The 114255-nt window shown below is 72.5% G+C and carries 96 protein-coding genes and 2 pseudogenes (2 of these 98 running past the window's edge); 38 read left to right on the top strand and 60 right to left on the bottom strand.

The genetic code is table 11. The features are described from left to right. The 3 genes from AB0F01_RS08535 to AB0F01_RS08525 all read right to left on the bottom strand — a co-directional run. Nucleotides 1-1353, bottom strand: the 5' portion of a protein-coding gene (locus AB0F01_RS08535; protein WP_362091286.1) for an ABC transporter substrate-binding protein. The gene continues 267 nt to the left of window position 1, outside the view; the window shows 1353 of its 1620 coding nt (coding positions 1-1353); its start codon is at nt 1351-1353; its stop codon lies beyond the left edge, outside the window. Between the two features lie 947 nt (nt 1354-2300). Next, the gene (gene typA, locus AB0F01_RS08530; protein WP_362091283.1) at nt 2301-4217 is read right to left on the bottom strand and encodes a translational GTPase TypA; all 1917 of its coding nucleotides are present in this window, start codon (nt 4215-4217) and stop codon (nt 2301-2303) included. A 500-nt stretch (nt 4218-4717) separates the two neighbouring features. After that, entirely contained in the window at nt 4718-7024 is a 2307-nt protein-coding gene (locus AB0F01_RS08525) for an ABC transporter family substrate-binding protein (RefSeq protein WP_362091281.1), read from the bottom strand. A gap of 289 nt (nt 7025-7313) precedes the next feature. Between AB0F01_RS08525 and AB0F01_RS08520 the strand changes: the two genes are divergently transcribed. The 4 genes from AB0F01_RS08520 to AB0F01_RS08505 all read left to right on the top strand — a co-directional run bounded on the left by AB0F01_RS08520 (nt 7314) and on the right by AB0F01_RS08505 (nt 11402). Next, a complete protein-coding gene (locus AB0F01_RS08520; protein WP_362091279.1) occupies nt 7314-7607 on the top strand; it encodes a hypothetical protein in 294 nt (97 codons plus the stop codon). 173 nt (nt 7608-7780) lie between these two features. Next, nucleotides 7781-8617 carry a hypothetical protein gene (locus AB0F01_RS08515; RefSeq protein WP_362091276.1) on the top strand — a complete coding sequence of 279 codons (837 nt, stop codon included), beginning with the start codon at nt 7781-7783 and terminating at the stop codon, nt 8615-8617. Nucleotides 8618-8691: 74 nt separating this feature from the next. Next, entirely contained in the window at nt 8692-10641 is a 1950-nt protein-coding gene (locus AB0F01_RS08510) for a fumarate reductase/succinate dehydrogenase flavoprotein subunit (RefSeq protein WP_362091273.1), read from the top strand. After that, complete coding sequence (locus AB0F01_RS08505; protein ID WP_362091270.1) at nt 10638-11402, top strand: succinate dehydrogenase/fumarate reductase iron-sulfur subunit; 765 nt, start codon at nt 10638-10640, stop codon at nt 11400-11402. The genes AB0F01_RS08510 and AB0F01_RS08505 overlap by 4 nt, the downstream gene beginning before the upstream one ends. A gap of 54 nt (nt 11403-11456) precedes the next feature. Here the strand turns inward: AB0F01_RS08505 and AB0F01_RS08500 are convergent, their stop codons facing one another. From AB0F01_RS08500 to AB0F01_RS08465, 8 genes are all read right to left on the bottom strand, one after another. Continuing rightward, nucleotides 11457-12548, bottom strand: coding sequence for a hypothetical protein (locus AB0F01_RS08500; RefSeq protein WP_362091267.1), 1092 nt, complete (start codon nt 12546-12548; stop codon nt 11457-11459). 378 nt (nt 12549-12926) lie between these two features. After that, complete coding sequence (locus tag AB0F01_RS08495; RefSeq protein ID WP_362091265.1) at nt 12927-15605, bottom strand: SpoIIE family protein phosphatase; 2679 nt, start codon at nt 15603-15605, stop codon at nt 12927-12929. Between the two features lie 628 nt (nt 15606-16233). Next, complete coding sequence (locus tag AB0F01_RS08490; RefSeq protein ID WP_362091262.1) at nt 16234-16698, bottom strand: ATP-binding protein; 465 nt, start codon at nt 16696-16698, stop codon at nt 16234-16236. 220 nt (nt 16699-16918) lie between these two features. Continuing rightward, nucleotides 16919-17335: a (deoxy)nucleoside triphosphate pyrophosphohydrolase gene (locus AB0F01_RS08485; RefSeq protein WP_362091259.1), complete on the bottom strand. Its 417-nt coding sequence runs from the start codon at nt 17333-17335 to the stop codon at nt 16919-16921. A gap of 136 nt (nt 17336-17471) precedes the next feature. Next, entirely contained in the window at nt 17472-17660 is a 189-nt protein-coding gene (locus AB0F01_RS08480) for an SPOR domain-containing protein (RefSeq protein WP_362091256.1), read from the bottom strand. A 687-nt stretch (nt 17661-18347) separates the two neighbouring features. Then, entirely contained in the window at nt 18348-19100 is a 753-nt protein-coding gene (locus tag AB0F01_RS08475; RefSeq protein WP_362091253.1) for a GntR family transcriptional regulator, read from the bottom strand. 194 nt (nt 19101-19294) lie between these two features. Next, the gene (locus AB0F01_RS08470) at nt 19295-20818 is read right to left on the bottom strand and encodes a DUF4190 domain-containing protein (RefSeq protein ID WP_362091251.1); all 1524 of its coding nucleotides are present in this window, start codon (nt 20816-20818) and stop codon (nt 19295-19297) included. 344 nt (nt 20819-21162) lie between these two features. After that, entirely contained in the window at nt 21163-22746 is a 1584-nt protein-coding gene (locus AB0F01_RS08465; protein ID WP_362091248.1) for a S8 family peptidase, read from the bottom strand. A 737-nt stretch (nt 22747-23483) separates the two neighbouring features. On the opposite strand from AB0F01_RS08465, the gene AB0F01_RS08460 reads away from it, so the two are divergent. From AB0F01_RS08460 to AB0F01_RS08450, 3 genes are all read left to right on the top strand, one after another. Beyond that, nucleotides 23484-24575, top strand: a complete 1092-nt coding sequence (locus AB0F01_RS08460; RefSeq protein ID WP_362091245.1) for a DUF2690 domain-containing protein — start codon at nt 23484-23486, stop codon at nt 24573-24575. 202 nt (nt 24576-24777) lie between these two features. Beyond that, entirely contained in the window at nt 24778-25407 is a 630-nt protein-coding gene (locus AB0F01_RS08455; protein WP_362091242.1) for a class I SAM-dependent methyltransferase, read from the top strand. 341 nt (nt 25408-25748) lie between these two features. Further along, nucleotides 25749-26240, top strand: a complete 492-nt coding sequence (locus AB0F01_RS08450; RefSeq protein WP_362091239.1) for a DinB family protein — start codon at nt 25749-25751, stop codon at nt 26238-26240. Nucleotides 26241-26341: 101 nt separating this feature from the next. Here the strand turns inward: AB0F01_RS08450 and AB0F01_RS08445 are convergent, their stop codons facing one another. Together AB0F01_RS08445 and AB0F01_RS08440 are read right to left on the bottom strand one after the other, a co-directional pair. After that, nucleotides 26342-26986 carry a response regulator transcription factor gene (locus AB0F01_RS08445; RefSeq protein WP_362091237.1) on the bottom strand — a complete coding sequence of 215 codons (645 nt, stop codon included), beginning with the start codon at nt 26984-26986 and terminating at the stop codon, nt 26342-26344. Then, the gene (locus AB0F01_RS08440; RefSeq protein WP_362091234.1) at nt 26971-28230 is read right to left on the bottom strand and encodes a sensor histidine kinase; all 1260 of its coding nucleotides are present in this window, start codon (nt 28228-28230) and stop codon (nt 26971-26973) included. Before AB0F01_RS08440 ends, AB0F01_RS08445 begins: the two co-directional genes overlap by 16 nt. A 164-nt stretch (nt 28231-28394) precedes the next feature. Between AB0F01_RS08440 and AB0F01_RS08435 the strand changes: the two genes are divergently transcribed. From AB0F01_RS08435 to AB0F01_RS08425, 3 genes and pseudogenes are all read left to right on the top strand, one after another. Then, nucleotides 28395-30410 carry a serine hydrolase domain-containing protein gene (locus tag AB0F01_RS08435; RefSeq protein ID WP_362091231.1) on the top strand — a complete coding sequence of 672 codons (2016 nt, stop codon included), beginning with the start codon at nt 28395-28397 and terminating at the stop codon, nt 30408-30410. Nucleotides 30411-30955: 545 nt separating this feature from the next. Then, nucleotides 30956-31327 (top strand): annotated as a pseudogene (locus AB0F01_RS08430) (CPCC family cysteine-rich protein); the annotation flags it as partial. Nucleotides 31328-31424: 97 nt separating this feature from the next. After that, the gene (locus AB0F01_RS08425) at nt 31425-32012 is read left to right on the top strand and encodes a restriction endonuclease subunit S (RefSeq protein ID WP_362091228.1); all 588 of its coding nucleotides are present in this window, start codon (nt 31425-31427) and stop codon (nt 32010-32012) included. Between the two features lie 440 nt (nt 32013-32452). Here the strand turns inward: AB0F01_RS08425 and AB0F01_RS08420 are convergent, their stop codons facing one another. From AB0F01_RS08420 to ychF, 3 genes are all read right to left on the bottom strand, one after another. Continuing rightward, complete coding sequence (locus AB0F01_RS08420; protein ID WP_009321768.1) at nt 32453-32707, bottom strand: Txe/YoeB family addiction module toxin; 255 nt, start codon at nt 32705-32707, stop codon at nt 32453-32455. Then, complete coding sequence (locus tag AB0F01_RS08415; RefSeq protein ID WP_362092532.1) at nt 32704-32988, bottom strand: type II toxin-antitoxin system prevent-host-death family antitoxin; 285 nt, start codon at nt 32986-32988, stop codon at nt 32704-32706. The genes AB0F01_RS08420 and AB0F01_RS08415 overlap by 4 nt, the downstream gene beginning before the upstream one ends. Nucleotides 32989-33183: 195 nt before the next feature. Further along, nucleotides 33184-34272 (bottom strand): redox-regulated ATPase YchF, encoded by a 1089-nt coding sequence (gene ychF, locus AB0F01_RS08410; RefSeq protein ID WP_362091225.1) that lies wholly within the window; start codon nt 34270-34272, stop codon nt 33184-33186. Nucleotides 34273-34820: 548 nt separating this feature from the next. On the opposite strand from ychF, the gene AB0F01_RS08405 reads away from it, so the two are divergent. After that, nucleotides 34821-35279, top strand: coding sequence for a DUF6542 domain-containing protein (locus tag AB0F01_RS08405; protein ID WP_362091222.1), 459 nt, complete (start codon nt 34821-34823; stop codon nt 35277-35279). A gap of 404 nt (nt 35280-35683) precedes the next feature. On the opposite strand, the gene ppgK is transcribed toward AB0F01_RS08405, so the two are convergent. Both ppgK and AB0F01_RS08395 read right to left on the bottom strand, forming a co-directional pair. Continuing rightward, nucleotides 35684-36430 (bottom strand): polyphosphate--glucose phosphotransferase, encoded by a 747-nt coding sequence (ppgK, locus tag AB0F01_RS08400; protein WP_362091219.1) that lies wholly within the window; start codon nt 36428-36430, stop codon nt 35684-35686. A 75-nt stretch (nt 36431-36505) separates the two neighbouring features. Continuing rightward, nucleotides 36506-37525 (bottom strand): 4-hydroxy-3-methylbut-2-enyl diphosphate reductase, encoded by a 1020-nt coding sequence (locus AB0F01_RS08395; protein WP_362091216.1) that lies wholly within the window; start codon nt 37523-37525, stop codon nt 36506-36508. Between the two features lie 68 nt (nt 37526-37593). Between AB0F01_RS08395 and xseA the strand changes: the two genes are divergently transcribed. The 3 genes from xseA to AB0F01_RS08380 all read left to right on the top strand — a co-directional run bounded on the left by xseA (nt 37594) and on the right by AB0F01_RS08380 (nt 39867). After that, nucleotides 37594-38802, top strand: coding sequence for an exodeoxyribonuclease VII large subunit (gene xseA / locus AB0F01_RS08390; protein WP_362091213.1), 1209 nt, complete (start codon nt 37594-37596; stop codon nt 38800-38802). A 61-nt stretch (nt 38803-38863) separates the two neighbouring features. Beyond that, the gene (locus tag AB0F01_RS08385; RefSeq protein WP_362091210.1) at nt 38864-39139 is read left to right on the top strand and encodes an exodeoxyribonuclease VII small subunit; all 276 of its coding nucleotides are present in this window, start codon (nt 38864-38866) and stop codon (nt 39137-39139) included. Between the two features lie 140 nt (nt 39140-39279). Continuing rightward, the gene (locus AB0F01_RS08380; RefSeq protein ID WP_362091208.1) at nt 39280-39867 is read left to right on the top strand and encodes a malonic semialdehyde reductase; all 588 of its coding nucleotides are present in this window, start codon (nt 39280-39282) and stop codon (nt 39865-39867) included. 476 nt (nt 39868-40343) lie between these two features. On the opposite strand, the gene AB0F01_RS08375 is transcribed toward AB0F01_RS08380, so the two are convergent. Further along, entirely contained in the window at nt 40344-40850 is a 507-nt protein-coding gene (locus tag AB0F01_RS08375) for a DUF4245 domain-containing protein (RefSeq protein WP_362092530.1), read from the bottom strand. Nucleotides 40851-40994: 144 nt separating this feature from the next. On the opposite strand from AB0F01_RS08375, the gene glpX reads away from it, so the two are divergent. Next, on the top strand, nt 40995-42029 hold the full coding sequence (gene glpX, locus AB0F01_RS08370; RefSeq protein ID WP_362091207.1) for a class II fructose-bisphosphatase: 1035 nt from the start codon (nt 40995-40997) through the stop codon (nt 42027-42029). A 419-nt stretch (nt 42030-42448) separates the two neighbouring features. Here the strand turns inward: glpX and AB0F01_RS08365 are convergent, their stop codons facing one another. Together AB0F01_RS08365 and AB0F01_RS08360 are read right to left on the bottom strand one after the other, a co-directional pair. Further along, the gene (locus tag AB0F01_RS08365) at nt 42449-42823 is read right to left on the bottom strand and encodes a WhiB family transcriptional regulator (RefSeq protein WP_362091204.1); all 375 of its coding nucleotides are present in this window, start codon (nt 42821-42823) and stop codon (nt 42449-42451) included. A 172-nt stretch (nt 42824-42995) separates the two neighbouring features. Continuing rightward, nucleotides 42996-43688 carry a DUF1707 domain-containing protein gene (locus AB0F01_RS08360; protein WP_362091201.1) on the bottom strand — a complete coding sequence of 231 codons (693 nt, stop codon included), beginning with the start codon at nt 43686-43688 and terminating at the stop codon, nt 42996-42998. Between the two features lie 281 nt (nt 43689-43969). Between AB0F01_RS08360 and AB0F01_RS08355 the strand changes: the two genes are divergently transcribed. After that, nucleotides 43970-45646 (top strand): fumarate hydratase, encoded by a 1677-nt coding sequence (locus AB0F01_RS08355; RefSeq protein ID WP_362091198.1) that lies wholly within the window; start codon nt 43970-43972, stop codon nt 45644-45646. Nucleotides 45647-45742: 96 nt separating this feature from the next. On the opposite strand, the gene AB0F01_RS08350 is transcribed toward AB0F01_RS08355, so the two are convergent. Beyond that, nucleotides 45743-45928: a hypothetical protein gene (locus tag AB0F01_RS08350; RefSeq protein WP_362091196.1), complete on the bottom strand. Its 186-nt coding sequence runs from the start codon at nt 45926-45928 to the stop codon at nt 45743-45745. A gap of 537 nt (nt 45929-46465) precedes the next feature. Here AB0F01_RS08350 and AB0F01_RS08345 point away from each other — a divergent pair. The 3 genes from AB0F01_RS08345 (at nt 46466) to AB0F01_RS08335 (ending at nt 51078) form a co-directional block, all read left to right on the top strand. After that, the gene (locus AB0F01_RS08345; protein ID WP_362091193.1) at nt 46466-47854 is read left to right on the top strand and encodes a class II fumarate hydratase; all 1389 of its coding nucleotides are present in this window, start codon (nt 46466-46468) and stop codon (nt 47852-47854) included. A 71-nt stretch (nt 47855-47925) separates the two neighbouring features. After that, a complete protein-coding gene (locus AB0F01_RS08340; RefSeq protein ID WP_362091191.1) occupies nt 47926-48618 on the top strand; it encodes a DUF402 domain-containing protein in 693 nt (230 codons plus the stop codon). 255 nt (nt 48619-48873) lie between these two features. Continuing rightward, nucleotides 48874-51078 carry a SpoIIE family protein phosphatase gene (locus AB0F01_RS08335; RefSeq protein ID WP_362091188.1) on the top strand — a complete coding sequence of 735 codons (2205 nt, stop codon included), beginning with the start codon at nt 48874-48876 and terminating at the stop codon, nt 51076-51078. A 118-nt stretch (nt 51079-51196) separates the two neighbouring features. On the opposite strand, the gene AB0F01_RS08330 is transcribed toward AB0F01_RS08335, so the two are convergent. Next, a complete protein-coding gene (locus AB0F01_RS08330; protein ID WP_362091185.1) occupies nt 51197-53482 on the bottom strand; it encodes a transglycosylase domain-containing protein in 2286 nt (761 codons plus the stop codon). 265 nt (nt 53483-53747) lie between these two features. Between AB0F01_RS08330 and AB0F01_RS08325 the strand changes: the two genes are divergently transcribed. The 5 genes from AB0F01_RS08325 (at nt 53748) to AB0F01_RS08305 (ending at nt 58867) form a co-directional block, all read left to right on the top strand. Continuing rightward, nucleotides 53748-54695 (top strand): SPFH domain-containing protein, encoded by a 948-nt coding sequence (locus tag AB0F01_RS08325; RefSeq protein WP_362091182.1) that lies wholly within the window; start codon nt 53748-53750, stop codon nt 54693-54695. Beyond that, nucleotides 54692-54991, top strand: a complete 300-nt coding sequence (locus tag AB0F01_RS08320) for a hypothetical protein (RefSeq protein WP_362091180.1) — start codon at nt 54692-54694, stop codon at nt 54989-54991. Before AB0F01_RS08325 ends, AB0F01_RS08320 begins: the two co-directional genes overlap by 4 nt. A 323-nt stretch (nt 54992-55314) precedes the next feature. Then, a complete protein-coding gene (locus tag AB0F01_RS08315; protein ID WP_362091177.1) occupies nt 55315-55839 on the top strand; it encodes a PadR family transcriptional regulator in 525 nt (174 codons plus the stop codon). Further along, a complete protein-coding gene (locus AB0F01_RS08310) occupies nt 55836-56537 on the top strand; it encodes an ABC transporter ATP-binding protein (RefSeq protein ID WP_362091175.1) in 702 nt (233 codons plus the stop codon). The genes AB0F01_RS08315 and AB0F01_RS08310 overlap by 4 nt, the downstream gene beginning before the upstream one ends. Further along, the gene (locus AB0F01_RS08305; protein ID WP_362091172.1) at nt 56534-58867 is read left to right on the top strand and encodes an FtsX-like permease family protein; all 2334 of its coding nucleotides are present in this window, start codon (nt 56534-56536) and stop codon (nt 58865-58867) included. Before AB0F01_RS08310 ends, AB0F01_RS08305 begins: the two co-directional genes overlap by 4 nt. A gap of 87 nt (nt 58868-58954) precedes the next feature. Here the strand turns inward: AB0F01_RS08305 and AB0F01_RS08300 are convergent, their stop codons facing one another. After that, the gene (locus tag AB0F01_RS08300; RefSeq protein ID WP_362091169.1) at nt 58955-59899 is read right to left on the bottom strand and encodes a LysR substrate-binding domain-containing protein; all 945 of its coding nucleotides are present in this window, start codon (nt 59897-59899) and stop codon (nt 58955-58957) included. 132 nt (nt 59900-60031) lie between these two features. On the opposite strand from AB0F01_RS08300, the gene AB0F01_RS08295 reads away from it, so the two are divergent. Together AB0F01_RS08295 and AB0F01_RS08290 are read left to right on the top strand one after the other, a co-directional pair. Further along, nucleotides 60032-60586 (top strand): peroxiredoxin, encoded by a 555-nt coding sequence (locus AB0F01_RS08295; protein WP_362091166.1) that lies wholly within the window; start codon nt 60032-60034, stop codon nt 60584-60586. A 6-nt stretch (nt 60587-60592) separates the two neighbouring features. Then, nucleotides 60593-61126 (top strand): alkyl hydroperoxide reductase, encoded by a 534-nt coding sequence (locus tag AB0F01_RS08290; RefSeq protein ID WP_362091163.1) that lies wholly within the window; start codon nt 60593-60595, stop codon nt 61124-61126. An 86-nt stretch (nt 61127-61212) separates the two neighbouring features. Here the strand turns inward: AB0F01_RS08290 and AB0F01_RS08285 are convergent, their stop codons facing one another. The 7 genes and pseudogenes from AB0F01_RS08285 to AB0F01_RS08255 form a co-directional block, all read right to left on the bottom strand. Continuing rightward, nucleotides 61213-62601 (bottom strand): AI-2E family transporter, encoded by a 1389-nt coding sequence (locus tag AB0F01_RS08285; RefSeq protein ID WP_362091161.1) that lies wholly within the window; start codon nt 62599-62601, stop codon nt 61213-61215. Nucleotides 62602-62773: 172 nt separating this feature from the next. Then, the gene (locus tag AB0F01_RS08280; RefSeq protein WP_362091158.1) at nt 62774-63499 is read right to left on the bottom strand and encodes a transglycosylase SLT domain-containing protein; all 726 of its coding nucleotides are present in this window, start codon (nt 63497-63499) and stop codon (nt 62774-62776) included. A gap of 404 nt (nt 63500-63903) precedes the next feature. Beyond that, on the bottom strand, nt 63904-65229 hold the full coding sequence (locus tag AB0F01_RS08275) for a PhoH family protein (protein ID WP_362091155.1): 1326 nt from the start codon (nt 65227-65229) through the stop codon (nt 63904-63906). 393 nt (nt 65230-65622) lie between these two features. Next, entirely contained in the window at nt 65623-66396 is a 774-nt protein-coding gene (locus tag AB0F01_RS08270) for an isoprenyl transferase (RefSeq protein ID WP_362091153.1), read from the bottom strand. 203 nt (nt 66397-66599) lie between these two features. Continuing rightward, nucleotides 66600-67064, bottom strand: a complete 465-nt coding sequence (locus AB0F01_RS08265) for a hypothetical protein (RefSeq protein WP_362091151.1) — start codon at nt 67062-67064, stop codon at nt 66600-66602. Between the two features lie 893 nt (nt 67065-67957). Further along, a pseudogene (locus tag AB0F01_RS08260) lies at nt 67958-68780 on the bottom strand (methyltransferase domain-containing protein). Nucleotides 68781-68980: 200 nt separating this feature from the next. After that, on the bottom strand, nt 68981-69934 hold the full coding sequence (locus AB0F01_RS08255; protein WP_362091148.1) for an LLM class flavin-dependent oxidoreductase: 954 nt from the start codon (nt 69932-69934) through the stop codon (nt 68981-68983). A 149-nt stretch (nt 69935-70083) separates the two neighbouring features. Here AB0F01_RS08255 and AB0F01_RS08250 point away from each other — a divergent pair, with 149 nt between their 5' ends. Next, complete coding sequence (locus tag AB0F01_RS08250) at nt 70084-70482, top strand: DUF192 domain-containing protein (protein ID WP_362091146.1); 399 nt, start codon at nt 70084-70086, stop codon at nt 70480-70482. Between the two features lie 126 nt (nt 70483-70608). On the opposite strand, the gene AB0F01_RS08245 is transcribed toward AB0F01_RS08250, so the two are convergent. The 17 genes from AB0F01_RS08245 to AB0F01_RS08165 all read right to left on the bottom strand — a co-directional run bounded on the left by AB0F01_RS08245 (nt 70609) and on the right by AB0F01_RS08165 (nt 87055). Further along, entirely contained in the window at nt 70609-71136 is a 528-nt protein-coding gene (locus AB0F01_RS08245; RefSeq protein ID WP_362091143.1) for a hypothetical protein, read from the bottom strand. Beyond that, complete coding sequence (locus AB0F01_RS08240) at nt 71133-71777, bottom strand: hypothetical protein (RefSeq protein ID WP_362091141.1); 645 nt, start codon at nt 71775-71777, stop codon at nt 71133-71135. The genes AB0F01_RS08245 and AB0F01_RS08240 overlap by 4 nt, the downstream gene beginning before the upstream one ends. A gap of 395 nt (nt 71778-72172) precedes the next feature. After that, the gene (locus AB0F01_RS08235; RefSeq protein ID WP_362091138.1) at nt 72173-74950 is read right to left on the bottom strand and encodes a Tox-REase-5 domain-containing protein; all 2778 of its coding nucleotides are present in this window, start codon (nt 74948-74950) and stop codon (nt 72173-72175) included. Nucleotides 74951-75198: 248 nt separating this feature from the next. After that, on the bottom strand, nt 75199-75843 hold the full coding sequence (locus AB0F01_RS08230; protein ID WP_362091135.1) for an OmpA family protein: 645 nt from the start codon (nt 75841-75843) through the stop codon (nt 75199-75201). A 6-nt stretch (nt 75844-75849) separates the two neighbouring features. Then, a complete protein-coding gene (locus tag AB0F01_RS08225; RefSeq protein WP_362091132.1) occupies nt 75850-76434 on the bottom strand; it encodes a hypothetical protein in 585 nt (194 codons plus the stop codon). 34 nt (nt 76435-76468) lie between these two features. Further along, nucleotides 76469-77059: a pilus assembly protein TadG-related protein gene (locus AB0F01_RS08220; RefSeq protein WP_362091129.1), complete on the bottom strand. Its 591-nt coding sequence runs from the start codon at nt 77057-77059 to the stop codon at nt 76469-76471. Further along, nucleotides 77059-77256 carry a hypothetical protein gene (locus AB0F01_RS08215; protein WP_362091127.1) on the bottom strand — a complete coding sequence of 66 codons (198 nt, stop codon included), beginning with the start codon at nt 77254-77256 and terminating at the stop codon, nt 77059-77061. The genes AB0F01_RS08220 and AB0F01_RS08215 overlap by 1 nt, the downstream gene beginning before the upstream one ends. 160 nt (nt 77257-77416) lie before the next feature. Next, nucleotides 77417-78334, bottom strand: a complete 918-nt coding sequence (locus AB0F01_RS08210; RefSeq protein ID WP_362091124.1) for a response regulator — start codon at nt 78332-78334, stop codon at nt 77417-77419. Between the two features lie 56 nt (nt 78335-78390). Continuing rightward, the gene (locus AB0F01_RS08205; RefSeq protein ID WP_362091122.1) at nt 78391-79989 is read right to left on the bottom strand and encodes a histidine kinase; all 1599 of its coding nucleotides are present in this window, start codon (nt 79987-79989) and stop codon (nt 78391-78393) included. 16 nt (nt 79990-80005) lie between these two features. After that, nucleotides 80006-80893: a DUF5936 domain-containing protein gene (locus AB0F01_RS08200; RefSeq protein WP_362091119.1), complete on the bottom strand. Its 888-nt coding sequence runs from the start codon at nt 80891-80893 to the stop codon at nt 80006-80008. A 22-nt stretch (nt 80894-80915) separates the two neighbouring features. Further along, complete coding sequence (locus AB0F01_RS08195) at nt 80916-81860, bottom strand: type II secretion system F family protein (RefSeq protein WP_362091116.1); 945 nt, start codon at nt 81858-81860, stop codon at nt 80916-80918. Nucleotides 81861-81871: 11 nt separating this feature from the next. Next, complete coding sequence (locus tag AB0F01_RS08190; protein ID WP_362091113.1) at nt 81872-83209, bottom strand: CpaF family protein; 1338 nt, start codon at nt 83207-83209, stop codon at nt 81872-81874. A 51-nt stretch (nt 83210-83260) separates the two neighbouring features. After that, on the bottom strand, nt 83261-83638 hold the full coding sequence (locus AB0F01_RS08185) for a TadE/TadG family type IV pilus assembly protein (protein WP_362091110.1): 378 nt from the start codon (nt 83636-83638) through the stop codon (nt 83261-83263). Then, on the bottom strand, nt 83631-84050 hold the full coding sequence (locus AB0F01_RS08180) for a TadE/TadG family type IV pilus assembly protein (RefSeq protein ID WP_362091107.1): 420 nt from the start codon (nt 84048-84050) through the stop codon (nt 83631-83633). The genes AB0F01_RS08185 and AB0F01_RS08180 overlap by 8 nt, the downstream gene beginning before the upstream one ends. Nucleotides 84051-84066: 16 nt before the next feature. Then, nucleotides 84067-85335 (bottom strand): AAA family ATPase, encoded by a 1269-nt coding sequence (locus AB0F01_RS08175; RefSeq protein ID WP_362091105.1) that lies wholly within the window; start codon nt 85333-85335, stop codon nt 84067-84069. 7 nt (nt 85336-85342) lie between these two features. Continuing rightward, nucleotides 85343-86050 carry a Flp pilus assembly protein CpaB gene (gene cpaB, locus AB0F01_RS08170; RefSeq protein WP_362091102.1) on the bottom strand — a complete coding sequence of 236 codons (708 nt, stop codon included), beginning with the start codon at nt 86048-86050 and terminating at the stop codon, nt 85343-85345. Between the two features lie 150 nt (nt 86051-86200). Continuing rightward, on the bottom strand, nt 86201-87055 hold the full coding sequence (locus tag AB0F01_RS08165; RefSeq protein ID WP_362092528.1) for a hypothetical protein: 855 nt from the start codon (nt 87053-87055) through the stop codon (nt 86201-86203). A gap of 702 nt (nt 87056-87757) precedes the next feature. Here AB0F01_RS08165 and AB0F01_RS08160 point away from each other — a divergent pair. Continuing rightward, nucleotides 87758-89443, top strand: a complete 1686-nt coding sequence (locus AB0F01_RS08160; protein ID WP_362092526.1) for a glycoside hydrolase family 18 protein — start codon at nt 87758-87760, stop codon at nt 89441-89443. Between the two features lie 355 nt (nt 89444-89798). On the opposite strand, the gene AB0F01_RS08155 is transcribed toward AB0F01_RS08160, so the two are convergent. Beyond that, a complete protein-coding gene (locus AB0F01_RS08155) occupies nt 89799-91133 on the bottom strand; it encodes an Nramp family divalent metal transporter (RefSeq protein WP_362091099.1) in 1335 nt (444 codons plus the stop codon). Nucleotides 91134-91346: 213 nt separating this feature from the next. Between AB0F01_RS08155 and AB0F01_RS08150 the strand changes: the two genes are divergently transcribed. Then, nucleotides 91347-92690: a M14 family metallopeptidase gene (locus AB0F01_RS08150; RefSeq protein WP_362091096.1), complete on the top strand. Its 1344-nt coding sequence runs from the start codon at nt 91347-91349 to the stop codon at nt 92688-92690. 360 nt (nt 92691-93050) lie between these two features. Beyond that, nucleotides 93051-95318: a heavy metal translocating P-type ATPase gene (locus AB0F01_RS08145; RefSeq protein WP_362091093.1), complete on the top strand. Its 2268-nt coding sequence runs from the start codon at nt 93051-93053 to the stop codon at nt 95316-95318. A 40-nt stretch (nt 95319-95358) separates the two neighbouring features. Here AB0F01_RS08145 and AB0F01_RS08140 read toward each other — a convergent pair whose 3' ends face one another. From AB0F01_RS08140 to AB0F01_RS08120, 5 genes are all read right to left on the bottom strand, one after another. Next, entirely contained in the window at nt 95359-96114 is a 756-nt protein-coding gene (locus tag AB0F01_RS08140; protein WP_362091090.1) for a hypothetical protein, read from the bottom strand. A gap of 93 nt (nt 96115-96207) precedes the next feature. Then, on the bottom strand, nt 96208-97698 hold the full coding sequence (locus tag AB0F01_RS08135) for a gluconate:H+ symporter (protein ID WP_362091087.1): 1491 nt from the start codon (nt 97696-97698) through the stop codon (nt 96208-96210). Between the two features lie 139 nt (nt 97699-97837). Then, nucleotides 97838-98248, bottom strand: a complete 411-nt coding sequence (locus AB0F01_RS08130) for a RidA family protein (RefSeq protein ID WP_362091084.1) — start codon at nt 98246-98248, stop codon at nt 97838-97840. After that, nucleotides 98245-99009: an IclR family transcriptional regulator gene (locus tag AB0F01_RS08125; protein ID WP_362091081.1), complete on the bottom strand. Its 765-nt coding sequence runs from the start codon at nt 99007-99009 to the stop codon at nt 98245-98247. The genes AB0F01_RS08130 and AB0F01_RS08125 overlap by 4 nt, the downstream gene beginning before the upstream one ends. Beyond that, nucleotides 99006-100034: a sugar kinase gene (locus AB0F01_RS08120; protein WP_362092523.1), complete on the bottom strand. Its 1029-nt coding sequence runs from the start codon at nt 100032-100034 to the stop codon at nt 99006-99008. Before AB0F01_RS08120 ends, AB0F01_RS08125 begins: the two co-directional genes overlap by 4 nt. Nucleotides 100035-100265: 231 nt before the next feature. Between AB0F01_RS08120 and AB0F01_RS08115 the strand changes: the two genes are divergently transcribed. Next, the gene (locus tag AB0F01_RS08115) at nt 100266-101543 is read left to right on the top strand and encodes an amino acid deaminase (RefSeq protein ID WP_362091078.1); all 1278 of its coding nucleotides are present in this window, start codon (nt 100266-100268) and stop codon (nt 101541-101543) included. A 13-nt stretch (nt 101544-101556) separates the two neighbouring features. After that, nucleotides 101557-103167 (top strand): D-aminoacylase, encoded by a 1611-nt coding sequence (locus AB0F01_RS08110; protein WP_362091076.1) that lies wholly within the window; start codon nt 101557-101559, stop codon nt 103165-103167. A 42-nt stretch (nt 103168-103209) separates the two neighbouring features. On the opposite strand, the gene AB0F01_RS08105 is transcribed toward AB0F01_RS08110, so the two are convergent. Next, entirely contained in the window at nt 103210-104148 is a 939-nt protein-coding gene (locus AB0F01_RS08105; RefSeq protein WP_362091073.1) for a serine protease, read from the bottom strand. 393 nt (nt 104149-104541) lie between these two features. On the opposite strand from AB0F01_RS08105, the gene AB0F01_RS08100 reads away from it, so the two are divergent. The 5 genes from AB0F01_RS08100 (at nt 104542) to AB0F01_RS08080 (ending at nt 109257) form a co-directional block, all read left to right on the top strand. Beyond that, nucleotides 104542-105753, top strand: coding sequence for a pyridoxal phosphate-dependent aminotransferase (locus AB0F01_RS08100; RefSeq protein WP_362091070.1), 1212 nt, complete (start codon nt 104542-104544; stop codon nt 105751-105753). Between the two features lie 108 nt (nt 105754-105861). After that, complete coding sequence (locus AB0F01_RS08095; protein WP_362091068.1) at nt 105862-106284, top strand: hypothetical protein; 423 nt, start codon at nt 105862-105864, stop codon at nt 106282-106284. A 392-nt stretch (nt 106285-106676) separates the two neighbouring features. Continuing rightward, nucleotides 106677-107420, top strand: coding sequence for an ATP-binding cassette domain-containing protein (locus tag AB0F01_RS08090; protein ID WP_362091066.1), 744 nt, complete (start codon nt 106677-106679; stop codon nt 107418-107420). A gap of 2 nt (nt 107421-107422) precedes the next feature. Further along, entirely contained in the window at nt 107423-108673 is a 1251-nt protein-coding gene (locus tag AB0F01_RS08085) for a hypothetical protein (RefSeq protein WP_362091064.1), read from the top strand. Next, nucleotides 108670-109257 carry a hypothetical protein gene (locus tag AB0F01_RS08080; RefSeq protein ID WP_362091061.1) on the top strand — a complete coding sequence of 196 codons (588 nt, stop codon included), beginning with the start codon at nt 108670-108672 and terminating at the stop codon, nt 109255-109257. Before AB0F01_RS08085 ends, AB0F01_RS08080 begins: the two co-directional genes overlap by 4 nt. Nucleotides 109258-109280: 23 nt before the next feature. On the opposite strand, the gene AB0F01_RS08075 is transcribed toward AB0F01_RS08080, so the two are convergent. The 5 genes from AB0F01_RS08075 to AB0F01_RS08055 all read right to left on the bottom strand — a co-directional run bounded on the left by AB0F01_RS08075 (nt 109281) and on the right by AB0F01_RS08055 (nt 113823). Next, nucleotides 109281-110771, bottom strand: coding sequence for an ATP-binding protein (locus AB0F01_RS08075; protein ID WP_362091058.1), 1491 nt, complete (start codon nt 110769-110771; stop codon nt 109281-109283). 121 nt (nt 110772-110892) lie between these two features. Continuing rightward, entirely contained in the window at nt 110893-111927 is a 1035-nt protein-coding gene (locus AB0F01_RS08070) for a hypothetical protein (protein ID WP_362091056.1), read from the bottom strand. A gap of 24 nt (nt 111928-111951) precedes the next feature. Continuing rightward, a complete protein-coding gene (locus AB0F01_RS08065) occupies nt 111952-112701 on the bottom strand; it encodes an NUDIX hydrolase (RefSeq protein ID WP_362091053.1) in 750 nt (249 codons plus the stop codon). Continuing rightward, nucleotides 112698-112988, bottom strand: coding sequence for a DUF397 domain-containing protein (locus tag AB0F01_RS08060; RefSeq protein WP_362091050.1), 291 nt, complete (start codon nt 112986-112988; stop codon nt 112698-112700). The genes AB0F01_RS08065 and AB0F01_RS08060 overlap by 4 nt, the downstream gene beginning before the upstream one ends. Then, on the bottom strand, nt 112969-113823 hold the full coding sequence (locus tag AB0F01_RS08055) for a helix-turn-helix transcriptional regulator (protein ID WP_362091048.1): 855 nt from the start codon (nt 113821-113823) through the stop codon (nt 112969-112971). The genes AB0F01_RS08060 and AB0F01_RS08055 overlap by 20 nt, the downstream gene beginning before the upstream one ends. 198 nt (nt 113824-114021) lie before the next feature. Between AB0F01_RS08055 and AB0F01_RS08050 the strand changes: the two genes are divergently transcribed. Then, nucleotides 114022-114255, top strand: the 5' end (the start) of a protein-coding gene (locus AB0F01_RS08050; protein ID WP_362092520.1) for an ATP-binding protein. The gene runs 282 nt beyond the window's last position; 234 of the gene's 516 nt are visible here — the first part of the coding sequence; it begins with the start codon at nt 114022-114024; its stop codon lies beyond the right edge, outside the window.

Raw genomic sequence — 114255 nt, 5'->3', positions numbered from 1 at the left:
GATGAAGTTCACGTTGACCGGGTAGTCGGCGACCCAGCCACCGCGGTACATGCCCTTCACCTGGTTGTTGTCACGGGCCTCGAGGTCCGTGGGGAAGTCCGGCTTCGCGTCGCCGACGCAGTCCACGCCGGTGGCCTTGCGGATGGACTCGCAGACCGCGGTCACCCACTCCTTGTGGCCGCCGTCGCTGTTGTACTGGATGGAGAACTTGTTCCCCGGAACGCCGCCGCCCTCCTTGATGAGCTTCTTGGCCTTCTCCGGGTTGTACGTGAACACGTCCGTACCCAGGTCCTGGTGGCCCTTGACCTGCGGCGGCGTGAAGCTGATCGCCGGCGTACGGGTGTTGTTCAGGACGGTCTTGGTGATCGTGTCACGGTCGATCGCCATCGACAGGCCCTGGAGGACCTTGGGGTCGATGTCCTTGAACGTCTTGGTGTAGAACGCGGGGACCAGCGTCTGGATGGCCGCGTACGGCTGCTCGATGGCGCCGTCACCGAGGTCCTGCTTGTACTTCGGCAGGTCCGTCGGGCCGACCTGACGGATCATGTCCAGGTTGCCGGAGACGACGTCCCGGTAGGCGGCCTCGAGGGTCGAGTAGTTCTTGAACTGGATGCCCTCGTTCTTGGCCTTGTTCGGACCCTTGTAGTCCTTGTTGGCCTTGACCTGGATGAGCTTCTTGTGGTCCCACTTCTCGAAGACGTAGGGACCGTTGCCGACCGGCTTCTGGCCGAAGGCCTTCGGGTCGTCGAAGAACACCTTGGGCAGCGGGGCGAAGGTGGAGTAGCCCAGCTTGTAGTTGAAGTAGGGGACGCGCTCCTTCAGCTCGATCGTGAAGGTGGTGTCGTCCACGACCTTCAGACCGGACATGGCGTCGGCCTTCGGGTCACCCTTCTCCGGGTGGACGTCGTCGTAGCCCTTGATGTCCGAGAACCAGAAGGAGTTCTGCTGGTTGTTCTTGATGTTGGCGTACCAGTTCCAGGCGTCGACGTACGACTTGGCCGTCACGTCCTCGCCGTTGTGGAACTTCCAGCCCTGCTTGAGCTTGACCGTCCAGGTCTTCGAGTCCTCGGTCTCGACAGACTCGGCGTTCGTGTAGACGATCTCGCCCTTGCTGTCGAAGTCCAGCAGCTGCGTGAACAGGGACTGGATCACGTACGAGCCGTTGGTCTCGTTGGTGTCGGCCGGGATCAGCGGCTTCTGCGGCTCACCGACGTCGATCGAGACGTAACCCTCGGGGCCGGAACGCTTCTTCTGCCCCTCGTCGTCACTCCCACTGCCACCACCACAGGCAGTAGCGGCCAGAGCGACGGCTATCGCACCCGCGACCCACTTGGCGCTCTTGGCACCGCGCATGGGTTCCTCCTCATGAGTCCATTGGTTCACCGCAAAGGGGAGCACACGACACTCCACCGTCCACCGCCCGTCGCCGGTGCCGGAGATAGTCAGGTGCCCCCGCGCTCGTGAGTCGGCGCCGTCAGCGCGTGACCCGTTCATCCGAGCTCTACGCGCCCAACTATCTGCCATGCGCCAGGACCGAACCACACCCACGAGGTCTCGGTTCGATCACAGCTCGGTCCTACATCTTCCAAAATCCGGACAAAGGGTTTGGTGAAAGATCCCTGCGAAACGGACTTGTTACACATCTATCGGAGCCAGGCGTCCGCTATGCGGACGCCTGGGAGGAAAAAATCGATTGCGGGTAACGTGACCGCGCTGCAGGGTGCCCGTGCGGGCTGCCGTGCGCTCAGCGCGCTTGCCCCGTACGGCCGTTGACCGTGGAGGCCACGGATCCGGGACGTACCGACGGCAGGGCGCGCCATCCGGCAGCAGGGTAGTGCGAAAGGGCCGCTCGGGACCGGTTTCGGGGGCAGATCGAGGGTTTTCCCCCTACCCCTCCCCCACCTCGCCGATCGCCGTACCCCGGCGGGCTCGGCACCGCCCCCGCCGACCGCTGAGGCGCACGTCACAACGCCCGCCGCGCGGAGGTGACGCCGGCCCTACCGGACCGCGACCGCAAGGCACCGGACGGACCGGACGGCGACCGCGCAGCGGCCGTCCACGGGCACGCCCCCCGCACAGCGCCGCACAGCGGCACACCGCGCGCACGTCCGCCGCCGCCACGGCCTCCGGGAGAGGGGAGATGCCGTGTCGCCGGTGCCGGGGGGCCGCCCGGCACGCCTCCACCGGGCCGTGGCCGGGATTCCGCCGGGCACACCCCCGGCGGGCCGAGGCCACGGCACTCCGGCCGCCCCGAGCACCGGGACGGCCGGAGAAGGCCCCGCAGGGCCTCTGAAGGCGGATCAGCCGTGCTTGGCGCGGCTCGCGGCGCGGGCGCGCTCGCGGGCGTCCAGGTTCACCTTGCGGATGCGGATGGACTCCGGCGTCACCTCGACGCACTCGTCGTCGCGGCAGAACTCCAGGGACTGCTCCAGCGACAGCTTCCGCGGCGGCACGATGGACTCGGCCACGTCCGCGGTGGAGGAGCGCATGTTGGTGAGCTTCTTCTCCTTGGTGATGTTGACGTCCATGTCGTCGGAGCGGGAGTTCTCACCGACGATCATGCCCTCGTACACCTCGGTGCCGGGCTCGACGAACAGCACGCCCCGCTCCTGGAGGTTGGTCATCGCGAACGCGGTGACCGCACCGGCCCGGTCGGCGACCAGGGAGCCGTTGTTGCGGGTCTGGAGCGTGCCGAACCAGGGCTCGTGGCCCTCGTGGATGGAGTGGGCGATGCCGGTGCCGCGGGTCTGCGTCAGGAACTCCGTGCGGAAGCCGATCAGGCCGCGGGAGGGCACCACGAACTCCATGCGCACCCAGCCGGAGCCGTGGTTCGACATGTTGTCCATGCGGCCCTTGCGCACACCCATCACCTGGGTGACCGCGCCCATGTGCTCCTCGGGCACGTCGATCGTCATCCGCTCGACGGGCTCGTGCACCGCGCCGTCGACCTCCTTGGTGACGACCTGCGGCTTGCCGACGGTCAGCTCGTAGCCCTCGCGGCGCATCTGCTCGACCAGGATGGCCAGCGCCAGCTCGCCGCGGCCCTGCACCTCCCAGGCGTCGGGCCGGTCGGTGTCCAGCACGCGCAGCGACACGTTGCCGATCAGCTCGCGGTCCAGCCGGTCCTTGACCTGACGGGCGGTGACCTTGCGGTCCTTCACGGCCGCCTTGTTGTCGGCGCCCTTGCCGCTGCCGCCACGGCCCACCAGCGGGGAGGTGTTGGTGCCGATGGTCATCGAGATCGCGGGCTCGTCCACCGTGATGAGCGGCAGCGGGACCGGGTTCTCCGGGTCGGCCAGCGTCTCACCGATCATGATGTCCGGGATGCCGGCCACCGCGCAGATGTCACCGGGGCCGGCCTTCTCGGCGGGCTTGCGGGTGAGCGCCTCGGTCATCATCAGCTCGGAGATCCGCACGTTCTGCACGGAGCCGTCGCGCTTCATCCAGGCCACGGTCTGGCCCTTCTTCAGCTCGCCCTGGTGCACGCGGAGCAGCGCGATGCGGCCGAGGAAGTTGTCCGCGTCGAGGTTGGTGACGTGCGCCTGCAGCGGGGCGCCCTCCTCGTAGGTGGGCGCGGGGATGTGCTGGAGGATCGTGGAGAAGAACGGCTCCAGGGAGTCGGAGTCCGTGGGCACCGTGCCGTCCTGCGGCTTGGTCAGCGAGGCGATGCCGTCCCGGCCGCAGGCGTAGACGATCGGGAACTCGATCTGCTCCTCGTCGGCGTCCAGGTCGAGGAAGAGGTCGTAGGCCTCGTTGACGACCTCGTCGATCCTGCTGTCCGGACGGTCCGTCTTGTTGATGCACAGGATGATCGGCAGCCGCGCCTGGAGCGCCTTGCGCAGCACAAAGCGGGTCTGCGGCAGCGGGCCCTCGGAGGAGTCCACGAGCAGCACGACACCGTCGACCATCGACAGCGCGCGCTCGACCTCGCCGCCGAAGTCGGCGTGGCCGGGGGTGTCGATGATGTTGATCGTGATCGGGTCCCCGCCGTCCTTGGGGTGGTACTTCACCGCCGTGTTCTTGGCGAGGATCGTGATGCCCTTCTCACGTTCCAGGTCGCCGGAGTCCATCATGCGCTCGTCGACCTGGTCGAGCTGGTGGGCGGCGAAGGCGCCGGCCTGCTTGAGCATGCCGTCGACGATGGTGGTCTTGCCGTGGTCGACGTGGGCGACGATGGCGACGTTGCGGATGTCGTGACGCTGGATGGACAAAGCCATGGGTTGGCGTACTCCCGGAATGGTGAGGAATGGCCCGGCGCAGACGGCTGTGGTGCGCGGACCCTGCCGGGCTGAACACGCCACGGCCTCTCCCCATGTTACGGGCCCGACATCGGCCCGCCTGCGCAGAACGTCCCGCCCGGGACCTCCGCTCCCCCTGATCAGAGCCTCGGCGGTGCCGGGTCGGGCGGGGCCCGCGAGCGGAAAGCCCGCAGCTCCACCGCCCCTGCGGGCCACTGCGGACCCCCGGCGAGGGCGGCGACGACGCCATGGCGCCACGGCCCGGCGTGACCTGCCGCACAGTTTCCCGACGGGGCGTGCGAGGGGCCGGAGCGGGACGTGCGTCACCCGGGCTTCCGGGGCCTGTCACCCGCGGTTCGGGGCCGGGGCCGGAGGGCGGGGAGCCGGTGCCGGGAGGGAGTGGGCGCCGGCCGGGGGCGCGGCGCTTCGGCTCCCGTCCCGAGGTGCCGGCGGCGCCGTGCCTCGAGCCCTCCGGTCCGTCACTCCGTGCCGGCGGTGGCGCGCTCGCCGGCCGGGCCCCCGGCGGACTTCTTCAGGAAGCCCATGTCCTCGTACACCGGGGTGCGGAATCCGAAGGCGCCGGCGTTGACGAGGTCCTTGCGGGCGGCCGTGAGCTGCGGGCGCTGGTAGAGGGGGATGGACCCGGCCGCCGCCCAGATGCGGGAGTCGGCCTTGCGGAGCAGGGCGCTGCGGTCGCCGTCGTCCAGGGTGGTGACCGCCTGGTCGAAGAGCTGGTCCACCTGGTCGGTGCCGACCCGGGTGTAGTTCTGCTCGACGTTGAGCGAACCGTCCGCGGCCGGGACGGGCTTGGCGTAGACGGGACGCGCGTCGGTGGCGGGGTAGGCGGTGGCGGGCCAGGAGTAGAGGGCGAGGTCGTACTGGCCGGACGCGATGTGGTCCCGGAAGAAGCTCTCGTCGTCGACCTTGGTGACGTCCGTGCGGATGCCGACGCGGGCGAGCATGGTGCCGATCCGGTCGGACACGGTGCGCAGGACGTCCGACCCGGGCCCGGAGGGGAGCACGAAGCGCAGGGTGAGCGCCTTGCCGTTCTTGGCGAGCGGCGCGGTCTCGGCCTTGGCCGGGGCGGCCGTGCCCTTGGGCGCGTAGGCACCGGGGGCGGCGCCCTGCTTCAGCTGGGGCCCGTCCTGAGCCAGGTGGTCCTCACCGGACCCGCCCTCCGACTCCGCGGGCGCCTTGCCGTCGTCCTTCTTGTCGTCGCCGTCGTCCTTCTTGTCGTCCTTCTTCCCCTCGTCCTTCTCGCCCTCCCCCTGCTTCTCCTTCTTCTCCTTCTTCTCGTCGCCGTCCTCGCCGTCCTCGCCGACGATGTACGTGCCGTCGTCGTCCCCGTCGTCCCCGGAGTCCTTCCCGGACCCGTCGGCCTTCTTCCCCTCCGCTCCGGCCGCCTTCTCCTTGTCCCCCTTCTCCCCCTTCTCCTCCTTCACCGGGCCGCCCGGCACCCAGCCGGCGTCCGCGAGGAGGGCCCGCGCCTCCTTGGCGTCCTGGTCGCCGAGGGCGCCGCTGTTGTCGGCGTAGGCGGCCTGGCCGGCCAGGGCGAGGTGGCTGCCGACGGGTTCGGCGGGCAGGCCGAGCGGCTTCAGCACCGCCTCGGCCAGGGCCCTGCGGTCCAGGGCGCGGGCCACCGCCCGGCGGACCCGCTCGTCGGCGAGGGGGCCCTCGGCGCCGTTGAGGGCGAGCTGGGTGTAGGCGGGTTCGAGTGACTTGCGCACCTCGAAGCCGGTGAGGGCCTTCTCCTCCTTCGCCCGGGCGACGGCCTTCTCGCGGGCGGTGACCTCCTCGTCCGAGGCGTCCTCGTCCGAGCCGTTCGCCTCGGCCCAGGAGTGCAGGGCCTCGGCCGAGGAGGCGGCGTCGCGGCCCGGGCCCATCAGAGGGGTGGCACCGTCCTTCGACCGCGCGCTGACGGTGATGCGCCGGGCGGCGGACGCGTCGATCTCCGCCAGGTCGATCTTTCCGTCGGCGAGCGCGGCCACCCGTTCGTCGCGGGGGACGGCGCGCAGCACGATCTCCTCGAGCCGGGCCGGGTCGCCCCACCACCGCGCGTTGCGGGTCAGGGTGACCTCGTCCTTCTTGCCGTCGACCTTCTTGACCTTGAAGGGACCGGCGGTGACCTTGAGCTTCTTGCGCGCCCCGTCGTTGAAGGAGTCGGGCGAGCCCATGACCTCCTTGGGGTACAGGGGTGTGAACAGTGACCGCCAGTCCGCGTAGGCGCGGCTGAAGGTGACCTTGACCTCCAGGTTCCCCTTGCCGCGCTCGATCTTCTCGATGCGGTCGTAGCCCGCGTTCCGCGCGGTCCAGTAGGCGGTGTCCTTGCCGGACAGGGCGCGCCACTGGGCGGCGAAGTCGGCGGCGCCGATCTCGCGGCCGTCGCTCCACACGGCCTGCTGGTTGAGCTTGTACAGCACGACCTGCTTGGGCTCGGTCTCGACGACCTCGGCGGACTCCAGGTAGTCGGGGTTGCGCTCCGGACGGCCCTGGGCGTCCATGCGGAACATCGACGGCAGGACGGCCTGGGCGACCCGGGCGGTGGTGGCGTCGGCGTCGGACTGGAAGGTGTTCAGGGTGTCGGGGACGGTGTCCACGGCCCAGCGCAGGGTGCCGCCGTCGGTGATCTCGGAGCGGGCCGCGGGGGCGATGTCCGCGCCGGCGAGCGGCTTGCCCGCGGGATCGTCGGAACTGCACCCCGCCAGGGCGGTCACCGCGAGTGCGCCGGCGGTGAGGAAGGTGACCGAGCGCAGTACCGCGCGCGGGCGGACGCCGTCGTGGGACATCTCTGGGTACCTCCGGAAGGCCGCGGGCGTTACGATCACTTTTGGCGGTATTTGGTGCTCATCTGATGTATGCCGCCACTGAAGAGGAAAGGGTTCGGCAACCGAGGGCGACACGGCGACCACGGCGGGGAAGCCCACCCGTGCGGCGCAACGCACCGGCCGGTGCACCCGTACGCCTCGGCCAATCGATGCACATCCCTTCACAGCACAAGGTGTGACGCGCAACACTCTCAGGCGCATGAACGTTGCCGCCTTGGGCCTGAAGGACCCGCGGAAGTGAGGGCAAGTCATGTCCGTGCACGATGAACTGACATCCGTCCAGCGCTGCCTCGACGACCTGCTGAGGTCCGTGGGACGCCTGGAGAAGCAGCTGGGCAGCGGCGGTCTGGAGATGCGCCGCGTCCGGGCCGACACCAACCACCTGCGCGAGAGCCTGGCGCTGCTGCGCGAGTCGGCGACCGGTCCGGCCGTGACGGCGAAGCGACCCGACCTCGTCACCATCTCCGACACCCCCTACGACCCGTCCCTGTGGGTCGACACCGACGACGAGGGACTGGGCGCACGCGACCGGCGCGCGCCCTGACCGCGGACCCGGCGGGCCGCCCGGCCCGCCGGCTCCCCGCCCCGCACCGCACCGCTGGCCGACCCCGGGACCGGCACCCGCCGGCCCGGCCACCGCCGTCCCGAACCCGACCCCGACCCCCGCAGTCCTGTCCCCAACCGCCGCGACTTCCTGACCCCTCCCGGAGCGGACACGTGGCCACTGGTACGGAACCTCCCGCGACCGAACCCCCTCCCCACCGCGGCGGCGTACGAACGGGTACGCGCGCCGCGATCGCCGCGCCGCACCTGCGGACCGACCGCTGGTGGCTGGCCCCGGCGGCCACCGCGGCCGGCCTGCTGGCGTTCGTCGTCTACTCGACGTGGCGGGCCCTCGCGAACACCGACTACTACGCGGCGCCGTACGTCTCGCCGTTCTACTCGCCGTGCCTGGCGGAGAACTGCGTGCCGATGCGCGGCGGACCGAACTGGGAGCTGTTCGGCTCCTGGTGGGGCCTCTCCCCGGCGATCATCATCCTGATCTTCCCGCTGGGCTTCCGCCTGACCTGCTACTACTACCGCAAGGCGTACTACCGGGGGTTCTGGGCGTCCCCGCCGGCCTGCGCGGTGGCCGAACCGCACCGCACGTACACCGGCGAGACCCGCTTCCCGCTGATCCTCCAGAACCTGCACCGCTACTTCTTCTACGCGGCGCTGCTGGTCGCCCTCGTCCTGACCTACGACACGGTGCTGGCCTTCCGGGACGAGAACTACGCCTGGGGTCACATGGGCCTGGGCACGCTGGTCCTCCTGGTCAACATCGCGCTGATCTGGCTCTACACGATCTCCTGCCACTCCTGCCGGCACATCGTCGGCGGGAAGCTGAAGCACTTCTCCCGGCACCCGGTGCGCTACCGGATGTGGCAGTGGGTGGGGCGGCTCAACGCACGGCACATGCAGCTGGCGTGGGCGTCCCTGCTGAGCGTGGCGGTCGCCGACCTGTACGTGTACCTCCTCGCGACCGGCGCCTTCGACGATCCGCGGTTCTTCTGACGTGGCCGGGAGCGTGGCGCGGGGCGCGGGGGTGCGGGGTTTCTGATGGCTCTCGATGACTGGGGCGTTGTGGGATGACCGTGGTCGACCGGCAGGAGTGGGACGTCGTCGTGGTCGGGGCGGGCGGCGCCGGACTGCGCGCCGCCATCGAGGCGCGCGAGCGGGGCGCCCGCACGGCCGTGATCTGCAAGTCGTTGTTCGGCAAGGCGCACACCGTGATGGCCGAGGGCGGCATCGCGGCGGCCATGGGCAACGTCAACTCCGGCGACACCTGGCAGGTGCACTTCCGCGACACGATGCGCGGCGGGAAGTTCCTCAACCAGTGGCGGATGGCCGAGCTGCACGCCCAGGAGGCGCCGCAACGGGTGTGGGAGCTGGAGACCTGGGGCGCCCTGTTCGACCGCACCGGGGACGGGCGGATCTCGCAGCGCAACTTCGGCGGCCACGAGTACCCGCGCCTCGCCCACGTCGGCGACCGCACCGGCCTGGAGCTGATCCGCACCCTCCAGCAGAAGATCGTGGCCCTCCAGCAGGAGGACCACCGGGAGACCGGGGACCACGAGTCCCGGCTGAAGGTCTTCCAGGAGTGCACCGTCACCCGGGTGCTGAAGGACGGCGACCGGGTTGCGGGGGTGTTCGCCTATGAGCGGGAGACCGGCCGCTTCTTCGTGCTCCAGGCCCCCGCCGTGGTGATCGCCACCGGCGGCATCGGCAAGTCCTTCAAGGTCACGTCGAACTCCTGGGAGTACACCGGCGACGGCCACGCCCTCGCCCTGCTGGCCGGGGCGCCGCTGCTGAACATGGAGTTCGTGCAGTTCCACCCGACGGGCATGGTCTGGCCGCCGTCGGTGAAGGGCATCCTCGTCACCGAGTCGGTGCGCGGCGACGGCGGGGTGCTGCGCAACTCCGAGGGCGAGCGGTTCATGTTCGACTACGTGCCGGACGTCTTCAAGGACAAGTACGCCGAGTCCGAGGAGGAGGGCGACCGCTGGTACGACGACCCGGACCACAACCGGCGCCCGCCCGAACTGCTCCCCCGCGACGAGGTGGCCCGCGCCATCAACGCCGAGGTCAAGGCCGGCCGGGGCTCCCCGCACGGCGGGGTGTTCCTGGACGTCTCCACCCGGATGCCGGCCGAGGTCATCAAGCGGCGGCTGCCGTCGATGTACCACCAGTTCAAGGAGCTGGCGGACGTCGACATCACGGCGGAGCCGATGGAGGTCGGCCCGACCTGCCACTACGTGATGGGCGGCATCGCCGTCGACTCCGACTCGGCGGCGGCGCGCGGGGTGCCGGGGCTGTTCGCGGCCGGGGAGGTGGCCGGCGGCATGCACGGGTCGAACCGGCTGGGCGGCAACTCCCTGTCCGACCTGCTGGTGTTCGGCCGCCGGGCGGGCCTGCACGCCGCCGCGTACGCGGCCGGGGACGGCGGCGGGGGCGGTCCGCGCCCCTCGGTGGACGACGCGCAGATCGACGCGGCCGCCGCGGAGGCGCTGCGGCCGTTCTCCGCCGAGTCGGAGGACGGGGAAGGGGACGACGGCCCTCCGGAGAACCCCTACACCCTGCACCAGGAACTGCAGCAGACCATGAACGACCTGGTCGGCATCATCCGACGGGACCACGAGATGCGCCAGGCCCTGGAGAAGCTGGCCGAGCTGCGGGTGCGCGCCCGCCGGGCCGGGGTCGAGGGGCACCGGCAGTTCAACCCGGGCTGGCACCTCGCGCTGGACCTCAGGAACATGCTGCTGGTCAGCGAGTGCGTGGCACGCGCCGCGCGGGAACGCACCGAGTCGCGCGGCGGCCACACCCGGGAGGACCACGCCTCGATGGAGCGCGCCTGGCGCAACGTCAACCTGCTGTGCCGGCTGACCGACCCGACGGGTGGCCTCGCGGCGACCGACCCGGTGCGCGGCCAGATCACCCTCTCCCGGGAGACCACCGACCCCATCCGCCCGGACCTGCTCGCCCTCTTCGAGAAGGAGGAGCTGGTCAAGTACCTCGCCGAAGAGGAGCTGTACGAGTGAGCAGCTACGAGGCCCGCTTCAAGGTGTGGCGCGGGGACGTCGACGGCGGCGCCCTGGAGGACTTCTCGGTCGAGGTGAACGACGGCGAGGTCGTCCTCGACATCATCCACCGCCTCCAGGCCACCCAGGCCCCCGACCTCGCCGTGCGCTGGAACTGCAAGGCCGGCAAGTGCGGTTCGTGCTCGGCGGAGATCAACGGCCGCCCCCGGCTGCTGTGCATGACCCGCATGTCGGTCTTCGGCCGGGACGAGACCGTCACCGTGACACCGCTGCGGGCGTTCCCGGTGATCCGGGACCTGGTGACGGACGTCGGCTTCAACTACGCCAAGGCCCGGCAGGTCCCTGCGTTCGTGCCTCCGGACGGGCTGGGCCCCGGCGAGTACCGGATGATGCAGGAGGACGTGGACCGCCCGCAGGAGTTCCGCAAGTGCATCGAGTGTTTCCTGTGCCAGGACGTCTGCCACGTGGTCCGCGACCACGAGGAGAACAAGCAGGCGTTCGCCGGCCCCCGCTTCCTGATGCGGATCGCCGAGCTGGACATGCACCCGCTGGACGCGGCCGAGGAGGCCGGCCTGGACCGCAAGCGCACGGCCCAGGACGACCACGGCCTGGGTTACTGCAACATCACCAAGTGCTGCACGGAAGTCTGCCCCGAGGGCATCAGGATCACGGACAACGCGCTCATCCCGATGAAGGAACGGGCGGCGGACCGCACGTACGACCCGCTGGTGTGGCTGGGGTCGAAGATCAGGAGGCGTTAGCCCTCCGGCAGCACTCTGCTGTCCGGGCTGCGGGTTCGCTCGGCGGCCGGAGTGCTACGGTCTCCGGCCGGCCCCGGGTTCCAGCCAGCCCTCCCGGTACTCCTGCCAGTTCGTCTCCGTCGCCGCGAAGTCGATGTAGGGGGCGAGACCGAAGAGTTCGCGGTCGGGGTCCGTCCGGGAGAGGCCGAGGCGGGCGCCCCGGACGGCGGCGGCGACGGTCTCGGCGTGGCCCCAGTGGCTGAAGTTGCTCTCGTAGTAGAAGGGCAGGCCCATCAGCAGGTGGGTGGTGGGCGGGGTGACCTCCAGGGCGAGGGAGGTCTGCAGGGCCACGTACCCGCCGTAGGTACCCTCCAGCGGCTGCGCGGTGTCGTACGACATCACGGCGATCTGGTCGACGCGCCGGGCGACCTGGCCGAAGAACTTCTGGGACCACCACTTGGGGTGGTCGGCCCAGAGACCGACGACCGAGTGGAGTTCCGGGAGCGGGTCGATCTGGTGGGCGGCCACGGAGAGTTGGGCCTCCTGGGCGCGGGTTACGTCGCGCAGGTCGTCCAGGAGGGAGAGGTAGTCCCGGTCGTCGGAGTGCAACGGCTCCAGGTCGAGGTGGACGCCCTCGTAGCCGGCGTCCAAGACCTGACCGGCGCTGCGGACGATCTCGGCGCGGGTGGCGGCGCGGTCCAGGTGGAGGCCGTCGGGACCTCCGTTGGCGAGGACGTCCCCGAGGAAGGCCTGGACCCGGACGCCGGGCAGCTCGCGGTGCACGGCGTCGATCAGCCAACGGGCCCGTGGGTACGCCGACTCGGGCAGGGTGCCGTCGTGCTCCAGCGGGCCGGAGTGGACGTACAGATCGCGGATCCCGGTGCCTTCGAGGCGTTGGGCGAGGGCGGTGACGTCGGCGTCCTTCTTGCGCCCGTCGACCCAGGCGTGCCCGAGCCACATGGCGTCCCGGTCACGGGTGTACGTGCCGTCGGCGGGGTCCCCGGCGTAGTTGATCCGCAGGGCCGCCTGCGCGGCGAGCAACGGGACGAACAGCACCAGCAGCACGCCGAGAACGGCGCGCCGGGCCAGGCGCAGACGGCGTCGACGGCGTGCGGCGGCGGGAGTGGGCGTGGGAGTGGGCGTCGAGGGGGGAGCGGCGGTGGCCACGGGTTCGGGGTCGGACGGAGCCGGTGCGGGCCCCGGGTCGGACCCGCCGTCCGCCCCTGCCGCCGGTCTCTCCGCATCCGGTGGTGTCTGCGCGACCGGTGCCTGCGCGCCCGATGTCTGATCGTCCGGCGGCTCCGGTTCGGTGTCGTCCGGGCGTGCCACGTCCCGCGCCCGCGCCTTCGGCCCGGTGGGGTCCGGCAGGCACCCGGGGGCCGGGGCCCCGGATGGTTCTCGCCGGTCGCGCGGGTGGTCGGTCGGCGGCTCCATGGCGCATCCCCTCCCCGGCGGGCCCGGGGCCCGCGTGGCTGATGTCGCCGGGGAAGACGATCACCGGGGAGGCCGCGGTTGCGGCTGTGGGCCTCCCGCCGGGGCGTCGCGTCAGAACAGGCTCAGCAGGGCCTCCGCCGGGTCGGTCAGGGTGGTGTCCCCTCCGGGGAGCGGCAGTTCGAACCAGACCGTCTTGCCGCGCGGTGTGCGGCGGGAGCCCCAGGCGGCGCTGAGCAGGCCGACGAGCTGCAGGCCGCGACCGCCCTCGTCGGTGTCCCGGGCGCGGCGTCGGCGGGGCTGGACCAGGCCGGAGTCCCAGACCTCGCAGACCAGGGTGCGGTCCAGGAGCAGGCGGAGTCTGATCTCGCCCTCGCCGTAGCGCAGGGCGTTGGTGACCAGCTCGCTGACCAGGAGTTCGGTGGTGTCGACGAGGGGTTCCAGGCCCCAGCCGAGCAGTTGGGCGCGGGCGTGCTCGCGGGCGCGGCCCACACTGCGGGGTTCGCGTGGCAGGGTCCAGTCGCCGACGGACTCGGCGGGCAGTCCCTGGACGCGGGCCATCAGCAGGGCGATGTCGTCCTCGCCGTGGTGGGTGTCGAGGGTGTTGAGCACGTGGTCGCACACGTCCTCGAGGTTGGGCCGGGCGCCCGCGGGCGGCCCCGTCGCCGCCGGGTGGTCGCCGGTCGACGGGGACGGGTCGCTGAGGGCGCCGACGAAAGCCTGGAGGCCCTCGTCCAGGGGGTGATCGCGGCTTTCGACCAGTCCATCCGTGTAGAGAGCGAGCAGGGCGCCTTCGGGCAGTTCGACCTCCACCTCCTCGAAGGGCTCCCCGCCGACGCCGAGCGGCATGCCGGGCGGCACGTCCAGCATCAGCGCGGGCTCCCCCGGTTCCACCAGGACGGGCGGCAGGTGGCCGGCGTTGGCGAAGGTGCAGCGTCTGGTGACGGAGTCGTAGACGGCGTAGACGCAGGTCGCCAGGTACACCTCGGAGAGGTCGGCCTCCCGGGGGCGGCGGGCCGCGCGGGTGGCCTGGTGGATGCCGCCGGGCGCACCGAGGCCGCGCGCGATCTCGTCCAACTGGGAGAGCACCTCGGCCGGTTCGATGTCGAGCTGGGCCAGGGTGCGGACGGCGGTGCGCAGTTCGCCCATGGCGACGGCGGCACGCAGGCCGCGGCCCATGACGTCGCCGACGACCAGCGCGGTGCGGTGGCCGGGGAGTTCGATGACGTCGAACCAGTCGCCGCCGACCTCGCTGGGCCGGCCGGTGGCCACGTTGCCGGGCAGGTACCGGCAGGCGATGTCGAGGCCGGACGCCTCCGGGTCGCCGGGCGGGAGCAGGGAGCGCTGGAGTATCAACGCCCGTTCGTGCTCCCGCCGGTACAGGCGGGCGTTGTCGATGCAGACCGCGGCCCGCGCGGCGAGTTCCACGGCGAGGTCGCGGTCGCGGTCGCCGAACGGCTCGCTGCCCTTGGTGCGGGCGAACTGCGCGAGGCCGACCACCGTGTCCTGCGCGACCATCGGCACGGCGAGGGTGGACTGCACGAGGCCGCCCTCCTCGCCGGGCACGGTCTGCGGGCGGGCGGTGCGCAGGGCGTCCGCGCAGGGCGAGTTGAAGGGGTAGTGGTGCACGGCGCCCAGCTTCACCGGTTCGCCGGCGCTGCCGAGCGGGGCGTCGGAGACGGCGCTGGCGAACGCCACCCGGCGCACCTCCGCGCTGCCGTCGGCCAGGCCCTGCGGGGTCTCGTCGCCGGCCAGCAGACCCTGGTAGAGGTCGACGGTCGCCAGGTCGCAGAAGCCGGGGACGACGACGTCGAGGAGTTCCCGCGCGGTGGTCTCCAGGTCGAGGGAGTTCCCGATCCGGGCGCCCGCCTCGTTCAGGAGGGCGAGATTGCGCCGTGCCGCGGCGGCCTCGCGGGCGGCGGCCCGGCGCGCGGTGATGTCGATACCGAGCCAGGCGATGCCGATGGGACGACCGCTCCCGCTGTGCACGCGGTAGAGGTTGACGGACCAGTGCCGGCGGTCCTCGGCGCCGGGGACGTAGCCGGTCACGTGCATGTCGGTGATGGACTCGCCGGTCTCCAGCACCCGGCGCAGGGTGGCCTCGACCCGCTCCGCCTCACCGCGCGGCAGGTAGTCGTGGACGCCCTTGCCGCGGTGGTCGTCCGGGGTGCCTCCGAAGATGGACGCGAACCGCTGGTTGGCGCGGCGCACCCGCAGGTCGGGGTCGATCAGCACGAAGCCGAACGGAGATTGGCCGAAAATGGCCTGCGACGCGGCGAGGTCGGTCTCGATGCTGCGCAGGGTGCGGACGTCGACCACGATGCAGACGGCGGCCTTCCGGCCGTCCTCGGTCCGGGTCGGCATCACGTAGACCTCGGCGAGCCCCTCGCGTCCGTGCTCGCCCTCGCGGTCGCCGTCCTCCGCCGTGTGCGGCAGCCGGACGGGCACCACCCCGGTCCACTCGCGGCCGTCCAGGATCTCGGCCATCTTGCGCTGGCCCTGCTCACGCCGGCCCGGGTCGACGAACGCGGCGATCGGGTCCATGCCGACGGCGCGTTCGGCGGGGACGCCCAGAAGCTGCTCGGCCCGCAGGCTCCACTGGTCGACGAGCCCGTCGGGCCCGATGGAGAATGAGGCGACCTTGATGTAGTCGTACATGGAGCCGGGCGGGCTGCTCTGCCACATCGGGTCGCCGAACGGGGCGTCGCCGGACAGGAGGCCGTCAGCGGCCTCCGCCCTCGCGCCGCCCGAGGGGTCCTCGGACCCCGTGGCCTTCGCTGGTATCTCGCTCACGCGAACCGTCCCCTCCAGCTCACCGCGTCCGGCACCGGTCACCGGGGGCGGCTGCCCGCAGTATCCAGCACTACGGCGCCGCACAACACGGTGTTCACGATCACAGCTCGGTCCCACTGCTTTTCGGTCCGGGCCATGAGAACACTCCCAGTCTTCTAACCAGCGGACACGCGGTCGAACCCCCTCTCACGCAACGGTCGCCGACGCGGACCGGCCGCTCGCCCCGGGACGGGGGCGCATGCCCCCTCCCAACGAGCCGCCGCACTCCCCCCGTACCCCCCTCGCGCCCCTTCGCGCCGTGGCCGACCGGCGGGTGTGGTGCGGTGCGGCGTGGCCGACCGGCGGGTGTGGGGTGGTGTGGCGTGGCCGACCGGCGGGTGTGGGGTGGTGTGGCGTGGCCGACTGCCCCTGTGGTGCGGCCGGTGCTACGGGGCCACTGTGGTGCGGCCGGTGCGACGGGGCGTCACGGGGGCGTTCATCACGACACGGCCGCTCGGTTCCGGGGGTCGTCGCAACACCGTGGGCCCGTCATCACGGCCGGCGGACTCGTCGCCGCACGGAGGCCGCGCCCGCCATCACGGCCGGGCGGGCTGGTGGCGGGTACCTGGCAGTACGGCATGCGAGGTCATCACGGCACGGCGAGTTCGAACCAGACGGTCTTTCCGGTGGCGTCGCTGCCGGGCCGGGTGCCCCAGCGGCGGGAGGTGGAGGCCACCAGTTGGAGACCCCGGCCGTGCTCGTCCTCGGGCTGGGGGACGCACTCGCGCGGCAGATCCGGCAGGGTGTCGGAAACCTCCACCAGCAGGACGTCGTGCGGCCCGCGCGGACGCACCAGCCGGACACCGATGGGGCCGGAGGCGTGGCGCAGGGCGTTGGTGACGAGTTCGCTGACCAGCAGCGCGGTCAGGTCACCGACGCCGTCCAGGTCCCAGGCCCGCAGCCGGGTCCGGACCGCGGCGCGGGCGGCACGCACGGCACCCGGCTCCGCGGGGAACGTCCACGCGGCACAGTCGCCCTCGATGTCGATCACGGGACTCACTTCCCGGCCATCGCGTCCGATCTCACCCGACGTCACACGGGATAACTGGTCCATACCCCGATAAATGGGGCACGTACCGTCGGCGGACGTCCCGGCACGGCGGTGGTCCCGGTACGGCGGTGATGAGGTACGGCGGTGGTGCCGGCCGACGACCGGGGGCCGGATGATGCGTCGGCGACGGACGGGCGGCGGCAGCGGCGGGTGTGGCGGGCACGGTGGATACGGCCTCGGGCGGGGCGGGCGGTGGGGCGGCGGCGCGCCGTGTGCGGTCGGCTCAGGTACGGGTCGAGGCGTGGCCGACGTGGGCGAGGGCCTCCCGGACGGCCGGCACGTCCGGGTCCAGCCAGTCGACGTCCCAGACGTCGGCGGGTGCGAGCCAGCGCAGCTCGTCGTGGTCCTGGAGGGGGGCGGGGGCGGGGGATCCGGGGCGCAGCCGTGCCGTCCACACGCGCAGCACGTGGGGCGGGCGCAGCGGCCACTCCCCCGGGACGCGCGGCCCGGCCTCGGCGTCGACGCCGAGTTCCTCGCGCAACTCCCGTACGACGGCCGCCTCGCCGGACTCCCCGGGCTCGACCTTGCCGCCCGGGAGCTCCCAGCGCCCGGCCAGCTCGGCGGGAGCGCTTCGGCGGGCGGCGAGGAGCCGCCCCTCGTGCCAGAGGGCCGCACCGGCCACCACGATCCGCTCGTCCATGGCGGCGAGCCTACGGGAGGAGCGGGGCGTCACCGACTGCCCTGGACGGGGATGGAACCCACGGGAGCGCCGTACGAAACCGTGGGGACCGGCCGGACGGACCTGGTGGGTCCCGTGGGCGGGACCAGCCGGTGGGTCAGTCGGGCGTCCGGCCGTTCTGGCCGATGCGCTCGACCCAGTAGAGCTGCTCGTGGCCGCGCTCGTCGAGGCTGTCCGCGATCCGCTGGGCCTCGGCCCGGCTCGCGTACCGGCCGACGCGGTAGCGATTGCCGTTGTCGTCCTGGCGCACGACGAGCCAGGGAAGTGTCACCGTGCCGTCGTTCATCGCGCCCCTCCACGTCCCGCCCGCGATCCGCCCGGTAAGGAAACCGCAATCCGCATATGCCCGAGCCTACGCCTTACCTTCACGCTGCGAACACGTCTTTTTACAAAGCGGTACCCAACCAGCCAGAACGCAGGGGGCGCAGGGTGGTGAATGCGCCGTGCGCCCCGTCGACAGGTCCGGTCAGAGCCATGCCGGACTCCGTCCGCGGCCCACGGACGACCAGCGAGAACGACCGAATTGCTACGGCCCCCGGGGACGTGCCCGGCGCTCCGTGCGCCGGAGCGGCGGCGCACGGAGGGTGTGAACGGCGTGTCCGGGGGCTCGCACCGCCGCCCAGGACCGTGCCCCGGCGGGGTGCGGGCGGCACGTCGTCGGCGGCGGAGGCGCGGGCGTCAGGGTGCAGGCGGCGTCTGGCGGACCACGGGCTGGCTGTCCAGGACGTCCGTGACGGCCACGCGGGACGACGGCCCGACGGCGCGACGGCGCGACGGCGCGACGGCGCGACGACCGACGCCCCGACAGGACGTCGGGGCATTGGAGCGTCGGGGCGTCAGGGCTCTATCGGCGGGAGCGGGACGCCGCGGCGGAACGCACGCCGACGGTCAAGGGGCGGGCGAGGTGAGACCCGGCGGCCCGACACGCCCGCCGGGCACCGGCCGCTACCGCACCGGGAGGTGGCGCCGGCCGCTACCGCACCGGGAGGTGGTAGGCGGCCCGGTAGCGGTCGGCGGGGATCACCACGTCGGCCGTCTCGACGGGGCGTCCGGAGGCGTAGTAGGTGCGCTGGATGACGAGCACGACGTGGCCCGGGACGCCGCCCAGCAGGACCAGTTCCTCGGCGAGGCCGGGGCGGGCACCGACCTCCTCGGTGACGTTGTCCACGATCACGTCGATGGCGCGCATGCGCTCGACCACGCCCATCCCGCCGAGCGGACCCTCCTCGGGCAGCATCACGGGCGTCCGGCCGGTCAGGGCGAGCGGCTCCCACGAGGTGGAGAGCATCATCGGCTCGCCCGCCTCACGGAAGAGGTAGGTGGTGCGCATCACCCGCTCGCCGGGCTGGATGCCGAGCCGCTCGGCGACCGCGCCGCACACCTCGGTCTGCTCGCTGCTGGACTCCCAGGTGCCGTGCACGGACGCGTCGGACTGCTCCTGCCGGAACGGCGTGGCGCCGCGTTCGGGCCGGAAGCCGGAGCGGGCGACCCGGCGGGGCACCGGCCGCTCCCGCACGTACGTCCCCGAGCCGGAGCGGCCCTCCACCAGCCCCTCGGCCATCAGCACCTTGCGCGCCTCCAGCGCCACCGTGTCGGAGACGCCGTACTCCTCGCGGATCCTGGCTTGCGAGGGGAGCCGGGTGTGGGGCGGCAGTCGGCCGTCGACGATCTTCTTGCGGAGATCCCCCGCGACACGCAGGTACGCCGGCTGCTCACCGAAAGTCACGGGCCGCTCCCATCAGGTTGTACAGACAGCAACAGCGTGGCAACCCGCGGTTCGCACAGGCAAGCAAAGGCCAGAGAATCACTCGATGTGATGAATGACGCCCGGGGACCGCTCTACCCAGGCACTTTCTCCCCACTCCCGGCCCGCCCACACCTCGGTGCCATGCGCTCGGGGGTGATCCGGGTGCCGGAGGCCTACGACGGTGACCCGGTGCTCAGCCCCAGAGCTTCGCGCGCGGTGATCGCGCTCTCCAGGGCCGGGAGGGCCATCGCCTCGCTGTAGTGCTCGTCGTAGGTGTCCGCGTCCTCGGCCTCGGCGGCCCGGGCCCACGCCGCGCGGGCCTCCTCCAGGTCGGCGACGAAATCGGCCACCGGCCGCGCGGCAGCGGCGGGCCAGGTGTGCTCGCGCAGCATGCCGGTCTCCTCGTCCAGGGCCGCCGTGATGTCCTCGGCCCACTTCTGGTGCCCGGTCAGGTTGTCCTGGGGATCCCCGTCCGGCCACCGGTCCACGGCCTGCTCGGAGAGGCGTTCGGCCTCCAGGAAGACGATCTGATCTGCGTTCAGGGTGCTCTTGTCCCGGCGCAGCGAACCGGTGAGCAGGGCCTGCGGGTCGTTGTCGCCGAACGCGCAGACGATCTCGCGGTCTCCGTAACGCCAGCTCTCCCGGGAGGGTGACACGTGGTAGACGTCCACGTTGTCGGGCACCGTCCAGACGTCCACGACGTAGGCGTAGCGGTGGGCGTAGCACTCGGCCACGGCCCTCCGGCCGAGTTCCGCGTCGCCCGGGTAGGGGCCGTCGGGGAGGTCGATCCGGGCGAAGACCTCGCCGTGGTGCTTCTCCTCGCAGGCCGCCGGGTACGACGCGTAGGACCAGACCCCCATCCCGTCCGGTGCGATGAAGCACTCGCCGACGCGGAGGGAGTGGACGGTGGTGTCGCGCAGCCCGTCCCGGAAACCGTCCCACACAGCGCTGAGTGCTCCGGTGGCGAACAGCAGCGTCCACACGGCCACCCCCACACCGGACAGTACGGACCCGGTGATCGCCATGCCCCGGCCGCCCTGCCCGCGACGCGGGATCTGCCACAGCGCGATCAGCCCGAGTACGAGCCCCACCAGGGGCAGGCAGAACATCAGCAGACCGAACGAGAGCGACGCGACGGCGAAGCCGTTGACCGGGGCGGGCGGCCGGGGGCCCGGATACCCGTAGGGGACTGGAGTCCCGTAGGGGTCCGAGGTCCCGTAAGGGTGTGGTGTCCCGTAGGAGTGCGGGGTCCCGTAGTGGCCGGGCGGGCCGTACGGGGCGGGGTGGGCCGGGGCGTCGCCGGCCGGCGGCTCGGGTGTTCCGGGCGGGGCGAAGGGGCTGCGGACAGCAGGGGGCGACGCAGCCTCATCGGTCGGCGCAGCGTCCTCGGTCGGCGTGGGGGCGGCGGGCGGCTCGACGGACGGGGACCGCTCGGAGGCAGGGGGCGGCTCGGGGGACCCCGGTGGGGCGAACGGGCTGGGCGCGGGTAGCGGGCGGTGGCCGGGGCCGCCGGCTCCGGCGGGCGGGTCCGCCGGGTCGTACGGCTGCGGTCTGGGCCCGGTGGGCGGAGGTATGGACACGGGTACCGCTCCTGGTTCGGCTGCGCTGCGGAGATACCGGCCGACGAGCGGCTGCGCGCAGCGTAGGCGGGCAGCCGGAGGCGCCGGTGCCCGGGTCTCCGCGGTGCCTTCCGGCATCACGAACACCTCGTCCCGCCAAGGGCGAACGGAGACGGGCATCCGGGGCCGGTCAGGAGAACGGGGAAGAGAACGGGGAAGAGGACGGGGAAAGGCAAGGGCAAACGGATGAGGACTCGGTCAGGGACGCGGCCGACGAGGAGACGGGGACGGGGCGGGAGGCACCGATGAGGTGGCCCGGGCGCGTCCACCGCGCCCGGGCGTGGAGGACGGGGACATGTCCGTCGAGGGCGCGGACGTGCTGGGCGTCCGGCCCCGGGGCACAGCGGCGGAGCCATGCTCCGGAGTCGGGCTCCGGAGCATGGCTCCTTCACGTGCGCGGGTGAGGGACCGTCAGCGCTGGATCAGAACTGCAGGGCCCAGCTGTTGAGCCGGCCGGTGTCCCACCACGCGTTGTCGCTCACGCGCAGCTTCCACGTGCCGTTGGCCGTCTCCGAGGAGGCGTCCACGGTGTACGTGGTCCTGATGTCGTCCGCGCTGCCGCCCGTTCCGTAGGACTTCAGCGTGTACACCGAGCCGTCCGGGGCGACCAGCTGGACCCGGAGGTCGCCGATGTACGTGTGGCTGATGTCGACCTCGACGGCCAGGTCGCTCGGCGCGTTGCCGGTGATGCCGGAGACGGTCACCGGGGACTCGACGGTGGAACGGTCGCCGATGGTGACGCCGGTGGTGTTCTCGAAGCGGTCACCGGGGGGCGGCGGCGGGGTGGTGTCGCCCTCGCCGACGTGCAGCAGGCGGTTGGACGATCCGCTGCCCGGGTTGCCGACGACGCCGGAGGTGGCGGCTGCGGTCAGGGCCGAGGAGACCTGGGCCGGGGTGGCCGAGGGGTTGTCGGCGAGGTGCAGGGCCGCGGCGCCGGCGACGTGCGGGCTCGCCATCGAGGTGCCGGAGATGGTGCTGGTCGCGGAGTCGCTGCTGTTCCAGGCCGAGGTGATGGAGGAACCCGGCGCGAACAGGTCCAGCACCGAACCGTAGTTGGAGTAGCTGGCGCGCGCGTCGCTGGAGGTGGTCGCGCCGACGGTGATCGCCTCGGTCACGCGGGCCGGGGACTTGGTCGAGGCGTTGGTGGACTCGTTGCCGGCCGCGACGACGAAGGTGATGCCGGAGGCGATGGCGTTGCGGACCGCCGCGTCGAGCGCACTGTCCGCGCCGCCGCCGAGCGACATGTTGGCGACGGCCGGCTTGACCGCGTTCTGCGCGACCCAGTCGATGCCGGCGACGACCTGGGCGGTGGTGCCGGAGCCCGAGTTGTTCAGCACCCGCACGCCGACGACCTTGGCCTTCTTGGCCACGCCGTAGGAGCTTCCCGCGACGGTGCCGGCGACGTGGGTGCCGTGGCCGTGGCCGTCCTGGGCGGTGTTGTCGTTGTCGATGGCGTCGTAGCCGTAGGATGCGCGTCCGCCGAAGTCGCTGTGCGTGATGCGCACACCGGTGTCGATGACGTACGCCGTGACGCCCTCACCGGCCGAGTCCGGGTAGGTGTACGAGTTGTCGAGCGGCAGGTTCTGCTGGTCGATCCGGTCCAGGCCCCAGCTGGGCGGGTTCGTCTGGGTGCCGGTGACGTGGAAGGTGCGGTTCTGGACGACCGAGGCGACGGCCGGGTCGGCGGCGAGACGTTTCGCCTCGGCCTCGGACGCCTCGACCTCGTACCCGTTCAGGGCCTTGGTGTACGTCCGCTCGATCTCCGCGCCGTGCTTCTTGGCGACGGCCCGGCCCTCCGCGGTGCCGGAGCGGGCCTCGTCCGCCTTCAGGGTCACGATGTAGCTGCCGGCGACGGCGTTCGCCGCGCCCTCGTACTGGATGCGGCCTTCGGCCGCGGCCGGGGCCGCGCCCGCGGGGAGAGCGGAGACCAGACTCACGACGAGCGCGGCGGACGCCGCGGCACCGAGGGTGGCCAGTCTTCGCCGGGGATGACGCATCACTGCCATGTGAGGGTTCCTCCTCAGTCGGTGGTGCGCGTGCTGTGGGGGGTGGTGCGGTCGATGCACGGCCCGCAGGGGTGACGGAGAGAACCAGCCAATGACAGGCGCATGTCAACAGCGGGCTTCTTCAACCGGGCATCAGCGAAAGATTGAGGGTTGCACAGGAATTGCACAAGGGCCCTGCACGAACGAAACAGCCCCGCCACGCCCCCGACATATGCGGACGGAGACCCGCAACGGTTCCCCGACCCGCCGGCACGGCACGACACGACACAGCACGGCACGGCACGGCACGGCACCTGACGGGAGCGGTGACCAGTGCGCGCAGGCGCACGGGGTCTCTCCTCCATCGGTGGTGGAGCTGCGGCGGCACTCCCCCGTGGGTGCCGCCGCAGGACTGTGGTGCGTCACGCGGCCTGCCGGCCCGCAACCGTCCGGCCACCGTGAGGACGCCGCCGACGCGGTACGCCGTGACGAACTCCTGCGCTCGCCCGACGAGTTGGTCCGCCGTGAACAGCCGTCCGACCGGATGGACCGCGGCCGGGCCGGTGTGCGGCCCAGAAGCCGTGGGGTCCGGTCGGCAGGTCCGCTGGCGATGGCTGCCGGGGTTCCGACGCGGTGCCCACATGGTCGGATATCGGCCACGGACGCCGGTAGAGCGGTGGGAATCGATGGGACATGATGGGACGCGGGACACGTCAACACGCCCGTGACGGGCGGGAGTAGGCGAGGGAGGACACGGGGTGGCGGGACAGGACGAGACCTCGCGGGCCGGGGGGTCCGCCCGGGAGGCCGAACTGCTCACCGAACAGTTGCGGCTCCTGCGCCGCCGCCACGGGATGACCCTGGCCACGCTGGCCAACCGGACGAGTTACAGCAAGTCCTCCTGGGGCCGCTACCTCAGCGGCAAGGCGCTGCCGCCCCGGCAGGCCGTGCACGAGTTCGCCCGGGCCGTGGGCGTCAGACCCGACCGGCTGCTCCTCATGCTGGAGATCGCCGAGCATGCGCAGCCTGAGGTGCGGAGCCCGGAGGCCGCCGGGTCCGAGCAGGCGGACGGGCCGGACGGGGCCGCCGAGCCCACCGGGAACGAGGCGCCGGCCCCGCGGGACACCGGGCCCGCGGAGCCGACGGAGCACGTGGTGGCCGCCGAGCGCGTGGGCGCCGATACCCCGCCCGCGACCGGAACGACCGGGACATCGCCCGTAGCGCCCGCCTCGGTACCCACGGCGGACCCGGAACCGGACCCAGGCCCGGACCCGGACCCGGGTTTGGCCGTCGGCCGGGCCGGAAGAGAGGAGCCGCAGCGGCCCGCGCCCCGTGCCGCTCGCCGAAGACCCCGGCGGTGGAGCCTGTTGCTCGGAGCCGCCACCGGGGTGGGCATGGCCACGGGCCTGCTCGGCGGGATGCTCATCTCCCCGCCGGTGAGCCAGAGCGAACCCCAGACGAAGGGCACCGTCGTGCGGTGCACCGGCTTCGAGTGCCGCGGCAAGGACGCCCAGCGCATGGAGTGCCACATCGGGGTGTGGACGGCAGCCGCGGAAAGGGTGGACGGCCTGTACCTCGAACTGCGCTACAGCCCCCGGTGCGGAGCCGCGTGGGCGCGCATCACCGAGGGCGAGGTCGGGGACACCGCGCGGGTCGAGGGGAAGGAGAAGCTCTCGGCCGAGCGCTCCATCTCCTACGACCGGGACACCTACTCGCCCATGATCGAGGCGCCCTATCCCGCCGCCGTACGGGCCTGCGTGGTCCCGGCCGACGGCGGCGCGGAGGTCTGCACCCCGCACGGTGGCCCCTCACCGCTGCCCGCCGCGGTCACGGACGAGCGCAAGCCGTAGCCGGCCCGCCCCGGGGGCGGGATTCCGGCCGGTCCGGCGAGACCCGCCGGGGCCGGCTGCCCGCGATGGTCGCGCCGCCCGCCGTCACCGCACCGCATCGGATCGCTTTGCCGAAGCGGCAAGTTGCCGTGCCGTTCCTGGGACATCGGGTGAGACTGGCGAACACACCGGCAGAGCGCACCCCGACCCGATGAGGAGCCCGATGAGTGCGACCGACGCAGCGGTCACCTTCTGGGACGGCGTCCACGCGGCCCGTCCGCAGACCGCCTCCCCCCGCCCCAACGCCCGGCTCGTCGAGACGGCGACGGACCTGCCGCCCGGCGACGCACTCGACCTGGGATGCGGCAACGGCGGCGACGCCCTCTGGCTCGCGGGACGCGGGTGGCGGGTCACGGCCGTCGACCTGTCGGCCGTGGCGGTGCAGCGGCTCACGGAGCGCGCGGCGCGGGCCGGCCTGGGCGCACAGCTCACCGCCCGGCGCCACGACCTGGGCCGGTCGTTCCCGGCGGGCCGCTTCGACCTCGTGACCGCCCACTACCTGCACACCCCCTACGACCTCGACCGGGCCGCCGTCCTGCGCCGGGCCGCGCAGGCGCTGCGCCCGGGTGGCCGGCTGCTGGTCGTCGACCACGGATCGACGGCGCCCTGGTCGTGGGACCAGGACCCCGAGGTCCGGTACCCGAGTCCGTCGGAGGTCGCGGACGGCCTGGCCCTGGATCCGGCGACCTGGACGGTCGACCGCGCCGACGCGCCGCGCCGCACGGCCACCGGACCGGACGGGAACACCGCCGAAGTCACCGACCACGTCCTGCTCGTACGCCGCACCGGCTGACCCGGCGACCGTCCGGCCCGGCCGACCCCTCGGGTCGGCCCCTTGGGACGTTCCCTCCGGACGACCGCTCCGGACGGCCCCTCCGGACGGAACCCGCGGACGGCCCCATCCACCTCGCCGACCGATCCACTCCGCCCCGCCCCGCCGACCGACCCGTTCCCGCCCCACCGGCCGATCCACGCCGACCCCGCCGGCCGATCCATGCCGCACCTCCGGACTGCCCGCCCCGCCCCGCCGACCGACCCGTTCCCGCCCCGCCGTCGGATCCGTTCCGCCCCGCCGGACGGCCTGCACCGCGCCGGACGGCACCGCGCCGGACGGCACCTGCGAAGGAGACCTCCATGCCCCCGCCTACCACCCCTCACCGCCGACGCAGGGACGCCCCGCCGCCCCGGACGGCGAACACCGAGGCCGACGTCCTGCGCGGCTTCCTGGACTACCTCCGGACGTCGATGGCGGCCAAGGTCGACGGCGCCCCCGAACCCGCGGTCCGGACCGCCGCGGTCCCCTCCGGCACGAACCTGCTCGGCCTGCTGCACCACCTCACCTGGGTGGAACGCGCGACGTTCCTCGGGGAGAAGGTCACCGACTGGCAGGCCACCTTCCGTGCCCCCGAGGAGGACGGCGTCGCCGAGGTCGTCGCCCGCTACCGGGAGATCGTCGACCGGGCGAACGCCGTGCTCGACGCCTGCACCGACCTCTCCGCGCCCCTCCCCGGACGCTCCTCACCCAGCACCCGATGGGCCCTCACCCACCTGATCGAGGAGACCGGCCGCCACGCCGGTCACGCGGACATCCTCCGCGAGCTGATCGACGGGGCGACCGGGCGCTGAGGACAGGGACCGCCGGACACGGAGGACCGGGCTGCGGCAGCCGTGCCGCCCGGACGGCGGTCACGCGCCGCCGCGCGGGCCGAAACCCTGCCGAGGGCACCTCACTTGAGGTAGGCGAGCACCGCCAGCACCCGTCGGTTGTCGGCCTCCGACGGCGGCAGGTCCAGCTTGGTGAAGATGTTCGACGTGTGCTTGATGACCGCGCGTTCGGTGATCACCAGTTCCTGGGCGATCGCCGCGTTCGAGCGCCCCTCCGCCATCAGGCCCAGGACCTCGCGCTCGCGCGGGGTGAGGCGGGAGAGCGGGCCGTCTCGGTGGTGGTCCTTGGCGAAGAGCTTGGCGACGACGTCGGGGTCCATCGCGGTGCCGCCGGCCGCGACGCGGCGCACCGCGTCCACGAAGCCGTCGGGGTCGAACACCCGGTCCTTGAGGAGGTAGCCGATGCCTCCGGTGCCGTCGGCGAGGAGTTCGCGGGCGTAGAGCTGCTCCACGTACTGGGACAGGACCAGGACCGGCAGGCCGGGGAGCCGGCGCCGGGCCTCCAGGGCGGCCCGCAGGCCCTCGTCCGTGAACGACGGCGGGAGCCGGACGTCGACGACGGCGACGTCCGGCTCGTGCGCGAGGAGGGCCTGGAGGAGTCCGGGCCCGCTGTCCACCGCGGCGACCACCTCGAAGTCGTAGGACTCCAGGAGGCGGACGAGGCCGTCCCGCAGCAGGAAGAGGTCCTCGGCTAGGACAACGCGCACGGCAGCTCCATGGTGAGGGTGGTCGGTCCGCCCGGCTTGCTGGTGATGGCGAGGACCCCGTCGAAGGCGGCGAGCCGGCGCTCGATGCCGCGCAGGCCGGTGCCCCGCGAGGGGTCGGCGCCGCCCCGGCCGTCGTCCACGACCTGGCCCCGCAGCGCACCGCCCTCGTACCAGAGGTCGATGCTCACGGTGTCCGGCTCGGCGTGCTTGGCGGCGTTGGTCAGGGCCTCGGCGACCGCGAAGTACATCGCGGACTCCACCGGCGCCTCGGGCCGGCCGGGCAGGTCGGCGTTGACGGTGACGTCGAGCGGGCTGTCCATGGCCAGGGCGCGCACCGCGTCGGCGAGGCCGCGGTCGGCGAGGACCGGCGGGTGGATGCCCCGGACGAGGTCGCGCAGTTCCGTGAGGGCGTCGGCGGAGGCCTTGCGGGTGTCGGCCAGGATGGCGCGGACCGCCTCCGGGTCCTTGCTGAGAAGCTGCTCGGCGACGCCCAGGTTCATGCCGAGGGCCACCAGGCGGGCCTGGGCCCCGTCGTGCAGGTCGCGCTCGATGCGGCGGAGTTCGGCCGCCGAGCTGCTGACGGCGTCGCTGCGGCTGTCGGTGAGCCGGCGCACGCGCTGTGCGGTGGGGCTCGGAGCCAGCAGGGTGCGGGCCAGGGCGGCGTGGGCGCGCAGCAAGGGGGGCCCGGTGACGAGGCCGGCGCCGAGGACGACGACGCCGAGCGCGACGCAGTACCAGGCGGAGGCCAGATCGTCGATCCGCACCCACAGGTAGTAGTTGGAGCCGGCGTCGGCGATGGGACGGTAGATCGCGGGCATCAGGAGGCCGCCGATCCCGCACACGACGAGCGACAGGGGCATCAGGGCGAGGACCACGCCGGCCACCGGGTTGACCAGCATCCAGGCCAGGTCGCGCCAGGTCGCGGGGTCGGTGAGGACCCAATGGGTGCGCTGCCACTGGCCCTTGAGCCCCGGCGCGGCGGCGGGGGCGGGCAGGTACGGCTGCTCGATGGCCTGCCCCGACCAGCTCTCCGCGGTCCGGCGGGAGGTGTTGACGACGGCCCGTACGGCGACGGCGAGGGCCGGGACGAGCAGGACTCCCAGGCCGACACCGACGAGCGAGACCGCCGTCACGAAGAGGCAGAAGAGGACGAGTTCGGCGAGCGCGAGCCCGAGAACGGGCACTCCCCTGCCGATGGCGCGCGTTCCTGCGCGGAGGTCCAGGTCCATCACGGTCGTCCCCATCCCCTCGGTGCACGGCTCCCTGCCGCGGCGACCCCTTGAGTCTTCCTCCCCGCGAGGCCGTGCGCAGGGGACGTACCTGGCGTCCTCGACGGTGTAGTCAGGTACACCACCGGACGCCACCGAGGTGTCTGTCCCGTGTCCGCCGCGCTGCCTTGACTGGACGCATGACGATGCGACTGCGCCGGCGACCGGAAGGGCGCCCGCGACGGCGACGGCCGGCGGAACGGCGCCTGCGACGGCGACTGCGGCGCCTGCTCCTGCCGCTGTGCGTGCCGCTGATCCTGTCGGCCGGCTCGGGCCCCGGCCCCGCGCCCGCGACGGCGGCGCCCAGGATGGAAGCGCCCAGGACGGAGGCCGCTCCCGCTTCCCGGCTCCCGGCCGCCGACGCGCCGTCGGGACTCGCCGGGGCCGTGGACGCGCTGGTGCGCCGGCAGCTCGACGAGTACCGCATCCCCGGCGCGTCGGTGGTGGTCCTGGAGCGCGGTCGGCCGGCCCTTACGCGGGGGTACGGCGTCGCCGACGCGGCGGCCGGAACCCCCGTCGACCCGCGGCGCACCGGCTTCTTCCTGGCATCGGACGCCAAGCTGTTCACCGCCGTCGCGGTCCTGCAGCAGATCGAACGCGGCCGATTGGACCTGACGGCCGACGTCAACCGCTACCTGACGGCATTTCAGGTCGAGGACACGTATCCGGGGCACCCCGTGACGGTACGCGATCTCCTCACCCACACGGCGGGCTTCGACAACAACATCATCGGCCGCGCGGTCACCCGGCCCGAGGACGTACGCCCGCTCGGCGAGAGCCTGGCGGCGCACCAGCCGCGCCGGGTGCGCCCGCCGGGCGAGGTCGCCAGCTACGACAACTACGGTGTGGCGCTGGCCGGTCACCTGGTCGAGACGGTGACGGACACCCCGTTCGCCACGTACCTGGAGCGCTCGGTGCTGCGTCCGCTCGGCATGACGCGGACCAGCTTCGCGCAGCCGCACTCCCCCACGATCGCCGCGCACCTCGCCCGCGGTCACCGGCCGGACGGCGAGGGCCAGCGGGTCCAGGACGGGCAGTACGGCGACTGGTCCCCGACCGGCGCGGGCGCGGTCAGCACCGCGGCCGACATGGGCCGGCTGCTGGGCGCGCTGCTCGACGGCGGCGGCCCGGTGCTGACGGCACGCTCGGCCGAGGCCCTGATGACGCGGCAGTTCGGGAACGACCACCGGCTGCCCGGCCTCGGCTACATCTTGGAGGAGCGCGTGCGGGGCGGGCAGCGGCTGCTGGTCAAGGACGGCGACCTGCCCGGCTTCCACGGCAACCTGGCCCTGCTCCCGGACCGGGACGCGGCGGTGTACGTCGTCTACAACGGCGACGGCGAGGACGGTTCCGCCGCCTACGCGGGGCAGCAGGTCGTGGACCGCTTCGCCGACCACTTCGGCACCGCCGCCGGCGCCCGCCGCCCCGTCTCCCGGGCCGACGTCACGCCGTACGAGGGCGAGTACCGTTCCACGCGCACCAGTTCCTCGGAGCTGACCCGGGTCAGCGCGCTGATCGGCTCGGTCCGGGTGACCGCGGGCGAGGGCGCAACGCTGACCACGACCGGGCTCTCCCGCGACCCGGGGGTGCGCGAGCGGCACTGGGTGCAACTGAGCCCGGGGCTGTTCCAGGAGAAGGGCGGCCAGGACCGGATCGCGTTCCGCGGCGGGCGCCTGTCGGTCGCCTCCGACGCCTCCGTCTCCTACGAGCGGCTGCCCTGGTACCTCTCCCCGGTGCTGCACCAGCAGGTGCTGCTCGGCTCGCTGGCGTTCCTCGCGCTGCAGGTGCTCACGCTGCCGGTGCTCGCTTTTGTGCGCCGCCGCTCCCCGGGCACGCCGCCCGGTGCACGCGCCGCCGGGCTGTTGCTGTGGGCCACCGGTGCGCTGATCACCACGGCGGTGGTCTGCTTCCTGCTCCTGTCCGCCGACCCGAACGCCCTCAACCGCACGATCATCGTGGGCGACTCGCCACTGCTGAGGGCGGTCCCGGCACTGACCGGAGTCGCGCTGGCGACCACCGGCGCCATGATCGTGTGTACGGTCCTGTCCTGGCGGCGGCGCTGGTGGACGCTGACCGGGCGGCTCCACTACACGTGCGGCACGCTGGCGGCGGTGGTGTTCCTGGGGGTGGCCGCCTTGTACCGGCTGGTGGCGTGAGGCGGCGGCGAGGCCGTCGGCCGACGACCACAGGAGGACCGACGGGAACTGCCCGTCCGAGCGCACCGCGTCCCGGACGGGCAGTTCATCGGCCCGGTGGCTCACCTCACCCGGCCTTCTTGCGCCGTGCCCAGCGCTGCCCGATCGGGCGATCACGAAGGCCGCCGGAACGATGGCGACCTCCCTGATGCCGAAGAGCGGTTCGGACGCCTCGAAGCGCACGATCAGCAGCCCCGCATGGACACCTATCGCCACCAGGGCGCCGGCCAGGTCACTTGTCGTACTTCGCGCCGGAGGTCCAGACTCCCGCCAGGTGATCAAGATCGACGGATCACCCGCTACACGTTGAAGCGGAATGTCTGCGAGCCGATCCTGACCTGCGGCGGAGCACGCTCCATGGCTCTGACCTGGGATTTCCTCGTTGACATACGTTGGCTCCCGACGGCCGTTTACGGGTGTCCCGCGGACTGGCTGCGGACTGGCCGGGCGGGCGGAGGCCGAGAAATCCATGGCGCACCGGCGGGACCGGCAAGGAGACTGCCCAGGTGAGCGACCGCTACCCCTGCCCGTGCTGCGGGCACCGCGTGCTGGACGCGATGCCCGGCTCGTACGAGATCTGCCCCGTCTGCTTCTGGGAGGACGACGGGGTCCAGTTCCGCTGGCCGACCATGGCCGGCGGCGCGAACAAGGTCTCTCTGATCGAGGCCCAGCGTAACTACCAGGACTTCGGCGCCTGCGACGAGCACGGCCGCCGGTTTGTCCGCTCGCCGACCGAGGACGAGCCGCTCGCCCCCGCTTGGCGCCCCATCGATCTGACACGGGACTCCTTCGAGGACTGGACGGCCGAGGACCGCGCCCCGTGGCCCGACGACCGCTCGGTGCTCTGCTGGTGGCTCCCCACCTTCTGGCGCCGGGACCCGCAAGAGCTTCGACCGGAGCGAGCGGGCGGTCCGCAGCGCGAACGAGACCCCGCGTGTTCCGCTCCGGGACATCGTGGAAGGCACCGTGGAGGGGGTGTTCGAAGCCCTGACCCCGGGGCTGCTGCTCGCGGGGCCGTCGGGCAGCCTCATCCGCGCCGACCACTACGTCGACGCCGCCGACGGCGTTCCCGTCGTGATGCCCAAAGACCTGACGGGGAACGGCTTCAGCACGGCAAGCATCCGATACATCAGCGAGCGACAAGCCACGGAACTGAAGCGCTTCCGTCTCCTATGCGGCGACGTCGTCCTGGCGCGCCGCGGAGAGCTGGGGCGAGCCGCTGTCGTCCGCGAGGAGCAACACGGATGGGTGTGTGGCACCGGCTGCTTCGTGCTGCGTCCCCCTTCTGCACTCGACGCGGACTACTTCGCCGCGTACCTGCGCGGTCCGGAAGCACGGACGTGGCTGGAAACCCACTCCACGGGGAGCATGAAGATGAAGACCATCTCCCTCGGCGTTCTCGGCGATCTGCCCGTGGTGCTGCCCGACCTTGCAACCCAGCAAGCGATCGCCGGCACGATGGCTCAGTTGGACGAACACGAGCGCCTGTTGCGCGATCAGCTCGAGCTCACTCGGCGCATCCGCCACGGGGCGCTGGGCGGAGGCATCATCGCCACGCCGTAGCCACTTCCTGCGGCCGAGGCCGCCGCGAGCAACGTCCCAGCCTACGACGGCCTCCCGGCGGATCGGCACCCCATGTGCCCCTCTCGGGCTCACACTTCCGAGCCGCAGGAGGCCGCGGGCCTGGGGCACGGCGACGAACAGCCGACTGCTCGCGAGTTACCTGCGTTCGGTCTCCGTCCGCTGGACTGGGGGTGTCGTGGTGCGGGAGCAGGCTTGCTTCCACTCCAGCCCTTGGCCCGGCAGACGGTACGTGCCAGTTTCGCCGCGAACAGAGCCTTGGCCGACGCCCGGTCGCGCTCTCCGAGGGGTGCACCGACCGGGGACAGCGGCAAGGGCCACCCGGCTCTTGCCGCGTGCCGGTGCCGACCGGCCGCGCCCGCACCAACGTCGCCTGTTCCGTCCCGACCGGGGGGCCTGGCTCAGTGACGACAACCGACAATTCAGTAGTGATAGCGGGCCGCGAGGATCACAATCTCCTTGTCTGTGACCAGGTAGACCAGGCGATGCTCGTCGTCGATCCGCCGCGACCAAGCACCTGGCAAGTGGTACTTGAGCGGCTCGGGCTTACCGATTCCGGTGAAGGGGTCGCGTTTGACATCCTCGATGAGCTTGTTGATCCGAGCGAGCATCTTGCGGTCGTTCTTGAGCCAGGACGTGTAGTCCTCCCAGCCCTGATCTTCGAAGACGAGCCTCACTCAGCACCCTCACTGGCCGCATCCGGCGAGTCGGGGTCGATCAGCTCTCGCTCTGCCACATTGATGTTGGCCAGGGCGTTCTCGTAGGCCTTGAGCAACCGGCGAGCGTTCGCCGGCGAGCGCAGCAGGTACGAGCCCTCACGCAATGCCGCATAGTCCTCGGCCGAGACGAGCACGGCATTGCCGTGCTTGGAAACGATCTCGATGGCCTCGTGGTTGTCGTTGACCTTCTTGATCAGCGGAAAGAGAGCCTTGCGGGCTTCGCTCGCAGTTATGGACATGACCTCACCCTTTCCGGCAGTGGTACCGAATAACGTACCACTCTCACTGCTCATGGCCAGAGCAGACGCCCGGCGAAGGAGCAGACATCCCAGCACCGCCCCGCCCGGGCAACAGCAAGGGGCCGGCCCCAAAAGAGACCAACCCCTTGCCACCTGCGAGCTTGACGAAGCCCTTAGCTTAAAGTGAGCAATCAATCACACGTTGAAGCGGAACTCCACCACGTCGCCGTCCTGCATCACGTAGTCCTTGCCCTCCATGCGGGCCTTGCCCTTGGCACGGGCCTCGGCGACGGAGCCGGCCTCGACGAGGTCGGCGAAGGAGATGACCTCGGCCTTGATGAAGCCCTTCTGGAAGTCGGTGTGGATGACACCGGCGGCCTCGGGGGCGGTGGCGCCGCGCTTGATGGTCCAGGCGCGGGATTCCTTGGGGCCGGCGGTCAGGTAGGTCTGCAGGCCGAGGGTGTTGAAGCCGACGCGGGCGAGGGTGGCCAGGCCGGGCTCCTGGGCGCCGACGGACTCCAGGAGTTCCATGGCGTCCTCCTCGTCCAGCTCGGCCAGGTCGGCCTCCAGCTTGGCGTTGAGGAAGATCGCCTCGGCGGGGGCGACCAGGGCGCGCTGCTCGTTCTTGAAGTCCTCGTCGGTCAGCTCGTCCTCGTCGACGTTGAAGACGTAGAGGAAGGGCTTGGTGGTGAGCAGGTGCAGGTCGTGGAGGAGCTCGGCGCGCTCGCTGCCCTGGACGATGCCGTGGGCGAAGAGGGTGTCGCCCTTCTCCAGGAGGTCCTTGGCCTCCTCGACGGCCTTGACCTTGGGCGCGATGTCCTTCTTGATCCGCGACTCCTTCTGGAGGCGGGGCAGGACCTTCTCGATGGTCTGGAGGTCGGCGAGGATCAGCTCGGTGTTGATCGTCTCGATGTCGTCCTTGGGCGAGACCTTGCCGTCGACGTGGACGACGTTCTCGTCCTTGAAGGCGCGGATGACCTGGCAGATCGCGTCGGACTCGCGGATGTTCGCGAGGAACTTGTTGCCCAGGCCCTCGCCCTCGGACGCGCCGCGCACGATGCCCGCGATGTCGACGAAGTCGACGGTGGCCGGGAGGATCTTCTGGGAGCCGAAGATCTTCGCCAGCTCGGCCAGGCGGGCGTCGGGGACACCGACCACGCCGACGTTGGGCTCGATCGTGGCGAACGGGTAGTTGGCCGCCAGCACGTCGTTCTTGGTCAGGGCGTTGAACAGGGTCGACTTGCCGACATTCGGCAGACCGACGATTCCGATCGTGAGCGACACGTTGCGACTTCCCGTTACGTGAGGATGAGGGTGACGAGGACCCGGCGACTGGGCTTGCGTGGGCCGATCCACCAGTCTACGGCGTGCCCGCGCGCGGCCCGGCGCTACGTCGAACGCCTGGACAGTGGCGGCCCCCGGCGTGTCAGGCGGGCTATTCGGCACATAAACCGACCACAGTTGGTCCGGTGGAGCAACCCAGGACGCGCCCCCCGCAGCCCGCACCGCGACGTGACGAGCCGCCCAGGCCCCCGGTCCCCCCACAGGCGGGACGGGCGGCGGGCGGCGGTGTGGTGCGCTCGCCACGACCCGACCGCGCCCCGGAGCGGCGCAAGGACGCCCAGGGTCGGCCGGGCCCCCAGAGCAGGCCCGGCCCGCACGCGAAGTCGGGCACACAGGGGAAGCCGGCGAGGCAGGGGAGGCCGGGCACACAGGGGAAGCCGGCTGGTCAGGCCGGGCCGGGTGCGCCGGGCAAGCCCGGCGCGCAGGCTCGCCCCCGTGTGCAGGGGCAGGGCAGGACCGGTGCCGGTGCGCAGGTGCGGGTGCGTCCGGTGGACCGCCCGGCGGCGCTTCAGCGGCGACCGGTGGCGGGGCGCCGCCCCGGTGCGGCGATGGTCCGGCGGCTGCCCGATCCCCGGCTGACCGGGCTGGGCGGGGGCCTGTTCTGCGGCCTGGTGATGCTGGTGCTGGGCCTGATCGACGCGGCGCTGTTCGCCTCGCAGACCGCCTACGGGGTGATGTTCCTGCCGGTGAGCGCGCTGACGGCGCTGTGGGTGCGCCGGGGCGACCTGCTGACGGCGCCGGTGGTGGTGCCGATCGCGTTCGCGCTGGGCCTGGTGCCGCTCGTGGACACCGACGGCACCGGCGGAGCCGTCATGGGCATGGTGACGGGTCTCGCCACGCAGGCGGGCTGGCTGTACGGGGGGACCCTGATCGCGGGGACGATCGCGCTGGTCCGCAGGGTCCGGATGATCCGGCGGAGGAACGCGCGCAACCGGTCGCAGGGCTGACGCACAGAGGCGAGCTGAACCAGCGGAGCGGTGGAACCGGCCGAGCGGGCGGAACCAGCCGAGCGGGCGAGCGACCGGAACGAGCGGAAGGGCAGATCGGGCGGCCCGAGCAGGGCGAGCGGACCGAGCAGAGCGAGCGGACCGACGTGAACGGATGGGACGGCTGAAGGCTCGCGGACACGAGCGGGCCCGTCCTCGGCCGCCCGCGTCCGCGCACGTGGGCGGCCCGCAGGCGCGCCGCCCACGTGCGGACGAAGACCTCCCGAGCGAGGTTCCGGGCCCTGAGGGTCCGGGTCCCGAGGGTCCGGGCCCTGAGGGTCCGGCTCCAGAGGGCCCGGAGGGCGGGCACCACGGGAGGCCAGGGCAGTCCCGGCCCCGCACGGCCCGAGCGGCGGCCCCCGGCCCTACGAGCCCGTCGCCGCCCGCAGGGCCGCGCCCACGATGCCCGCGTTGTTCTGCAGGCTCGCCGGGACGACCTCGGCCCTGATGCCCTTGATGTGGTGCAGGAACTTGTCGGCCTTGCGGCTCACGCCGCCGCCGATGACGAACAGCTCCGGGGAGAACAGCATCTCCACGTGGGCCAGGTACTTCTGCACCCGGTGGGCCCACTTCTCCCACGACAGGTCGTGGTCCTCCTTGGCCTTGCTGGACGCCCGCTTCTCGGCCTCGTGGCCGTTGAGTTCCAGGTGGCCGAGTTCGGTGTTGGGGACCAGGACGCCGTCCACGAAGACGGCGCTGCCGATACCGGTGCCGAGGGTCAGCAGGATGACGGTGCCCCGGCGGTGGCGGCCGGCGCCGAAGTGCATCTCGGCGAGCCCGGCCGCGTCCGCGTCGTTGACCAGCGTCACGGGCAGGCCGCCGAGGCGGTTGCCGAACAGGATGCGGGCGTCGGTGTCGATCCAGCTCTTGTCGACGTTGGCCGCGGAGCGCACTGTGGTGCCGCCCTCCACCACGCCGGGGAAGGTGATGCCGACCGGGCCGGTCCAGCCGAAGTGCTCGACGACCTCCTTGACGCCGTCGGCCACCGCGTCCGGGGTGGCCGGGTGCGGGGTCAGGACCTTGTGGCGTTCCTGCGCCAGGTCCCCCTTGTCCAGGTCGACCGGGGCGCCCTTGATCCCGGATCCGCCGATGTCCACGCCGAAGATCTCCATGGATCCACGGTACTCACCGCGGCCGGTGGTGCCGCGTCATCCGGCCGCGCCGGGCCGGATGACGCGGCACCGTCGTCATTCGGCCGCGTCGGTGGCGGCGGCCCGCCGCTCCGCCACGAGCGCGGCGGCTTCCTCGCGCAGGTCGCGGCGGAGCTCCTTGGGCAGGGAGAAGACGATGGACTCCTCAGCGGCCCGGACGATCTCCACGTCCTCGAAACCACGCTGCGCCAGCCACTCCAGGACCTGCTCGACCAGCACCTCCGGCACCGAGGCGCCCGAGGTGAGGCCGACGGTGGTGACGCCCTCCAGCCAGCTCTCGTCGATCTCGTCGGCGAAGTCCACCAGGTGGGCGTCGCGGGCGCCCGCCTGCAGGGCGACCTCGACCAGACGCTTGGAGTTGGAGGAGTTGCGGGAGCCGACGACGATCACCAGGTCGGCGTCCGCGCCCATCTGCTTGACGGCGAGCTGGCGGTTCTGGGTGGCGTAGCAGATGTCGTCGCTGGGCGGGGAGATCAGCTGGGGGAACTTGTCCTTGAGGGCGTCGACGGTCTCCATCGTCTCGTCGACGGAGAGCGTGGTCTGGGAGAGCCAGACCACCTTGGAGGGGTCGCGGACCTCGACCTTGGCGACGTCCTCGGGGCCGTCGACCAGCTGGATGTGGTCGGGGGCCTCACCGGAGGTGCCGATGACCTCCTCGTGGCCCTCGTGACCGATCAGGAGGATGTCGTAGTCCTCCTGGGCGAACCGGACCGCTTCCTTGTGGACCTTGGTGACCAGCGGGCAGGTGGCGTCGATGGTGGCGAGGCGGCCGCGTTCGGCCTCCTCGTGGACGACGGGCGCCACACCGTGCGCGGAGAACATCACGATGTTGCCCGGCGGGACCTCCTCCGTCTGTTCGACGAAGATGGCGCCCTTCTTCTCCAGGGTCTGCACGACGTACTTGTTGTGCACGATCTCGTGCCGGACGTAGACGGGGGCCCCGTACTGCTCCAGGGCCTTCTCGACGGCGATCACGGCGCGGTCCACACCCGCGCAGTAGCCACGGGGGGCGGCGAGCAGGACACGGCGGCCAGGCGAAGCGGTCATGCCTCCCATCGTAAGGGCCCGGCTCGGAGGCCCTGCGGTCACGGTGCGTTGTCGGTGGCGCGCACTACCCTCGCGGCATGGCTGTCAACACGTCTGCGGAAGCTCCCATCCCGGTCGGGGAGGTGTCGCGGCTCATCGGCGGGTGGATCGACCGGCTGGGCGCGGTGTGGGTGGAGGGGCAGATCACCCAGCTGTCCCGGCGGCCGGGCGCGGGGGTGGTCTTCCTGACGCTGCGGGATCCGTCGTACGACATCTCGGTGGGGGTGACCTGCTACCGGCAGGTGTTCGACGCGGTCGCCGACGTGGTGAGCGAGGGCGCGCGGGTGGTGGTGCACTGCAAGCCGGAGTGGTACGCCCCGCGCGGGCAGTTGTCGCTGCGCGCCGCCGAGATCCGGCCGGTGGGGGTCGGGGAGCTGCTGGCGCGGCTGGAGCAGCTGAAGAAGTCGCTGGCGCGGGAGGGGCTGTTCGCGCCGGAGCGGAAGAAGCCGCTGCCGTTCCTGCCGCAGATGATCGGGCTGGTGTGCGGGCGGGCGTCGGCTGCGGAGCGTGACGTGCTGGAGAACGCGCGGCACCGCTGGCCGGCCGTGCGGTTCGAGGTGCGCAACGTGCCGGTGCAGGGCGTGCACGCGGTGCCGCAGGTGGTGCAGGCGGTGAAGGAGCTCGACGCGGACGACGCCGTCGACGTGATCATCGTGGCGCGGGGCGGGGGCAGCGTGGAGGACCTGCTGCCGTTCTCCGACGAGCAGTTGGTGCGGGCGGTGGCGGCCTGCCGCACACCGGTGGTGTCGGCCATCGGACACGAACCGGACAACCCGCTCCTGGACCACGTGGCGGACCTGCGGGCCTCCACGCCGACGGACGCGGCGAAGAAGGTCGTGCCGGACGTCGGCGAGGAGTCCGAGCGGGTACGGCAGCTCCGGGACCGCGCACGGCGGTGTGTGCACGCGCTGCTGGACCGGGAGGAACGCGGGCTGGCGCACGCGCTGGCCCGGCCGTCGATACAGGACCCGCACCGGATGGTGGACGCCCGGGAGGACGAGGTGACGTCGTTGCTGGACCGCGCCCGGCGGTCGCTGCGGCACCAGCTGGACCGGGCGGAGTCGGAAGTGACGCACACGCACGCCCGGGTGGTCGCCCTCTCCCCCGCGGCGACCCTGCGGCGGGGGTACGCCGTGCTCCAGCGTCCGGACGGGCACGCGGTGCGCGCCCCGGACGAGGTCGCACCGGGCGAGGAGCTGCGGGCACGGGTGTCCGAGGGCGAGTTCACGGTTCGGGTCGAGCCGTAGGGGTCGATACGTAGGGTGGGCGGATGAGCGGCGAGACGGAGCGGACGGCGGCGGTGGGCGCATGAGCGGCAAGACGGAGCAGGCGGCGGCGGGTGAGGCCGCCCTCGGGTACGAGCAGGCCCGGGACGAGCTGATCGAGGTGGTGCGGCGTCTGGAGACGGGCGGCACGACGCTGGAGGAGTCCCTCGCGCTGTGGGAGCGGGGCGAGGAGCTGGCCCGGGTGTGCCGGCGCTGGCTGGAGGGCGCGCGCGCCCGGCTGGACGCGGCACTGGCCGAGGAGGAGGCGGGAACGAGGACGGAGTCGGAGGGGGCCGGCGAGCCCGGACGCACCACGTGAAGCCGTGAAGTGGATCACTGAGTTCCGGGCATTGGTTGAACTTTGAACTTCCCGGGCGTACTGTCGTGTGCGTCGGCATTTCCGTGTAGTGCACACGGTTCCGACGTGCCCCTGCACGTACTCCCCACGAAGGTTCACGCATGTCTCTCGTTCTCGACCCGGCCGCCCAGGATCTGCTCTTCCGCGAGGCCCGCACGGCGAACACCTTCACCGACGAGCCGGTGACCGACGAGCAGGTCCAGGCGATATACGACCTGGTCAAGTACGGCCCGACCTCCATGAACCAGTCGCCGCTGCGCGTCACCCTGGTCCGTTCCGCGGAGGCCCGCGAGCGTCTGGCCGGCCACATGGCGGACGGCAACCGCGCCAAGACCCTCGCGGCCCCGCTGGTGGCGATCCTCTCGGCGGACAACGAGTTCCACGAGGAGCTGCCCCAGCTGTTCCCGCACTTCCCGCAGGCCAAGGACCTCTTCTCCGAGCGCCCGGTGCGCGAGGGCTCCGCCGCCCTGAACGCCGCCCTGCAGGCCGGGTACTTCATCCTCGGCGTGCGCGCCGCCGGTCTGGCGGCCGGCCCGATGACCGGCGCCGACTTCGAGGGCATCCGCAAGGAGTTCCTGGACGACGACCACACCCCGCTGATGGTCGTCAACATCGGCCGCCCCGGCCCGGACGCCTGGTTCCCGCGCAGCCCGCGCCTGTCCTACGAGCAGGTCGTGACGACGGTCTGAACCGACGGGAACGCCGGGACCACGGCACGACGGGACGGCTGGGCGACGGGACGGCTGGGCGACGGGACGGCTGGGCGACGGGATGACCGGATGACGGCCAGCAGCCTCAGGGCTGCATGGCCTCACGGCTTCGCGGCCTCACGACTTCATGGCCTTACGGGGTCATGACCTCACGGCTTCGTGGCCTTACAGGGTCATGACCTCACGGCTTCGTGGCCTCACGAGGCGCCGGCCCCGCAGCCCAGCGGGCCATCGGTCCGACAGCCCGACAGCCTCTTCCTCGCGCGGCGCGTGTGTATGACGACAGGGCCCCGACGCTGATCGCTGATCGCTGATCACGTCGGGGCCCTGTCGTCGTCCACTGCCGAGCCTGGCCGGACACCGCCGGGCCCGTGGATTCCGCCCGTCCGCAGGCCCCCGGCCGTCCACCGGCACCGCCTCCTCGGCGCACCGGGAGCTTCCGAGGCTCCCCGGCGTCACTCCGTGCGCAGGGCCTTCGCCATCTTCGTCAGCTGCCCGAAGGAGGCCGTCCCGGTCACGATGGTGGTCGAACCGTCGGGGTGCTCCAGGACCAGGGCGTCGTACTGACTGCCCTCGTAGCGCGCCCAGGTCTCGCCGTTGATCTCCTGCGTGACGTCGGTCCGCTCCGCCTTCTGCGTCTTGTCCTCGATGAACAGCGTGCGCTTCTGGGTCGACTGCTCGACCGCCACGTACTCGCCGTCCGGGGCGCGGTAGCCCAGGTGCCAGGCATCGCCCTCGTCGCCCCGGAACCGGACCGACGTGGCCTTCCAGGTGTCGGGCAGCCCCACGGGCGCCGCCACCGGGTAAGCGGCGGCACGGCGGGCGGTGAGCAGGTCGACCCGGTAGTCCACCCGCGGGAGGTCGGGCTCACCGTCGTCGTGCGGGATGAACAGCCAGACGAACCCGGCCACCAGCCCGATGAGACCCAGGGAAAGGATCATGTCCCGGGCCGACTTCTGCATGCTGTTCTTTCCTGCTGACACGCCCCCATCGTCGCAGGTCCCGGTCGCGCTCATCCGTGGGGGCCCCTGCTCATTCTGTTCACCCGGCGATAGAGTGCCCCGGAACCCTCATCCGGCCGTCGTCGTACAGAAAGGTGCGCTCCGATGACCGAACATCATCATTTGCCGTCCGAGCTCGATGTGCCCTCCGAGGCACCCGACCGCAACCTCGCCCTGGAGCTCGTACGGGTCACCGAAGCCGCGGCGATGGCCGCCGGCCGCTGGGTCGGGCGCGGGGACAAGAACGGGGCCGACGGCGCCGCCGTGCGTGCCATGCGGACGCTCGTCTCCACCGTGTCGATGAACGGCGTGGTCGTCATCGGCGAGGGCGAGAAGGACGAAGCCCCCATGCTGTTCAACGGGGAGCGCGTGGGCGACGGGACCGGCCCCGAGTGCGACATCGCCGTCGACCCGATCGACGGCACCACCCTCACCGCCAAGGGCATGACGAACGCCATCGCGGTGCTGGCCGCCGCGGAACGCGGCACGATGTTCGACCCGTCGGCCGTGTTCTACATGGACAAGCTGGTCACCGGGCCGGAGGCGGCCGACTTCGTCGACATCAACGCGCCGGTGAACGTGAACATCCGGCGGGTGGCCAAGGCGAAGCGGGTCACCCCTGAGGACGTCACCGTGGTGATCCTGGACCGGCCGCGGCACGAGGGCATCATCAAGGAGATCCGCGACACCGGGGCGCGCATCAAGCTGATCTCCGACGGTGACGTGGCGGGCTCCATCCTCGCCCTGCGCGAGGGCACGGGCATCGACCTGCTGCTGGGCGTGGGCGGCACCCCGGAGGGCATCATCTCGGCCTGCGCCGTGAAGTGCCTGGGCGGCACCCTGCAGGGCAAGCTGTGGCCCAAGGACGACGAGGAGCGGCAGCGCGCCATCGACGCCGGGCACGACCTGGACCGGGTGCTGACCACGGACGACCTGGTCTCCGGGGAGAACGTCTTCTTCGTGGCGACCGGCATCACCGACGGCGAGCTGCTGCGGGGCGTGCGGTACCGCTCCGAGACCGCGACGACCGACTCGATCGTGATGCGCTCCAAGTCGGGCACCGTGCGCCGGATCGACTCGGAGCACCGGCTGAGCAAGCTGCGGGCGTACAGCGCGGTGGACTTCGACCGGGCGAAGTGACTCCGTCGGTCGGACGGGAGGGGCGGGGGCGCGGGGTTCTTGTGCGGGCGCGGGTGCGTCGCGGTGCGGTGCGGTGCGCCGTTCCCCGCGCCCCCTTGGGCGGTTGTGCGGCCGTCCGCCGGGCCGGAAGCAGGGGCGTGCCGCCCGGTGGGCTGAGCGGGCGTCGGCCCCGTGCCGGTGCGTGGGGGTGCTGAGTGCGCAGTTCCCCGCGCCCCTGGACAGGCGGCCCACGCAGCCGCCAGGCAACAAGCAGCGTGGGACACGGCACCGCGGAGGGCCGACCGGGTTCCCCGTCTGCTGGTCCGGCGGGGTGGGGTGTGCGGGCTGCGGGCACCCCGACGATCGGGGCGGCGTGGGGGAGCGATGCCGGGTGGGCGGCCTCCGGGTGGGGAGGGCGCCCTTCTCCTGTGGGCCGGTGGTCAGCCGGCCGCGGCTATGCGGCCGGTCTGGCGGGTGGCCTGGAGTTCCATGTCGCGGCGCCGGCGGCGGGCCAGGACCACGCGGCGCTCGGCGGCGGTCAGGCCGCCCCAGACGCCGTAGGGCTCCGGCTGGAGCAGGGCGTGTTCACGGCACTCGACCATCACGGGGCAGCGGGCGCAGACGCGCTTGGCCGCGTCCTCGCGGGAGAGCCGGGCGGCGGTGGGCTCTTTCGACGGGGCGAAGAACAGCGCGGCCTCGTCACGGCGGCACACCGCCTCGGTGTGCCAGGGCGCGTCCTGATCCCTGTCTCGCGCGGGCCCCCGCTGGGCCGGGACGGCGGCTACCTGCAGGGACGAATGCGGCGGTTGCAGCACGGTCTACTCCTGACGACGGCTTCGCGAGCGAGACACGATGCAGCAAGGCTTACCCGATGTACGCACGCCTATGCACTGAGTTCCGAACCGCCGTGGCAGGCACGGGAATTCACCGGTGAGTGCCTTGATTCCGCCGGACCCGTCCGGTCCGTTTCCGTCGGGTTCGCGGGCGTCAACGGTCGGAGCGCCCGCGCAAACCCTTGTCCACCGAGCGCTGTACGCGGTCCAGGATGTCCGCCACCAGCTTGCCGCGCCTGGGCCGCGCCTCGATGTTGCCCAGCACCGCCCAGCCGTCCACGTAGACCGCCGGGGCCTGCGGGTCCTCCGCGTCGAGCGAGGCCACCTCGAAGTTGCCGAACACCCCGCCGCCGGTGCCGCGCAGCGAGACGTTCTCCGGCACCCGGACCTCGACGTTGCCGAAGACGGAGTACGCCTTGATCACGACCTGCTGGTGGTCGAAGAGGGCCTCGCTGAGGTCGATCTCGACGTTGCCGAAGACCGCGTACACGTGGATGCGGCGGCCGGCGCGCCAGCGGCCCTTGCGGACGGCGGCGCTGAACACCGCGACGACGTTGTCGTCCGGGTCGGGCGGGATCGCGCCGGCGGTGGGCCTGCTCGGCGCCGTCGGGTGCGGACGGGACGGCCGGCCCGCCGGGAGGTCGCGGACGAACACCTCCAGCTCCCGCACGGTCTTCGCGGCCAGCACGCCCTCCACCCGCTCGGCGTGCTCGTCAGGCGTCAGCCGGCCCTCCGCGAGGGCGTCGCGCAGGAGATCGGCGATGCGGTCACGGTCGGCGTCCGAGGCCCGCAGCTCGGCGGTCTGCGGAGTGCGGTCCTGCTGCTGGGGGTGCTTGTGAAGGTCCACCGGAGCAGCCTACCCAGACGCGATAGATCGCGACCACCCCCCGCGACGAACTCGCCGCCCTCCCGCCGTCCACACTCGCCCTACACCCGCCCCGCACCCGCCTCCGCGCGCACCCCGCACCCGCCCCACACCCACCTCCGCACGCACCCCGCACCCACCCCTGCGGACCCTCCGGTCATGCGCGGACAACTGAGGACAACCTCACAGACGCGCCGCCCGCGGCACGTCCTACGCTGGTGGCGCCCGCCGATGGAGGCGGGCGGCCGTCTGTCGAGTGAGGAATGGGCGAGATGCCTGAGTTCGAGTACGCCGATCTGCTCCCCACGGGAGAGGACACCACCCCCTACCGGCTGGTGACCTCCGAGGGTGTCTCCACCTTCGAGGCCGACGGGCGGACCTTCCTCAAGGTGGAGCCGGAGGCGCTGCGCAGGCTGGCCGAGGAGGCTATCCAGGACATCCAGCACTTCCTGCGGCCCGACCACCTCGCCCAGCTCCGCCGCATCATCGACGACCCGGAGGCCAGCTCCAACGACAAGTTCGTCGCGCTGGACCTGCTGAAGAACGCCAACATCGCGGCGGCCGGCGTGCTGCCCATGTGCCAGGACACCGGCACGGCGATCGTCATGGGCAAGCGCGGCCAGAACGTCCTGACGTCCGGCCGCGACGAGGAGGCCCTGTCCCGGGGCATCTACGACGCGTACAAGAACCTGAACCTGCGCTACTCCCAGATGGCCCCGCTGACCATGTGGGAGGAGAAGAACACCGGCTCCAACCTGCCCGCCCAGATCGAGCTGTACGCGACGGACGGCGACGCCTACAAGTTCCTGTTCATGGCCAAGGGCGGCGGCAGCGCCAACAAGAGCTTCCTCTACCAGGAGACCAAGGCCGTCCTGAACGAGACCTCCATGATGAAGTTCCTGGAGGAGAAGATCCGTTCGCTCGGCACGGCCGCCTGCCCGCCGTACCACCTCGCCATCGTCGTCGGCGGCACCTCGGCCGAGTACGCGCTGAAGACCGCCAAGTACGCCTCCGCGCACTACCTGGACAACATGCCCACCGAGGGGACCCCGCTGGGCAGCGGCTTCCGGGACAAGGAGCTGGAGGAGAAGGTCTTCGAGCTGACGCAGAGGATCGGCATCGGCGCGCAGTTCGGCGGCAAGTACTTCTGCCACGACGTGCGCGTGATCCGCCTGCCCCGGCACGGCGCGTCCCTCCCGGTCGCCCTGGCCGTGTCCTGCTCCGCCGACCGTCAGGCCGTCGCGAAGATCACCGCCGAGGGCGTGTTCCTGGAGCAGCTGGAGAAGGACCCGGCGCGCTTCCTGCCGGAGACCACGGAGGAGCAGCTGGCGGACGAGGGCGAGGTCGTGCGGATCGACCTCAACCAGCCGATGGACGCCATCCTCGCCGAGCTGACCAGGCACCCGGTCAAGACCCGGCTGTCCCTCACCGGCCCGCTGGTCGTGGCGCGCGACATCGCGCACGCCAAGATCAAGGAGCGGCTGGACGCGGGCGAGGAGATGCCGCAGTACCTCAAGGACCACCCGGTCTACTACGCCGGCCCGGCGAAGACGCCCGAGGGCTACGCGTCGGGTTCCTTCGGTCCGACCACGGCCGGCCGAATGGACTCCTACGTGGAGCAGTTCCAGGCGGCGGGCGGCTCCAAGGTGATGCTGGCCAAGGGCAACCGCAGCAAGCAGGTCACCGACGCGTGCGGCACGCACGGCGGCTTCTACCTCGGCTCGATCGGCGGCCCGGCGGCGCGGCTGGCCCAGGACTGCATCAAGAAGGTCGAGGTCCTGGAGTACGAGGAGCTGGGCATGGAGGCGGTCTGGAAGATCGAGGTGGAGGACTTCCCGGCGTTCATCGTCGTCGACGACAAGGGCAACGACTTCTTCCAGGACCCGGCGCCCGCCCCGACGTTCACGACGATCCCGGTGCGCGGCCCCGGACTGGCCTGAGACCCCCTGGGAGCCTCATGGACCCCCGGCGCGCCGCCGGGGGTCTGCTGCCTGCCTGAACGCCCCTCCGAGCCCCACCTGCTCCCGTGGCTCGCCTCACCACTGTTCACGGTCACCGGGGCCGTCCGGTGCGCCGACCAGCAGGCCCGCCGCGACCACGGCACCCGCGAGGACCAGCACCCCCGCCGCCACGCCGGCGACGAGCCACGGGCGGCGACCACCGCCGCTCTCGGTGCCGCGTGCGTCCGCCTCGGGTGCCCGGAAGGGATCCCCCTCGCTCACCGGCCGTCCGCCCTTCCCGTCGGCATGCCGGTCACCCGGCCCGGTTGCTGTTCCCGGCCGGGGTTCATGCGTCCGTCCCTCTGTCGTCGGGAGCCGGTAGCGGGTCGTCCTCCGGCTTCGGGGAGCCGGTAGCGGGTCGTCGTCCGGCTTCGGGGAAGCCGGGATCGCAGTGGCGGACGCTGCTGCCGCCCGCCGTGTCGAACTCCTGAGCCAGGCCCACTCGGTGGAGCTTGGCCATCTGTCCCTCTGTCCATCGGGAACCTGCGACGGGCCGGTCCCCTCCACTGCAGCCGGCAGGCCCCGCTCGCACGAAGTTGCCGACTCCCTCTTCTCATGCGGTCATTCGTGTACTCGCGCCCGGTCGGCCCACCGACCTCGGTGCTGCACCCGTCCGCCGGGACCCTCCCTCCCTGATCAGCCTGCCCGCCACCTCCGGCCCGCCCTCGCCCCGCCCCGGCCCCCCGCGCACACCCACCCGTACGGCCCCATTGGCGCGGGTTCCGGAACAACGGCGGCCCGTCGCACGCTGTACGGGGTATGAGCGACGACTTCCGCATCGAGCACGACTCCATGGGCGAGGTACGCGTCCCCGCCGAGGCCAAGTGGCGCGCGCAGACGCAGCGCGCCGTCGAGAACTTCCCGATCTCCGGTCAGCGGCTCGAACGGGCCCACATCGAGGCCCTGGCCCGCATCAAGGGCGCCGCGGCCAAGGTGAACGCGGGGCTGAAGGTGCTGGACCAGGACATCGCCGACGCCATCCAGGAGGCGGCCCTGGAGGTCGCCGAGGGGCGGTGGGACGAGCACTTCCCGGTCGATGTCTTCCAGACCGGCTCGGGGACCTCGTCCAACATGAACACCAACGAGGTCATCGCCACCCTCGCCACCGAGCGGCTCGGGCGGCCGGTGCACCCCAACGACCACGTCAACGCCTCGCAGTCGTCCAACGACGTCTTCCCGTCGTCGCTGCACATCGCCGCCACCGCCGCCGTCACCCGGGATCTGATCCCCGCCCTGCAACACCTGGCCACGTCACTGGAGCGCAAGGCCGCCGAGTTCGCCGACGTGGTGAAGTCGGGGCGCACGCACCTGATGGACGCCACGCCCGTGACCCTCGGCCAGGAGTTCGGCGGCTACGCGGCCCAGATCCGCCTCGGCGTGGAGCGGCTGAACGCCTCGCTGCCCCGCCTGGCCGAACTCCCCCTGGGCGGCACGGCGGTGGGCACCGGCATCAACACCCCGCCCGGCTTCTCCGCCGCCGTGATCGAGGAGGTGGCCCGCGCCACCGGGCTGCCGCTGACCGAGGCGCGCGACCACTTCGAGGCGCAGGGCGCCCGGGACGGCGTCGTGGAGACCAGCGGGCAGCTGCGCACCATCGCCGTCGGCCTGACGAAGATCACCAACGACCTGCGCTGGATGGCCTCCGGCCCGCGCACGGGTCTCGCCGAGATCACCCTGCCCGACCTCCAGCCCGGTTCGTCGATCATGCCGGGCAAGGTCAACCCGGTGGTCCCGGAGGCCGTGCTCATGGTGTGCGCCCAGGTCATCGGCAACGACGTGACGGTCACCACGGCGGGCGCCTCCGGCAACTTCGAACTCAACGTGATGCTGCCGCTCATGGCCAAGAACGTGCTGGAGTCGATCCGGCTGCTGGCCAACGCCTCCCGGCTGCTCGCCGACCGCACCATCGACGGCATCGTCGCCGACCGGGAGCGGGCCCGGGAGTACGCGGAGTCGTCGCCGTCGGTGGTGACCCCGCTGAACAAGTACATCGGTTACGAGGAGGCCGCGAAGGTGGCCAAGAAGGCGCTGGCCGAGCGGCGGACCATCCGCGAGGTCGTGCTGGAGGGCGGGTACGTCGACCGGGGCGACCTCACGGCGGAGCAGCTCGACGAGGCCCTGGACGTGCTGCGCATGACCCGGCCGTGAGGTGCGCCGCACGGGAGTGAACCGTGCGGGGGGCCACGGCACCACGTGCCCCGGGCACCTAATATCTGCCCATGACACAGGGCGGAACGACGGAACACACGGAAGCGGACGGCTCGACCGGTTTCTGGGCGCCCGGGACGCACATCCTGTGGCGCTACCGGGAGAACGGCGGCGCGCGCATCCACATCGCGCGCCCCGTCACGGTCGTACGCGACGACTCGGACCTGCTCGCCGTGTGGATGGCGCCCGGCACGGAGTGCGTGAAACCGGTGATCGCCGACGGTACGCCGGTGCACCAGGAGCCGCTGGGCACCCGCTACACCCGGCCGCGCGCGGTGTCCCGGGGGCGCTGGTCGGGGACCGGGGTGCTGAAGCTGGCCCGGCCGGGCAAGCCCTGGTCGGTGTGGCTGTTCTGGGACCCGGGGTGGCGGTTCAAGAACTGGTACGTGAACCTGGAGGACCCGCTCGTCCGGTGGTCGGGCGGGGTGGACTCCGAGGACCACTTCCTGGACATCTCCGTGCACCCGGACCGCAGTTGGCACTGGCGGGACGAGGACGAGTTCGCGCAGGCGCAGCGGGACGGCCTGGTCGGTGCCGCGCTGGCCGAGCGGGTGCGGGCGGCCGGGCGGGACGCCCTCGCGGCGATCGCCGCCTGGGAGCCGCCGTTCTCGGACGGGTGGCAGGACTGGCGCCCGGATCCGTCCTGGGCGGTACCGTCGCTGCCACAGAACTGGGACCGTACGCCCGCGCGGGTGTCCCCGTGAGACCCTTGCTGGGCCCCAGGGCCGGAACCGTAGGATCGTCCTCCGCACGGAATCGGGCGGCAAACGCCGGATCATGCGCTGGGCTTGACCGATCGTCACCGAGGGGCGGCACGTCGTGAGCGAGGGGTACGGCAACACCGGTACGGGCCGGGGACGGCCGCCCGGCGGCACGGGAACGACTTGTGAGCACACGGGGATCCCGTTCCCGGGACCGGCTTTCCGGGTATCGGCATCCCGGCGGGACGAACTGCACGCATGGCGCCCGGCGCCGGACGGACGGACTCGACACGCGTGACGGAGCAGCGGACCTCCTTCGAGCGCCTGCAGCCGGGCGCCGCCCCCGCGGATCCCCGCGGGGCGTCGGCGCCTGCCCCCGACCCGGCCCGGGTGCCGGACACGGCGGCCGCCTTACCGGCACAGGGCCGTGCCGCCGGCGATGCGACGGGCGCCGTGCCCTCCGCGCCGCCGGCCGGAACACCCGCTCCGGCGGCCCCCGGCACGGACGGGACGCCGGCCTGCCCGGACACCGCCGTGCCCGAGGCCGCCGCCCGGGACGCCGGCCCGGTCGGTGAGCACTCCCAGCCGGGCGCCGAGCAGGGCGCCGGCCCCGACGCACCCCGGCCGCGTCCCGTGCCCGAGGGCATCCCCGTCCAGCCGGCCGGGGCTCCGGGCCGGACGGCGGTGCAGGCGCCCGACGGCACGGAGCGGCGCACGGGTCAGGTCATCGCGCCCGGGAAGCCGACGCCGATGCGGCGGGACGGCGACCGGCTGCGGTTCGTGGGCGCCGCGACCCGGCGGATCGCCCGCGGCATCGACCTGGACGAGATCGTGATGGGGCTGTGCCGGGCCACCGTGCCGACCTTCTCCGACGCGATCCTGGTCTACCTGCGGGACCCGCTGCCGGTCGGGGACGAGCGGCCCACCGGCCCGCTGGTGCTGCGGCTGCGCCGCAGCGACCGGATCCCGGCCGAACGGGACACCGAGGGCGCCGGGTTCGCGCCGCTGGTGCAGCCCGAGCCGTCCGAGCTGGACTCGGTCGGCGAGGAACTGTGCACGGTGCGGCCCGGCAGCGCGCTCGCCGAGGTGCTGCGCGGGGTCCGCCCGGTGTTCACGGACGCCCCGGCGGCCCGGGCGGCGCTGCCCGAACTGCTGGGCGCGGAGGGCGAGTCGGCCGTGCCCGACGGGCAGCGGGCGATCCTCGCGCCGCTGCGCGGACGGCGGCGGGTGATCGGCGCGGCGCTGTTCCTGCGCGGCCCGGAGCGCATCCCGTTCGAGGCGGACGACCTGCTGGTCGCCGCCCAGCTCGCCACGCACAGCGCGCTCGGCATCGACAAGGCGGTGCTGTACGGGCGCGAGGCGTACATCGCGGACGAGTTGCAGCGCACCATGCTGCCGGAGCACCTGCCCCGCTGCACCGGGGTGCGGCTCGCCTCGCGCTATCTGCCCGCCGCGGAGACGGCGCGGGTCGGCGGCGACTGGTACGACGCGATCCCGCTGCCCGGCAGCCGGGTGGCGCTGGTCGTCGGTGACGTGATGGGCCACTCCATGACCTCGGCCGCGATCATGGGCCAGCTGCGGACCACCGCGCAGACCCTGGCCGGGCTGGACCTGCCGCCGCAGGAGGTGCTGCACCACCTCGACGAGCAGGCGCAGCGGCTCGGGGTGGACCGCATGGCGACCTGCCTGTACGCGGTGTACGACCCGGTCGCGCATCGCATCACCATCGCCAACGCCGGTCACCCGCCGCCCGTCCTGCTGCACCTGGGCGGCCGGGCGGAGGTGCTGCGGGTGCCGGCGGGCGCCCCGATCGGGGTCGGCGGGGTCGACTTCGAGGCCGTGGAGCTGGACGCGCCCGCCGGGGCGACGCTGCTGCTGTACACCGACGGCCTGGTGGAGTCCCGGCTGCGGGACGTGTGGACCGGCATCGACCAGCTGCGCGACAAGCTCGCCGCGACCGCGCAGCTGACCGGGCCGGACCACCCGCCGCCGCTGGAGGCGCTGTGCGACGAGGTGCTGGACATGCTCGGCCCGGGTGACCGGGACGACGACATCGCGCTGCTCGCCGCCCGCTTCGACGGGATCGCCCCGAACGACGTGGCGTACTGGTTCCTGGAGCCGGAGGACGCGGCGCCCGGCCGGGCCCGCCGGCTGGCCCGGCGCGCGCTGTCGCGCTGGGGCATGGAGGACCTCACCGATTCGGTGGAACTGCTGGTCAGCGAGGTCGTGACGAACGCGGTGCGCTACGCCACGCGGCCGGTCACGCTGCGCCTGCTGCGGACCGACGTGCTGCGCTGCGAGGTCGGCGACGACGTGCCCCAGCTGCCCCGCCTGCGGCAGGCCCGCGCCACGGACGAGGGCGGGCGCGGCCTGTACCTGGTCAACCGGATGGCCCGGCGGTGGGGTGCGACCCGGCTGAGCACGGGCAAGGTGGTCTGGTTCGAGCTGAACCACACGGCCTGACCCGGCGCCGTACAGGCCCCGCGCGGTACGTACGGCGCCCGCGACACGAGAGGGGTGCCCCGGTGAGTCCACCGGGGCACCCCTCGTCGTGCCGGGCGCCGCTCCGCCGCCCCGCCGGCTACTGCTCCCGGTCCCCGTCGTCGGGGTCGTCGGGGAGCCCGATCGTCGGCGGGACGGTGCTCGGGCCGCCACCCGGCGGCTTCGTCGTCGGGTCCTGGCTCGGGGGCTGCGTGGTCGGCTCCTGGGTCGGCGACTGCGTCGTCGGCTCCTGGGTCGGCGGCTCGGTGGTGGGGGCCTCGCTCGTCGGGCTCTGCGAAGGTGACTGCGTGGCCGACGGCGTCCGGCTCGGCTTCACCGCCGCGCCCTGCCGGGTCCGCAGGTCGAACCGGCTGGGCTCCTTCATCACGCCGAAGGTGTACGCCGCCCAGATCCGGGCCGGGTACCCGCCGCCGTTGACGCGCTCGTTGCCGCCGGCGCCGTACATCTCGACCTGCTTGTGCGGGGGCTTGTCGTCCTCCCCGAACAGGCCGACCGTGGTGACCAGGTCGGGGGTGTAGCCCGCGAACCAGGCCGACTTGTTGTTGTCGGAGGTGCCGGTCTTGCCCGCCACCTGCTGGCCGCCGCGCAGCGGGTTGTCGCGCACCGCGCGGCGGGCGGTGCCGTCGTCGACCACGCCGGTGAGGACGGAGGTGACGGTGTCCGCCGCCTCGCGGTCGATGACCTGCTCGCCGATCGCGTCGGGCGGGGTGACGGTGCGGCTGCGGTGCTCGGCCTTCTTCAGGACGGTCGGGGTGGTCTTCTTGCCGTGGTTGTCGAGGGTGGCGTAGACGCCGGCCATCTGCAGCGGGCTGGCGCCCATGGAGCCCAGGGTCTGGGCGGGGACGGCCTCCAGGTCCTCGACCGCCATGCCCAGCTTGCCGGCGGTCTCCATCACCTTCGGCATGCCGACGTCGACGCCCATCTGCGCGAACACGGAGTTGACGGACTTGTTCATCGCCGTCTGCACGGTGATGTCGCCGTAGTCGACGTCGTCCTCGTTCTCCGGTGCGAAGCCGACCTTGCGGCCCCCGTCGACGACCTGGCGCTTGCTGGTGCCGTCGTAGACGGTGTTCGCCCCGATCGGCGTGCCGTCCTGCGTGGTGGCCTCCTCCTCCAGGGCGGCGGCAAGGATCACCGGCTTGAAGGTGGACGCGGGCTGGTAGTCGGTGCGGGTGGCGTTGTTGTAGTAGTGCTTGAGGTAGTCCTCGCCGCCGTACATGGCCACGACCCCGCCGGTCTTCGGGTCGACGGAGACGGCTCCGGCCTGGATGTCCGCGTCGACCTTGCGCTTCTGGGGGTCCAGCTCGTCGGTCAGCTGCGTCTTGACGGCCTTCTCCAGCGCCTTCTGCTTCTTCTTGTCGATGTTGAGGGTGATGGTCCAGCCGCCCGCGTCGACCAGGGCGTCGGCCTGCTTGGCGTCCTCGGCGGTGCCCTCGGCGACCAGTTGCCGCTTCAGCGCGGCGTTGGCGGCCTGCACCAGGTAGCCGGTCTGCCCGGCCATGCCGGGGTCGCCCTTGGGCTTCTTCGGCTCCGGGAACTTCATGCCGGACCGCTCGGAGGCGTCGAGCCAGCCCTGCTCGACCATGTTGTCCAGGACGTAGTTCCAGCGCTGGGTGACCAGTTTGCGGCCGGTCTCGGAGGCGACGGCCCAGTCGTACTGGCTGGGCGCCTGGAGCAGCGCGGCGAGGTAGGCGCCCTGCGCGACGGTGAGCTCCTCGGCGTCGACCTGGTAGTAGGCGCGGGCGGCGGCCTGGATGCCGTAGGCGTTGCGGCCGTAGTAGCTGGTGTTGATGTAGCCGGCGAGGATGTAGTCCTTGGACTTCTCGCGGTCCAGCTTCAGCGAGATGACCAGTTCCTTCAGCTTGCGCGAGACGGTCTGGTCCTGGGTCAGGTAGTAGTTCTTGACGTACTGCTGGGTGATCGTCGAGCCACCCTGGGCGCCCTTGCCGGAGAGGGTGTTGACCAGGCCGCGGGCGGTGCCCTTGAGGTCGACGCCGGCGTCGTTGTAGAAGGTCTTGTTCTCGGCGGCGACGAAGGTGCGCTGGACCGGCTTGGGGATCCGGGCGAGGTCGACGACCTCGCGGTTGACCTCGCCGTCGCGGGCCATGATCGAGCCGTCGCTGTACTGGTAGACGTTGCTCTGGCGCTTGGCGTCGGCGTTCCCCTCGGGGATGTCGATCATCATGTAGAGCACGATGAAGGCGCCCATGCCGAGCAGGCAGAGGGTGAAGAACGTACCGAGGAGCTTCTTCCAGGTGAAGAGGCGGCGTATGCCGGTGCGTCCGGCACGCGGCCCGCGACGGCTGCCGGGCGCCGCCCGGCGCCCACCGCGCTGCCGGGCGCGCCGCTCGTCCGCTCGTCCCATGGGTCCCTCTGCTCCGCTTCGCTCATGTGTGTGATGCAGCCACACGGGTTCGGCCGCTCGGGTCAGCTCAGAAAGCTAACACCGGGGGCTGTGACAAAGGCTGCCGATGCGGTCGTTTAGGACGTGACAATCAGCACCCGCCCCACCGGAACCGACGTCCGGGGGCTGTGCGGGGTTGTCGGGACGCGTTAAAGTGATATCACTTGGATAGGCAGACGCTAGCCGCACCGCGCGCATCGCGTCCTGAGGAAACGGGGGACATCCCATGACCGCACCCGACGACCGCGTCCCGGCGGCCGGCACACCCGACACGCCCGAGATGCCCGAGCCCCGCGTCCGCGAGGTCCCGGCGCACAGCATCGGGGGCGGACTCGCCCTGATCCTCGGCCTGGCAGGGCTGCTTGTCGGCGCCGCGATGATCGTCTCGGCCGTCCCGGTCACCGCGGTCGCCGGCAAGGCGGTGCTGATCACCGGCGGCATCCTGGTCGCCCTCGCCTCCTTCCTCGCGATGTGCGGGCTGAACATGGTGGCGCCGGGCGAGGCCCGGGTGGTCCAGCTCTTCGGCCGGTACCGGGGCACGATCCGCCAGGACGGCCTGCGCTGGGTCAACCCCCTCACCTCGCGCACCAAGATCTCCACCCGGGTGCGCAACCACGAGACGGCCGTACTGAAGGTGAACGACGCCTACGGCAACCCGATCGAGCTGGCCGCCGTGGTGGTGTGGCGCGTCGAGGACACCGCTCAGGCGACCTTCGAGGTCGACGACTACGTCGAGTTCGTCTCCACGCAGACCGAGGCCGCCGTCCGGCACATCGCCATCGAGTACCCCTACGACGCCCACGAGGAGGACGGCCTCTCGCTGCGCGGCAACGCCGAGGAGATCACCGAGAAGCTGGCCGTCGAGCTGCGCGCCCGGGTGGAGGCGGCCGGCGTGCAGATCATCGAGTCCCGCTTCACCCACCTCGCCTACGCGCCCGAGATCGCCTCGGCGATGCTCCAGCGGCAGCAGGCGGGCGCGGTCGTGGCGGCGCGCCGGCAGATCGTGGAGGGCGCGGTCGGCATGGTGGAGATGGCGCTGGACCGGATCACCGAGCAGGACATCGTGGAGCTGGACTCGGAACGCAAGGCGGCCATGGTGTCCAACCTGATGGTCGTGCTCTGCGGGGACCGCTCCGCCCAGCCCGTCCTCAACACCGGGACCCTCTACCAGTGACCGGCCCCTCGGACCTCCCGGGCGGGGACTCCCCGGGCGGGGGGCCCGCCCGGCGCGGGCCGCAGCAGCGCAAGCAGGTGCTGCTGCGGCTGGACCCCCTGGTGTACGAGGCGCTGGCGCGCTGGGCGAACGACGAGTTCCGCTCGGCCAACGCCCAGATCGAGTTCCTGCTGCGGCGGGCGCTCGCCGAGGCGGGCCGGCTGCCCGGCGAGGCCCGGCCCATCCCCCGCCGGGGCCGCCCGCCGGGCAGCGGCCGGGAGGCCGGGCCACCACCGCCGGACCGGCCCGAACCCTGACCGGCCCGAGCCGCGGTCGGCTCGAGCCACGGCCGGCCCGAGCCCTGGTCGACCGAGCCCCGGTCGAACCTGGCCCTGGTCGATCCGAACCCAGGTCGATTTGGCCCGGACCGACCCGAGGCCGGAGCGGCCCGCGTCCGGTCGGCCCCCGAGCGGCGCCGACCGGCCCCCGGGGCGCCGTAGACGCCCGTCCGGGCCACGCACTCCCGCCCCGGTGACAGAACCGTGACAACCGGCCCCCACCAGGCCCGGAACACCCCCCACCCCCACCTGCACACGGCATGTATACACAGCGCGTATACACACTGTGTAGAGTGCGCGTCATGTCCATCGGTCACACCCTCCTGGGACTCCTGGAGTCCGGCCCGCGCCACGGTTACGACCTCAAGCGGGCCTTCGACGAGAAGTTCGGTCACGACCGGCCGCTGCACTACGGCCAGGTCTACTCGACGATGTCCCGGCTGCTGAAGAACGGGCTCGTCGAAGTCGACGGCATCGAGGCCGGCGGCGGCCCCGAGCGGAAGCGGTACGCGATCACCGAGGCCGGCATCACCGATGTCGAGCGGTGGCTCGCCACCCCCGAGAAGCCCGAGCCCTACCTGCAGTCGACCCTCTACACCAAGGTCGTCCTCGCGCTGCTCACCAGCCGCGACGCCTCCGACGTGCTGGACACCCAGCGCTCGGAACACCTGCGCAGCATGCGCATCCTCACCGACCGCAAGCGCGGCGGCGACCTCGCCGACCAGCTGATCTGCGACCACGCCCTGTTCCACCTGGAGGCGGACCTGCGGTGGCTGGAGCTCACCGCGGCCCGCCTCGACCGGCTCCGGGAAGCGGTGGTCCGGTGACCCTCGCACCTCCCGGCCCGCCCGGATCCCTGCTCGTCGCCCGCGACCTGCGCAAGGCCTACGGCCCGACGAACGCGCTCGACGGCGCCGACTTCTCCATCCACCCCGGCGAGGTCGTCGCCGTGATGGGGCCCTCCGGCTCGGGCAAGTCCACGCTGCTGCACTGCCTCGCCGGGATCGTCACCCCCGACTCCGGGTCGATCACCTACGACGGACGCGAACTGAGCACCATGAGCGACGCCGGTCGCAGTGCGCTGCGCCGCTCGGAGTTCGGCTTCGTCTTCCAGTTCGGGCAGCTGGTCCCGGAACTCACCTGCGTGGAGAACGTCGCCCTGCCGCTGCGGCTCAACGGCACGCCCCGCAAGGCGGCCGAACGGGCGGCGCTGACCTGGATGGAACGCCTGGAGGTCGACGACGTCCGCGCCAAGCGGCCCGGCGAGGTGTCCGGCGGCCAGGGACAGCGGGTCGCCGTGGCACGGGCGCTGGTCACCGACCCGCGGCTGCTGTTCGCCGACGAACCCACCGGCGCCCTGGACTCCCTCAACGGGGAGCGGGTCATGGAGCTGCTCACCGACGCCGCCCGGTCCTCCAACGCCGCCGTCGTCCTCGTCACCCACGAGGCACGGGTCGCCGCCTACTCCGACCGCGAGATCGTGGTGCGCGACGGCCGGTCCCGGGACATGGAGCGCGTCGTATGAACGCCCGTCAGTGGGCGCGGGACCTCGGCATGGGCCTGCGGTTCGCCTTCGCCGGCGGGCGCGAGGGCTGGATCCGGGCGCTGCTCACCGCCGTCGGCGTCGGACTGGGCGTGGCGCTGCTGCTGCTCACCACCGCCCTGCCCGGCGCGCTCGCGGAGCGGGACCGCCGGGAGGAGGCGCGGCTCAACTACACCTACGGTGAGGAGATCGGGCGCGGCGACGACACCCTGATGACGGCGGACGTCGACACGGCCTTCGGCGAGCTGCACGTCCGCGGCCGGATACTGGAGCCGGAGGGGGACAAGGCCCCGCTGCCGCCGGGACTGACGAGGTTCCCCGCACCCGACGAGATGATGGTCTCCCCCGCCCTGCGGGAACTCCTCGACTCGGACGACGGTGCGCTGCTGCGCGAGCGGCTTCCGTACGAGGTCGTGGGCACCATCGGCGAGCAGGGACTGATCGGTTCGCAGGAACTGGCCTACTACGCCGGCGCCGAGGGCCTGCCGGACCGGGTGCACGACGGGACGGCCGGCCGGATCAGGGCCTTCGGCAACCCCGACGCGACACCGGAGGAACTGGACCCGGTCCTCATGCTCCTGGTGCTGGTCGTGTTCGTGGTGCTGCTGATGCCGGTCGCCGTGTTCATCGCCGCGGCCGTCCGCTTCGGCGGCGAGCGGCGCGACCGCCGGCTGGCCGCGCTGCGGCTGGTCGGTTCCGACGGCGGCATGACCCGCCGGGTGGCCGCCGGCGAGGCGCTCGGCGGGGCCCTGCTCGGCCTGCTGTTCGGCACCGTCTTCTTCCTGGCCGGACGGGAGTTCGCGGCGTCCGTCGAGCTGTTCCGGATCAGCGTCTTCCCCAGCTACCTGAACCCGTCCCCGCTGCTGGCGCTGCTGGTGGCCGTGGCGGTGCCGGCCGCCGCCGTGCTGGTGACGCTGCTGGCGCTGCGCGGTGTGGTCATCGAACCGCTGGGCGTGGTCCGCACGGCGCGGCCGGCGCGGCGCCGGCTGTGGTGGCGGCTGCTGCTCCCGCTGGCGGGTCTCGGCATGCTGGCGCCCATGCTCGGCCAGGGCCGGGAGAACGGGGACTTCAACGGGTACCTGGTCACCGGTGGTGTCATCTGCCTGCTCGTCGGGGTCACGGCGCTGCTGCCGTGGATCGTGGAGACGGTCGTCGGCCGGCTCGGCTCGGGCAGTGTGTCCTGGCAGCTCGCCGTGCGCCGCCTGCAGCTCAGCAGCGGGGCGGCGGCCCGCATGGTCAACGGCATCGCGGTCGCGGTGGCCGGTGCGATCGCGTTGCAGATGCTGTTCGCCGGGGTCGAGGACGACTACACCCGGGAGACGGGCTTCGAGGTCTCCCAGGCCCAGATGGCGTTCCACGTGCCCGCGCACCTGGACCTCTCCGAGGCCACGGCGAAGCTGAAGGACACCGAGGGCGTCCGCGCGGTGTACCCGCTGTCGGACACGTACCTGGGCGACCGGCCCTGGAGCCAGGAGCCCGAACGCAGCGCCCAGGCGACCGTCGGCGACTGCGCGGCCCTGCGCCGGGTGGCCAGGCTGCCCTCGTGCGCCGACGGCGACGTCTTCGCGCTGCGGGGCGGCGAGTTCGACACCGACACCGCGCCGCTGAGCAGGCCGGGACAGAAGCTGTACGCCGAGACGGAGGCCGCCGACGGGAAGGTGACCGACGTCGCCTACACCCTGCCCGACCCGCTGAAGGAGGCCGACTCCGTCGAGGACCCGACCGGCGTCCGGCGCGGCGGCTTCCTGATGACCCCGGGAGCCCTGACGGCCGGCCTGGCGGAGACGCTCAGGGGGCACGTGTACCTCTCCGTCGACGACTCGGTCCCGCACGCCCGGGAGCACGTGCGCAACGCGGTCGCCGCACTCGACCCGCTGGCCCAGCCCACCTCTTGGTCGACGACCGAGCGTTCCGAGCGCTTCGACGCCGTGCGCACGGGCCTGTTCGTCGGCGCCACGGCCGTGCTGGTCCTGATCGGGGCGAGCCTGCTGGTGTCCCAGCTGGAGCAGTTGCGCGAACGCCGCAAGCTGCTGGCGGCCCTGGTCGCCTTCGGCACCCGGCGGCGCACGCTGAGCCTGTCGGTGCTGTGGCAGACGGCGATCCCCATCGGCCTGGGCCTGCTGGTGGCGTCGGCCGTCGGCATGACCCTGGGCGCGGTGCTGCTGCGGATGACCGCGACGCCCGTCCGGGTGGACTGGCCGAGCGTCCTGCAGATGACCGGCATCGGTGCGGGCGTCGTCGTGGTGGTGACGCTGCTGAGCCTGCCGCCGCTGCTGCGCATGATGCGGCCGGACGGGCTGCGCACCGAGTAGGGCCGGGGATCGGCCGGTGCCCGGACGGCCACCGTCCGGGCACCGGCCGGGAGCCCACCCGGAGGCAGGCCGGGTCCCTGCCGGTGCTCAGGCGGCCACCGTCCGCACCGGCAGGGAGTCCAGCGCCTCCCGCAGTGCCGCCGCCAGCTGCTCGTACTCGGCGGAGCGGGCGGTGCCGGTGCGCATCACGAGGGCGACGCGGCGGGTGGGCGCCGGTTCGGCGAAGCAGCCGGTGAGGAGGCGGCCGGCGCGGTTGGTCTCCACGTCGACGGCCGTACGGGGCAGCAGGGTGACGCCGAGTCCGCCGGCCACCAGCTGCACCAGCGTGGACAGCCCGGCCGCCGTCGTGGTGGCCGGGACTCCCGCGCGTCCGGCCTCCCGGCAGATCTCCAGGGCCTGGTCGCGCAGGCAGTGCCCCTCGTCGAGGAGCAGCAGCTTCAGCTCCCGCAGCACCTCCCGGGGGATGCCCCGCCGCCCGCCCAGTGCGTGGTCCGGCGGTGTGACGAGCACGAAGTCCTCGTCGAAGAGGGGGAGTTCGGTCACCCCGGGCACTCCGAGGGGCACGGCCAGGAGCAGCAGGTCCAGGCGCCCGCAGGCGAGTCCGTCGAGCAGCCGCGCGGTCTGCTCCTCGTGCACCTGGAGGTCGAGGTCCGGATAGCGGTCGTGGACCAGCCGCAGGACCGTCGGCAGCAGGTAGGGCGCCACCGTCGGGATCACCCCGAGCCGCAGCGCCCCGGTGAAGGGTGCCCGCAGCGCCTCGGCCTCCTCGATGAACGCGCCGACGTCCTCCAGCACGGCCTTGGCGCGGGCGGCGAGACGCTCACCGGCCGGCGACAGCAGCACCTTGCGCGTCGTACGCTCGATCAGCGTGACACCCAGTGTCTCCTCCAGCGCGGACACGGCTCCGGACAGGGCCGGTTGGCTCATTCCGATGGCCGCGGCGGCGTCCCGGAAGTGCAGGTGCTCGGCGACCGCGGCGAACGCCCTGAGCTGCGCGAGGCTGGGCTGTCTGCGCCTGTTGCCGACCGTCACTGATAGCTCCCTCCGATCAACACGACCGAGTGTAGCTATTTCACTAATCAATGCACCCTGTGCCAACATCATGATCGTCCAACCCATGGGAAACACCGCATTACGGGTGTTTCTTCGCTGCAAGGAGAGCGCGTGCTCACTGTCGGTGACAAGTTCCCCGAGTTCGAACTGACCGCCTGCGTCTCGCTGGAGAAGGGCAAGGAGTTCGAGACGATCAACCACAAGACCTACGAGGGCAAGTGGAAGATCGTGTTCGCGTGGCCCAAGGACTTCACCTTCGTGTGCCCCACCGAGATCGCCGCCTTCGGCAAGCTGAACGAGGAGTTCGCCGACCGCGACGCCCAGGTCCTCGGCTTCTCCGGTGACTCGGAGTTCGTGCACCACGCCTGGCGCAAGGACCACGACGACCTGCGCGACCTGCCGTTCCCGATGATGGCGGACTCCAAGCACGAGCTGATGCGCGACCTCGGCATCGAGGGCGAGGACGGCTTCGCCAAGCGCGCCGTGTTCATCGTGGACCAGAACAACGAGATCCAGTTCTCCATGGTGACCGCCGGTTCCGTCGGCCGGAACCCGAAGGAGGTCCTGCGGGTCCTGGACGCCCTGCAGACCGACGAGCTCTGCCCGTGCAACTGGACCAAGGGCGAGGACACCCTGGACCCGGTCGCGCTGCTGGCCGGGGAGTGACCTGACATGTCCCTCGATTCCCTGAAGTCCCGCATACCGGACTACGCCAAGGACCTGAAGCTCAACCTGGGTTCGGTCATCGGCAACTCGGACCTGCCGGCCCAGCAGCTGTGGGGCACGGTGCTGTCGACGGCCATCGCCTCGCGTTCGCCGATCGTGCTGCGCGAGCTGGAGCCGGAGGCGAAGGCGAACCTGTCGCCGGAGGCGTACACGGCCGCCAAGGCCGCCGCCGCGGTGATGGCGATGAACAACGTCTTCTACCGCACCCGGCACCTGCTGTCGGACCACGAGTACGGCACCCTGCGCGCCGGCCTGCGGATGAACGTCATCGGCAACCCGGGCGTCGACAAGGTCGACTTCGAGTTCTGGTCCTTCGCGGTGTCCGCGATCAACGGCTGCGGCATGTGCCTCGACTCGCACGAGCAGGTGCTGCGCAAGGCCGGCGTCGAGCGGGAGGCCGTGCAGGAGGCGTTCAAGATCGCCGCGGTGGTCCAGGCGGTCGCCGCCACGCTGGACGCCGAGGCCGTCCTCGCGGAGTGACCCCGGCGCCCGACGGCGCGTGAAGCAGCGGGCCCGGCCACCCTCTCGGGGGTGACCGGGCCCGTTGCCGTGCCGTGTCCGGTGCGCTATCCGCCGCGGGAGTCCGGCGGGCCCGGCTCCTCGGCGGTGCCGGCGTCGGGCGGGGGCGGGGGCGGGGGCAAGGCTCCCCCCGCGGACGCCTCCGCGGCGGTCGCGGTGACGGCCGTGGCGCCGCGGGGCCGCGGGGCCAGCTGGTTCGACGCCTCCTGGGAGTAGGCGCGCAAATAGGTGGCGACCGTGTTGGTGACCGCGACCAGCGGGACGGCGACCACCGCGCCCCCGATGCCGGCCACCATGCCGCCGGTGGCCACGGCCAGCACCACGGCGAGCGGGTGGACCCGCACCGCGCGGCCGAGGATGAACGGCTGCAGGATGTGGCCCTCGATCTGCTGCACCGCCAGCACCACGACCAGGGTCATCACGGCCGTGAACACGCCCTGGGTGACGAGCGCGACAACCACCGCCAGGGCGCCCGAGACGACCGCGCCGACCAGCGGGATGAACGCGAACAGGAAGATGAAGACGGCCAGCGGCACCGCCATCGGCACGTCGAGGAAGTAGATGCCGAGGCCGATGAAGATGGCGTCGATGAGGGCCACTATCACCGTGCCGCGCACGTACGCGGTGAGGGTCCGCCAGGCGGCCGGGCCGGCGCCGGCGACACCGGGGCGGGCGACGGCCGGGACCAGCTTCAGTGTCCACTCCCAGATGCGGCGGCCGTCGTAGAGCAGGAACAGCGTGGAGAACGCGGCCAGCAGGATGCCGGTGAGCGCCTCGACGACGACCGTCACGCCCTCCAGCCCCACCGAGGTGATCTGCTCGCTGTTGGCGCCGACCGCGTCGCGGAGGTTCTTGGCGATCTCGTTGATCTGCTTGTCGGTGACGTGGAAGGGGCTGTTCAGCAGCCAGTTGCGCAGTTCGTCGATGCCGCTCTGGATCTGGCTGGTCAGGGTGTCGATGTTCTCCATGACCTGCCAGGTCACGAACCAGCCGATGAGTCCCATGACGACGAAGCCGAACAGCGCCGTCAGGGAGGTGGCCGGTCCGCGCGGCACCCCGAGGCGACGCAGCCGCGCCACCGTGGGCTGGAGCAGGGCGGTGATGAGCAGGGCGGCGACGAAGGCCAGCACCACCAGCTGGACGGCGCTGATGACCCGCATGAGCACCCAGACGGTGCCCGCGAGCACCAGCAGCCGCCAGCCGGCCTCGGCGGCCACCCGCACGCCCCAGGGCACGGCCTGCGCCGGGTCGGGGCGCGCCGGGACGGCGGGCGCGTAGTCGGGCGGTGGGGGCACGTGTCCCTCGGAGGGGGCGGCGACGGCGGCGGGTACGCCCTCGTCCTCCCGCTCCACCTCGGCTCGGCGTTCGTCCAGTCGTCTGCCGACCGCCGTCAGTCCGGCTCCGACCCGATTGAGCCATCGAGGCACTCGCGACATGATCCGTCCTCTTCCCCCGTTTCTCCCCACCACTCCCCCTGGAGTCGTCGGTCAGACGCTACAGGGCGAAAGCCCCGCACCGTAGGACGGTGCGGGGCTTTCCCGAGGTCGAGCCGGGGGTGGAGGCCCGCCGGGCCTCCGGTACCGGTGTCGTGCGGCCGGAAGGACCGGCCTAGTACCAGTGGTTGGCCTGCCAGAACGACCAGGCGCCGCAGGGGCTGCCGTAGCGCTCGTTCATGTAGTTCAGGCCCCACTTGATCTGGGTGGCCGGGTTGGTCTGCCAGTCGGCGCCGGCGGACGCCATCTTGGAGCCCGGGAGCGCCTGCACGAGACCGTACGCGCCCGAGGAGGGGTTGACGGCCTTGTAGTTCCAGGTGGACTCGCGGGTCACGATGTTGCTGAAGCACTGGAACTGGTCGCCGGGGATCATCTGGCGGGCCATGGCCTGGACTTCGGCGACGGTGTAGCTCGACTTGGCGGCGAAGCTGGACGCGTCACGGGTCGCGGAGCGGCTGGCGGCGGCCTTGGTCTCGGCCTCGCGCTCCTTGGCCTCCTTCGCGGCCTGGGCAGCCTTCTGGGCCTGCTCCTTCTTGGCCACGGCGGTCTTGGCGGCGGCCTTGCGGGCGGCCTCCTCCGCGTCCTTCTTGGCGGTCGTGTCCGCGGCGATGGCCATCGTTTCGGCCTGCTGCGTCACGGAGGCGGTCTGTACCTGGGCCTGCTGGCCCGCGGGGATGTCCGCGAGCAGCGTGGTGCCGGCTGCCGTCGCCTCGACGTCGTTGTTCTGCGCGGTGCTGCCCGAGGCAACGCCGACGACGCTTCCGACAGCGGTGACCGCGGTGGCCGAAGCCACTGCGAATCCCCGGACCGAGATCCGGCTCACACGGTTTCCTTCCAGCATCGCCCGCTTCGGTGACCCTCGCGGACGCGATCGTGCCCCTGGCACTGGCCTCCCCAACTGCGGGCCACGGGAGGCGCGGGCCCGGTGGGCAACCCCCCGGGAGGGGAGCGCCGCGTGGTGCTCGGGCGGCATACGACGACGCTATGCAGTTGGAAGCGGTGCTTCGGTCGGTGTCCCGTACCGCTGGGGGTACGGATGTGTCGTATGCGGGGCCTGACAGGAACGAGACTCTGCCGTAATCCGGCCGCGACAGGCAATTCCCTGCCACGTGTGAAAGCTCACACCTCGTTCGCCCCAGGCGTTTTCCGGAAAAGCCCGCGCACGCCGACGCCGCCCGGCTAGGCTCTGTGCCTTTCCGGACGGCGTCAACTCCTGCGCGTTCTCCCCTTTTCAGTGGATGACGGTCAGACCTGGCCGTCTTCGAGCATTTCGGTCACCAGTGCGGCGATCCGGGACCTTTCGGACCGGGTCAGGGTGACGTGGGCGAAGAGCGGATGCCCCTTCAGTTTCTCGACCACGGCGACCACTCCGTCGTACCGGCCCACCCTGAGGTTGTCCCGCTGGGCCACGTCATGGGTCAGCACGACCCGCGAATTGGCCCCGATCCGGGACAGAACGGTCAACAGCACGTTCCGTTCCAGCGACTGGGCCTCGTCGACGATGACGAACGCGTCGTGCAGTGAGCGGCCCCGGATGTGGGTGAGCGGCAGGACCTCCAGCATGCCGCGCGCGGTGACCTCCTCGATGACCTCCCGCGAGGTGACCGCGGACAGCGTGTCGAAGACCGCCTGCGCCCAGGGGCTCATCTTCTCGGCCTCGGTGCCGGGCAGGTAGCCGAGCTCCTGCCCGCCCACCGCGTACAGCGGCCGGAAGACCATCACCTTCTGGTGCTGACGGCGCTCCAGCACCGCCTCGAGCCCCGCGCACAGCGCCAGCGCCGACTTTCCGGTGCCGGCCCGGCCGCCCAGGGACACGATGCCGACGTCCGGATCGAGGAGCAGGTCGAGCGCGATGCGCTGCTCGGCGCTGCGGCCCTTGATGCCGAACACCTCCCGGTCCCCCCGCACCAGACGCACGTTGCCGTCGGGCGTCACCCGGCCGAGCGCCTTGCCGCGCTCGGACTGGAGGGTCAGACCGGTGTGCACGGGCAGGTCGGACGCCTCGGGCACGTAGACGTGCCCCTCCTCGAAGAGGATGTCCACCTGCTCGCCGGGCAGGGTCAGTTCGGACATTCCGGTCCAGCCGGAGGCGTCCGTGACGGCGAGTTCGGCGCGGTACTCCTCGGCGAGGAGCCCGACGGAGGACGCCTTGATCCTCAGCGGCAGGTCCTTCGACACGACCGTGACGTCGAACCCCTCGGCCTGCAGGTTGCGGGCGACCGCGAGGATGCGGGAGTCGTTGTCCCCCAGGCGGTAGCCGCTGGGCAGCACGCTGGGGTCCGAGTGGTTGAGCTCCACCCGTACGGTGCCGCCCAGGTCCCCGATGGGGATGGGGGCGTCGAGGCGACCGTGGCGCACCCGGAACTCGTCGAGCAGGCGCAGGGCCTGCCGGGCGAAGTAGCCCAGTTCGGGATGGTGCCGCTTGGCCTCCAGTTCCGTCACCACGACGACGGGGAGCACCACCTCGTGCTCGTCGAAGCGGTTCAGGGCGCCTGGGTCGGCCAGCAGGACGCTGGTGTCGAGGACATAGGTGCGCCGGTCGGGCTTGTGGCGCTTCGTGCTGGTCACCACGGAAGGACGTACCCCCTCGGATGAGGTCGGGGAGCGACGGAGCGGAGCCGGGCCGGGCGGCCGATGCCGATCGTGACCTGCCGGGCGTACACCGCGGCCGGTCGACGACGCCCCCGCGCAGCGGGGCGCGAACCGGCCCTCGGCTGCTCTGTCCGTGCCGTGACCGCACGGTGGGGCTGATGCAAAGGGCCTCCCGGGCGGACGACCCCGGGCCGTCCGCTGAGATCCGACACCCGTGGTTCGGGTGTCGACCTGTCTGGCTTATGCCCCTGAACGTACGCCGCCATGCCACGGCGCACGACGGCGTGCGCATGAACTCTCCGTGACACCGCGTGACCCGGATGCGATAACAGGCGGCGGGCCGGGCGCCGCCGGGGCGGCCGTGGCGGTCCCTCAGCCGCCGTAACGCCGGTGGCGGGCGGCGTAGTCGCGCAGCGCGCGCAGGAAGTCGACCTTGCGGAAGGCCGGCCAGAAGACCTCGCAGAAGTAGTACTCCGAGTGAGCGGTCTGCCAGAGCATGAAGCCGGACAGGCGCTGCTCGCCGCTGGTGCGGATGACCAGATCCGGGTCGGGCTGGGCGCGGGTGTAAAGGTGACGGCCGATCATGTCCACATCGACGGCCTCGGCGAGTTCCGCCATGGAGGTGCCCTTCTCGTGCTCCTCCAGCAGCATGGACCGTACGGCGTCGGCGATCTCCTGGCGGCCGCCGTAGCCGATGGCGACGTTGACCACTATGCCGTCGACGTGCGCGGTGGCCTGCTGGGCCTCTTTGAGGGTGGTCTGCATCCCGGAGGGCAGCAGGTCGGGGGTGCCGACGTGGTGCACCCGCCAGCGGCCGTCGGCGGCGAGGCTGCGGACCACGTCCTCGATGATGCCGAGCAGGGGGACGAGTTCCTCCTCGGGCCGGTCGAAGTTGTCCGTCGACAGCAGCCAGAGGGTGACGACCTCGACGTCCGTCTCGGTGCACCAGCCGAGGAACTCCTCGATCTTGTCGGCACCCGCGCGGTGACCGTGGACGGTGCTGGACCCCGCGGCCTTGGCCCACCGGCGGTTGCCATCCATGATGACGCCGATGTGCTTGGGCACCTGAGCGGTGTCCAGGTGGCCTTCCACCCGGCGCGCGTACAGCCTGACCAGCAGGCCGCGCAGCTTGTCGCGCAGGTTCACGTGATCGTCAGCCCCTCCGTACGGATCGGACAGGCGCGGCGCCCCGCCGCGGGTCCGCGGCATGGCGACCCGGTCGTGGTCGCGGGCGGCCCCTGTCCGTATGGCGGTCCCCCAGGGGGCGAAGCCTACCCCCGTGCGGGCGGGCTGCCGTAAAGCCCGCGGTGGGACGGCCGTTGCCCGGCCACCGCGGGCTCACCGCGCACTCACCGCGCGCCGTGCCGCCGGAACCAGTCCCCCGCCGAGCCCTGGCCGAGCAGGACCACGACGGCGACGGCACCCGCGAGGGGCAGGATGCCGAACGGCGTCCCGCGCACGGCCCCGCCGAGCGCGAGCACGATCTGCACCGAACCGAGCACCAGCGCGGCGACCCGGACACCGGGCCCCGCGGACCGGAACAGGAAGGCCAGGACGAGCAGCACCCAGGCCGTCAGGTAGGGAGCGAAGGCCCGCCCGGCGGCCTCGGCGCCGGAGAAGGCGCCGACGAGGGAGCTGTGCACCACCCCGAGCCCGGCGAGCACGAAGATCACCACCTGGGCGGCCCGCACGGCGGCGGGCATGCCCCCGGGCGGCTGCGGACCGTACGCGTACTGCGGGGGATACGGCCGGGGAGCGGCCTCACCGGTGCGGCCGGGCTGCCGGGCGGACAGAGCCGGGTACTCGTTCGACATGCGGGGGACTCTAACCACGGTCGTGCGCCCCGGACACCTTCTGGGGGTGGAACCGCCCGGCAGCAGGGAGCGGGCGGGGGTCGGGGAGCCGACGGGGGTTTGGGCGGCCGGGCCTGGGAGGCGGGCACAAAAAAACGGGCCGGTCCGTTGGGGGGGAGACGGACCGGCCCGAGGGGGGGTTTCCACCATAACCCTTCGTAAGTGATGCTGCGCCCATCGGCGGGCCACAACTACTCTCCGAATTCATCCGGCGACGCCCCGGTGGTCGCGGAATGAGCGATTCAGGCCGTTCGTCTGGCCGATTTCCTGTGGAAAGAGTGCCTTCACCTGGGAAGTTGCTGGCGATGTGAGGTCCCTGTGACGGATGTGGCGTCTTCGGCCTTCCCCGCCATCAATCTTCCGGCCGTCCCCCGGATGGGTGACCCGGCCCGACACGCCGTCTTGACCCGACGGGGGGGCGGGCGAGGCGGGAGAGCGGAGGGGGGTGTCCCCGGGAGGGCAAGGGAGGAGAGAAGGGGAGAGGAAGAGGGAGAGGGAGGGGAAGGGGAGGGGAGGAACGGTTCGGTGGGGCCGATGCCGCCGGGCCGTGCCTTCGGGCCGGCGCCGGGCGCTGTACGGGGCCGGGGCCGGGGCCGGGCGCTGTACGGGGCCGGGGCCGGGGCCGAAGGCGTAGGAGAGCCGGGGGCGGCACGGGGGCGGGAGCAGCCGGGCAGAGGCCGGGGGCTGGAGATCGGGGCCGGAGGGCGGCCGGGCACCGCGCAGCCCCCTCCACTGCGCGGTACCACCCCGCGCAGCTTTGCTCACGCGAACGACCAGGTCCGAAGGTACGTGACAGTGGCACCGGAAGGCGAGCCCGGGTCCATAACGATGCGGACACCCGGCGGCCGGCGGTGTCAGGTCCTCCGGCGGGCCTCCACGAGATGTCGGCTGCTGTGGGTGACGAACGTCCCCTCGGCCTCGATCCGCTCGTGCAGCTCCCGCAGCCGGGGCCGGTACGCCTCGACGGTGAAGTCCGGCACCATCCAGACCACCTTGCGCAGGAAGTGCACGACGGCCGCGATGTCATGGAACTCCATGCGCAGCCGTTCGGCCCGCAGCCCCACGACCTCCAGTCCGGCCTCCTCGGCGGCGCGCCGCTCCCGGTCGGGGTGCCGGGCACTGCTCCGTCCGTCCGGCTGCGGTCCCAGGAAGTGCTCCACCAGCTCCCGGGCACTACCGGGGCCGACGTGCTGGGCGACGTACGTCCCCCCGGGTTCCAGTACCCGTGCGATCTCCGTCCACGGGGGCACGACGGGATGGCGGCTGACGACGAGGTCGAAGGCGCCGTCGGCGAAGGGCAGCGGCGCGTCCTCGGCCGCGGTGACGACCGCGACGCCCCGGGGACGGAGCAGGGCGGTGGCCCGCGCGGCGTTGGGGGCCCCCCTCGGTGGCGACGACGAGCGGGGGCCGGGGCCGCTCAGGGGGACGCCGGGTGCCGGTCGCGCCGGGTGGGACGGAGGGCGGGCCGGAAGGCTGACGGGAGGGCGGGACGTTGGCGAGCGCGAAGTCGAGCACCTCGCCACCGCCGGTCTGGATGTCCAGCGCGGCCTGCGCCCGACCGAGCCGGCCGGCCAGGGTCAGCGCGTACCCCCAGGAGGGCCGGGCCTCGGTGGCCCTCCCCTCGAACCAGGAGAAGTCCCAGCCCTCGGTGGGCACGGCGGCTCCCTCGGTGACCAACTCCTCGAACGAGCGGCCGTGTTCCCCGGTGCCACGGCCCGGTGACGGTTCGGGGGGCGTACTCGGTGAGGGCGGTCGAGGTGGTTGCCCGGTCATCGTTTCCTTCCTCCCCTCACCATCCGCGAGGGCTGATGGGCTCCTGGCTCCTGGCTCCTGGCTCCTGGCTCCTGGCTCCTGGCTCCTGGGACGGTGACTCGAGATCAGCCCGCGTCGGGTGCGTCGGGTGCGTCGGGTGCGTTGAGTGCGTCGGGTGCGTCCGCGGTGCCGCTGGTCCGGTTCGCCAGCTCCCGGGCCACGTCCTGTGCCGCGAACCGCACGAATCCCTCCGGGTCCGGTTCGTCCGCCGTCGGCTGCAGGATCACCGCGTCCGCACCGGCCTCGGCGAGCCGTCGCACGTGCCTCGCCACCGCACCGGCGTCCCCCGCGACCCCGACGTCCGCGCCGGGGGCGGCGCCCTCGGCGGCCAGTTCGGCGCGCAGCCGCTCGGCGGCCCCGGGGCCGGTGGCGGTGAGCAGGTACACCACGATCCGGTGCGGCTCCGCCGCGCGTCCGGCCTCCGCGCGCCCCTCGTCGACGAGTCGGCGGGCCCGGCGCACGCCGTCGGCGGAGGTGTTCGCGGTGAGGATGGTGCCGTCGGCGGCCTCCCCGGTGAGCCGGAGGGTGCGCGGTCCGGTGCCGCCGGCGAGGACCCTGACGTCGTCGGCCTCCGGCGGCCAGTCCAGGGCCACGCCGTCGAGCCGGACGTACCGCCCCTCGGTCGTGACCTGCTCGCCGCGCAACAGCGCGCGCAGGGCGTCGAGATGCTCCCGGAGCAGGGTCAGGGGCGACGCGACCCGCGCACCGACCTGCCCCATCCAGTCCTGCACCCCGTGCCCGACGCCGAGCGTCACCCGCCCGGGGAACATGCGGTGGAGGGTGGCCGCCTCCATCGCGGTGAGCGCCACGTTCCGCAGCGGCACCGGCAGCAGCCCGACGCCGACCCGCACCCGCTCCGTCCACGCGAGGGTGGCGGCGGCACTGGTGAGACCGCCCTCCATGAAGCAGTCCTCCCACAGCCACAGTTCGTCGAGCCCGGCCTCGTCGGCGGCGCGGGCGACGGAGCGGAGGCGTTCGGGGGGCAGCTGGGGGCGGAGCACCGCGCCGAGTGTCGTCATGGGCCGTTCCTACCCGGACCGGGACGAACGGGCAAACGGGTTTTCGCGGGCCGCCCACCGGCACCCGCACCGTTCGGCAGAGTGGCCCTGCGGAGGGACAGGAGTCCGCCGGGACGGTGCGGTGGGAGAGCGGGGAGAGGGCGGCAGCGGTGGGGCGTTGGCGGGACGGGCGGGGCGAGCTGGAGATCCGTGGGTGGGAGCGGGAGGAGGGGGAGGGGGAGCCGGTGCGGGTGCCGTTGGAGCTGGCCTGCTCTTATCGGGCGCGTACGCGGGGGCTGTTGGGGCGGGAGGCGGTCGACGGTGCGATGCTGCTGTCCCCGGCCGGGAGCGTGCACACCTTCCGGATGCGCATGCCGATCGACGTGGCCTATCTCGACCGGCGCCTGCGCGTGCTCGCCGTCCGCACCATGCCGCCGGGACGGCTGGGGCGGCCCCGGCTGCGGGCCCGGCACGTCCTGGAGGCGGAGGCCGGTGCCATGGAACGGTGGGGGCTGCGGGCGGGGGCGCGGGTGACCGTCGTGGTGCCCGACGCACCGGAGGGAGCGTGAGGGGGCGCCGGTTTCGGTTCCGGGCGGAGCGTGAGGGTGCGCCATTTTCTTCGGTTCCGTGGAGCGTGAGGGGGCGCCAGTTCCGGCCCCATGGAGCGTGAAGGGCGCCGGGGCGGTGACGGAGCGTCAGGCGTCGTCCCGGGGTTCCGTCACCGGGCGGGCGCTGACCACGCCGACCAGGACCATCGGGGCGTCCCCGTCGGACTGGTTGAGGGAGACCGCGACCCAGCGGGAGCCGGCCGGCGGCGGTGCGGGCACCGGCCCCCACACCGTGAGGTCGCCGTAACAGTCCAGGCCGGCCAGGGTCCGCAGGGGTTCGGGGAGCGGGGCGTCCGGCCGGAGCAGGGGGAGGCGCATGCTCACGGTGCGGTGTTCGCCCCAGCGGGCGTCCAGACGGGCCACCAGGGCACGCAGCCGGGCTTCGGCGGCCTCCTCGGCGGCGTTCCACTCCCGCCCGTACACACCCGTGAGCCAGTCGCCCTGCCAGAGCGGGACGACCAGGAAGCCCTCGCCCCGGGTCGCCGTCCACTCCCCCGTGACCGGATCGCCCTCCGCGACCGCCGGGCCGGACGTGGGGAGGGGTTGGGCCAGCCGTGCTTCCAGGTCGGCACGGGCCCGGTCGGGGTCGAAGGGCCGGCCGCGGCGGGACGTCACAGGGCGGGCCTGTCCAGCGGGCGGGGCAGCGGTTCGAGGGCGCCGGCGTCCTTCAGGTCGCGGTAGGCGCGGACGACCTCGGCGGTGTCCCCGGGCTCCGCGACCTCCAGGAGCAGGCCGCCGCCGGACAGCCGCCGGCCCCGCGCCGCCCACGCCTCCGGGACGCGGGCGGCGCGCCCCGGGGAGAGGTAGGTCACCGGGCCCACGGACGGCGTGCCGACCTTGAAGCCCGCCTCCTGCTTGAGGGCTGCGGTCACGGCCCGGTCGCCGGCGTCCCCGTGGTCCGGGTCCCACGCCTCGGCGACGGCGGTCAGGAGACCGGCGTCGGGCAGCGGCACGCCGTCCGGCACGACCAGAGTGGCCACCAGCGACTGGAGCAGGAACTCCGGCGTGCCGCCCGCCAGGCCGGCCAGCTCGATCTTCCAGCCCTCCGCGGTGTCCGCCAGCAGGCGGAGCGAGGTGCCGTCCGCCGCCGACCACCCGTCGGCCTCCTGCGCGGCACGCACCGCCCGGAACAGGGTCTCCCGGAGATCGCCGGCCGGGTCGGCGCCGGCGGTACCGGCGTCGGCGGGGTCCGGCAGGCGGACGGTCTCGGAGGGGCGGCCGTCACCGGCCGCGGGGACGGTCCGCCAGGTCGTCAACGGGGCACCTGCGGCCGGTGGCCGGGGTGCGGCGGAGGCGGTGCCCAGGGAGGCCGCCGCCCTCCGGGGTGGCGCCGTCGTGGACGCGGGGGCCGGGACTCCGGATGCCGGGGCCCCGGGGAGCGGCGCGTCGGTGGGCGGCGCGCCGGTGGGCGGGGCGCCGGTGGGCGGGGCGCCGGCGGCGGGGAGGAGCCGGGCGAACCGGACCAGGGTCGTGCTCCACCGTTCGGCGAGCGCCTCCGCGGACTCCCGCCGTGGGCCCCAGAAGCCCCGCACCACGCGTCGCATACCCTGCCGTCCCCTTCTCCCGCGGACCGGACGTCCTCAGCGGACCGGGCATCCCTGCCCGGACGCCTGGACGGTCCCACCTTAGGACGCTCGCCGCGCCTGCCCCGTCAGTCGAACGCCCCCGGTTTCCGCTCGCCGGCCACGGGCCCGGGCCGCGTGTGGACGACCTCGATGTCCAGTCCCGCGTCCTCGAAGGCGTCCCGGGCCGCGTCGGCCACCTCCTCGTTGGAGAAGTGCCACTCGACGCCCTTGCCGCGCGCCGCCTCGGTCTGCCGGCGCGCCTCGGCCAGCAGGCGCTCCCGGCCGGACGGGGTGAGTTCGGTGCGGTCGGCGGTGAGGAAGCTGTCGTAGCCGTTCTTCGCCTCCAGGAAGGTCTGGCGCGAGGAGTCCCAGCCGTCGAACTCCACGTCCGGCACGTCCGGATCGGTGTGCGGGACGACGTACTCGTACCCGCGCTCGGTGCCGGTGACCTGTTCCTGGTAGCGCAGCCAGGACTCGTTCCGCCAGGTGGGTGCCGGATTGCGGTCCCGGCTCGCCCAGAAGCCGTCGCCGCCGTCGGCGTCGCCGTAGGTCCGGGGACTCAGGTCGGCGGCCCAGTCCGGCGGGTTGTAGTTGCGGGGGTCGGCGGTGTCGCCGTGCCGGGGCTCGGGCCACTGCTTCTTGTTGGCCAACGCCTCCTGGGCCCGGCCGGGTTCCTCGGCGCGCTTGCGTTCGAGGTAGGCCTCGCGCGCGTGCTCGCGGGCCCGGCGGGCCTCCTCCTTCGCCTCCTCGTCGCACCCGCCCTGGGCCAGGACGACGTACGGGGCGTCGGCGACGGTGACGGGGCCCCCGGCCGGCACGGTGCTTCCGGTGCCGGGCCCGGCGGCCAGGACGGTGGTTCCGGTGCCGGGCCCGCCGGCCAGCACGGTGGTTCCGGTGCCCGGCCCGCCGAGCCGACGGGAGTCGGTGCCGGGGTCCGGGCGGCCCGCGCCGGCGGGGCCCCCGTCATCCGCGTCGCCGTACGGGGCGGGGCAAAGGGGTGCGGCGATGGTGCAGCCCGTCCTGCGGGCGGCGTCCTCGGCCTCGTCGGCGGCCTCGTCGGCGCGTCGGGCCGCGTCCTCCAGGGCGTCCAGGTCGCCCGCCTCGGCCGCGCGCCGCGCGTCCTGGGCGGCTTCGGCCGCGTCGTCGGTGAGACGGCTGAGCCTGCCGAGCGCCCCGACCTTCTCGGCGACCTTGGCTCCCCCGTAGCCGGGGATGAACACGGAGCCGACGTTCCACAGGACGGTGGTGACGGCCCGGGTGTGGTTGCCGCTGTTCCACTGGTCGGCCACGTCGTCGCCGATGAAGGCGTCGTACAGGACGGTGCCGCCGGTGTTCAGCGAGGCCCCGCCCCAGCCGAGGATCGCCCCGAGGTAGTCGCCGTCGTCCCACTTCTCCCGGGCGTCGGCCGAGTCGCTCCACCAGTCGCTGCCGAGGGAACTGCCGTAGTCCATCAGGCCGTTCCACGTCTCCACCGGGTTGGTGACGACGTCCCAGATGCCGGTCAGGTCCCCCCAGATGCCGTCGACGAAGAGGCCCCCGCCGACCTGGCCGAGCTGGTCCCCGGCGCAGCCGAAGAACGCCCCGAAGCCGGAGAAGCAGCCCTCGTCGTCCCCGTCACCGTCCCCGTCACCGCTGCTCTCGGCGGCCGGTTCCTCGTAAGGGGGCTCGTCGATCTCGTCCCGCGCGGCCACGGGGTCGGCCGGGTCCACGGGAGGGGTGGACGGGTCGGCGGGAGCGCCTTCCGGGGTTCCGCCGTCGGAGGCGTCACCGGGTTCACCGCCGGGGGCGCCGCCGGTGTTCCCCTCCGTGCTGCCGCCGGGGGCACCGCTCGTGCCCTCGGAGCCGGTTCCGCCGCCTTCGCCGCCTGGGCCGCCTGGGCCGCCTCCCGTCGTTCCGGCGTCGCCTCCGCCGGGGCCGGATCCCCCGCCTTCGCCGGTGCCTTCGCCGGTGCCTTCGCCGCGGCCCTCGCCGCCGCCTTCGCCGCGGCCCTCGCTGCCGCCTTCGCTGCCGCCTTCGCCGCCTGCTGACCCGCCGGTGGCACTGCCGGCTCCGCTGTCGCCGGTGCCGGCTGTGCCACCGGTGCTGTCTCCTCCGGCGCCGCCTCCGCCTGTGTCTCCCTCGGTGCCGCCGTTCGTCGTGCCGCCGTTCGTCGTGCCGTCGCCGGCGGTGACGTCGCCCGCGCCGGTTCCGGGCGCCGGGCAGGCCGTGCCGGTGACCCGGCATATCTCCGCCTGGATGCCGGACAGGATCTGCCCGCCCAGACCACTGACGAGCAGCGCGGCGATGATCGCGGCGACGACCGCGACCAGGCCCGCGTACTCCACGGCCGTCTGTCCCTCGTCACGCCCTCCCCAGCGGATCATCCGGCGCAGGGAGAAGGGGGTGTGGACCGCCCGCTCGGGTTCGGCGAGGCGGTACCAGTCCCGGCTCTCCCGCCGCGAGAGGAAATACAGGATGAGGACCGGCAGGAGGAGTTGGCCGAACCCCTTCAACGACCCGTCGGCGATGTTCGCGACGGCGCCTAGGATCAACCAGACCTGCACCCCGGCCAGGCCCGCCCGGACACGCGGCCCGCCCTCCCAGGTGCGTCGCGCCAGCCACCAGCCGAGGACGCCGGGGGCGGCGCCGTAGGCGGTCAGGGCGAGGAGGCCCCCGTCGAGGCGGCCGTAGGCGCTCGCGGTGAGCAGGACGCCCAGACCACCCAGCACGGTGAGGGCGAAGAGCGTGTGGACGAGGAGCAGAGCCGTGGCGAGCGGCTTGGGCAGCCCTCGACGCCCGCCGTCCGCCACGGTCGGTCCCGTGGTCCCGCTCCCGGACGCTCCGCCGAAGCCGCCCGCCCCCGTCACTCCCCCCGCCGACGCCATGCCCACTCCCCCTCACCTCCCCGCAGGAAGGTCGCGTTCATGTCACGGCGAGCGTAGGAAGGGGGAGGCAGGGCGGCATGGGCCCGAGGGCCCAAAGGGACGCCCAAAGTGACGGCGGGGGCGGAACGTTCGGGGTGTCACCACCGTCCAGCGGCGGGACTCGACACGGCGAGCCAGGCATGCTGTGCACCAGGCCCCCGACCGGGCGGCGTGGGCCGCCGCCGCGCCGGCCGGTGACGACAGGGCACCTAGGACGCCTTGTTCTCCTCCCGCGGGAAGGAGACCTCGACCCGGCGGTTTTTCTTGCGGCCGGCCTCGGTGGAGTTGTCGGCGATGGGGTACTGCTCGCCGTAACCGCGCACCTCGTAGGTGACGTTCGAGTCGTTCAGCTCCTGGTCGAGCACGCTCTGCACGGCGTTCGCCCGCTTGCGCGACAGGACGTCGCCGTGCGCGGACGAACCGAGGTTGTCCGTGAAGCCGAAGACGCGGATCTTCGTCGCGTTCTGCGCCTTGATCTCCTGGGCGATCGTGGAGATGCGGGACTTCGCCCGAGCACTGAGCTTGGCGCTGTCCTTGGGGAACAGCACCTCGGCCTGGAGCGCGAACTTCACGTCGGAGTTGGTGTCCTCGCGACGCTCGTCACCGCTCTGGTCCTCGACGACCTGCTTGATGTCGAGGACCTTGGCCGCGGCCAGGGTGGCGCCGTCGGGGAGCTTCAGGTCCGGGTCGTTGGGGTCCAGCTCCACGGGAGCCGAGGCCGTGGCCTCGGTGCCCGGAGGGACGCTGGGGGCGTCGTCGGCCACGGCGGGAGCGGCCGCATAGAGGTGGCTGGCGGCCAGCACGGTAGCGAAGGCCAGGACCGCCTTCGGCTGCATACGATACGTCCGTGTCATGGCCAATCACCCAGAAATCTGGATGGTGCCGCTGGCGAACGTCGGCATCTGGAAGGTGACTTCGGTCGTGTCCGTCGGCGGCGCGGGGAACTGCATGAAGACGGACAGGCTTGCTCCGGCCTTAATGGTGGAGAATCCCGTAGTGGTCAGTGCACGTCCATCCGTGTCCCGCAGCACGTAGTAGCGCTTTTTTCCCTTTGCGTCGACAAGTGTTGCTCCGCCGAGAGACCTGCCGTTCCTCACGATCTCGGTCTCATTGCCACTCAGTGCAGCGGGCACGACCACACTCTTCGCACCGTCGTTCTTCAGTGTGCCGTTCACGGTCAGGAACCCGCCGGCGTCCCGCTCAGCAGAGGTGATCTGAAGGAGCAAGCCGTCCGACCCTCGCAGCTCCGCGAGTGGCTCACCTTCCGCTGTCTCGTGCGTACTGGGGTCGGACCCCCGGTCCTGGGAAGCGGACGCGGATTTCTCCGGCTTGCTGTCCTCGCCACCGCCCCCTCCCCCGCAACCGGCCACTCCGAGTGCCAGTCCAGCCGCAACGGTCAGCGCGACCATCCCCCTGCGGGCCTTCGTCGTAGACCGAATGCTCATGCGTCTGCTTCCCTATTCACTCGTCGTTCGCTTGTCAGTCGGCCAGGTGGACATCGAAAAGGTCTTCAGGCTGCGGCAATAGGTCTACCGGGCCGTCCGGGTCGAGCTTCCATGGTGTGCCCTTGCAGGTGAGCAAAGGCAGGTCCTCCTCGACCTCCGGCAGCTCGAACGTGCAGCGGGCCTCGATCACCGCTGTGGCCCTCTCACTCGACTTGAAGTCCTCAGTTCCGGGCACGATGGACTCCCCCACGGTGTGGTTCGTCTGGACCTCGACGGTGAATCCCAGGAGTCCGTCGGGAGTGCAATCTTGAACAGTCGCGTTGTTCGCCGCCGCAAGCTCGTAGGCACGCCCGCACGACGGTCCGAGTACACCGGCATCACCGTCGAAAATGTCCAGCCAAGTCGTGGGGTCGTTCAGATTCGCCGTCCACGCGTCCGCAAGCTTGTCCCGCCTGTCCTGGGCTGCAGCGAGTGCGGCTGCGTCGGCGGCAGTCTGCGCGTCACTCCGATTCGCCGCTGCCTGACCGACTGCCAGGTACGCGAACGCGAGAAAGAGCAGACCCCCCACCACCGTGATGTAGATGGGGAAGGCCTGCCCTGCGTCGCCGTGCCTGGAACGCCGCATCACCCGCCGGTGACGTTCGCGATCTGCTCCGTGATCGCGTCGTAGATCGACTGACCGATGTCCGTCCCCGTGATCGCCAGCACGATCGCCACGACCACCGCGATGATGCCCAGGTACTCCACCGCGGTCTGGCCCTTGTCGTTGCGGGCCGCGCGGGACTGGAGGTACGTGACCGTGGTGTTGATCCAGTTGCTCATGCTGTTCCCCTCCGGCTGACGCGATGGCGGCCTCCTCGGCGGGGCCGCGTTCGACATGAGCAACGTACGGCGGATTTCCGGATGCGCCAGAGGGCCCCTGGGCCCAAACCCGGGCCCAAACGCGGCGTCGGTTCCTCGTGGTGGCTGCCCCCATCGCAGGTCACCCCACCCCTCGGCCGGAGCCGGGAGCCGTGCCCAGCCACTTGGCGGCGGCCTGGGAGCGGCTGGTGCTGTGCAGCTTGGCGAAGATGCGGTTGATGTGGTTCTTGACCGTCTTCTCGCTGATGAAGCAGGCGGCGGCGATCTGCTGGTTGGTCATGCCGGATGCGATGAGGTCCATGATCTCCGCCTCCCTGGCGCTCAGTTGGTACTTCGACCTGTCGGGGGCGGCCGGGAGGCCGCTTGTCCACCCGGACGTCGACTGTGCCACATCCGGTTGCAGTTGCGAAAGGTTTTCTGCAGAAGTAGGCGGGAAGGAGGACGCGGCTCTGCTTAACGGGCGGTAGCCCTCCCTATGTTGGGGTGCGGAACCGCGGCGGCCCGAGGCCTCCCGCCCGTGTGCAGTCGCACTTACCGTGCCCAAGTGGTCCGGCAGCGCGCCCGCGTCCCCCCTGCCGCCGCTCTCCCGCAGCTGGGCCAGCAGGGCGCTTGCCGCCGTGGGGGTGAAGTGCGCGCGGCCGGACCTGATGTCGTGTACGGCGGTGACCAGTTGGTCGGCGGTGAACTCGCCGTGGACCAGGTAGCCGCCCGCTCCTCGGCGCAGGGCCTCCTGGACGATCTCCGACTCCCTGCTGTACGTCAGCATCACGACCGGCGCGATGTCCACCAGGTACGGCAGGGCGGAGATGCCGTCCACGCCGGGCATGCGGACGTCCAGGAGGACGACGTCGGGGCGGTGTTCGCGGGCGGCCTCGCAGGCTTCGTGGCCGTCGGCGGCCTCCGCGACGACGGTGATGTCGTCGCGGCCGGAGAGCAGGGCGGTGAGGCCGGCGCGGACCACGGGGTTGTCGTCGGCCACCACGACCCGGAGGGCGGGGGGCGGGGGGACGGTGGGGAAGGGGCTGGGCGGCGGCTGCACGGTGCGGCCTCCTCTGCGGGGGTGGCGAAGGGTGCGGGGCGGCGCGGGCGGCGCGGTCATGGTGTCGTCGCCCCCCGGGACGTGGTCGTCAGGGCGGCCAGGGGCAGGTCCAGGCGGACTTCGGTGCCGTGGGTGCGGGTGCCCCGGCCGATGCGGATGCGGGCGCCGACGGAAGCAGCCCGTTCGACCATGCCGATGAGGCCGAAGTGCCCGGAGCGGCGCAGGTGTTGCAGGTCGGTGCCGGGCGGGAGGCCGCGACCGTCGTCGTGGACGCTGATGCGGAGCAGGTCGCCGTGGATGCCCGCCAGGACCTCGACCCGGGTGGCGCCGGCGTGACGGTGGGCGTTCTCCATGGCCTCGGCGGCGATGGTGAGGAGCTGGCGGGCGACGGCCGGGGGGACGGGCGGGGCGGTGCCGTCACCGGTCGCCCGGTAGGTGGCCGTCAGTCCGGTGCGGTCCTGGAAGTCGTGTGTGCGTGCGGCGAGTTCGGACAGCACGTCGGTGCCCTGGTCCGGGTCGGCCTCGCGGCGCAGGTCGGCGAGGAGTTCGCGGGACTCGGCGGCGGCGCGGCGGGCGGAGCGGGCCACGAGTGCCGCCTGCTGCCGCACCCGTGCGGCGTCCACGTCGGGGGCGTCCGCCGAGCGGGTGAGGCCGTCGGCGGCGAGGGCGACGCCGTGCAGGGTCTTGGCGACGGAGTCGTGCATCTCCCGGGCGAGGCGAGCCCGTTCCGCGCCGACGGCCTCGGTGACGGCGAGGCGGGCCTGCATGTCGGTGAGGGCGCGGGTCGCTGCGCCGAACCGGAGCAGCAGCTGGCGCAGGGAGGAGCCCGCGGCGCCGGCGACGACGCACAGGCCGGGCAGGAGCAGGGTCTCCGCCGGTTCGGCCGGCGTGTCCTGGAGGGTGGCGTGGACCAGCAGGAGGACGACGCCCTGGAGGGAGGCGAAGACGGCGGCCGTGCGCCAGCCGTAGATCAGGCCGGCCAGCAGCGGGGTGCAGACGCTGACGTAGGCGAGGGTGGACTCGGGTCCCGCGGAGACCAGCAGGAGGGCGCCGAGGAGGGTGTCCAGGGCGAGCAGGGTGGGGTGGCGCAGGAGGAGGGGGCCGAAGCGTTCCCAGTCGCGGAAGAGGGCGTAGGACGCCATGAAGGTGACGACGACGGCGAGGGCGACGAGGCGGGTGCCCCAGCCGGGGCCGGCGTTGAGGAGGGCGGCGGGGGCGGCCAGGGCGATCATCGCCAGGCGGAAGCCGAAGACCTGCCGGCACAGGGCCTGGAGGGCGTTGATCTGCAGGTCGACGGTGGGGGCGGGGCCCGCCCCGGTGCCGGGGGGCGGCGCCTGCGGCGCTCGGGGAGCGGCGGGTGGCAGCGGGCCCTCGGCCGCGCGGGCGGTTCCCCCGGGCGGGCCCGTGTCGTGGGCCGCCCCCGCCGCTCCCTCCGGCACGATCCCGCCGGCAGCCGCCCCGGTCCCGCCCCTGCCACGGACCGTCCCCGCCTCCGCCCCGGCTCCGGGCACCCGGGGCGTCGCCGTGGTGACCGGGACGTCGGGGGCGCCGGTGCGGGCGTGGTCGGGGAGGACCGTGCCCGCGGGCGGGGTGGTGATCTCGGCGGAGCGCGGGCGGCGGCGCAGGCGGGCCGCGCGTTCCCTGGTCGTCGTCATGGCACCGGCACCCTTCCTACTCGCCCGTGATGGAGCCGAAGTCGGTGCCGGAGCCGAGGAGCAGGCCGGCGCCGAGAAGGATCATGGTGGCCGGGACCATGAACGTGGTGATCATCATGGTGGCCTTGGGGACCGCGCGGGCGGCCTTGCGGCGGGCGTTCTGGGCGTCGGTGCGGCGCATGTCCTTGGCGAGGGCCACCAGGGTGTCGACGATGGGTGCGCCGAGTTCCTCGCCCTGCTGGAGGGCGGTGACGAACATGGCGACCTGCTCGGAGTCGTTGCGGCGGCGCAGTTCGGCGAACGCCTGGCGGCGGCTCATGCCGAGGTCCATCTGGCGCAGGGTGATGCGCAGTTCGTCGGCCCACGGGCCCTCGTAGCGGGAGGAGACACGGTCGAGGGCCTGGCGGAAGCCGAGTCCGGCGCTCACCACGACCGCGAGCACGTCGAGGAAGTCGGGCAGGGTGCGTTCGATGACGTCCTTGCGGATGCGGATCGCGGACCAGATGCCGACCTCGGTCCAGAACGCGCCGAAGGCGAGCAGCAGCAGCGCCACGAAGGGCTGGCCGCGCAGCAGGAAGACGAGGAAGCCGGTGACGCCGAGGGCCCCGTAGACGGCGCGGCGGGCGGCGTAGCGGTCGATGGTGAGGCCGCCGGGGTTGCCGGCCAGGTCGATCTTCCGGCGGTACTTGGCGACCTGTTTGGGGCCCATGAGGCGCAGCACGGCGGGGGCGTAGCGCATGCCCATGCGGTCGACGAGGGAGTCGACGGCTCCGGTGCGGGTGGAGCCGACCTCCAGGGCGAGGACGAGGTCGCCGGGGAGTTTGGCCTCGGCGCGGTACATGCGGATGCCGGCGAAGACGCCCCAGACGCCGAGGCCCATGAGGAGGGCGAGCAGCAGTGCCATGTCGGTCAGCCTCCTTCGGCGGTCAGACGTCGATGCGGGACAGGCGGCGGATGAGGAGGAACCCGACGGCGTACAGCCCGAAGGCGACGATCACCGCCGTCTGGCCCACGGGGGAGCCGGTCATGCGTTCCAGGGCGCCGTCCTTCACGCCGTTCATGAGGAACAACGAGCCGATGCCGAGGGCGGGAACGGCGTAGGAGGTCATGCTCACCTGGGAGAGCTGGGTGCGGACCTCGCGCCGGGTCTCCTTGCGTTCCTCCAGTGTCTCGGTGAGGTTGCGCAGGGCGCTCACCACCTGGCCGCCCGCGCGGTTGGACAGCACGAGGGTGGTGACGAGGACGACGAGTTCGCGGGAGGGGAGGCGGTCGGCGAGTTCACCGAGGGCGTCGTCCAGGGAGGCGCCCATGGCGAGCTGGTCGGCGACCTTGGCGAGTTCCTCGCCGGCGGGGGCCTCCAGTTCCTCGGCGGCCATGCCGATGGCGGTGCGCAGGGCGAGGCCGGCCTGGGTGGCGTTGGCGAGGATGCGGGCGAGTTCGGGGAGCTGGTTGATGAACCGCTCGATGCGCTTCTGACGCTGCCAGTTGAGGAACTGCCAGGCGGCCCAGACGCCGACGAGTCCGGCGAGCGGGCCGAAGAAGGGCGCGAGGGTGGCCTGGCCGACGAGCCAGAGCCCGGCGACGGTGGCGAGCATGGCGGCGGTGAACTCGCCGGGGGTGACGTCCAGGCCGGTGGCGATCAGGCGCAGTTCCAGCTTGCGGCCGGGCCGGGTGCGGCGCAGCCGGCGGTCGAGGCCGGGGAAGTGGCGCCGGCGGCCGGGCAGGGGGATCTGTCCGGTGGCCGAGAGGCGGTCGACCAGGGCCTGCCGCTGGGCCCGGCCGGTCGCGTAGGAGTGCACGCCGACGACCGCGAGGACGCAGGTCAGCAGGGCGACGCCGGTGGTCAGCGTGATCAGGTTCTGCAGATCCATGGGGGCGGTTCCTACCTGGCTTCTCGGGTGGCGAGCTGGTCGGGCGACTGGGCGACGCCGAACGCCTGCGGCAGGGGCTGGCCGGCCATGTAGAGCCGTTCGGCGGTGCGGCGCGGGAGCGGGTAGTGGCCGTAGGTGCCGTGGATGCGGCCGTCGGACGTCATCGGCTGCGCGTTGAAGCGGGCCACGGTGGCCAGCCGGTACGGTTCGCCGCCGTGGCTCTCCAGGAGGGCGATCTCGGTGATGCGGCGGGCGCCGTCGGCGAAGCGGGTGAGCTGGACGAGGACGTCGACGGCGCTGTTGATCTGGTCGTGCAGGGCCACGAAGGGGATCTCCACGTCGGACATGGAGGCGAGGGTCTGCAGGCGGGTGAGGGCGTCCTCGGCGCTGTTGGCGTGGACGGTGGCGAGGGAGCCGTCGTGGCCGGTGGACATCGCCTGGAGCATGTCGAGGGACTCGCCGCCGCGGACCTCGCCGACGACGATGCGGTCGGGGCGCATGCGCAGCGAGTTGCGCACCAGGTCGCGGATGGTGACCCGGCCCTTGCCCTCGACGTTGGGCGGGCGGGACTCCAGGCGGATGACGTGGGGCTGCTGGAGCTGGAGTTCGGCGGAGTCCTCGATGGTGATGATGCGCTCGCCCTCGGGGATCAGGCCGGACAGGGCGTTGAGGAGGGTCGTCTTGCCGGTGCCGGTGGCGCCGGACACGATGATGTTGAACCGTGCCTGCACCAGCCCGGCCAGCAGGTACAGCATGTGCTCGTCGAGCGAGCCGAGGCCGATGAGTTCGTGCAGGGTGAAGGAGCGCGGGAAGCGGCGGATGGTGAGGACGGCGCCGGTCAGGGACAGCGGCGGGATGATGACGTTGACGCGCTCGCCGGAGGGCAGGCGGGCGTCGACCATGGGGTTGGACTCGTCCACGCGGCGGTTGACGGTGGAGACGATGCGTTCGATCGTCTGCATCAGCTGGTCGTGGGAGGCGAAGCGCAGCGGGAGCTGCTCGACCCGGCCGCCGCGCTCGACGAAGACGGCGTCGGGGCCGTTGACCATGATCTCGGTGATGGAGGCGTCCTCGAGAAGGGGTTCGAGGATGCCCAGGCCGAGGGCTTCGTCGACGACGCGGCGGATCAGCTGGGAGCGCTCCACCGTGGACAGGACGGGGCCCTCGCGGCTGATGATGTGCCCGAGGACCCGCTCCAGCCGCGCGCGGCGTTCGGCGGCGGCCAGCGAGCTCATCTCCGCGAGGTCGATCTCCTCCAGGAGCTTGGCCCGGTAGGAGGCGACCAGGTGGCCGTCCTCGCCCCGGTTTCCGGTCTCCTCCGGGGAGTTGATGCGTGCCCGCAGACTCATGGGGCCGGTGCTCCGTCCTGTTCGTGGGGGTCGGTGGCGCGTTCCCGCTCGTCAGCGGTCCCTCGGCATCGTGGCGGTGCGGCGGGCGGGGCCGAAGTCCCAGCCGGGGACGATCGACGGGATCTCGACCGTGGCGGTGACGGTGACCTCGTCACCGCCGCCGCCTCCTCCCCCGCAGTCCGTGCCGTCCGCCAGCCAGGAGCTGACCGCGGCCGAGCAGGCCGTCTGGGCGTCCCGGTCGAGGGAGGCGCTGCGCGCCCCGGCGCGGGCGGCCGTGCCGGCCTGCTGGGCGGTGTAGGCGATGAGGCCGAGCTGGACGGCGGCCATCGCGACGATCAGCAGGACGGGCAGGAAGCCGAGGTACTCCAGGGCGGCCTGGCCCCGGTCGCGGTGCGCTCCGCGGCGCCGCGGCAGGTCGGTGTCAGTCACCGGTGTCCTCCTCGACGGCTCCGGCGTGCCCCGTCACGTCGAAGGGGAAGGAGGCCGTGCCGGGGAAGAGGACGGGCACGTTCAGCCGCACGTCGGCGGTGACGAATCCGCCGCCCCCGCCGCAGGTCACGCTCGCCGATCCCCGCCAGGCGGCGGGCAGTTTGTCCAGCCCGGCCTCCTGGCAGGGCCCGCCGCGCTCGCCGGGGGCGGCCGCGGTCGCGGCCCGTACCGCCTCGTCGGCGGCGTTGCCCGCGAGGGAGAACGTGTAGCCGACCAGGACGAGCTGCCACAGCACCACCAGCGTCACCAGGATGGTGGGCAGCATGCCGAGGAACTCGACGGTGACCTGTCCCCGGTCCGACGTCCGGCGGCCGGTGCGGTGCCGTGCCCGCGGTGAGTGCCGCATCGTCATCCCTCCTGTCTCCCGGTCATGTCTTCCTGCCCGGTGCGCCCGGCTCCTTGCGGCGGCGCAGGCCGACCGCGCCCCGGTCGCCGCGCAGCCGGCCCGCCCGGTGGGCGCCCTCGGTGGCCTTGACCAGGCCGAGTTCGCCGGCCAGTGACCACAGGGCCTGTTTGACGGCGCTCTTGGCCTCCAGTTCGTGGACGCGTCCGGCGTCCACGACGGCCTGGAGTTCCTTGAAGTGGGCGGGGACCGCGGTGGCGGCGACCGCGGTGCCGGTGATCCGCTGGATGAGCGCCGGCTGGATCTCCGTGGAGCGGGTGTGCCGGTTGACGACCACGGTGGTCTCCTCGGCCTTGCGGATCTGCAGCCGGTCCCACATGCGGACGGCCCGCTTGGCGCCGCGGACCGCGATCACGTCGGGCGTGGTGACGAGGAGCGCGGTGTCGGCCATCTCGACGGCGGCGGCGCCCGCGCCGCCGAGCTGGGCGCCGCAGTCGATGACGACGATCTCGTAGCGGGAGCGCAGGGCGCTGACGATCTGGCGGGCGGCCCGGTCGGTGACGTCCTCGCCGCGTTCTCCCTCGGCGGGGGCGAGCAGCAGGGCGACGCCGGTGTCGTGGCGGAAGACGGCGTCGGCGAGGACGCGGGGCGAGATGTCGGTGATGCCGGCGAGGTCGACGACGGAGCGGCGGAACTGGACGTCGAGGTAGGAGGCGACGTCGCCGGTCTGGAGGTCCAGGTCGACCAGGGCGGTGCTGCGGCCGGACGCCTGCGCGGCGAGCGCGAGCTGGACGGCGGTCAGCGTGGTGCCGACGCCTCCCTTGGCCCCGCTGACGGTGACGACGCGTCCGCCGACGCCGGTGAACACGTCGACGGCCGTGCCGAGGTGGCGGCGGACACCGGTGGACCACTGGGCGACGGCCTGCACCCGGCTGGCGAGTTCCTCGTAGCCGATCGGGAGGGCGACCAGGCCGCGGGCGCCGTAGTCCATGGCGGCCTGGAAGAGACCGGGGCTCGCGTCGGAGGTGACGAGGATGACGCCCACGGCGGGGAAGCGCAGGGCGACCTCGCGGATCAGCTCCAGGGCGGGGACGGGGCCGATCCGCTCGTGGACGACCACGACCTCGGGCAGCTCGTCGACGGACTCGGCGGCCAGCCGCGCGAGGGTGTCGACGAGCTGGGTGGAGTCGACGACCGGGGCCACCGGTTCGGCGTCCGGGAGCTGGCTGAGCAGTGTGGTGAGGGAACGGACCGCGTCCGCGTCGCCGACTGCCGGGAGGATCCTCGTGGGCATGCGGCTCTCACTTGTCCTTCGCGAGTTCGTACGTCCGGTCCCGCTCGGGGACGGTGGTGTCGCCGCCGGGGGCGACCAGTGCGAGGCGGACCCGCTGGGCGAACGACTCGGCGTAGGTGAGGCGCTGGGCGTCGAGGGCGGACAGCGCGAAGGTGATGGGGACGGCGTCGGTGGGACGGCGACGCCGGTCCGTCTCGTCGGGTTCCAGGGCGGTGATCCGGCCCACGTCGAGGACCTTGGCGTTGGTGACGATGATCTTCGACTGGGCGGGGGCGCCGTCGCGCTCGCCGTCGAAGGTGGCGTAGACGTTGACCGCGGAGCCCGGCGTGATCTTGCCGGCCACGCCGGTCGCCGCGTCGATCATGATGGCGACCTCCTGCTGCCCCGGCTGGAGGGCGGGCTGGTTCACGATCATGTCGTTCTGCAGCAGGGAGCCCTCGCGCAGCGTGGTCACGGCGATCTTGCCGCGGATGTCGTCGAGGTCGGTGACGGCGTTCTCGGACAGCCACCGTTCGGGCATCCGGATCTTCTCGAACTGGCCCGTGCGGAGCGCGGTGTAGGGCGCGATGTCGGACTTCAGCCGGTAGGCGGTGACCTCGGGGCCGACCTTGGACTTCACGTCGTTGATGACGGAGAGCACGCCGGCGAAGGCACCGAGGGCGCACAGGACCGACAGGAGGAGGAGTATCACGCCGCGGCGCTGACGGGAGTTCATGAACCGTGCAACCTCATCGGGGGTGAGCGGTCGGTCGGGACCGGGTGCGGTGGTCGGTCGGTGGGTGGTGGGGCCGGCCGTGCGGGGCCGGGTCCGGGGCTCGGGCCGGACGGGCGCGCGGCCCGGGCGGGGCGGGGGCGCGGGCGGGGTTCATGACCGCTGGGCGAGGGAGCGCCCGGAGGCGTGGCCCCCCGGCGGGCCGTCGGGGGCGGGCGGGGTGGCCGAGCAGAACACGCAGCGGTCGCCGATGACGTCGATGCCGCACCAGTGGCAGGTGCCGCGCCGCACGGAGGTGACCAGTTGGTAGAGCACGGACAGGTCGGGCAGGAAGGTGCAGAACTCGACCAGCTTCCCCGTCCCCCACCAGCCGGCGGAGGCGGCGGGCAGCGGCGTCTCGTGCAGTCCCTGCACCTTCCACGCGGGGGCGAGGGTGCCGGTGACCCAGTCGGAGGTGAGCTGCCCCTTGGCGGTGACCATCCAGGTGTCGAACTCCGGTCCCTCCAGGGAGGCTTCCGGGCCAAGGCGGACGAGCTGGGGCTGCGGGTGGGCGAGGACGGCGAACTGGGTGCCGGGCATCCAGGACTTGGCGTGCTGCTTGAGGTTGACGGGGACCCGGTCCAGGCGGGCGACCGAGCCGAGCAGGGCCCCGGCGTGCAGGTAGTGGACGAGGAGGCGGCCGGCGGAGGCGAGCACTCCGGGGCCGAGGTCGCAGGAGGCGAGCTGGCGTAACTGGCGGGCCAGGACGGCGACGGCGAGCGGTGGCAGGTCGGGCCGGAAGAAGGCGATCCGGTCGCTCTCCAGCAGGGAGCGCAGGGTGTGCAGCCGGCGCAGGACCCGGGCGGGGGCGGCCTGCGGGCAGACGACGATGACGTGCCCGTGGTGTTCGACGAGCAGTTGGACGTCGCTCAGGAGCCGGTCGAGCGGCCGGGTGTCGAGGTCCCGGAGGACCACGGCGGGCAGGGTGCGGTCGTCGTGTGGCGGCAGCGCCAGGTCGGCACTGGTCACGGCAATGGCGGTTGGCACGCGCAGCTCCCCGTTCTCCCCCTGCCCGTCGGCCCGACGGCTGTTACTCCGGTGGACCTTGGTGACTTCACTGCGTGACTACCTCAGCACTGTAACCACGGCTCTGTGACCGGAGAACAGCGTTTGGTCAGCTGAACGGCAACTTGTGCCGCACAAGCCGCGCCAAAACGGGGCAGGTTGAGCATCTTGCCGGTCCCGGTCCGAGCGCGGAGAGGCGCATTCCGTCGCGGACCCGTCGCGGACCCGACCCGGACGCGCCCCAGGATCCGCCGGCCCGACGTCACCCCGAAGCGACCCGGACCCATCCGTACCCCGCCCGCGACGCCGCGACCCGCCCCCGGCGCACCGGATTCCGCGGTCCCGAGTCGCGCCGAACCCATTGACAAGCCGATTGGTCTGGACCAACTTGTAGCTCCAGGACGAACGACGGCCACCGTTACCGTCACCGCGCCTCCCTCCCCCACTCCTCCGTCCTCCCTCGCCCCGCTCCCGCTTCTCCGTCGCTTCCTCACCGGGACTTCCCCCGTCCTCCCCTCTCCCACTCCCCCCACCGACCCTTACTCCTCCCCGATCTCCCCCTGACACCTTCGACTCCCCCGACTCCCTCACTCCCCACCGGAGGCCCCAGTGGACCGCGCCCCACGCAGCACCGGACGCAGTAAAGGCATCAGAGGCGGCAGAGGCATCAGACGCGCCTGGGCCGGAGCCGTCGTCTCCGCTCTCGCCCTCACCTTCGCGGGGGTGGGCGCGGGCCAGGCGTCGGCCGCCGACGTGAACAACGCCAGGAACGCCGGGTTCGAGGCGGGTCTGAGCAACTGGACCTGTTCGGCGAACAGCGGCACGACCGTCTCCTCCCCCGTCCACGGCGGCACGGCGGCCCTCAAGGCCACCCCGGCTGGCCAGGACAACGCCCGCTGCTCCCAGACCGTCGCCGTCAAGCCGAACTCGACGTATCAGCTGAGTGGTTGGGTACGCGGCGGCTACGCGTACCTGGGCGTGAGCGGTACCGGCACGACGGACGTGTCCACCTGGACCCCGGACTCCTCCAGCTGGAAGCAGCTCTCGACCCGCTTCACCACCGGCTCCGGCACCACCTCCGTGACGGTCTACACCCACGGCTGGTACGGCCAGCAGCCCTACTACGCCGACGACCTGTCCGTCTTCGGACCCGACGGGGGCGGCGGCGGTGACGGTGAGCCGGAGCCCACCGTCCCGGGCACCCCCGGCGGGCTGGCCGTCTCGGGCACCACGGCGTCGTCGGTCTCCCTGGCCTGGAACACGGTGTCCGGCGCGACCGGCTACACCCTCTACCGCGACGGCACGAAGGTGACGGCGGTGTCGGGCACCTCGGCGACGGTGACCGGACTCGCCCCCTCGACGTCGTACTCGTTCCAGGTCGCGGCGAACAACGCGGCCGGCGAGTCCCCGAAGTCGGCGGCGGTCACCGCCCGCACCAAGGACCAGGACGGCGGCGGGGGCGGTGACCTGCCCCGGCACGCGGTGACCGGCTACTGGCAGAACTTCGACAACGGCGCGGCCGTGCAGCGCATCTCCGACGTCCAGGACCAGTACGACATCATCGCGGTCGCCTTCGCGGACGCCACGGGCACGCCCGGCGCCGTCGACTTCACCCTGGACTCGGCCGGCCTGAACGGCTACACCGAGGCCCAGTTCAAGGCCGACCTCCGGGCCAAGCAGGCGGCCGGGAAGAAGGTCATCATCTCGGTCGGCGGCGAGAAGGGCACCGTCTCGGTCAACGACTCCACGTCGGCGACGAACTTCGCGAACTCGGTGTACGCGGTGATGCAGGAGTACGGCTTCGACGGCGTCGACATCGACCTGGAGAACGGCCTCAACGCCACCTACATGACCCAGGCCCTGCGGGCCCTGTCGGCGAAGGCCGGCCCGTCGATGATCCTGACCATGGCGCCGCAGACCATCGACATGCAGTCGACGTCCAACGCCTACTTCCGCACGGCGCTGAACGTGAAGGACATCCTCACGGTCGTCAACATGCAGTACTACAACAGTGGTTCCATGCTGGGCTGCGACGGCAAGGTCTACCACCAGGGCACGGTCGACTTCCTGACCGCGCTGGCCTGCATCCAGCTGGAGAACGGCCTCGACCCGTCGCAGGTGGGCCTCGGCCTCCCGGCCTCCACCCGGGGAGCGGGCAGCGGCTACGTCTCCCCGACCGTGGTCAACAACGCCCTCGACTGCCTGACCCGGGGCACGAACTGCGGCACCTTCAAGCCGTCGAAGACGTACCCGGGCCTGCGCGGCGCGATGACCTGGTCCACCAACTGGGACGCGACGGCGGGCAACGCCTGGTCCAACGCGGTCGGCCCGCACGTCCACGCACTGCCGTAACCCCGATGTAGGCAGGGGCCGTTGAGGCCCCCGGCCCCTCAGGGACGCCGGAGCCCCCGGCCGCCACACCTGGCGGCCGGGGGCTCCGGAGGCATTTCCGCGCCCGGTCGGAGCACCCGCCGGAGCCAGTCGAAGGCGACCTCGCCGTGCAGTCGCGGGGCCATCGCGGAGCAGTGCAGCCGGGCGCCGTCGGCGGCGGTGAGCTTCAGGCGGTCCTCCGGCCCCGCGCAGGGCCTCGTGCCTCTGCCGGGGCCGCCCGGGCACGCGGGCGGAACCGCTCGTCCTCGTGGTCCAGGACGAGCGTCGGCGTCGTGATGCGCGGGACTCGGCGCGGGCACGGCCCGTCCTGAGGTTTCTAGAAGAACTCCGCCCACGGCTGGTCCCGAACCTGCTTCACGGCGAGGACCAGGAAGAGCAGGCCGGCGAGGACGAGCATGACGTTGCTGAGCGGGCCGTTGCGCCATTCCCGGGGCGTGCGGTCGGAGTTGAGGAGCCGGACGAGGGTGAGGGCGAGGAACGGCATGAAGGCCGCGCCCAGCACGCCGTAGACGATGATCAGGCGGAAGGGCCGGCCCTGGAAGAGCAGGATCATCGGCGGGAACGTCAGCCACAGCAGGTAGGCGCGGAACGGCCAGGACCTCTCGGGCCGCCCGGAGGCGAAGTCCTCCCCCCGGGAGGCTGCGGCCTGCTTCCGGCCGCGCGTCACGAAGTCGGCGAACATCAGGCTGACGCCGTGCCACACGCCGATCAGCGAGGTGAACGAGGTGGCGAAGAAGCCGATCAGGAAGAAGGTGGCGGTCGCGGAGCCGTAGCGGTCCTCCAGGATGTCGCCGAGCTGGATCAGCCCCTGGTCGCCCGAGGCGATGGCGATGCCGGCGGAGTGCAGGAGTTCGGCGCCGACGACGAGCATGGCGACGACGAAGACACCGGTGGTGAGGTAGGCGACCCGGTTGTCCAGGCGCATCACCTTCATCCAGCCGCTGTCGGTCCAGCCCTTGGCGTTGACCCAGTAGCCGTACGCGGCGAGGGTGATGGTGCCGCCGACGCCGCCGATCAGGCCGAGGGTGTTGAGGACCGAGTCGGTGGCGTCGGGGAGGACCGGCAGGAGGCCGGCGAAGGCGTCGCCGAGGTTCGGGGCGACGCGGACCGCGAGGTACACGGTCACCACGAACATGACGCCGACCAGGACGGTCATGGCCTTCTCGAAGACGGCGTACCGGTTGAACCAGACGAACACCAGGCCCACCAGGGCGCAGGCGATGCCCCAGCCCTCCAGCTCCATCACGCCGGGGAAGAGGGCCTGCAGGGGCAGGGCGCTGGACGACATGGCCGCGGCGCCGTAGACGAAGCCCCAGACGACGACGTAGACGCCGAAGAAGTACGTGGTCCAGCGGCCGAGCTGGGCCCAGCCGTCGAAGAGGGTGCGGCCGGTGGACAGGTGCCAGCGGCCGGCCGCCTCGGCGAGGGAGATCTTGACCAGGCAGCCGATGACGGCCGCCCACAGCAGGGTGTAGCCGAAGTTGCTGCCCGCGATGAGGGTGGCCACCAGGTCACCGGCACCCACACCGGTCGCCGCGACGACGATGCCGGGTCCGATGTGGCGCCAACTGGATCTGCGTGGTGGGGAGTCGGGTGCGTGGAGCGCTCGGGTGTCCTGGGGGGTCCCCGTGTTTCCCGTGGTGTCCGCCATGGGCGCAGGAAAGCGGACGGGGCAGGGGCCGACAAGGGGGCGTGCGGGCGTCTCCACGGGATGCACCCTGTCGGCGGCGCCTGCCCACAGCGGGGGGCGGGGTCCTTCGTCTTTCACCCACCTTCTTGACCTGATCATGTCATGGCCCGACCATGAGCCCACCGCACCACGCACGTCGCCATGAACCACCCCCACCTCCCACGAGGAGACTTCATGCGACTTCGCCCCCGCGGCAGACGCCCCGGCGTGCTCGCCGCCCTGATCGCCCTCGCCCTCGCGGCCCCCCTGTCGCTCACGGCGCCCGAGGCCGGGGCCGACAGCGCGAAGGCCCCGTCGGCCACCCCCTCCGCCGACGACATCCGCCAGTACGAGATCCACCGGCACACCACCCCCCTGACGCGTACGGCCATCCAGCGCTCCGGCGTCAGCGTGGACGAGGCCGACGAGGAGACCGTGGTGGTCTCCGGCCGGGCCGACCAGATCCGCACCCTGCGCCGGCAGGGCTACGACGTCACGCCGTTGGGCGCCGCCCCCGACCGGTCCTCCGGCTCGGACGGCGTGCGACTGTACGACTTCCCGTCGGCGGACTCCCGCTACCACAACTACGCGGAGATGAACGCCGAGATCGACCAGCGGCTGGCCGCGTATCCGGGCATCATGAGCAAGCGGGTGATCGGGAAGTCCTACCAGGGCCGGGACATCGTCGCGATCAAGATCAGCGACAACGTGGCCACGGACGAGAACGAACCCGAGGTGCTGTTCACCCACCACCAGCACGCGCGCGAGCACCTGACCGTCGAGATGGCCCTGTACCTGCTCCGGGAGCTGGGCGCGGGCTACGGCAGCGACTCCCGGATCACGAACCTCGTGAACAGCCGCGAGATCTGGATCGTCCCGGACCTCAACCCGGACGGCGGCGAGTACGACATCGCCACCGGCTCCTACCGCTCGTGGCGCAAGAACCGGCAGCCGAACTCCGGTTCGTCGGCCGTCGGAACGGACCTGAACCGCAACTGGGACTACCGCTGGGGCTGCTGCGGCGGCTCATCCGGCAGCAAGTCCTCGGAGACGTACCGGGGTTCGGCGCCGGAGTCGGCACCCGAGGTGAAGGTCGTCGCGGACTTCGTGCGCAGCCGGGTCGTGGGCGGGAAGCAGCAGATCACGGCCGGGATCGACTTCCACACCTACAGCGAGCTGGTGCTGTGGCCGTTCGGCTACACCTACTCCGACACCACCACCGGGATGACGGCGGACGACCACGCCGCGTTCCGGACCGTCGGGCAGAAGATGGCCGCGAGCAACGGCTACACCGCGCAGCAGTCCAGCGACCTGTACATCACCGACGGGTCGATCGACGACTACCTGTGGGGCGCGCACAAGATCTTCGGCTACACCTTCGAGATGTACCCGCGCTCCTCGTGGAGCGGCGGCTTCTACCCGCCCGACGAGGTCATCGAGCGGGAGACGTCCCGCAACCGGGACGCGGTGCTCCAGCTGCTGGAGAACGCGGACTGCATGTACCGCTCGATCGGCAAGGAGGCCCAGTACTGCGGATAGCGGCACCCGGGCCCGCCGCCGCCCGACCGGCCGCCGCCTGACGCCGGACCCGCCGCCCCACCGGCCGCCGCCCGACACCGGGCCCCTCCTCGTGCGCCGAGGAGGGGCCCTCGTGCTGCCGTCGTCGCGCGAGGAGAGCCTCGTCGGGAGCGGAGGGGCACTCGTCGTGGGCGGCGGGGCACTCGTCGCAGGCCGGAGGGGCCTTCGCCGTGCGAGGCGGGGCCTTCGCCGCGTAGGCGCCCCGGGGCGGACGCCCCCCTTGGACGGTACCCCCAGGGGGTATACAGTGGGGAGTAGAATACCCCCAAGGGGTACTCCCACCACAGGCACCGCCCCCAACCGGCACCAGGAGCAGCAGCGATGGCCACCACCGTCCCGGACCAGGCCGAGGTCGAACTCGCGATCGGCGGCATGACCTGTGCCTCGTGCGCCGCCCGCGTGGAGAAAAAGCTGAACCGGATGGACGGCGTCACCGCCACCGTCAACTACGCCACCGAGAAGGCGAAGGTCAGCTACGGCGGGGACGTCGCCGTGGCGGACCTGATCGCCACGGTGGAGGCCACCGGCTACACCGCCCACGCGCCCCGCCCGGAACCGGCGCGCGGCCAGGGGGCGGGCGACGGCGGCGCCGGGGCGGACGACTCCGCTCCGGACGAGCTGCGGCCGCTGCGGGAGCGGCTGATCACGGCGGTGGTGCTGAGCGTGCCGGTGATCGTCCTGGCGATGGTCCCGGCCTGGCAGTTCGAGTACTGGCAGTGGCTGTCCCTGACCCTGGCCGCCCCGGTCGTCACCTACGCCGCCTGGCCCTTCCACCGCGCCGCCTTCACCAACGCGCGGCACGGCGCGGCCACCATGGACACCCTGGTCTCGGTCGGTGTGTCGGCCGCCTTCCTGTGGTCGGTGTGGGCGCTCTTCTTCGGCACCGCCGGCACCCCCGGCATGACCCACCCCTTCGAGCTGACCATCGCCCGCGGCGACGGCTCCGCCAACATCTACCTGGAGGCCGCCGCCGGGGTGACCGCGTTCATCCTGGCCGGCCGCTACTTCGAGGCCCGCTCCAAGCGCCGGGCCGGGGCCGCCCTGCGCGCGCTGATGGAGCTCGGCGCCAAGGACGTCACCGTGCTGCGCGGCGGGCGGGAGGAGCAGATCCCGGTCGGCAAGCTGACCACCGGCGACCGCTTCCTGGTCCGGCCCGGCGAGAAGATCGCCACCGACGGCACGGTGGTCGAGGGCACCTCGGCGGTCGACGCCTCCATGCTGACCGGCGAGTCCGTCCCGGTCGAGGTCACCGTCGGGGACGCGGTCACCGGCGCCACCGTGAACGCCGGCGGGCGGCTGGTCGTCGAGGCCACCCGGGTCGGCGCCGACACCCAGCTCGCCCGGATGGCGAAGCTGGTCGAGGACGCCCAGAACGGCAAGGCCGCCGCCCAGCGGCTCGCGGACCGCATCTCGGCGGTCTTCGTCCCGATCGTCATCGCGCTGTCCCTCGGCACGCTCGGCTTCTGGCTGGGCAACGGAGCGGGAGCGACGGCCGCCTTCACCGCCGCCGTCGCCGTCCTGATCATCGCCTGCCCCTGCGCCCTCGGCCTGGCCACCCCGACCGCGCTGATGGTCGGCACCGGGCGGGGCGCCCAGCTCGGCATCCTCATCAAGGGCCCGGAGGTCCTGGAGAGCACCCGCGCGGTCGACACCGTCGTCCTCGACAAGACCGGCACCGTCACCACCGGCCGGATGACCCTGCTGGCCGTGCACACCGCCGACGGCACCGACGAGAAGGACGTGCTGCGCCTCGCGGGCGCTCTGGAGCACGCCTCCGAGCACCCGATCGCCCGGGCCGTGTCCGCGGGCGCGGCCGAGCGGGTCGGCACCCTGCCCGCCGCCGAGGACTTCCGCAACGTGCCCGGTCTCGGGGTGCAGGGCGTCGTCGAGGGGCACGCGGTCCTGGTCGGACGGGAGAAGCTGCTGCGCGAGTGGTCCCTGGAGCTGCCCGAGGCGCTGGTCCGCGCCAGGGCGGACGCCGAGGCCGCCGGGCACACCGCGATCGCGGTCGCCTGGGACGGTGAGGCCCGCGCGGTCCTGGAGGTCGCCGACGCGGTGAAGGACACCAGCGCGGAGGCCGTCGCGCGGCTCCGGGCGCTGGGTCTGACGCCGATCCTGCTCACCGGCGACAACGAGGCCGTCGCCAGGACGGTGGCGGCCGAGGTCGGCATCGACGAGGTGATCGCGGAGGTCATGCCCGAGGACAAGGTCGCCGTCGTCCAGCGGCTCCAGGAGGAGGGCCGCTCGGTGGCCATGGTCGGCGACGGGGTCAACGACGCGGCGGCGCTCGCCCGCGCCGACCTGGGCCTGGCCATGGGTACCGGCACCGACGTGGCGATCGAGGCCGGCGACCTGACCCTGGTCCGCGGCGACCTGCGGGTGGCCGCCGACGCGATCCGGCTGGCCCGCCGGACCCTGGGGACCATCCGGACCAACCTGTTCTGGGCCTTCGCCTACAACGTCGCCGCGCTGCCGCTGGCCGCGGCCGGGCTGCTCAACCCGATGATCGCCGGGGCCGCGATGGCCTTCTCCTCGGTCTTCGTCGTCGGCAACAGCCTGCGGCTGCGCGGCTTCAAGCCCCTGAGCTGACCGAAGCCCCGGGGCGAGCGACCCCGGGGCTTCCGGTGCCCTACTTGGGCTTGTCCGACGTGGTCGACTTCGTCGGCTCCTTGGAGTCCGCTGCCTCCTTGGAGTCCTTGGACTCCTTGGTCAGGACGGGGCCGGACGCTTCGGCCCCGGACTCCTCCTCGCCGGACTCGTCGGCGGCGGACGCCTCGGAGGACTCCGAGGCGTCCGTCATCGTGTCCGTCTCAGCGTCCGCGTCCGCGTCCGCGTCCGCGTCCTCGCCGTCGTCGAAGTACGCGTCGAGGACCGCGTCCAACTCCGTGTCCCACTCGGCGAACCGGCTGCGGGCCGGGGCCTCGATCTCGATGGGGTACCAGCGCCGGTCCGGGGTGTGGACGGTGACGGTGTAGCGCTTGCCGAAGCGGGCGGTCTCCGTCTCCACCGCGCCGATCTCGTCCCAACGGAACTCGCACTCCTGGTCGTCCAGCCGCAGCCGGACGCCCCGGTGGTCGGCGACGATGGTGGCGCGGCGGTCGGACGCCTCGAAGACCGGGCCGTCCGGGACCTCGGCCGGGTCCTCCTCGGCCGCGTCCTGCGGCGCGCCCTCCGGGTCCGGGACCGCATCAGGCGCCTCCGGTGAGGAACTGCCGGACGTCACCGTCCCGTTGGACTCCTCCGGCTCACCGGGGCGGTCGTCCTTGCCGGGTCGGGTGTCCTCCTCCCGGCCGGACACGGGTGCGGTGAGCCCGGGGATGAAAGCCGGGTCGAATCCGGCGCCTTCCAGGGGCTGGCTGCTCGAACCAATGCGCTGCTGCTCCACAGCGGAGCAGTATGGTCGACAAACCTGTGCCGGGCACAGCCAGCCCCCGACTTCGTTATCGGACGCCTACACGGACCCCGCGGATCCGTCGCCTCAAACGACGAGGCTGAGGGCGGCCGCGACCAGGAACCCGGCCACCGAGAGCACGCTCTCCAGGACCGTCCACGTCTTGAGCGTGTCGCGCTCGCTGATGCCGAAGTACTTGGCCACCATCCAGAACCCGCCGTCGTTGACGTGTGAGGCGAAGATGGAGCCGGCGGAGATGGCCATGATGACGAGGGCCACGAACGCCTGCGAGTGGTTCCCCTCGGCGAGCAGCGGGGCCACGATGCCCGCCGTGGTCACGATGGCGACGGTCGCCGAGCCCTGGGCGACCCGCAGCACCACGGAGATCAGGTACGACAGCACGATGACGGGCAGGCCGACGTCGTTGAAGGTGTCGGACAGGGCCTGCGCGACCCCGCTGGCCTTGAGGACCGCGCCGAAGACGCCGCCGGCGCCGACGACGAGCAGGATGTTGCCGACCGGCTTCAGCGAGGACGTGGAGACCGTCTCCAGGGACTTGCGGGACCAGCCGCGCCGGATGCCGAGCAGGTAGTAGGCGAGGAACAGGGCGAGGGTCAGCGCCACGAACGGGTGGCCGAAGAACTCGATGACCGAGCGCAGGGTGGACGGGTCGAGGGCGATCGAGGAGAAGGTGGCGGCGAGGATCAGCAGCAGCGGGGTGCCGATGATGCCGAGGACGGTGCCGAGCGGCACCGGCGTCTCGCGCGGTGCGACGCCGGAGGCGCGCTGTTCGGCGACGACGGCCGCCCTGGCCTCCTCGGCGGCCTCCACCATGTCCTGCGGGACGGCGACGAAGATGCGCCGGCCGATCCAGGCCGAGTAGACCCACGCGGCGATCACGGCGGGGATGCCGCAGACGACACCCATCAGGATGACCCAGCCGAGGTCCACCTGGAGCAGTCCGGCGGCGGCCACCGGGCCGGGGTGCGGGGGCAGGAAGGCGTGGGTGACGGAGAGCCCGGCGAGCAGGGGCAGGCAGTACAGCAGGATCGACTTGCCGGACCGCTTGGCGGCGGCGTAGACGATCGGGGCGAGGACGAAGATGCCGACGTCGAAGAAGACCGGGATGCCGAAGATGAGGCCGGTGAGGCCCATGGCGAGGGGGGCGCGCTTCTCGCCGAACAGGCCGAGCAGCCGGCCCGCCAGCACCTCGGCGCCGCCGCTGACTTCGAGGATCGCGCCGAGCATGGTGCCCAGGCCGATGATGATCGCGACGTGGCCGAGGATGCCGCCCATGCCGCTCTCGATGGTGGACACCGCGTCCGATCGCTGGACCGTGCCGAAGAGTTCGGTGACCGAGAGCCCGGCCGCCAGGCCGACGGCTATGGAGACGCCGAGCAGGGCCACGAACGGCTGGAGTCTGACCTTGATGATCAGGAAGAGGAGGAGCGCGATGCCGAGGGCGGCGACCGTGAGCAGGCCGGCGGTGCCGTCGATGAGCAGGAGCAGTCCGCCGGTGTGGGGCGGCGCCCCGTCCGCCGCGGGGGCGGCGAGCGGGAGGAGGTGCGGGTGGGACATGCGGGGGTCCTCTGGATAAGGGCATGGGGTTTTCGGGCAGGGGGGATCGCGGCACGGCGTCCGCGGGGGTGTGCGGGGGCGCCGTGCCGGACGACTGCGAGGGGGTGGGGTGGAAGAAGGGGGCGGGGGAGGACGCGGGTCAGCCGAGGACGGCGAGCGCGTCGATCTCGATGAGGAGTCCGGCGGGCAGACCGACGTAGACGGTCGTGCGGGCGGCCGGGGGCTGGGTGAGGCCCTGCTCCTCGAAGTAGGTGTTGTAGAGGTCGTTCATCTCGGCGAAGTGGTCGACGTCGGTGAGGTAGACGCGGATCATCATCACGTCGTCCCAGGTCGCGCCGCCCTCTTCGAGGATGGCCTTGACGTTGGCGAGGGTCTGGAGGGTCTGCTCACGCAGGGTGGGGCCGGCGGGCGTCGGGGGCTTGCCCTCCTCGGCCGGCAGGAAGCCGACCTGACCGGCGACCTGCAGGATGTTGCCCTTGCGCACCCCGTGGGAGAACTTCGCGGGCGGTGTGGTGTGCGTCGGCGGGGTGAGCGCGGTCTTCTCGGTCATACGGGGGTGTCCTTCACTGGAGTTCTGCCGGAGTACTCGCCGCTGATGGCGTCCGCCGTGCGGCGCACCAGCGGGAGCAGGGTGAGGAGTTCGTCGGCGGTGACGACGACGTTCGGCGCGGACACCGACATCGCGGCGACCACCCGGCCGTCGGCCCCGCGGATCGGGGCGGCGACGCAGTTGATGGACTCCTCGTGGCCGCCGAGGTCGGTGGCCCAGCCCTGTTCGCGCACCGTGGCGAGTTCCTGGAGGAACGCGGTGGCGTTCGGTGTCGAACGGGGCGTGTACATGGGGTAGTCGAGCTTCTCCGCGAGGGCGCGCCGCTCGTGCTCGGGCAGGTCGGCCAGGAGCAGTTTGGCGACGGCGGCGACGGTGATCGCGACGGGCTTGCCGATCCGCGAGTACATGCGCACCGGGTAGCGGCTCTCCACCTTGTCGATGTAGAGGACCTCGTTCTCCTCGTACACGGCGAGGTGCACGGTGTGGCCGCAGCGCTCGTTGAGGCGGGCGAGGTGGGGGTGGGCGATCTCGCGGACGTCGAGGTTCTCCATCGCCTCCTGGGCGAGGGCGAACAGGCGGGCGCCGAGGCGGTAGCGCTGGTCGGACTGGCGGTAGACGAGCCCGTGTTCGTGGAGGGTGCGCAGCAGGCGCAGGGCCGTGGACTTGTGGACGCCGAGGCGGTCGGCGACCTGCCCGAGGTCGGCGGGTCCCTCCGCGAGCAGCGGCAGGATGCTCAGCGCGCGGTCGACGGTCTGGCTCATGGGGTGCGTACCTCCTCGTCGGCCTCTTCGTCGGCTCGGGTCCAGCCGGGGCCGAGTCGCAGTCTCCCCCACGCGGTGTCGTCCAGGGCGGCGAGGCGGTCGGCGAGGGCGCGGGCGGGCGGCGGGGCGAGGTCGCCGGGGGTGGTGAGGGCGGCGGCCGCCGTGAGGTGCCCGTGGCGGAGCCGGTCCCGTACGGGCAGGCCCCGCAGGGTGGCGGAGAGGAAGCCCGCGGCGAACGCGTCGCCGGCGCCGACGGCGGCGACGACGTCGACGTGCAGGGCGGGTACGTGGGTCGCGGTGCCGTCGGCGTCCGCGCAGCCGTCGGGGTCCCGGTCCAGGGCGACGGCCCCGCCCCTGCCCTGCTTGACGACGACGAGGCGCGGCTCGGGCAGGGCCTCCCGCACCGCGCGGGCCCCGTGCAGCCCCCATGCCTCGCGTGCCTCGTCGTCGCCCACGAAGACGATGTCCGCCCCGCGCGCCAGTTCCAGCAGCACCTCGGGGCCGTGTCCGTCGCGCCACAGGCCGGGGCGGTGGTTGACGTCGAAGGAGACCAGGGGCCGTCCGGGGCGGCGCGCGGTCAGCTCCCGCATCAGGTCCCGGCAGCCGTCGGAGAGGGCCGCCGTGATGCCGGACAGGTGCAGGATCCGTCCGGCGCGCACCGCGGCCGGGTCCACGGTGTCCGGGGACATCGCGGAGGCGGCGGAGCCGGCCCGGTAGTAGGCGACCTCGTGCGCGTCGGTCGACCGGTCGCCCGCCGTGCGGAAGTAGACGCCGGTGGGGCGGTCCGGGTCGCGCCGCACGTGGGACACGTCGACGCCGTGGGCGCCGATGGCCTCGAGGAGGTGGTCGCCGAAGCCGTCGGCGCCGACCCGGCCGACCCACCGGGTGCTGTGGCCGGCCGCGGCGAGGACGCAGGCCACGTTGGACTCCGCGCCGCCGATGCCCCGGTCGAAGGCGGGGACGTCGGCGAGGCGGCCGGGCCGGGCGGGCCGGAACGCCACCATGGACTCGCCGAGCGCGACCACGTCGACGGTGTCGACGGCGTCGGCGCCGTGGGGGGCGTCGACGGTGCCGACGGCCTCCTGGGCGCCGGGGGCGTTGCCGGTTCCGGTGGCGGTCACGATGGCGGGGCTCCTCGGGGCGGTGGGGCGGGGCGGTGTCCGTTGACCCCGCTTGGCCGAGATGCTAGACAGCGGTAAGCGATATACGCAACGAGTGTTGCAGTACATGCAACACGCCTGATCAGGGAGGTTCCGATGGTCTCCGGCACCGGCTCCGAGGCGCTCGCCCGACTCCGGGAGGAACGCGTCGACCACCGCTTCAAGGGCCTCCCGCCGGACGCGGACGGCCTGACCGTCGGCGAGCTGGCCGCGCAGCGCCGCAACCTGTTCACCGGCGGCTTCACCACCCCCGTGCTCGCCCTGTCCGCCGAGCGGCTGGAGCACAACCTGCGCCTGATGGAGACCTACGCGGCCCGGCACGGGCTGGCCTTCGCCCCGCACGGCAAGACCTCCATGGCCCCGCAGCTGTTCCGGCGGCAGATCGAGCACGGCGCCTGGGGCATCACGCTGGCCGTGCCCCACCAGGTGCGGGTGGCGCGGGCGTTCGGCGTCCGGCGGGTCTTCCTGGCCAACGAGCTGGTGGACGCGGCGGCCCTGCGGTGGATCGCCGCCGAGCAGGACGCCGACCCCGAGTTCCGCTTCCTCTGCTACGTCGACTCCGTGCGCGGCGTCGAGCTGATGGACGCGGCGCTCGCCGGGGCCGCCCGCCCGGTGGACGTGGTCGTCGAACTGGCCGCCGGGGAGGGCGCCCGGACGGGCGTGCGCACCGAGGAGGAGTGCGCCGCCGTCGCCGACGCCGTGGCCGCCTCGCGCGGGCTGCGGCTGGCCGGGGTCGCCGGGTACGAGGGCGAGGTACCGGACGCCGACCCGGAGCGGGTGCGGGCCTGGCTGCGGCGGCTGGTGTCGCTGGCCGCGGACTTCGACCAGGCCGGCCGGTTCGCGGGGCTCGACGAGATCGTGGTGAGCGCGGGCGGCAGCGCCTGGTTCGACGCGGTCGCCGACGTCTGCGCGGAGGTCCCCGAACTGTCGGCACCCGTACTGAAGTTGCTGCGCTCGGGCGCGTACGTCTCGCACGACGACGGGCACTACCGCCGGCTGACCCCGTTCAACCGGGTCCCGGAGGAGGGCGCCCTGGAACCGGCGTTCCGGCTGTGGGCGCAGGTCGTCTCGCGCCCGGCGCCGGGGCAGGCGTTCCTCAACGCGGGCAAGCGGGACGCCGCGTACGACCTGGACCTGCCGTTCGCCCAGGTGGTGCGCCGGGACGGCGCCGAACGCCCGGCCACCGGGATCACCGTGACCGGCCTGTCGGACCAGCACGCCTGGCTGCGGACCTCCGGGGAGGCCGACCTGGCGGTGGGAGACTGGGTGGGACTCGGGTTGTCCCACCCGTGCACCTCCTTCGACAAGTGGGCGCTCATCCCCGTGGCGGAGGCCGACGGCACGGTGGTCGACTACGTCCGCACGTTCTTCTAGGAGGCTCGCGCACATGGAAGAGCTCGTCATCAGGGACGCGGAGGTGGTCGACGGCTCCGGCGACTACTCCTACCGCGCGGACGTGGTCGTCGACGGCGGCCGGATCGTCTCCATCGTCAAGGAGGCAGCCGCCGCGGGCTGTCAGCGTCCGAAGGCCCGCCGGGAGATCGACGCCGAGGGCCTGGCCCTCTCCCCCGGCTTCATCGACATGCACGCCCACAGCGATCTGGCGCTGCTGCGCGACCCGGACCACAGCGCCAAGGCCGCGCAGGGCGTCACCCTGGAGGTGCTCGGCCAGGACGGCCTGTCGTACGCGCCGGTCGACGACCGCACCCTCGGCGAGGTGCGCCGGGCGATCGCCGGCTGGAACGGCGACGGGGACGACGTCGACTTCGACTGGCGTTCCGTCGGCGAGTACCTGGACCGGCTGGACCGGGGCATCGCGGTCAACGCCGCCTATCTGATCCCGCAGGGCACGGTCCGCGCGCTCGCCGTCGGCTGGGAGGACCGCGAGGCCACGCCCGCCGAACTGGACCGGATGCGGCGCCTGGTCGCCGAGGGCCTGGAGCAGGGCGCGGTCGGCATGTCCTCGGGGCTGACGTACACGCCGGGGATGTACGCCCGGGGCGCCGAACTCACCGAGCTGTGCCGGGTGGTGGGCCTGTACGGCGGCTACTACTGCCCGCACCACCGCAGTTACGGCGCCGGCGCGCTCGGCGCGTACGCCGAGATGGTGGAGCTGGCCCGGGAGGCGGACTGCCCGCTGCACCTGGCGCACGCCACGATGAACTTCGGCGAGAACAAGGGCCGCGCGCCCCAGCTGCTGGCCCTGCTGGACGAGGCCCTGGACGCCGGCGCGGACATCACCCTCGACACCTACCCCTACACCCCCGGCTGCACGACCCTGGTGGCGCTGCTGCCGAGCTGGGCGAGCGAGGGCGGACCGGAGGAGACGCTGCGCCGGCTCGCGGACGAGGAGACGGCGGAGCGGATCCGCCACCACCTGGAGGTCACCGGCTCGGACGGCTGCCACGGCGTGCCCGTGGAGTGGGAGACCATCGAGATCTCCGGCGTCGGCGACCCGGCCCTGGGCGAGTACGTGGGCCGCACCGTGCTGGGCTCCGCCCGGGAACGCGGCGAGAGCCCCTGGGCGGTGGCCCGCGCGCTGCTGCTGAAGGACCGGCTGGCGCCGACGATCCTCCAGCACGTCGGCCACGAGGAGAACGTACGGACGATCATGCGCCACCGGGTGCACACCGGCGGCTCCGACGGCATCCTCCAGGGCGCCAAGCCGCACCCGCGCGCCTACGGCACGTTCCCCCGCTATCTCGGGCACTACGTGCGGGAGTTGGGGGTGCTGACGCTGGAGGAGTGCGTGGCCCACCTGACCGGGCGGCCGGCCGCCCGGCTGCGGCTGCCGGACCGCGGGCTGATCCGTGAGGGGTACCGGGCCGACCTGGTGCTGTTCGACCCGGCCACGGTGGGGGCGGGCTCGACCTTCGAGGAGCCCCGGACGCTGCCGACGGGCATCCCGTACGTGCTGGTGGACGGACGGTTCGTGATCGAGGACGGCCGGCGCACCGACGTGCTGGCGGGACGGGCGGTCCGCCGGACACCCCGGTGACCGCCCGCCCCCTCGCCCGGTACGGCGTCTACGGCCGCGGTGTCACGGCTTGGGCAGCACGCAGCCGCTCGCGTTCAGCTCCAGCTTGCTGTCCGCGCCGAAGCAGCCGGGGAACCAGTAGGTCTGCTGGGCGTAGTTGATGCCCTGGCGGACGGTGACCCGGCCCTGCTCGTCGATCTCGCAGGGGTTGTTCACCGTGCAGCGCTGCCCGTCCTCGTTGCCGGTGTTGTTGACGGCGACGACCCTGCCGGTGGCGGCGTCGACGACCGGCGAGCCGGAGGTCCCGCCGATGGTGTTGCAGGAGGGGGTGTAGCGGACCGAGTCCTTCCAGGTCCAGTCGCCCTCCTTCATGCGGTGCACGAAGCCGTCGACGGAACAGTTGTAGATCCGCTTCCAGTACCCGGAGACGACGCTGATCGCGGTCCCGGCCGTCGGGCGGGTGTCGTTCAGGGTGAGCGCGTCGATGCCGTACGCGCTCCGGATCTGCCCGTAGGTGCGGTTGAGGCGGTAGATCGCCGCGTCGGTGTCGGTCATCGTCGCGTAGACCAGCCGCTCGGCGCGCAGGGTGGCGACCCGGGAGCCGGAGGCGTTGAGCAGGCCGAAGGTGCGGCTGGAGGGCCGGTCGACCAGGACCTGGCCGGGCGCCGGGAAGCCGCTCTCCAGGCAGTGGCCGTTGGTGAGGACGAGCGCGGGGTCGTCGGCGGCGGAGTCCGGCATGCGGACGACGGAGCCGGAGCAGTTGCTGAGCGCGACGGTCCCGGCGAAGTTCACGGCGTTCGCCCGGGGCGCTGTGAGGCCGGACACGGTGTCCGTCACGGTCGCGGCGGCACCGTCGACGACGTCGAGGAGCGTGGTGCCGCCGGCGTCCGTGGCCGCGGTCGTGTCCGGGGCCGTGGGGGCGGGCCCGGCGGCGACCGCGGGGGTCGCGCCGACGCCGGCCAGGGCCAGGGCGGCGAGAGCGACGACGAGAGGTTGTCTCATGTGGGGGTCCCCTCAGGTGACTTGGGCGCCCGGAATCCTCCGGACACCCACAGAATTGTCATGGGCATTCTCATTGCGGAGGAGCGGGGGGACAAGGGCGCGTCCCCCCGCGGCCGGATCAGCGTGCCCGGGACGGGGGCGGAGGTGGCGACCGTCACGGGCGGGACCGGTGACAGCACACGGAGGGATCGTGCGTGGCCGGTGAGGACGGGCCGCGCACGACCCGCGAGAGAGGGCGGAGTGGGACCCACAGAGGAGCAGTCGGAACGGAACCCACGAGGGAGGCGAGGGACGGCCGGAGCGGAACCCGGAGGACATAACCACCCGAACCGACGCGTCTCACGTGGCGGAAAACACGGACCGAACGGCACGAGAGGGCCGTAAGCTCCCTGCATGCAGGTGATCCAGTCGACCAAGCTCGCCAACGTCTGTTACGAAATCCGGGGCCCGGTGCTCGAGGAGGCGATGCGGCTGGAAGCTGCCGGTCACCGCATCCTCAAGCTGAACACCGGGAACCCGGCCGCCTTCGGCTTCGAGTGCCCGCCCGAGATCCTGGAGGACATCCTCCGCAACGTCTCGACGGCCCACGGCTACGGCGACGCGAAGGGCCTGCTGGCCGCACGGCGCGCGGTCGTCATGCACAACCAGACCCTCGGCATCGAGACCGACGTCGAGCACGTCTTCATCGGCAACGGCGTGTCCGAGCTGATCGTGATGGCGATGCAGGGCCTGCTGGACGACGGCGACGAGGTCCTGGTGCCCGCGCCTGACTACCCGCTGTGGACGGCCGCCGTCTCGCTCTCCGGCGGCACGGCGGTGCACTACCGTTGCGACGAGCAGTCCGACTGGATGCCGGACCTCGCCGACGTGGAGCGCAAGATCACCGACCGCACCAAGGCACTGGTGATCATCAACCCGAACAACCCCACGGGCGCGGTCTACGACGAGGCCATGATCAAGGGCCTCACCGACATCGCCCGCCGCCACAACCTGCTGGTCTGCTCGGACGAGATCTACGACAAGATCCTCTACGACGAGGCCACCCACACCCCGACCGCCGCCGTCGCCCCCGACCTGCTCACCCTCACCTTCAACGGCATGTCGAAGGCGTACCGGGTGGCCGGCTACCGCGTGGGCTGGATGTCGATCTCGGGCCCCCGCGCACACGCCGACTCCTACATCGAGGGCCTGACGGTCCTGGCGAACATGCGCCTGTGCGCGAACATGCCGGGCCAGCACGGCGTGGTCGCCGCGCTCAGCGGCCGGCAGACGATCAACGACCTGGTCCTGCCCGGCGGCCGGCTGCGCGAACAGCGGGACATCGCCTACAACCTGCTCACCCGGATCCCGGGTGTGACCTGCGTCAAGCCGAAGGGCGCCCTGTACCTCTTCCCGCGGCTCGACCCCAAGGTCTTCAAGATCGAGGACGACCGGCAGATGGTCCTGGACCTGCTGCGCAGCGAGAAGATCATGGTCGTCCAGGGCACCGGCTTCAACTGGCCGGAGCCGGACCACTTCCGGGTCGTGACCCTCCCCTCGGCCACCGACCTGGAGGACGCGATGGGCCGGATCGGTCGCTTCCTGGACGGATACAGCCAGCGCTGACCATCGCACTCACCCTGCGTGCCCGATCGCGTCCTCTTTTGTGAACGACTCAACTTTAGACTGAATCCAAGCTAGGATGGTTTCCTGTTAGCACTCAGGAGGCCATCCATGTACGAACCGATCCGTGGCAAGTCGGTCCACAGCACGATGGCCGGCACCTCCCAGGACGTCCCGCGCCGCTCCCGCGAGGAAGAGCTGGACATCCAGCTCGCGGGTCACCTCGGCTCGCTGCTCGCCGTCACCGACGAGCTGCGCGTGGTGGCCCCTTCGGGCGACCTGGACACCGCGGCCGAACGGCTGGCGGACCAGGTCACCCGCCTGCGGGGAGGACGCAAGCCGGCCCGCGCGTCGGCGACCACCCAGAGCCGCGAACCCGACGCGACGGCCCTGCACCGCCGGGCCCACGCCCTCGCGGGCCGCGCCCTGGTCGTGGCCGCCTCACGCGCCGACACGGCGGCCGCCATCCTGGCCGCCGAACGCATGGACGCCCACAGCGCCGCCCTCCAGCCGCGCGAACTCGCGTCCCGCTGAGCCCCACCCCGGGGCTCCCCAGAACGGCCCCGGTCCGCGCGCACCCGCAGCGACGCGCGGACCGGGCGCCATGCACGTCCCGCGGGGACAGGGGCGCGGGCAGACCCGTGGACGGACGGACTCCCCACTGCCGACGCGGCGAAGTCGGGACTTCCGTTGCGGAGTCAACAAGTCCGATTATGGGCGGGTTGCAGGCGGTTAGAAAATGATCAATAGTGATGCCCGGCCTGGACCCATTGGGCGGGTTCCAGACCGGGCATCGCCGGTCCGGTGCGCCGTGCGATCACACGGCAGGCACCGCCCCGCGACCGGGTTCCGGACTGCGATGCCGACGACCGACCCCTCTGCCGGGCGCCTCGGCAAGGGGCCCCGGTTCTCCCGCACGAGGCCGCATGACTCTGGAAATATCCCGCTGCACCTTCGGGTACCGGCGGGGCGTTCACGTACTCGACGAGCTGTCGCTCACCTTCGACCGGGGCTGCACGGTCCTGCTCGGCCCCAACGGCGCCGGCAAATCGACCCTCCTGGGCATCGCGGCCACGGCGGTCAGGCCCCGCGCGGGACACGTCAGCCTGAACGGGCTGGTCCCCGGCTCCGCCAAGTCCCGCAAAAAGTACCGCAGTCGGGTCGGCTGGCTGCCGCAGCAGGTGAAGCCGGTGGCGGGGCTGAAGCTCCGTGAGCAGGTGGCCTACGCCGGCTGGCTCAAGGGCATGTCGCGCCGGGCGGCCTGGGACGCCGCGGCGCCCGCGCTCGACCGCGTCGGCCTCGCCGACCTCGGCGCGCGGACCGGGCGGCAGTTGTCCGGTGGGCAGCTCCGCAGGCTCGGCATCGCGCAGACGCTCGTGCACGGTGCGCGCGTCGTGCTGATGGACGAGCCGACCGCGGGCCTCGACCCGCACCAGCGCGGGGTGTTCCGGGACCTCATCGGTGAACTCGCCGGAACCACCAGCTTCGTCGTCTCCACCCACCAGACCGAGGACCTGGCGGAGATCTTCGACTCGGTCGTGGTCCTGGACCGGGGCGCGGTGCGCTTCCAGGGCCCGGTCGACGCCTTCCTCGCCACCGCCCCGCCCGGCGTCGCGCCCGGCAGGCTCGCGGAGGCGGCGTACGCCGGATTCGTGCGCGGGGAGGCGTGAGCATGCCCTGGCGCGCACTTCTGCGGACATCCGGGGCGGTGTGGGGGCTGCTCCCCGCCTGCGTCTGGATGTGGATCTACGCCCGTCAGCCCGATGCCCTCCTCACGGCGCCGAAGGGCTCCTGGGAAGCGGCCACGGCGCACATCGCCGTCGTCGGCATCGTCCCGCTCACCCTGTGCGCCGCCGCCGGTGCCTGGGAGGCCGCCCGGATCCGGCGTTCCGGGCTGGTCGACGGGGGCGCCCCCGCCCGCTCGCGCCTCGCCGTGGCGTTGTCCCAGCTCCGTACGGTGTGGATGGCCGGACTCCTCTGCGGACTGGTGGCGTTGGCGTGCGTAGCCGAACGCGCCGTCGGCGGACCCGGACGGCCGGATCTCCGGGTGCTGGCGCTGTTCGGACTCCTGGTGACGGCCTACACCCTGGCCGGCTACGCCGCGGGCCTGCTGCTGCCCCGGACCCTGGCCGCCCCCGTGGTCGCGGTGGCGGCCTTCCTGTGGCTCAGCTACCCCGTCGCCATGGAGCCGCTCTGGCTTCGTCAGCTCAACGGGACGAATCTCAACGAGGGGTGGAGCTACGCGCGGACCCTCGATGCCCGTGCCCTGGTCGCCCCCGGTCTGGTGGCCACCGGGATCCTCCTGGCAGCGGTGATCGTGATCGCCGCCCGCACCCGTCCCGTGAAGCTCACGGCGTTGCTGCCGGTGGCCGCGGCCCTCACCGTCGCCGTACCCATGGTCACGCCCCTGGGATACGACCCCACCAGGAGCCGGGACACGAGTCTGCTCGGTTGTGCCGGGGAGCCGGTGCGCGTGTGCCTCTGGCCGGAGCAGAGCGAGGACGGCGACAGGTTCCGTCCGTGGGTCGCGGACGCCGCCGGTCGCCTGAAGGAGGCGGGAGTCACGTTGCCGAGGACGTACACGTCCGCCTTCGCCGAGCCGACGCGGGAGGACGTGATCACGACGTTGGTGAGCGGCATGATGCCGGACCCGGCACCGGAGTGCGCCGCACGGCAGCCGTGGCCCGGGGAGGATGCCTACGCCCCGGTGGCGATGTGGCTGGAGCTGACCGCGGGAGGCGACCCCGAGGGGGTCGCGGGCCGGGTCGACGACGGAGGCAAGGCGCTGTCCCTCGTGCAGGACGTACGGAGACTCCCGGCAGCGGCCCAGGCCCGGTGGTACCGCACGAACCGCGCCACGCTCACGCGTTGCGACCTCCAGCCGCGGTTGGCGGCCACGGCCTACCGGGGCGGTTCCCGGTGAACTGGTGGTTGCGGGTCCGTTCCGCTCCCGCCCTGCTCGGCGCCCTGGCCGTCGTCGTCGGGGTCGCGACGGCGGCACCGGCCGCCGAGGTGCCCGTGCCCTCCCTGGCGGGTTCCCTGACGAGTGGGCTGCCCTTCCGCTACCTCGTGCCGCTCCTGCCCGTACTGATCATGCTGCACGGTCAGGCGCGTGCCGATCAGGCGTCGGAGTCCGTGGCGGTCCGGCCGGTGCGCCGGCTGGACGCCTGCCTGATGACGTCGGTGGTGGCGGTGCTGCTCCTGGCCTCGGTGTTCGTGCCCGACGGAGTCGCCGTCGCCCGGAACACCGCCGGATACCTGGGCTGCGCCCTGGTGTTGCGCCGGCTCTCCACGCCGAGACTGGCCCTCGCGCTGACCACCGTCCTGCCCTTCGCCGTGGTGTCGCTGGGCGGGCGGGGCGGCAGCCGGTCCGCCTGGTGGGCCTGGCCCCTCCACGAGGGCACGGCTCCCTTCGCCGCGGGATGCGCGGCCGTCCTCTTCGGCACCGGTCTGGCCCTGTCCTTCCGCAGGCCACAGCGGAACGGGGGGCGCGGCACGGACGAGTAGGCGGGTGCCACCGGGACTCGGGATCAGACTCCGTGATAGAGCCGGTGCAGGTCGACCAGGACGACCTCGCCCCGCTTCTCGGCGTCGCGCAGTTCCGGGGCGAAGCCCGCGCCGCTGTAGCAGGCGGGGCGGGCGCGGCTGGTGTCCACGCCTCGCGCTTCCAGCAACTCCAGGATGCGGCGCAGACGGTGAAGGTGGCCGAGGTGCATCACCTTGTGCCACTTCGCCTCACCGACGGAGAGCAGGATGCCCTGGTCCTGGCCCACCGCTCCGTGCACCACCACGTCGGCCTCCAGGGTGGTCCGGTTCGCGGGGTCGGCGACGGTCCCGGCCGAGACCTGGATGGGCATGCCCCCGAAGGTCGCGGCCTCCGCGTGCCACTCGACCCATTCCCGGCACAACCGCTCGAAGTGGGGACCGACGACCTTGCTGAGGAACGTCGGACGGCTGTGTTCCCACATGGTGGCGGGTCCACGGCGACGGGACAGCAAGGCCGTCTCCGGGCGTACGACGGCGTGGTGGAAGGTGATGAGGGGCTCGGCGACGTGGTAGGTGGCGCGGTTGGCGCGGAACGCGTCCGGCTCGGAGGTCAGCAGACCGCAGTTCTTCAGGACGGTCAGCGGCAGGGAGATGTCCGTGGCCTTGCGGCCGACCGCGCTCGCGATGCCGCCGCTGGTGCTGTTGCCGCTCGCCACCGCTGCCAGGACCGAGTGGTAGAGCGACCGGTTCCGCAGGTCCGGCTCGGCGGCCAGGAGGTAGGGGGCCTCGCCGTGGAGGGGGCGTGCCGGGTTGAGTACGGTCCGGCAGACCCAGGCGTCGAAGTCGTCGGGCCCGTCCGGCACGTCGTCGTCGACGAACTCCCTGCGGTACGCGGGTGTTCCGCCGACGATGGCGTGCACGAGAACGGCCAGCTGCGGATCCCGGATGCCCCAGAAGTCGGCCGCCTCCCGGTAGCCGAGCGAGTGCACGACCAGGTCGAGGCCCGCCCTGCCGTAGAGCGGTGACGCTCCGGAGAGCAGGCCGCCCATGAACGACATCGCGCTCCCGCAGAGCAGGATCCGGGGGCGCTCCCGGCCGTGCCGCTCGGAGCGGACGCCCAGGGCGGCCTGCAACTGGGAGGGGAGGGCGGGCGCGTTCTGCACCAGGTAGGGGAACTCGTCGATCACGACGGGCACCGGCCGGTCCTTCGCCAGCCCGAAGAGCAGCGCCAGCGCCTGTTCCCAGCTCTCCGGCCTCGGGGGGACCGCGGCGCCGGTGAAGCGTGCGATCGCCTCCCCCAGCAGCCGCAGGGACTCGGCGGCCGATGCCTCCACCGCCGCGTAGTAGAAGCCGTCGGTGGCGTCGGCCAGCGCCTGGAGCAGGAAGCTCTTGCCCTGACGCCGACGGCCCGACACCACGCCGAGCCGGGGCCCGGCACCCTCGGCGGTCGCGAAGGCGGTCAGCTCGCTCCACTCCCACTCCCGGTCGAACATGTCCGGGGGTCTCGGCAGGCTGCGCGGGGCGGAACGGGCCATGGCGCTTCCTCTCTTTTAGAGACGTATCTCTTAGAGGTACGCCTCTAAAACGAAGGGGCAGGTCCCTGGTTACGGGTGGCTTCACGCGCATCCTCGAGAAGGCGGCTGTGCGGGACTGCGTTCACCGCCCCGCCTGGGCGCGCACCCCGGTGACCATGTGGTGGAAGACCGAGTGGCCGGACGCCGTCGCCTCCGCGTGCAGGAGGACGCCCGTGTCCGGGTCGACGGCGAAGGTGCACGTCAGACCGTCGTCCGGGGCCCAGGCGCTGAACGGGAACGTGCGGAGGGGGCGGACCCCGCTCCGGACGGAGGTGCCGGGGCCGGGCGTGGCGTGGGTCAGGTGGGAGACGATGCGGGCCGGTGCCAGCAGTTCGGCCAGCCGCGCGGCGAGCGGACCGGTGCGGTCCGGGGCGTAGTCGCCCGACATCCTCACGGTCTCCCGGCCGACCGTGACCGTCCAGGACCGGGCCGACGGCGGCGCCGACGGTTCGAGGGTGAAGGACAGGTCCTCGTGCGGGTCCGTCTCGACGGTGACCTCGGCCGTCAGCCGGGCCGGCTCCACCAGGGTCCTGGCCATCCGCGCCGGGACCTGCCCCGCCCCTTCCTCCGACCGCACCTCGTCGATGTGCACCTCGCGGACGCGGGCCGTGACCAGGGTGCCCTGGTCGTCGTGGAGCACGGCGGAGCGGAGCAGGCCGGTCGCCGGGTCGAGTCGCACCACCAGGCTGCGGGCACCGGGCGGCAGCCAGTCATCGGCAGGGTCGGCGAACAACGGGTGGGGTGTCAGGGCGAGTTCGATGCCGTCCCCGTCGCGCCGGGCACCGGTCACCGTGCCGATGCCCCGGATCAGACGGGCGGGGTCGAAGAGCACCGCCCACGGCTCGCCCGCGTCCTCCTCGCGCAGGGCGCGCGTCGAGAGGCCCGTGAGGCGGAACGTCCGCGCCTCGCCGGACCGTCCGGTCGCGGGGCTGCCGGCCGCCCGAGCGCCGAACGGCCCGCCGAGGTCCGCCTCGACGGCCCGGGCCGTGGACGTGACGTCGACGGCCGCGTCCAGCCTCACGTCCTCGGCGACCGCCGAGGCGAGCCGGGCCAGCGCCCAGCCGGTCAATGGGTCCCGCTGTGCGGGCGGGTCGCCCAGCCAGTGGGGAGTTGCCATGAAGCCGCTCTCCTTACCAAGTCATCACCCCTGCGCGGGCCCCGCTCGGTGGGCATGCCGAGAGAGGACAAGGCGCAGGTACGGCACGTGTGGGCCTGTGAGGCGTGGCAGGTCGGCGGGGGAACGTACGAGGGCGATGCGGTCCAGTTCCGGGGCGCGGCCGAGGGCGCGCTCGGACGTCGTGAGGGTGTCGAAGCGGTCACGCAGCCAAGCCGCCGGTCCGGGCGGCGCCTTGTAGAGGACGCCGACGCTGCCGTTCTCTCCCCGTGTGACCTGCCAGAGCGTCAGGCGGTTGCCCGGAACCGCGATTCCGGTCTCCTCGACCAGTTCGCGGGCCGCGTGCTCGCGCAGGGCACTCTCGGTCAGTTCCTCACCGTCCGGCGGTGGCTCGACGGCGCCGCCGGGGAGCTGCCAGCGGCCCGGTGAGGTGGTCCACGGGGCCATCCGGCCGACCAGGAGCCGTCCGTCGTCCGACGGTTGGGCCACTGCGGCGAACAGGGACGGCAGCCGCACGACCGCTCCGGGTGTCCGACGCAGTGCGTAGGAGCGGTACGTCGCCCGGACCCACGTCAGGGCGATGCCGTGCGGCTCGTCGCGTTCCAGGGCAGTGCAGCCGACCACCGGTCCGTCGAACAGGGTGGGGTTGGCCCGGACTGCCGTCTCCCAGGCGTCGTCCATGGCCCGCCGGTCCGACGGCGACAGACCGGGTGCCGGGGCCTCGACCAGGGTCAGCCGGTCGGCGTCGAAGAGCTCGGCGCCGAGCGGCTGTGTCACGCCCCGGGGGTCGGCTTGAGGGACGTGACGAACGACGTCCACGCCGACGCCGTGACCGTCAGCACGGGGCCGTGCGGGACCTTGGAGTCCCGGACGGGGACGACGCCGGTGTGGGCGTCGCAGACTTCGAGGCAGTCGCCGCCGTCCCCGTTGCTGTGGCTGCTCTTGCGCCAGCGGGCGGCACCGGGGAACGCCTCGGCCACCTCGACGCAGTCCCCGCCAGATCCGTTGCTGTAGGTGCTCCTGCGCCAGATCGCGGCGCTCAAGTCAATCCCGGTGCTTGCCATTTCGGTCATCCTCAGCCGCCTTCTCCATCAGGGCGAGGGACGCCTTCGGAGGCAGTGCGGCGGCCCTCAGCAGATCGTACGACCTGCGGTACTCCTCCACGAGAGCTGGATCGTCGATGGTGTCCCCGCTGTGCAGTGCCTCCGTGTAGACCAGCGGTGGCGCATCAGGGAACGTCATGATCTTCGCAGTGCCCAGCATGAAGGGATGAGCACCGCAGTTCCACGGCAGGATTTGGGGAACGATTCGGTGACGGCGTGCCAGTTCGACGATGTGCGTCCACTGTTCCGCCGCCCGTTCGGAAGCCAGAATCGGCTGGCGCAGCACGGACTCGGACAAGATCACCCAGTACACCGGCGTCTTGTGGTTGTCCTGGAAGAGATGGGCGCGAGCGAGGCGTGCGGTCACCTTTTCGTCCACGTCCTCATCAGACGCCAGCGGGTGTGTCGCCCGCACGACGGAACGTGCATACGCCTCTGTCTGAAGCAGACCCGGCACCAGGGTCGGACACCACTCCTCGATCGTCTTCGCGTGCTTCTCCGCATCCAGCACCCGCTCGAAGTAGCTCGCGTGCCCCTTCCGCTTCGCCCGCCGTACGTCCTCGCACCGCCGGGTGAAGAAGCCGTCCGTGCCGAGGACGCGGTCGACGTGTTCGGCGAGTTCGGCGGGCATGCGGCGGGTGCCGCGTTCGATCTCGCTGAGGTGGCTGGGGCCGTAGAAGCTGCCCTCGACCAACTGCTGGAGGGTCAGGCCCGCTTCCTCGCGTTTCCAGCGCAACTCGCTGCCGTAGAAGGTCGGGACGCCGGTCGAGCCGTCGATGTCCTTGCGTTGCCCCATCGTTCACCGTCCTGGGAGTGCCGTTGCCGCGCGGTGCCCGGTGCTTCCCCTGTCGGGGGTGGGGAGTCCGGAGCCCTGTCACGCTAGACGGCGCGGCGGCAGAGTGTGAGCGGTTCGTCACACAGCGCACTGGAAGGTGTGAACCTCATGCACGACCACCACTCCCTGGCCACCGACTCCCTGGCCACCGACCGCTTCGTGGGACCGCCGCTGACGCTGGAGTTGCTCGCGACTCCGGCGGCCGTGCCGCGGCTGCGGGGCGCGCTGCGGGCGTACGGGATCGATGTCCGGCTCTGTGTGAGTGAGCTGGTGACCAATGTGGTCCGGCATGTCGGGGAGGGGGTGCCCGTGACGGTGCGGGTGTGGCGGGACGGCGGGCGGGTCCGGGTGGGGGTGACGGATCCGGAGCCGGGGGCGCTGCCCGTGCTGTGC

Origin of the sequence: Streptomyces sp. NPDC029526 (assembly GCF_040637405.1) — a bacterium.
Classification (GTDB): domain Bacteria; phylum Actinomycetota; class Actinomycetes; order Streptomycetales; family Streptomycetaceae; genus Streptomyces.
The sequence above is the reverse complement of the archived record's forward strand: the minus strand, read 5'-3'. Positions and strand labels throughout refer to the sequence as shown.

Excerpts from the sequence above, each read along its gene's own strand:
- AB0F01_RS08455 (WP_362091242.1), top strand. The coding sequence starts at position 24,778 with ATGAGTGCGACCGACGCAGCGGTCACCTTCTGGGACGGCGTCCACGCG.
- AB0F01_RS08145 (WP_362091093.1), top strand. The coding sequence starts at position 93,051 with ATGGCCACCACCGTCCCGGACCAGGCCGAGGTCGAACTCGCGATCGGC.
- AB0F01_RS08175 (WP_362091105.1), bottom strand. The coding sequence starts at position 85,335 with ATGCCCACGAGGATCCTCCCGGCAGTCGGCGACGCGGACGCGGTCCGT.
- AB0F01_RS08335 (WP_362091188.1), top strand. The coding sequence starts at position 48,874 with ATGGCGCCCGGCGCCGGACGGACGGACTCGACACGCGTGACGGAGCAG.
- AB0F01_RS08525 (WP_362091281.1), bottom strand. The coding sequence starts at position 7,024 with ATGTCCCACGACGGCGTCCGCCCGCGCGCGGTACTGCGCTCGGTCACC.
- AB0F01_RS08510 (WP_362091273.1), top strand. The coding sequence starts at position 8,692 with ATGACCGTGGTCGACCGGCAGGAGTGGGACGTCGTCGTGGTCGGGGCG.
- AB0F01_RS08470 (WP_362091251.1), bottom strand. The coding sequence starts at position 20,818 with ATGCCGGAAGGCACCGCGGAGACCCGGGCACCGGCGCCTCCGGCTGCC.
- AB0F01_RS08200 (WP_362091119.1), bottom strand. The coding sequence starts at position 80,893 with ATGGCACTGCTGCTCGCCCTCCTCATGGGCCTCGGCGTCTGGGGCGTC.
- AB0F01_RS08070 (WP_362091056.1), bottom strand. The coding sequence starts at position 111,927 with ATGGCAACTCCCCACTGGCTGGGCGACCCGCCCGCACAGCGGGACCCA.
- AB0F01_RS08355 (WP_362091198.1), top strand. The coding sequence starts at position 43,970 with ATGGGCGAGATGCCTGAGTTCGAGTACGCCGATCTGCTCCCCACGGGA.
- AB0F01_RS08190 (WP_362091113.1), bottom strand. The coding sequence starts at position 83,209 with ATGAGTCTGCGGGCACGCATCAACTCCCCGGAGGAGACCGGAAACCGG.
- AB0F01_RS08095 (WP_362091068.1), top strand. The coding sequence starts at position 105,862 with ATGTACGAACCGATCCGTGGCAAGTCGGTCCACAGCACGATGGCCGGC.
- AB0F01_RS08100 (WP_362091070.1), top strand. The coding sequence starts at position 104,542 with ATGCAGGTGATCCAGTCGACCAAGCTCGCCAACGTCTGTTACGAAATC.
- AB0F01_RS08265 (WP_362091151.1), bottom strand. The coding sequence starts at position 67,064 with ATGTCGAACGAGTACCCGGCTCTGTCCGCCCGGCAGCCCGGCCGCACC.
- AB0F01_RS08490 (WP_362091262.1), bottom strand. The coding sequence starts at position 16,698 with ATGGACCAGTTATCCCGTGTGACGTCGGGTGAGATCGGACGCGATGGC.
- AB0F01_RS08440 (WP_362091234.1), bottom strand. The coding sequence starts at position 28,230 with ATGGGGACGACCGTGATGGACCTGGACCTCCGCGCAGGAACGCGCGCC.
- AB0F01_RS08205 (WP_362091122.1), bottom strand. The coding sequence starts at position 79,989 with ATGACGACGACCAGGGAACGCGCGGCCCGCCTGCGCCGCCGCCCGCGC.
- AB0F01_RS08435 (WP_362091231.1), top strand. The coding sequence starts at position 28,395 with ATGACGATGCGACTGCGCCGGCGACCGGAAGGGCGCCCGCGACGGCGA.
- AB0F01_RS08060 (WP_362091050.1), bottom strand. The coding sequence starts at position 112,988 with ATGGCAAGCACCGGGATTGACTTGAGCGCCGCGATCTGGCGCAGGAGC.
- AB0F01_RS08155 (WP_362091099.1), bottom strand. The coding sequence starts at position 91,133 with ATGGCGGACACCACGGGAAACACGGGGACCCCCCAGGACACCCGAGCG.
- AB0F01_RS08395 (WP_362091216.1), bottom strand. The coding sequence starts at position 37,525 with ATGGGAGGCATGACCGCTTCGCCTGGCCGCCGTGTCCTGCTCGCCGCC.
- AB0F01_RS08220 (WP_362091129.1), bottom strand. The coding sequence starts at position 77,059 with ATGCGGCGTTCCAGGCACGGCGACGCAGGGCAGGCCTTCCCCATCTAC.
- AB0F01_RS08375 (WP_362092530.1), bottom strand. The coding sequence starts at position 40,850 with ATGCAGAAGTCGGCCCGGGACATGATCCTTTCCCTGGGTCTCATCGGG.
- AB0F01_RS08225 (WP_362091132.1), bottom strand. The coding sequence starts at position 76,434 with ATGAGCATTCGGTCTACGACGAAGGCCCGCAGGGGGATGGTCGCGCTG.
- AB0F01_RS08485 (WP_362091259.1), bottom strand. The coding sequence starts at position 17,335 with ATGGACGAGCGGATCGTGGTGGCCGGTGCGGCCCTCTGGCACGAGGGG.
- AB0F01_RS08520 (WP_362091279.1), top strand. The coding sequence starts at position 7,314 with ATGTCCGTGCACGATGAACTGACATCCGTCCAGCGCTGCCTCGACGAC.
- AB0F01_RS08115 (WP_362091078.1), top strand. The coding sequence starts at position 100,266 with ATGGTCTCCGGCACCGGCTCCGAGGCGCTCGCCCGACTCCGGGAGGAA.
- AB0F01_RS08230 (WP_362091135.1), bottom strand. The coding sequence starts at position 75,843 with ATGACACGGACGTATCGTATGCAGCCGAAGGCGGTCCTGGCCTTCGCT.
- AB0F01_RS08330 (WP_362091185.1), bottom strand. The coding sequence starts at position 53,482 with ATGGGACGAGCGGACGAGCGGCGCGCCCGGCAGCGCGGTGGGCGCCGG.
- AB0F01_RS08290 (WP_362091163.1), top strand. The coding sequence starts at position 60,593 with ATGTCCCTCGATTCCCTGAAGTCCCGCATACCGGACTACGCCAAGGAC.
- AB0F01_RS08085 (WP_362091064.1), top strand. The coding sequence starts at position 107,423 with ATGCCCTGGCGCGCACTTCTGCGGACATCCGGGGCGGTGTGGGGGCTG.
- AB0F01_RS08150 (WP_362091096.1), top strand. The coding sequence starts at position 91,347 with ATGCGACTTCGCCCCCGCGGCAGACGCCCCGGCGTGCTCGCCGCCCTG.
- AB0F01_RS08125 (WP_362091081.1), bottom strand. The coding sequence starts at position 99,009 with ATGAGCCAGACCGTCGACCGCGCGCTGAGCATCCTGCCGCTGCTCGCG.
- AB0F01_RS08340 (WP_362091191.1), top strand. The coding sequence starts at position 47,926 with ATGACACAGGGCGGAACGACGGAACACACGGAAGCGGACGGCTCGACC.
- AB0F01_RS08385 (WP_362091210.1), top strand. The coding sequence starts at position 38,864 with ATGAGCGGCAAGACGGAGCAGGCGGCGGCGGGTGAGGCCGCCCTCGGG.
- AB0F01_RS08130 (WP_362091084.1), bottom strand. The coding sequence starts at position 98,248 with ATGACCGAGAAGACCGCGCTCACCCCGCCGACGCACACCACACCGCCC.
- AB0F01_RS08450 (WP_362091239.1), top strand. The coding sequence starts at position 25,749 with ATGCCCCCGCCTACCACCCCTCACCGCCGACGCAGGGACGCCCCGCCG.
- AB0F01_RS08305 (WP_362091172.1), top strand. The coding sequence starts at position 56,534 with ATGAACGCCCGTCAGTGGGCGCGGGACCTCGGCATGGGCCTGCGGTTC.
- AB0F01_RS08285 (WP_362091161.1), bottom strand. The coding sequence starts at position 62,601 with ATGTCGCGAGTGCCTCGATGGCTCAATCGGGTCGGAGCCGGACTGACG.
- AB0F01_RS08090 (WP_362091066.1), top strand. The coding sequence starts at position 106,677 with ATGACTCTGGAAATATCCCGCTGCACCTTCGGGTACCGGCGGGGCGTT.
- AB0F01_RS08315 (WP_362091177.1), top strand. The coding sequence starts at position 55,315 with ATGTCCATCGGTCACACCCTCCTGGGACTCCTGGAGTCCGGCCCGCGC.
- AB0F01_RS08480 (WP_362091256.1), bottom strand. The coding sequence starts at position 17,660 with ATGAACGACGGCACGGTGACACTTCCCTGGCTCGTCGTGCGCCAGGAC.
- AB0F01_RS08135 (WP_362091087.1), bottom strand. The coding sequence starts at position 97,698 with ATGTCCCACCCGCACCTCCTCCCGCTCGCCGCCCCCGCGGCGGACGGG.
- xseA (WP_362091213.1), top strand. The coding sequence starts at position 37,594 with ATGGCTGTCAACACGTCTGCGGAAGCTCCCATCCCGGTCGGGGAGGTG.
- AB0F01_RS08325 (WP_362091182.1), top strand. The coding sequence starts at position 53,748 with ATGACCGCACCCGACGACCGCGTCCCGGCGGCCGGCACACCCGACACG.
- AB0F01_RS08380 (WP_362091208.1), top strand. The coding sequence starts at position 39,280 with ATGTCTCTCGTTCTCGACCCGGCCGCCCAGGATCTGCTCTTCCGCGAG.
- AB0F01_RS08415 (WP_362092532.1), bottom strand. The coding sequence starts at position 32,988 with ATGTCCATAACTGCGAGCGAAGCCCGCAAGGCTCTCTTTCCGCTGATC.
- AB0F01_RS08055 (WP_362091048.1), bottom strand. The coding sequence starts at position 113,823 with ATGGGGCAACGCAAGGACATCGACGGCTCGACCGGCGTCCCGACCTTC.
- cpaB (WP_362091102.1), bottom strand. The coding sequence starts at position 86,050 with ATGAACTCCCGTCAGCGCCGCGGCGTGATACTCCTCCTCCTGTCGGTC.
- AB0F01_RS08235 (WP_362091138.1), bottom strand. The coding sequence starts at position 74,950 with ATGGCGTCGGCGGGGGGAGTGACGGGGGCGGGCGGCTTCGGCGGAGCG.
- AB0F01_RS08215 (WP_362091127.1), bottom strand. The coding sequence starts at position 77,256 with ATGAGCAACTGGATCAACACCACGGTCACGTACCTCCAGTCCCGCGCG.
- AB0F01_RS08195 (WP_362091116.1), bottom strand. The coding sequence starts at position 81,860 with ATGGATCTGCAGAACCTGATCACGCTGACCACCGGCGTCGCCCTGCTG.
- AB0F01_RS08105 (WP_362091073.1), bottom strand. The coding sequence starts at position 104,148 with ATGAGACAACCTCTCGTCGTCGCTCTCGCCGCCCTGGCCCTGGCCGGC.
- AB0F01_RS08075 (WP_362091058.1), bottom strand. The coding sequence starts at position 110,771 with ATGGCCCGTTCCGCCCCGCGCAGCCTGCCGAGACCCCCGGACATGTTC.
- AB0F01_RS08255 (WP_362091148.1), bottom strand. The coding sequence starts at position 69,934 with ATGACGACACTCGGCGCGGTGCTCCGCCCCCAGCTGCCCCCCGAACGC.
- AB0F01_RS08180 (WP_362091107.1), bottom strand. The coding sequence starts at position 84,050 with ATGACGATGCGGCACTCACCGCGGGCACGGCACCGCACCGGCCGCCGG.
- AB0F01_RS08110 (WP_362091076.1), top strand. The coding sequence starts at position 101,557 with ATGGAAGAGCTCGTCATCAGGGACGCGGAGGTGGTCGACGGCTCCGGC.
- glpX (WP_362091207.1), top strand. The coding sequence starts at position 40,995 with ATGACCGAACATCATCATTTGCCGTCCGAGCTCGATGTGCCCTCCGAG.
- ppgK (WP_362091219.1), bottom strand. The coding sequence starts at position 36,430 with ATGGAGATCTTCGGCGTGGACATCGGCGGATCCGGGATCAAGGGCGCC.
- AB0F01_RS08465 (WP_362091248.1), bottom strand. The coding sequence starts at position 22,746 with ATGGCAGTGATGCGTCATCCCCGGCGAAGACTGGCCACCCTCGGTGCC.
- typA (WP_362091283.1), bottom strand. The coding sequence starts at position 4,217 with ATGGCTTTGTCCATCCAGCGTCACGACATCCGCAACGTCGCCATCGTC.
- AB0F01_RS08345 (WP_362091193.1), top strand. The coding sequence starts at position 46,466 with ATGAGCGACGACTTCCGCATCGAGCACGACTCCATGGGCGAGGTACGC.
- AB0F01_RS08280 (WP_362091158.1), bottom strand. The coding sequence starts at position 63,499 with ATGCTGGAAGGAAACCGTGTGAGCCGGATCTCGGTCCGGGGATTCGCA.